Source organism: Agrobacterium sp. P15N1-A (assembly GCF_044626815.1).
GTDB lineage: Bacteria > Pseudomonadota > Alphaproteobacteria > Rhizobiales > Rhizobiaceae > Agrobacterium > Agrobacterium leguminum.
The window spans coordinates 170,298-284,326 of record NZ_JBIUPF010000008.1; the positions used below are offsets into that span (position 1 = coordinate 170,298).

A 114,029-nucleotide genomic window follows, 5' to 3' on the forward strand; every position below is an offset into this window, starting at 1 on the left:
AGAGAGGCTCTTAGGTCGGGCGTTAGTCCGGTTCGAATGGTGATTCTGTCCACGTGTTCGCTGATAGCCGAGGTTAAATAAGGTATCAAAGCGCCGGGCAGTGAACTGGTTAACCCGATACGGAGATGAGGAATTTTCCCCGCTTTCATATTGTCGATAGTTAAATGAAACGTGCGGAATGACGCATCTACCCTTTGGGCGGCTTCGAAAAGCGCATGGCCCACCGGAGTAAGGGACATCGGCCGGGTCTGCCGGTCAAAGACTTGATCCCGCACAAGCCGCTCAAGGCTGAGGACGCTGTGTGACACCGCCGACTGGGTAATGCCCAAGCGGCGGGCTGCCTCCGTCATATTGAGCGTCTCACAGACGGTGAGAAAAATTCGGATGGATCGAAGATCCGGGCTCTCGGTCATCGTTTCCTCCGCAGACCAAATGATTGAAATTGATGGACGATTGATGTGGGCCCAGTCAATCGCTTCTTTGGCCTGCGATTGAGCCCCGCGCCGCTTGGTCTCGGGCGAGCGCGAAACAAGCTCCGCCGCGACACGTTTCCTAGCTGTTGGGTCGACCAGCGCGCGATTGAGACCGTCGCAACAAGAGGTGTCCGGGCGCAAGACAGACTGCTACAGTTGGCCTCGGTCGATACCTATCCTGTAATGATTGATGGAAATCGTTGTGACAACAACGGTCCGCGCCTCGGGCTTGGGTATGCAGTTCGCTACCGTTCATCGCTCCAGCCGTGGATCAGCGATATTTTCGCAACAGCATTACGGAACAGCTCCGCCATCTCCGATGATCCGTCCACCAACAGTCTCGGTGCTGCCGCCAAGCGCACGATAAAGGAGAAATCCGTTGATGAGCTGCGCGAGACGGATGTCCGCAAGCGCAATCCGGCTGTGCGGCAACGCTCCTACCCGTCGATCCAAACGCGCAGAGCAATGGCTCCAGCCCGATATTGAGCCTCGGTCAGCCAGCCGCTCAACTTCCTATGCGGCCGACAGCACATTGCGCAGACACCTTGCCCTTTCGGCATAGTCAGCGCGGGCGCCGAGCGCGTTGGCAACCTCGGAGAAGGCGTTAAGCAACGTGCCGCAAAAGGTTAGCGCGGCCTCTTCGTACTGCGCCTTTGACACTGTCTCAGTCAGCTTCATATCTTTGAGATTGGGGAAGAAAAGTGCGGTGCCGGCACCTATGGTGGCAACCGGGTTGGAGATGAAGGAGGCGAGTTGCTGACTGCTGGTACCGAGCGCGCCGGTGAGCGAGATTGGCGGATAGAAACTGGCGCGTATCTCGTCGACACCTTTCAACGAAGCACTTAACCTCGCCTCTGCAGCGCGCAAATCCGGGCGGCAGGCGAGAAGGTCGGCCGGCAGTCCGGAGAAGCCTGACTGCCACGGCGCCGGGAGAAATATCTGGAACGATTATACCGGATCGTATCGATGGAAACGTGTCCTGATCTGCGAATGACCTGCCATGCCAGCGGACGATGGCGCCTTTTGTTACGTGGCCGAAGAGTGCAGGAAATCCGGAACTCTGCATCCCGCAACAGGGATGGTGGATGCAGAGGCCCGAGTTTCATCGCTACGGCTGCGTATAGGCGGTCTTGACCACGGTGAAGAACTCGGCGGCGTATCTGCCCTGTTCGCGCGGGCCGAAGGAGGAGCCCTTGCGGCCGCCGAACGGCACGTGGAAATCGACGCCGGCCGTCGGCAGGTTGACCATCACCATGCCGGCTTCCGAATTTCGCTTGAAATGTGCCGCATATTTCAAGGCCGGTCGTAGTGATGCCGGCCGACAGGCCGTAAGGCGTGTCGTTGGCGACGGCCAAAGCCTCGTCGTAATCCTTGACGCGGATGAGCGATGCAACCGGCCCGAACATTTCCTCCCGCGAGATGCGCATCTGGTTGGTCGCCTCGGTGAAGAGCGTCGGCTGCAGATAGAAGCCGGGCGTGTCGTGCTTCAGGAGTTCGCCGCCGAAGGCTAGCTTGGCGCGGTTATGCTCGATCAAGGCAAGCGCAACGCATTTGCCCGTGCCGGTGGAGCCGGTAAACGTGATGCCGGCAAGATCCGGGCTGTCGAGCATGGCCTGGCCGACGACGGAGCCGCGGCCCATGACGAGATTGAGGACGCCCTTCGGCAGGCCAACGCGGTGCAGGATATCGACGATTCGCGTGAGCCGAACCCGGCACCAGATCGGCCGGCTTGAAGACGACCGTGTTGCCGTAGCAGAGCGCCGGCGCGATCTTCTAGGCCGGAATGGCGATGGGGAAATTCCAAGGCGTGAGGATGCCGATGACGCCGAGCGGCTCGCGGGTGATCTCGACGCCGATGCCCGGACGCGCGGAGGCACGACCTCGCCGGTCAGGCGGAGTGCCTCCCGGCGAAGAAATCGAAGATCTGGGCGGCGCGGGTAACTTCGCCGATTGCCTCGGGCAGCGTCTTGCCCTCTTCACGGGCCAGAAGTGCGCCGAGCTCCTCCTTGCGGGCAAGGATTTCGTCGGACGTCTTCTTCAGGATCGCATGGCGCTCCAGGATGCCGGAGCGTGACCAGGCGGGAAAGGCGGCCTTGGCCGCAGCAATCGCCTGCTTCGCGTCCTCGGCGCTACCCTGGGCATATGCCTACGACGTCGTTCGTGTCAGATGGATTGATGTTCTTCGAGGCGTCAGAGCCGACCCATTCGCTGGCAATCAGGTTCTGATAGATCGTCATGACTTTCCTGAAATGATCTTTGGATTGCAGATGCAGCTGTTGGCGTCAGGCAAGCAATCGGAGCGGTTGGAATGTCCTTGACCCGGATTTCTCGGTAAGGGCGACGAGACGGTTGAAAAGATCATCACTGATTTCGAGCCCATCTCGCATCTGTCGTTTCTTCTCGGACATGGCCCGCTCGCCGGGAAGCCTTATTCCGCGCCCCCGCCCGCAACACGGCTCTCCTTGCAGCGCCTGACGAATTCGCTTGTTTCGGCAAGAAAAGCGTCAAGGCCGGAAAAGGCGGCGGGATCGATAAACTGCAAGAACACGCCTTGTGTTGGTTATGGGATGGCCCGTCCTTCCGAGAACATCGAGTATGATGTCTCGTGATTGAAGGAGGAGGAGCCATCCCATAACCAACAGGTTGCGAGCGAAGTGGGGCCGAACACGGAACGGCTCAACCAAATATCCATCGATCGTCGACGCGGCCTAAACATGAGCCATGCAATGGTTTCCGGCGATGGTGGACTTCTGCCAGTCAAACATATTTGGAGCTTTATATGAAATATTCGATGAAAGTGCTAGCTGCAGCAACACTGTGTGCCGCGGGTTTTTCTATCGTGCCGCTCTCTGCTTTGGCTGCCACCAGTGGTTTCTCCACCACAAATCTCAATTTGCGAGCGGGTCCGGGTGTGCGCTTCCCCGCTTTTCACATGGTATCAGCCGGAGAAGATGTTACTATTCACGGTTGCGTTCAACGATATCGCTGGTGCGACATTTCTCTAGGCCAGGCACGTGGTTGGGCCTCGGGAGCGTATCTACAATTTGTCTACGATAACCGGCGGGTTTATGTGCCTTCAGCGGCCTTCCGTCTCGGTGAAATTCCCATTGTTAGCTTCAACATTTCCGAATACTGGAACACTTATTATCATGATTACGATTTTTACAGCGAGTTGGACACTTGGGACGACTATGAGTGGCAAACCGAAGGTTTACCGCCAGGCTGGCACGACCAGTGGGATTAACCCAATTAAAACTGCGCGCAATGCCGATACAAGTGAAAGACAATAAAGCATCCTAATATCCAAAGGAGCTTTATGATGAACATCTTCCGCAAAGTAAGATTGGTCCTGCCTATGCTGCCTCTCGTCCTTTTGCCGACCTTTGCGCATGCGGGCGACTGGGAATACTACGAGGATGGCTATGGCGGTTCGTATTATGCCGAGAGCTACAATGACCGTTTTCACTCATCCGGCGACATCGGTGCGGCCGTAGCGCTCGGTATGGTTGGCGGCATAGCGCTGGGTGCCACCGCAGCAAAACTGCACCCCTTCTGGCCTGCTATCGGACATGGCGCAATGTTTGGAACGACTATCGTGGTGTCTATGAGCGGCAACGGGTTCGCATTTGCGATTAATAGATACTCTCACCCCCCGCCTATTTGGATGGTCGTCAAACCCGTACGCGCCAAGGATGATTTTTCAAGAGGTGCTCTGATGCTTCACCACATCGAGATTTACGTATCGAACCTTGATGCCTCTCATGTTTTCTGGTCGACGCTTCTCGCGAAGCTAGGATATGTGGAAAGCAGTCGTTGGAGCGAGGGCTTCACACTTGCCAACGAACACGACGCTTACCTCACCTTCGTGCAAGTGGCTGAAAAACACGCATTCCGCCAGTATCATCGATGCGGGATCGGTCTCAATCACATAGCCTTTAGGGTGAAGGGCAAAGAGGTGGTCGACTCAATCAGGCATTATTGTCTGGAGAGCGGTATCGCCAGCCTCTATGATGAGAAGTACCCCTTTGCGAACGGCGGTACTGATTATTACGCGCTCTTCATCGAGGATCCGGATCGGATCAAGGTAGAATTCGTTGCCGTGTAAGCCTTTGACACGCGTTAGATTGGCGGCGTGAGATATTCCTGCTGGTGAAGAACCCTTCAGATGAATGCTGATCGCTTTAATCCGAGTGCCTTCGATCCAGTTCGTTTAAGCCGGTTCTCCGGCGGCGGTGTAGTGGCGCAAGCCTGCCCAAAATCTCTCCATTATTCCTCAACGCTGTCTCCACGGTTTTCCGACGCGAGGTAGGCCAATGGTTTAATAAATGGCGTGTCTCACGCGCAATCCCGCAATGGACCTGACGATGCCTCAAAAATTACGAACTGTTTCCATTCTTTTTTGCTCTATGATGCTGCCGCTGCTCTCCGCCTGCGATGGCGGCGGACAGGGGGCTGTTGATGCTGCTCAAACGTCAATGCCTCAAGTCTTGGTCACAATTGTCACAGCGAAACCGGAAACCATTACGCTCGCGGACGAGTTACCAGGCCGTGTCTCTGCCTTTCGGACTGCGGAGATCAGGCCACAAGTCGGCGGCATCCTCGAGAAACGGTTGTTCGAGCAAGGGTCCGAAGTCCAGGCCGGCCAGAAACTATTCCAGATTAACGCTGAACCGTTCAAGGCGGACGTCGATAGCGCAGCAGCAGCCCTCCAAAGAGCTGAGGCCGCTCTCGTACGTTTCAAGGGCAAGTTTGATCGTGCCGAGCAACTCATCGAAACCAAAGCGATCAGCCACGAGACCTACGAGGAGGCGGTAGCCGACCTGGCACAGGCCAAAGCGAACGTTGCGGAAGCGCGGGCAACATTGCAACGTCGTCGTCTCGATCTGGATTTCGCCACTGTCCGCGCGCCGATCGCAGGCCGGATCGGGCAATCCCTGGTCAGCGAAGGAGCTCTGGTATCTACTACCGGCTCGAATGCGTTGGCGATCGTCCAGCAGATCGATCAGGTCTATGTCGATGTCAGGCAGCCTGCCTCGCAGCTCAATGTAATCCGCGAGGCATCGAAGTCGGGGCAATTTGACGACGCCTCGAGGATCCCGGTTACGATCCTTGGCGCGAGCGAGAAGCCCTACTCCGTTTCGGGAAAAGCCCTCTTTTCTGAAATTAGCGTCGATCCGGGGACGGGCAACGTCACTGTACGGGTGCAGGTCGACAATCCGAATCGGCTGTTGCTTCCCGGCATGTATGTCCGGGCTCGGCTGCCGCGCGGTGTGCGGCACAATGCGCTGATGGTGCCGCAGGAAGCCGTCGTTCGTGACCCAACAGGGCAGTCGCAATTGGTTATCGTCGGCGGCGACCAGAAGGCAGCACGCCGTAACGTTGATATCGGAGAGATCATCGACCGTCGCGCCATCGTGACCTCCGGCCTGAAACCCGGGGAGATCGTCGTCGTGCAAGGTCAGGAGCGAGTCCAGGACGGAGCGCCTGTCGAAACCGCAGAATTTCATGCGCCCGACGCGTCGGCAAAGAACTGAGGAGCGAGCGTCATGCCTCAGTTCTTCATCAATCGCCCCGTCTTTGCCTGGGTCATTGCCATCTTCATCGTTCTTGCGGGGGTCATCGCCATCCCGCAGCTCCCGATATCCCGCTATCCGACGATCGCACCGCCGAGCGTCAGTATTGGTGCGACTTACACCGGTGCGACGCCGCAAACGATCAATGACAGTGTGATAGGGTTGATCGAGCGGGAGCTCTCGAGTGTCAAGAACCTTCTCTACTTTGAATCGACCGCCGATACATCCGGTAGCGCAAGCATCACAGCGACCTTCAAACCGGGCACCGATCCGGAAATGGCGCAGGTCGATGTGCAGAACCGCCTCAAGGCGGCGGAGGCCCGTCTTCCTGAAGCCGTGCGCCGCACCGGCGTTAATGTCGAGTCGGCGGCATCGAACTTTCTGATGCTCGTAACACTCACGTCTACGGACGAGCGCTACGATCCGCTGACGCTTGGCGACTACATGACCCGCAATATCGCCGAAGAATTGAAGCGGATTGAAGGCGTTGGCCGCGTCCAGGCCTTCGGTTCGGAAAAAGCGATGCGGATATGGGTGGATCCCGCCAAGCTGGTCTCCTACTCACTGGCCTTTGCTAAGATCACCCAGGCTATCCAAACGCAGAATGTGCAGATTGCACCTGGACGAGTCGGTGCCGAGCCGACCGTACCCGGCCAGAAGGTGAGCATCCCCCTGACGGTCCACGGACAACTGACGACACCCGAGGAGTTCGCCTCAATCGTGCTGCGCTCGGAAGCGGACGGCTCCAAGCTGCTGCTCGGCGATGTTGCGCGCATCGAGATCGGTGCCCAGAGTCTCGGTTTCGTCATCCGCAGCAATGGCAAAGAGGCGACGGCTTTGGCGATCCAACTAGCACCTGGCGCAAACGCCGTGAGTACGGTCGCGGCAGTCCGTGAGCGTATGGCCGAACTGGCGCGGGCAATGCCTGCAGGCATGGAATTCGCCATTCCATACGACACCGCTCCGTTCGTAAAAATTTCGATCGAGAAGGTTATCCATACCTTGTTTGAAGCCATGGTGCTGGTCTTCCTGGTCATGCTGTTGTTCCTGCAGAAGGTTCGCTACACGCTGATCCCGGCAATCGTCGCCCCGATCGCCCTTCTCGGCACGTTCGCGGTGATGCTCATCACTGGCTTCTCCATCAATGTGCTGACCATGTTCGGCATGGTGTTGGCGATCGGCATCATCGTCGATGACGCGATTGTCGTGGTCGAGAACGTCGAGCGCATCATGGCGACAGAGGGCTTGCCACCCAAGCCAGCCACGCAGAAAGCCATGAGGGAGATCACGGGGGCTGTGATCGGCATCACGCTGGTGCTGTCGGCGGTGTTCATCCCGATGGGCCTTGCATCCGGATCGGTCGGGGCGATCTACCGGCAGTTCACCCTGTCCATGGCGGTATCGATTCTGTTCTCGGCCTTCCTCGCCCTGACACTGACGCCGGCTTTGTGTGCGACGCTGCTCAAGCCGGTCGGCACGGAGCACCACCGAAAGAAGGGCTTTTTCGGCTGGTTCAACCGCTCCTTCGACCGGATGACGGACGGTTATGCCGGTTGGGTCGCCGCTCTCGTCCGGCGCGGCGGGCGGATGATGGCTCTTTATGCCGTGATCGTCGCGTTGCTCGGCTATGGCTATATTCAACTCCCGTCGGCTTTCGTTCCCGAGGAGGACCAAGGCAGCTTCATGACATCCTTCTCCCTGCCGGCCGACGCAACAGCAGAGCGCACACGCAGCATCGTGGTGATGTACGACGACCACATCGCGGCGCGACCAGAAGTCGACAATAACATCTCGATCCTAGGCTTCGGTTTTTCCGGTTCGGGTCCAAATGCTGCCATGGCGTTTACCTCGATGAAAGACTGGAGCGAGCGGACAGGCACGATCAACGAGGAAGTGGCGGCAGCGACCGAAGCCATGGCGGCAGCGCCCGAGGGCACGGTCATGAGCCTGAAGCCTCCGGCGATCGACGCCCTCGGCACCACCTCCGGCTTTTCATTACGCCTTGAGGACCGCTCCAATCGAGGCAATGCAGCCCTGCAGGCAGCCCAGGCACAGCTTCTGAAACTAGCAGTGGCAAGCAAACGGGTTGCCCGCGTCTATCCTGAAGGCTTGCCCGGCGGGTTCAGTGTCGCGCTGAAGATCGACCGGCAGAAAGCTGAGGCCCTTGGCGTACCGTTCACCATGATCAGCGACACGCTGACAGCAGCGATAGGATCGACCTATGTCAACGACTTTCCCAACGCCGGTCGCCTCCAGCAGGTGATCGTGCAGGCCGATGCGCCCAACCGCATGCAGATCGATGATGTGCTGAAGCTTTATGTGCGCAACAATGCCGGCGGCATGGTTTCGCTCTCAGAGGTGGTTACGCCGGCCTGGGAGGACAGCCCGCTCCAGCTCGTTCGCTACAATGGCTATCCTGCCGCGCGTATTGCCGGCAGCGCCGCCCCCGGCGTGTCGAGCGGCGACGCCATGGCCGAGATGGAACGGCTAGCCTCGCAACTCCCTCCCGGCTTCATGGTCGAATGGACGGGCCAGTCGCTTCAGGAGAAACAATCCGCTTCGCAAGCGCCGATATTGCTCGCGCTTTCGATGCTGGTCGTGTTTCTCGTCCTGGCTGCGCTCTACGAAAGCTGGTCGATCCCGATTTCGGTCATGCTCATGGTGCCGCTTGGCATTCTTGGAGCCGTTGCGGCCGTGTTGCTGCGAGGTCTGGAGAACGACGTGTTCTTCAAGGTCGGCCTAATCACAATCATCGGTCTGTCGGCAAAAAATGCGATCCTGATCGTCGAGTTCGCAAAGAACATTCGCACTGAAGGGCACGACCTGCACGAGGCAGTGATAGAGGCAGCCCGGCTGCGCCTTCGGCCGATACTGATGACATCGCTCGCCTTCGCGCTTGGTGTCGTTCCCCTGATGCTCGCTCGTGGCGCCAGTGCAGAAACTCAGCACGCGATCGGAACCGGTGTCTTCGGGGGGATGATTTCCGCCACAGTGCTCGCCGTCCTTTTCGTGCCCGTCTTCTACGTCGTGGTCATGAAGATGTTTAATCGACGCGGCTCGGAACCTGAAAAAATCGCGTCTCCTGTCGCCCCTCACCCAGGCGCCTGAACTGGTACGAGGACAATTTGATGAAACTGCAACATCCCGTGAGCTCAACCTTGACCTCGACAAATAAAACGGACCAAAGCCGAGGCGGCAGATCGTTCCGGCCCAGCACCATCCTCTCGGCTTTTGCGCTGGCGCTCGCTCTTAGCGCCTGCGCCGTCGGACCGGACTACACGAAGCCATCCCTCGCGGTTCCCGCTAGATGGGGCGCGGCCGGCAACGTTCAGACAGCCCGGCCAAGCCTTGCTCAGTGGTGGACACGTCTCAATGATCCGTTGCTGAACGCACTGATCGTGGAGGCGGCTCAGGGCAATCTCGACGTTGCTACCGCGAAAGCGCGGGTGCGCGAAGCGCGCGCCGCATACCGTCAGTCGGTGGGAAGCCTCTATCCGACATTGAGTGGAACGAGCGCGGCAACGCGCCAGCGAACGGCCACTGGAGGCGCGCGTGGGGCGGGCAGCGAGTCTGGCTCCTCCACGGCCTCCCAATATCGGGCCGGTTTCGACGCCAGTTGGGAGGTCGATGTCTTCGGCAAGAACGAGCGTGGTGCGGAGGCCGCCGGATACGGTATCGAGGCGGCGGAGGAACAAGTGCGCCTCTCGCTGTTGACGCTGATCGGCGACGTTGCCTCCAACTACGTGCAGGCAAGAGGTCATCAAGCGCGTATTGCGCTTGCGAAACGCACCGCGACCGCCCAACGCGAAACGGAACAACTGACCCGTACGCGTTTCGACGCCGGAGCCGTATCCGCAGTGGATCTCGCCAATGCGACGGGCCAGGCCAGCAACATGGAAGCCACCATCCCGACCCTTGAAGTCGCCTATGCGGAGACCATCCACAGGCTGAGTGTGCTGACAGGCCGCGCTCCCGGCGATCTGACCGAGCGTATGAAACGCAGCTCGCCGATCCCGCGTCCAAAATTGCCCATGCCGGCCGGAGTTCCCGTCGATATTCTTCTGTTCAGGCCAGACGTGCGTCAGGCGGAACGCCTTCTCGCCCAGGCGACGGCCAGGATCGGCCAGGCAGAGGGTGCGCGTTATCCTACGGTCAGCCTCACCGGCAACATAGCGACGTCCGCCTTGAGGGTCGGGGATCTGGCAAGAAACTCCTCCATTAGTTGGGCCTTTGGTCCTACCCTCAACGTGCCGATCTTCAACAGCGGGCAATTGCAGGCTACGGTTGAAGTCGCACAGGCGCAGCGCGATCAGAACTTCGTCGGCTATCGAGTGTCTGTGCTCAAGGCGCTGGAAGAGGTAGAAAACGCGCTGGTTGCGATCACACAGGAGCGTATTCGCTATCGCAAGCTGGCGTTTGCGGTCGAATCTTACCGTCGGGCCGCCACGTTGTCGCGATCTCTCTATCAAAGTGGCTCCACGGATTTCCTGATGGTGCTTGATGCCGAACGTTCACTTTATTCCGCCGAGGACGCGCTCGTGCAAAGCCGCGTTACCCTGTCGACCAGCTATATCGCTCTTAACAAGGCGCTCGGCGGTGGTTGGGACGGCGTGATCGATGTGTCGAAGCCAGAGGTCGTCGACCGGGCGATGGGCCCGCGCCTAGCTTTGAAACGCCCGTAACATGGAGCCCACGCTGCCATGAGCTTTATCCAGGGTTCGCTGATGTCGGGGATGAGAGAGCCGAGTTCCCGCTCAATCGGAGGTGACCAATGACAAGTAGGTATGAGGAGGCCGAAGAACGCTCATATGCGGAGTTGGCGGCGACGCATGTCTCCATGCGCTGCGTGCTCGGCCTGTTCAGCGCCTATGCCGGCCGACCGGTGGCGATACTTCTCGTCATCCTCACGTCGTCCGTCGCGGGAATCGCGGCGCCATTCCTGTTGCGCGCTATCATCGACGACGCCCTTCCGAACGGCAATCTCGGCCTTCTGGCGCTTCTGGCAGGCGGTCTGATCGCCTTGGCATGCATCGGTACCGCGATCGAAGTCTTCCATGTGATCACTTCGAAAGTCGGCCAGTCGATCATGCGCGACCTGCGGATGAGGGTCTACACGCATCTGCAATCCCTCTCGCTTGGGTTCTTCACCGCGACGCGAACGGGCGAGGTTCAGGCGCGTATCGTCAGCGACATTGGTGGACTTCAGGCGCTGGTCACCCACACGGGCAGCGAGTTGATGCGCAACATCAGCATCGTGGTGATGACGACCATCGCGATGCTGGCGTTGGAATGGCGGATGGCGCTGTTCTCTTTCCTGGTCCTGCCGATGGCCATCTGGATTAGCCATCGCGTCAGGCAGTTGCGCGAGGAGATCACCTATGAGCAACAGCAGCGGATCGCCAACATGTCCTCGGCCGTGCAGGAAATGCTTTCGATCTCCGGCATCATTCTCGCACGCACCATGGGCCGCACCGGTCATCTGACGCGGCGGTTTATCCGCACATCCTAAGGTGTGCGGTGCTCGAGGTGCGATCACACACTGCCGGTCCGTGGCTGGACCGTCATTGATTTGGTCCTCGAGCGTTGCCGACGCTGACCTTGTTGCTCGTTGGCGTCTGATGAGCCACGGCGCGACGACCGTGACAATCGGCACCCTCGTCGCAATGATCGCGCTCCAGGAACAACTGCTCTGACCACTTGAGGAGGTTCTGGAAACGCAGGACCCCTATCTGTTCAATGCCACCGTTGCCGACAACCTTCGCTTCGCAAAACCCGAAGCCACAGACGAAGAACTGATCGCCGCAACCAAGATCGCTCAGACCCATCACGTGATCTCCGCGCTGGCGCTGGCGCGTACAGTCCTTCGCAATCCCCGTCCGCCGCTGATGGACGAGGCGACCAGCGCGCTCGTTACCACAACAGAGCAGGCGATAGCGAAGGCGCTTGAGACGCATGACAGGCCCTGGACGATCATCACAATCGCTCATCGCCTGTCGACGGTGAGACACGCCGATCAGATCATCGTTTTGGACAAGGGGCGCGTTGTGGAGCGCGGCAATCATCGTGAGTTGATCACAGTTGACGGCATCTATGCCGAACTGGTGCGCAATGCCGGTGAACCGGCACCTACGCCCCGTGCTTGAGTCAGTTAGAACCGTGGAGGTCGAGCAGTTCCAAATTGCCGCCGTACCCGGTAGGTGGTTTGCGCTCCTTCCTCCGGAACGATCGATGATACGACCGTGCAGCTTTGGAGGACATTACGAAGAATTTATTCAGAGCCGATCGCACGCAACCTTGCCGGTTTCCACAAGGAAGGTTTAACGGCGGAAACGATGCACGGGCGCGGTGGTGAGCCGAGGGGATTGGTCGTCGACACGCTGGACGTGCTACGACGCAGCGAAGATGCTACCGATTTGCCTGCAACGATGATTTCAGCCAATTCTCGGGTGTTGCGCGCCGATGTCCACTTCGGGGTGCCACATCATTTCCGAGCGATCCGACCGTATGGTGCCGAACTTGCGTCGCGATATCTGGCGATTGATCGCAAGTTTGTGGTGGTTATGGCGGAAATGGCAACGACGAACGCGTTAAACTTCAGGCAGAAAAAGGGTTAGCGCATGTGAAAATATCGACCTGAAGCGCGTTTTGTTGTTCGCAGGTTTCTAGACACCTCATTTGCAAGCACGGGGCCGATTAATGACGCAGACGCCACGCAGGGCGGTCGGGGCCCATTAGCGCAAGGGCACCGGTTTTTATCTCCCACGCGCCTGTCGGTGAACGCGTCAGTATCAGGATTCCGCCGTTCATGAGCCTTCGCCTTTATTCAGCCAAGCTCGGAACCGTGACTGGTGCGAGCTTGAGCTTGATCTAGCCGCTGGTAACCATATCTCGATAGATGTCCCCTTTCCGCCATCGTCGGCGATGGTTGCGTCGCCATCATGCGCCTGTGCGATAGCCTTCACCACTGCCAGACCAAGTCCGGAACCACCGCTGGCGCGGGCGCGGGAATCGTCTCCGCGCCAAAACCGCTCGAATGCGCGTTTTTCCGCGCCGGTCGGAAGACCAGGACCATTGTCGGAACATCTAATGAGTACTCGCTCTTTTGTCATACGTGTCTCAATTACGACGGTGCATCCCGCCGCATAGCGACGTACATTGTCCAAGACAGCGAGTACAGCCTGACGGATTCGTGCCCTATCGGCGATAACCGGCGCGCGACCGAAATCACGCTTGATAGTGACGCCAGCGCTTATAAGGTCCTGTTCAATAGAAGCGGTTACGGTCTCCGTTTCCTCCGCAAGATCAATTTGATCGAGCTTGAGTTCCAGCCTGCCAGCATTGGAAAGGCCGAGGGTTCGCAGATCCTCGACGATGCGGGTCAGGTCCTCGACATGCGCGATCAAGCGGCTGTAAAGTTCTGGGCTCGCCTTGAAAGCACCGTCGGCGAGGCCCTGAAGGCGGCCGCGTAATATTGTGAGGGGTGTTCGCAGTTCATGCGCGATGGCCGAGTTCGAATACTTGAGTTCCGCCTCCGCTTTTTCCAAGCGCTCGGCCATCACATTGAAATCCGCGATCAAACGTTCGGCCTCACCGTACGCTGTCGCGATGGTTTCGGCCCTGGCGGAAAAGTCGCCACCAGCAATCGCGTGAACCGCACCGGCAATGGATTTCAATGGTCGAACGATGCTTTGAGCAAGGCGCCAGCCTGCAACCGCGGAGGCAGTCAATCCAACTGCCAAAATGATCCCGAGGACAATGAAGTCACCAGCATTCCATCGGTCCTCGTAGATTTCATTCGGGTAAAGCCAATCGTAGAAAAGCGTGTAGTAGGTGATCCAACCTATATACATCACAGCGAACGCACCTAGCGTCAGTGCGCTCATGGCACGGACCATCTGACTGTTGAGACTTCTAACCATCGCGGTCCGCCAGTCTGTAACCGACACCGCGGACGCCAGACAGCAGCCCGTCGGCTCCGGCTGCAGCAAGTTTGCGTCTGAGATTGCTGACATGGCTGTCGACGGTTCGCTCAAGGGCCTCACCTTCCGGCAAACACGCATCGACGAGTTCCGATCGCTCGAATACCCGATTGGCCGACACTGCCATGTAGGCAAGCAACCGGAATTCGGTCCGTGTCAGTTCCAGTATTGACCGACCACCGGGTTGGTCGACGGAAGCTACATATGCGTCCGGATCCACTGTAAGCGGCCCGATACGGATCAACTGCCGGCTACTGCGGCCCATCGTTCGTCGCAGCACTGCCCTGGCGCGCGCGACCACTTCCAACGGATTGAAAGGCTTGACGACATAATCATCAGCTCCGATCCGCAAAGCCTGCAGTTTGTCGAGATCCTCGGCAAGCGCCGTGACCATGATGACCGGAGTATCGCCACGGCGACGGACGGCCGCCAGTACCTCATAACCGTCCTGTCCTGGAAGCTTGACATCGAGGATGATCAGGTCGGGTTTGAGACGATGATGATGAGCAAGGCCAATTGTTCCGTCGCCGGCCATGATCGTCCGGAAACCTTCCCGAACGAAGTAGGTCTCCAGTATTTCGGCAATTTCGGATTCGTCCTCGATAATGAGCACTAGTGCATTATCCATAACTCTCTCTTGTCATCGGTGTCTGCCGTTACCTCTTAGAGAAGCTACTTATCGGCAAACGTCAATGGCCGCATGCCCACCTCAACAAAACCTCAACATTCCCTGCACACAGCGCAAACGAAAGTCAGGAAAATATCAAGCTGAAAGGGGCAAAACATGCTCGAACGGCACATGACTATAATCTGTATATTGGCGACCTTCTTCGGCATCCTCTTCAGCGTGATGATCAACAATTCATTCTCGCCCAATTCAACCGCCAAAGCGACGCGAGCAGAGTTCATCAGATGATGCCAGCGGAACGTGGTCGATAAGGAATGAACAAATTACTATCGAATGAGCGTAGCGCATGATGATGACATCAAGGGTAACTGTCCGATATTTGAAGATTGCAAGCATGGTCGCGGGAGCATTGTTCGCGATCCTTTCCGTCTTTGGTGCAGCCGAGCGTGTTCCGACGCATGCCGTCTTCACCGAGCCCGTGGTCATCGGATCGATCGAGGAGACAGTGCTGGCGAATGGCGTCCTGGAACCAGTACGCATTGTCAGCGTGGGTGCACAAGTCTCGGGCCAACTCAAAACGCTGCATGTGAAGCTCGGGCAAGTGCTCAAGGCTGGTGATCTGATCGCTGAGGTTGATTCTATTCCGCAGGCGAATGCGCTGCGCATCGCCGAAGCCTCACTCGCCAACGTCAAGGCGCAACGCAAGGCACGCGGGATTCAGCTCAATCAGGCTAAATTGGCCTATGCGCGGCAACAGATGCTGAGGAAGGAGAAGGCCGGCTCGGGCGCTGACTTTGAGACGGCGGAGGCAAACTCCCTTGCACTGCAAGCGGAAGTGGAAGCCTTGGAAGCGCAGATTGCCCAGGCCGCTGTTGAAGTGGAGAGTGCCCGTGCCAATCTCGGATATACGAAAGTTAAGGCACCGATGGACGGTGTTGTCGTGGCAGTTGTTACCAAGGAAGGACAGACGCTGAATTCGATGCAGGCCGTGCCGACAATCGTAGTGTTGGCGCAACTCGACATCATGCGTATCAAGGTGCAGATATCCGAGGCTGACATTATCCGAGTGAGTCCTGGATTGAATGTTCGCTTCACGATCATGGGTGACACCCGCAAGCCCACGCCCGGTTTGCTTGAATCAATCGAACCGGCACCGACGGCAATCGCGACCGAATCCGGCGCTGCAACGGCAACGAACAGTTCGGCCACAACTGCAGTTTACTACAACGGCCTGTTCGAAACGCCAAATCCCGATGGGCGGCTGCGTCCGATGATGACCGCCGTCGTTACCATCATCACGGGGCGTGCTGAAGATGTGCCACTCGTTGCCTGGGCGGCTCTCACCGAGCGCGATGGGCGGGGACGCTACCGCGTTCAGGTCCGCTCTGCCTCCGGAGGTGTTTCTGACCGGCTCGTCACCATAGGTCTGACCGACCGCCTCAAGGCGCAGGTTCTCGACGGACTCGCCGTCGGCGATCACGTCGTCATTCCCGCCGACGGTCAGCAATCGGAAGACGGTAGCGACATGGTGATGATGTGACCGCGCTGATCGAGATTGAAAAAGTCAGTCGCGTGTTCCGGACGGGCGAAGAAATGGTAACAGCCCTTGCTGACGTCGATCTTTCCATTGGAAGTGGAGAATTTGTCGCCATCGTCGGCGCGAGCGGGTCGGGCAAGTCGACGCTGATGAACATCCTAGGATGCCTTGATCAACCCAGCACCGGCGATTATCGTATCGACGGTCGCAGCGTTGCCGGCTTGACGCCGGATGAGCTCGCAGGACTTCGCCGCGAGCATTTCGGTTTCATCTTTCAGCGATATCATCTTCTCGCTACGTTGAATGCTACCGAGAATGTCGCAATGCCCGCCGTGTACGCTGGTCTGGATTCCGCATCTCGGCGTGAACGTTCATCCTGGTTGCTTCGCCGCCTCGGTCTGGGCGACCGCCTCGTCCATCGGCCAAATCAACTTTCCGGCGGGCAGCAGCAGCGTGTTTCCATCGCCCGTGCGCTGATGAATGGTGGGCGAATTATCTTGGCCGACGAACCGACCGGAGCGCTCGATAGCCGAAGCGGCGAGACCGTACTCCAACTCTTAAAGGAGCTTCACGCCGAGGGCCACACGATCGTCATCGTCACTCATGACATGGAGGTGGCTAGTCATACGGACCGCATCATCGAGATTCGCGACGGTCTGATCCTCTCAGATCGCCGCATACATGATCCGAGCCCTGTTGGTTTTGCCCCGCCCTTCGACGACAGCTCAGCACTTGGCGTCCTTACCGGCTTCCAGCGACGCCTGACAGAAGCGTTTCCAATGGCGCTCCGCTCTATGGCTGCACATCGGCTAAGGACGTTCCTTACAATGCTCAGCATCATCATCGGCATAGCGGCGGTGGTCGCCGTCGCAGGACTCGGTGAGGGGTCGCGTCAAAAGGTTCTCGCCCAGATCAGCCAACTCGGGGCCAGTACGCTCGCCATTTTCCCGGGCCGCTATTGGGGCGACGAACGCGCCGCAAACATCACAACGCTGGTCGCCTCCGACGCGGCCGCACTTGCGGCGCAGAACTATGTCGACAGCGTCACCCCGGAAGTTTCCACATCAGGCAAGCTGCGCGTTGGACGCATCTCCGTCAACGCCAACGTCAACGGAATCGGCTCCAGCTATTTCCAGGTCAACGGTCGCAGCTTTGTCCGGGGCGCCACCTTCTCTAAGAAGAGCGTTGCGGAACGGCGTCAGGAAGTAATAATTGATGATAGGGTTGCCACCGCGCTCTTTCCAGATGGCGCGTCTCCTTTGGGGCAGGTTATGATGATTGACCGGATGCCGGTTATCGTCGTAGGGGTCGTCGCGCGCCGCTCGGGCATGGGCGCGGACAAGACGCTTCAGGTTTATCTCCCTTATACTGGCCTCACGGGCAGGTTACTCGGCCCGGCCACCAGCCTAACCAGTCTCACCGTCCGGATCGACGACAAGATCGACACAGCCGTTGCAGAGCGAGCCATCGTCGGCCTCATGACACGCCGCCACGGTACGAAGGACTTCTTCATATTCAATAGCGACCAGATGCGACGGACGATAGAAGGTGCATCACAAACGATGGCACTGCTAATCTCCTTGGTTGCTCTCATCGCCTTGATCGTCGGTGGCATCGGCGTCATGAATATCATGCTCGTCTCGGTCACCGAGCGCACTCGCGAAATCGGTCTACGCATGGCCGTCGGCGCCCGGCGTATTGACATTTTGCTGCAGTTCCTGATCGAGGCCGTCATGATCTGCATCGCGGGTTCGATACTCGGCGTTGGACTGGCACTGGGCGTTGCCGGTCTCCTCGGCGGCGCCGGCGGCCAATTCCCGATGGTCATCTCCATTCCAGCCATTCTTGCTGCTTGTCTGGTTGCGTTAGCGATTGGCCTCCTCTTCGGATTCCTACCCGCCCGTAACGCGTCACGTCTCGATCCCGTGGACGCTCTCTCAAGGGAATAGTATGAAGCGCCCGGTTACCCTATTTGCCGCACCTCTGAGTCAATAAGACAGTTCGGCACGAGCAGCAGCGAGTGAACGGACGTTGACAGTCCGGCGCCCCGATGGAGGGCAGCATGGGCATTGTTCAGGTGCCTTTGGAGCGCAACGAGATCTCTCGCCCGACGATGTAGCCAAACGTCAAGGCCGGGCCGAGATTGATGCCTCCCGACGGATAGTAGCCGCCCATGATACTCGCCATATCCGCGCCGACCGCAAAAAGATTGGGGATCGCCGCCCCGCGCTCATTCAGGACTGCGGCCGTGGCATCGGTTTTCAGGCCCATGAAGGTGCCGAAACTGCCCGGAAAAACCTTGATAGCGTAGTACGGGCCTTTGCCGATCGGTGCGATGCAGGGGTTTGGTTTCACCTCCGGATCGCCGCCCTTACGATTGAAGGCCGTGTTTCCACGCTCAAACAGAGGGTCTTCCCCCTTGGCTGCATGCCGATTGTAGAATTCGACCGTCGCCTCAAGCCCAGCGGCGGAAATGCCGCAAGCCTGCGCAAGCTCTGCTATCGATCTCCCCATCTTGATGTAACCCGATTTGATGAACGGCTTGACCGGCAAGGGCGATGGCCGCGAGGCCCCAAAGCCATAGCGCCGCTGGAACGCGTGATCGCAGATCAGCCAGGAGGCCACCTCCGCTCCCGGCGGTGTCGCCTTGATCATCGCATCGACATAGTCATAGTAGCCATGCGCTTCGTTGACGAAGCGGCGGCCATCGGCGAGAACCGCGATGATGCCGGGCTTGGCGCGCTCGATGATGTGCGGAAACCGCCCGATGCTGCCATCGGAATAGGGGACGAGCGATACCGGACACCAAGCAGCCGGCGAGGCTATCGACGGATCGACAAAGCCACCGACGGCCTCGGCCAGGCGAAGCCCGTCGCCGGATGCCGACTGCGGCGTAACCGACCAGTGCCGCGCCGGTGCTGAATACATGTTTGCGACCTCGACCCACCGGTTCTCATCATGAGGAAACCCGCCGGTCGCCAGCACGGTCCCACAGGGCGCCAGGACGCTGACAGGACCATTTGGCGTTTCGACGACTGCACCGCGTACTGATCGCCCGTCCCAGATCAATTCCCTGGCACTGCTAGATAGCCTGACTTCCACGCCGAGGCGATCGGCCGACCGTGCCAGTCGCGCCATCAGGGCGTTGCCGTTGACGAGTTGCGTTGCCCGGCCAAAGAGGCAGAGATCGATGAGATGTCGACCGACGCGCCGGGCGACATGCGCGAACGACTTCAACGACCGGGTCACCGTGAGGAAGGCTTTGAGGTCGGCGCCCGCCATGATCGGCATGCCGAGGAACGACGTCTCGCGCATGGGCCGGCGCAACGTGTCAAACACGGGGCCGAGCCCACGACCATTGATCGGCGCAGCACACACCTGATGCCCGCCGGTCGCCGCTCCTTCGGTCCAGCCATGCATGTCGGGTATGGCGTTGCCGTCGACGAACTTGAGGTCTGTGTTCGACTGAAAGAACTCAACCATCTCCGGAGCCGCATCCAGAAAAGCCTTCACCCTTGCCGGATCGAAATAGCGCCCGGTCTCATGGCGCAGATACGTGAACGGGCCATCCGGAGCATCATTGTAGCCGGCTTGTCGAGCCAGGGGGTTGCCGGGCACCCAGATCCACCCACCGGACCAGGCAGCCGCCCCACCGACGACCGGGTCCTTTTCGACCACAATGACCTTCAGTCCATGCCAAGCGGCAGTGACCGCCGCAGCCATGCCGCCAGCGCCTGAGCCAATCACAAGCACATCGCAGTGTAGGGTCTCGACGCTATCGATCATATCATCTCGCTGATCAGCGCCGTTTCTTGAAGCTTCCATCATTCCGTACTCCGCCCGTGAGGCCCGATCAGGGCGTAACCGGCCTAATTCCGCGGTCATATTCTAGCACCCTGCAGTCCGCGACACCCTTCAGCGTCTCCGAGAGCGAACTGCGGCGACCAATCTCTGCGCCGCGGTGCAGGATTGATCCTTTCGATGGCAAGATCGGCCTCGACATGATCGTCATTTTTGAGCCGACGCTGCAGCACGCTTCTCGAAGAACGCTCTCGACCTGTCCGCGGCTGATTGCATCCGATCACTGATCGGCCAGGCAAGCTGGTCGGCGATGGGTGTCTCGATCACCAGCTGTGTATCGTTAGGCAGGGCGTCGAGGTAGGCGGACAGCGGGATTTCTCCGTCGCCCAGGGCCAGCCTGTCGCCGCGCGCTTCTGCCGGAAGCTCGTCCATTGTGGGCGACGCACCGGACACGTCGGAAAGCTGGGCATAAGCGATGCGGCCCGCTGGTACGGATGCAAGGTCTTCCGCTGCAGAGCCGGCGCGGTAGTGGTGAAGGACGTCGACAATCAGGCCGGCATTGGGCCGACCGGCGCTTTCGACCAACTCGAGAGCATCTCGCCACGTGGCAATATCCCGGTAGAGCATATATTCGACGCCCACATGCAGACCGTAGTCGGCGGCCTGGTCGCACAGGCGACCGAACACGTCCTCTCGCTCGCTTTTGCCGAGATAGAAGCCGTCCTTGGACAGCTGCGTGCCGATGGCGGAAATATGCGTGGCGCCAAGTTCGGCCCCTGTTTCCAAGGCCCTTTTGAACTTGGTCAGATCCGCCGCCGGCGAAAGCACGAAAGCCTCGACGTCGAACACACGCATGGCATTGCTTTTAAGCGCCGACTTTACGTTTCGTATGACGTCCGGCTTGCCGATGATTTCGAACTCGAGCGGTTGCGGCGTGGCGGTCATCAGCAGCAGGCCGACGGTGCCGAAACCGGCGGACGCGGCGGCCTCGACAAAGCGGACGGGGTCCGCTCTGCCGATGGTCAAGTTGGCAACCGAAACATGTCTCAGATCGATCTGTTTTTGCATTTCATAGTCCTTGGCTGTTTCGGTTGCTTGAAGCGTCAGCGATACTTGAAGCCGGTGTTTTCAGACCACCAGTTCAGAATCGTGTCCCGCTCCTTGAGGGCGGCGGGCAAATCCAGTTCGATCAGCTTCGTGGCGTTGATATCCGGAAGGCCCTTCGGTGACGCAATGCCCGCCCTCATGGGATAGACCCCTGCTGCGGCGAAGGCTGTCTGCATCTCCTGGCTGAGTGCAAACTCGGCGAGAAGGCGCGCGGCGTTTGGATGCGGCGCGTTCTTATTGATGCCGATCGCGTTGAATTGGGCCACGGCTCCGCTTGTGGGAACCAGGAGATCAACCGGCGCGCCTTTCGCAAGCACGCCGGACACGGCCGTGGTGATATTGAAGAAATCCAGCGGCCGCTCGCCGGTCTGCAGCTTCGTCGCCATCACACCCATCGATGGGTTCAGCTCCGCTTTGGTCTTGCGCAGGCCTCTGAGGATCTCGCCGCCCTTCTCGGGTCCAAACTTCTGATAGATGCTCGCAATTGCTGCGAACGTTGCCGACGACGAGCCCGGATTGGTTGTTGCGATCAGCCCTTCCCATTCGGCCGGCGGATTGGCAAAGTCTACCCAGTCGGCCGGTTTGGCTACCGTTCCAAGCGCATCGCGATTGAACGCGAACAGGATCAGATTTCCATTGCCGCGGACATAGGACCCGCCGGCAGGGACTGCGAGTTTGGAGAGATCGGCAGCCTCGGTCATCTTGAGATCTGCCAGAAAGCCTGCCTGCTGGGCGGTAATCACCGTGTCTTCGGCCTGATACATGACGTCCATTAGCGGTCGGCCGGAGTTGTTCTCCGAGACGAAGCGATTGTACATTTGCCAGCCATCGCCGGTCGCGGACGTCACCCTGATATTGGGGTACTTCGCGCTGAAATTCTTGAGAAGGAGCGGTACGACAAATGGATCGCCGTAGACGGCGAGCTCGCCCTCTTTCTGGGCGGCTGCAAGCAATGCGTCGTCGGCAGCTCTTGCGCCGCTGACGTTTAGCATGCCGCCCGTAAGTATCAGTCCTGCCGCTGCCAGCGACAACAACCTGCGTCTACTCTTATTATGATCCATCTTGGTTCCTCCCTTGGATGGTTCTGCTGTTTCACTCTCGACCACGCAAACCGCCCTTCCTCGAGCGGTTGGCGACGGTGGGTTGCTAGAGGCGATCTGGCAGCAGATGAATCTGCTGCGGCGCGACCGTTAAAGAGATGCGATCGCCGATGGTGAAGCGCCCGTATCCAGGCGTCACGACGATCTGTCGGCCGATTGGCGTATCGACATGCAATTCGCGACGGTCTCCGACAAACACGGCTTCCAGTACTGTCGCGGGTAGACCGGTGCTGTCGGCCCCGGCGAGCCCGATCAGCCAGGATTCCGGGCGTATCATGCAAAGCGCCTGATCGTCGCTTGGACGACTAATATCGCCCTTGGCGATCAGGTGGTCCGATCCGGCCGCCTGGATCGCCGTCTCGCCGCCCTGGCCGCTCAGCTTCACCGGAAAGAGGTTTGCCTTGCCGAGGAACTCAGCGACATAGCGTGCCGACGGCCGGAAATAGAGATCTTCGGGAGATCCCTGTTGCTCGACCTTGCCCTTGTTGAACAGGAAGATTTCGTCGGCAAGCGACATCGCCTCTTCCTGATCGTGGGTGACGAACAGGATGGTCGCGCCAATCCGCTGCTGCAACTGACGAATCTCGTGACGCATTTCGACGCGCAGGCGCGCATCGAGGTTGCTCAAGGGTTCATCCATCAGGATGAGCCGCGGGTTGCCGACTAGGCAACGCGCGATCGAAACGCGCTGCTGCTGACCGCCCGAGAGCTTCATAGCGCTTTTGTCCGCCTGTTCCGAGAGCCCGACAATAGCGAGTGTCTCCTCGACACGTTTGTCGATTTGCTCTTTCGGCACTTTTTGTGCCTTGAGGGGCATGCCGACATTGCCCTTGACCGTCAGATGCGGCCAGACCGCATAGGATTGAAAGACCATGCCGAGCCGGCGCTTTTCCGGCGGCAGATCGATGCCGCGAGCCGACGAGAAGACAGGTTCATCCTCGATCCTGATCTCGCCGCCATTCGGGTTTTCCAGCCCGGCGATACAGCGTAGCGTCGTCGTCTTGCCGCAGCCGCTGGCGCCCAGAAGCACCGAGATCTTGCCGGACTGAAACGTGACGCTGAGGTCGTCGATGGCCCGAAACGCGCCGAAGCTTTTGACCATTTGGCGGACTTGCACGCTCATGGTTTCCTCCAAAGTCAGATAGGGTTAAACGGCAGTCGCATGGCGCTGGCGTGTGAAGGCGGTAACCAACCACATCACCCCGGCGCCGAGGACCAACTGCAAGAGCGAGAGCGAGGCAACTTGCGAGAACTCGCCGACAGCCCAGGTATCGAAGCTGAGGATCGAAAGAGTTCTCGTATTCGCGGTATAGAGCGGCAACACCATCGAGAGCTCGGAGATGTAGATGCTGTAAACCATGACCCAGCTCGAAATGATCGCCGGCAAGACCAAAGGCAGCGTGATCCGCCCGATCGTGCTCACCCAGCCGAAGCCGGAGACGCGAGCGCTTTCCTCGAGTTCAGGATGGATCTGCATCAGGCTGCTGGTGACAGCACGCACCGCGTAACTGACATAACGTCCGATCAGACCGATGATGATGATCCAGATCGTGGCGTAGACGCTCCAGGGCATCCAGAGCCAGAAGAAGCTGACACCCAGGGCAAACGCCAGGCTCGGGATCGACATCGGCAACAACACGACGAACTGTAGCATCTCCCGGCCGGCCATACGTGTGCGCACGGTGATCCACGACACGACGAACCCGAGCACCGTCGTGGCCGTGGCCGCGATGATCGTGATGACAATACTGTTCCAAAACGTGGCGGCAACATCCTCGGAGGTCCACAGGAACGTGACGTTTGCCCACGTAAAGACCCCTGACCAGGTGAAGGTCGAAAATGCGGCGGCGGCGATGATGATGACCGGACCGATGACGGTCAGCACGAGATAAAGCCAGATAACGGCAGCGACGAGGTACCGACCACCGGCCAGCGTGATGATGCGCGGCCGGAAGCCTTTGCCGGTGACCGTTACGAAGGATCGGCCTTTCAGGGCCCAGCTTTGCAGCAGATTGGCAATCACAGACAGGACCATCAGGTAGATTGCCAGGACCGCGACGATGCCAAAGTTTGGTGGAAAATGCTGCAGCTCGGTGTAGATCCGCGTCGTCACCATGTAGATTTCCTTGGTCATGCCGAGGAGGACCGGGGTGCCGAACAGCCCTATGCAGATGACGAAGGAGAGCACGGCGCCAGAAAGAATGGAGGGAGCAACGACCGGCAGCGTGATGAACAGCATGGTGCGGACGCGGTTGAGGCCGGAGATCTGCGCCGCCTCTTCGAGGCTGGGGTCCATGTTTCTGAGCGCTGCGGCCACAATCATCATCACGTAGGGCGCGATATAGATCGCCGTCGTCCAGATGATGCCCAGATAAGTGTAGATGTCGACGAGCTCGCCGGCACCGAGGCCGCGAGCCGTCAGGTTGAGAAGTCCGACACGCGGCGCCCCAATCAATACCCAGGCAAACGCTCCGATGAACGGCGGAATGAAGATCGGTAACGTCGCCAGTTGCTCGAGGAGACGTGCCCAGGGCACGTTCGTTCTGACAAGACACCAGGCGAGAACGACGCCGATGGCGGTCGCCAGCAGCATTGCACCGATCGATATGATCACTGTGTTCCACATCGCCGACCAGTAGCTTGGTTCGGCAAGCACGCCGGAAACCGCGCTCAAGGTCAGGACAACGCGACCGCCTTCGGTGTCGATGAAGCCCCGAACGACCAGCGCGACAATCGGCATCACCGTGAAAATGACCAGCACCAGATAAAACAGCGTGAGCCAAATGCGCCCGGCCAACGCCCGTCGCGAGAAGACATGACGAAGGTTTGCCCGTTCGGTCACGCCGATCCCGTCAGGTATGTTGATATTGGCTTTCGACATTTGCTCCTCCCACAGTATTGGTCGATACGGGCCGCGTTGCTCATCACCGCCTCAGGATCGAAATCTCGGCGTCAGTACGTCGCGCGCCCTCCGGTCAGGTCGAAGGTGAAGCCCGTTGTAAAACTGCAATCCGGGCTTGCGGCGAACGCGACCATTGCGGCGACTTCCGCTGCTGTAACGAAACGACCCATCGGTATCTTGCCTTTGGTCGTTTCGATGAATTCGGGCGTCATCTCGTGAAGCAACTCGGTTTCGGCCATTGTTGGCGCGATGCAGTTGACCAGCACGCCGGTCCTGGCGAGCTCCTTGGCAATCGACTTGGTGTAGGCGATGACGCCGCCTTTCGCGGCCGCGTAGGCACTTCCGCCTGCATTGCCTTCCTTGCCGGCGATCGACGCAACATTGACGATCCGGCCATAACCGTTGTCGATCATATGCGGGATCACGTTACGGCAGCAATAAAACACACCGTTGAGGTCGATCGACAGAACCCGATCCCAGTCCTTCACCGGATAGTCCCAGGTGTTGGCGATCGGGCCGTTGATGCCGGCATTATTGACCAGAATGCCAACCTGTCCCAGCGTCGAGACAGCGTTGCGAAACGCGTCTTCGACCACGGACATGTCGGCTACGTCGACAACCTGCTTCATGGCAGGCGCGAAGCCGGCCTCAGATTCATCAAACCTTGAAAAGTCGATGTCCCAGAGGACGATGCGGCAGCCGTCGTCGGAGAGGCGCTTGGCGATGGCCCGTCCGAGGCCTTTCGCCCCCCCCGTCACGATCGCAACCTGATTTTTTGCGGATGCGCCGGCCAACTGTACCATCGAGTTCCTCCGAATTTCTGCGCTTACCAGCTGTGGAAGCGCTTCCACAGCAAACTCGTACATTTGGAGTTTCGGGTCAAGAAAAAAGTGGAAGCGCTTCCACAAATTCGCTATGAGTAGGGCCCACAGGGATTTTTTGTCACCACGCCGAACGATCGGAGGCCAAATTGAGCAGCACGGTTCGCCTGTCGGATGTTGCCAAACGGGCAGAAGTCGGCGTCGGCACGGTTTCGCGGGTCCTGAACGGCTCTGAAAAGGTTTCCGCGACCACGCGCCAGAAGGTGCTGGATGCCATTGCCGAACTTGGCTACGTGCCCAACCTCGTGGCGCGGAGCCTAGCAGCCAACAGGACGGGCCTGATCGCCGCAATCATCCCGGTGATTGGCTACACGCAGCACTCGGAAGTCATTCAGGGCATGACGGAGGTCCTCCATGCGCATGGTATGAATTTAATGATCGGCGCATCCGGCTATTCGGATGAGGTGGAGCTGCAGATTATCGAGGCCTTCCTGGCGCGCAGGCCGGACGCCATCTACGTCACAGGCGTCCGTCATACCGACGCGGTGCGCATCGCCCTGGAGCGGTCGGGAATTCCCGTGGTGGAAGGCAGCAATCTGACGGAGCACCCTATCGACACGGTCGTCGGATACTCGAACTTCAAAGCCGGCGCCGAACTCACGCGGCTGCTCGTCGATCGCGGTTATCGCCGGATATGGCACGTCACGGTAAACAAGGATTTCAACGACCGCATCGACGATCGCCTGGAAGGTTTCAAGTGGGCATCATCTACCGAAAGCGGTCTCGGGGTAAATGTCGTCCGCTGCGAAAACAGCTTCGACGGCGGAGCGGCGGCCGTTCGGCTGGCGACATCCTCCGACGGAAAGGTGGAAGCCCTGATGTTTGCGACCGATGTCATGGCGGTTGGGGGCTTGCTCGAGTGCCAGCGGCGTGGGATCGATGTTCCTGGTAAGCTCGCCATCGCGGGCTTTGACGATCTCACCATCGCCGGGTCAATAAACCCCTCCCTGACCACTGTGAAAGTCGACCGGGTGGGGCTTGGACGGAAAGCGGCAGAAATCATCATCAACCGCCTTAAAGGGAACGACCGTTCCTCCCAGATCATCAACGTGGGATTCGAAATCGTGGAACGAGAGAGCACACGACGAGCGGCGCGCAGACCCTAAGCGGGTTCCAGTGATGACTCGTGATCGGCGGCGCATCGGAACTCAAACAATCTCATTCTATGTCTCACAGGCCTTAACCGAGTGTGACCTATAAGCCGTGATGTTGTCGTGGCTTTACCGAATCGTTTTGCGCGGGAGGCGTGCTCGGTGCGCATAAGGGCGCTTCCCAGTCCGTGAAGTGAAGCGGCTCAAAAACGTGCGTGACTTTCCCCTCGGGACTCGTTTGACCGCGTCATCGATCGTGATATCTAGCGGGCTGCAACCTCGGTGCAGCCGTCGCGTTTCATCGCATCCTCGATCAGACTGGTCAGTGCCTACTTGCCGGTAGCACTCGTGGATAATGGGCTAAGCCGAAACATGCGCAACGGAAAGAGACCTTCGGCAAGATCGTCTATCATGTTCGCAGTCCCGTCGCAAGATTCGTTGGCCAGCGTGGCACTTGCCTCGCGCCACTTCACTCGAACGAGGTGATCAGCAATTCTCCACCATATGAATATGAATCGGCGTAATGAGTGAGGCTGGGGGTTGATCAGTCCGGCCGAAATATGCAGCCAGAACGTCGACCGTTGTACGAACTTCAAGCGATGGATCCTGATCGATCACCACGTCGATCAGTCCTTCACGCAGCAGTTCCCTTCGGTCTTCCGTCAATTCATGCGTGATGAAGACGACGTCCTGGTGCCTGTCGAGCGCTCTCAAGGCGTCGACCACGGTCTGCGCTCCGGCCGACGCATTGTAGATCCCACGGATTTTGGAATTGGTCCTCAAGGCGCTGAAGACTAGGTCGCCCGCCCTCTCGCCGCGCTCCTGACTCTCGAGTACCTCGATCACACGGCAGTTCGGATAGCGTTCCCGAAAAACGGCCCGGAACCCCATCTCCCGCTCTTCGTGACCGATCATGCTCAGCATGCCCGAGATGACAACAATGTCCCCACCCTTCGGGCCCAGCAGACGACCCATCATATCCCCGGCGACCCGGCCTGCCTTTCGGTTGTCGGGTCCCACATAGGCATGTCGCTCGGCCCCATGGATGTCCGTCGCAAGAGTGACGACCGGCTTCCCGGACCTACCGAAATCACGCAAGGCCGCGGCAATGTCATCATGCTGTGCACTGACGATCACCATGCCGTCACAACTGGAAGCGAGCCCCTTGACGAGCGTGGCCGTTTGGGCCGGTCGGAGGGGATCGAGATGATGGGTCTTGAACTGAAGATTGTAGTGAAAGAACTCTCTTGCCGCCACCGAGAAATTTTTCTGCACGGCGGCATGAAAAGGATTGTCCGGCGGCTGAACCAGCACGGCGATATGCATGGTTCGGGAAGCACGCTGGTTCAGGGCCCGGTCGATCTTCAGCTTGCGCGCCAATTCCAGCACGCGTCGCTCCTTACTTTCCGCGACGCCGCCGCGGTTGTTTAGGACGCGATCCACTGTCGATAGGGACACATTCGCCGCCCTAGCGATATCGAGTGCTGTGACTTTCGCCATTTGAAGAGATCTCCTCAAGAATGAAGTATTTCCTTCCTAACAGCGCGCTATATTCCCGGCAACCGGACTGAGGAAAAGTGCCCGGTTGGGAGGTTTAGATGGTCAAGCTTGCTATATTCGGCCTCGGCCGGATCGGATCGGTACATGCCGTCAACGCGGCCGCGCAGCCGGAGGTGGAGCTGAAATATATCGTCGACCCGTTCGGCGGCGATGCAGTCTCGGCACTTGCAGCCAGGACCGGCGCAACGATCGCGGACGCAGATGCGGTCTTTGCCGACGGCTCGATCGACGGCATCATCATCGCCAGCTCGACCGACGCCCATGCGGAGCTGTTGCTGCGCGGCGCCGAAGCAAGGAAGGCGATCTTCTGCGAAAAGCCCATTAGCTTGGATTTTGCGACTGCTGCAACGGTGACCGAAGCGGTCGAGACCTCAGGCATTCCATGCCTCCTCGCCTTCCAGCGCCGCTACGATCCGAATTTCCGCTTCGTCAAGGAGCGGATTGCAAGCGGCAGTGCCGGCAAGCTGGAACATATCGTCATGCATACGCGCGATCCTGCGCCTCCGCCACCGGCTTACGTGGCGCGCTCGGGCGGCATGTTCCGCGACCAGGCGATCCACGACTTCGATATGGCGCGTTATCTGCTCGATGAGGAGATAACCATTGTCTACGCGGTCGGTGCCTGCCTGATCGATCCGGATATCGGTGCGGCCGGTGATATCGATACGGCAATGATAACGCTTACCTCGGCCTCGGGTCGTTTCGTGCAGATGGTTAACTGCCGCCGCGCGCCTTTCGGCTATGATCAGCGGCTGGAAGCGCTCTGCTCGCAGGAGGTGCTGTACGTCGACAACCGTCCACTGCGTGCGGTCACCATTGCCGATGACGCCGGCTTCCGCACTTCGCCGCCGATGAACTACTTCATCGAACGCTTTGCCGATGCCTATCGCGACGAGATGGTCGCCTTCGTCGACATGATCCGGACCGGCCGCAAACCGCTTGCCGGCATCCGGGACGGGCTCGAAGCGCAAAGAATCGCGGAAGCGGCGATCGTATCGATGCAGACGGGCCAACCTGTTGGGATCAGTTCCGACTGGTGCCCTTCGGCGTCCTGAAGCTGGAGAAAAAGCATGATGAACGACAAGCTCGCTGCGCTGCCCGAAAAGGTCTGTCTCGCCGTCAGTCCGCTCTCCTGGACCAATGACGTGCTGGAGGATCTCGGCCGCGACATCCCGCTCGAAACCTGCCTGAACGACGCCGCCGAAATCGGCTTCCAGGGCGTCGAACTTGGACGGAAATTTCCGCGCACCGTGGAGGATCTGCGCCCGCTGCTGACGAAACGCGGCTTGGCGCTCGCCTCCGGCTGGCATTCCGGCGAACTTGCCGAACGTAGTGTCAACGATGAGATGGCAGCCGTCGCCGGTCATGCCGGCTTGCTTCGCGCCATGGGCTGCCCGGTGCTCGTCTATGGCGAAGTGGCGATGATGGTGCCGGGATCACCGCTCGACGTGCCGATGTCGGGCCGCAGGCTGATGCCAAAATCCGAGCTGCCGGGCTATGCCGAGCGGTTGACTGAATTCGGCCAGCGGCTCCTTGACGACTACGGTCTGAAGCTCGCCTATCATCATCACCTGATGATGGTGGCGGAAACCTTCGACGAAATCTCCGCCGTCATGGATCGGGCAGGCCCGGAAGTCGGACTGCTCCTCGATACCGGCCACGCCGTCGCCGGCGGCTTCGACTATGCGCGGCTCATCGAGCGCTTCGGCGACCGTATCGTCCATATCCACCTCAAGGACGTGCGCGGCGCCGTCATGGAAAACGTGCGTTCAACCGATCTGAGCTTCAACGAGGGCGTACGCAGCGGCATGTTCACGGTGCCGGGGGACGGCGCTATCGATTTTGCGCCGCTCGCCCGCTTCGTCCGCGACGCCGGCTATCGCGGCTGGCTGGTAGTGGAAGCAGAACAGGACCCCGCGCGTGAACCGCCCCGGCCGGCTGTCACCCGCGCCTTCCACCATATCCTCGATATTTTCGCCACCACGGAGAGCCTCCATGCCTAAAAGGACCCTCAATATCGGCCTCATCGGCTCCGGTTTCATGGGGCAGGCCCATGCAGATGCCTATCGCCGCGCCGGCATGCTCTATCGCGACATCGCCGCCGCGCCGCATCTCTACATGCTGGCCGATGCGAGCGATGAGTTGGCCGCCTCTGCCGCAGCTCGCTTCGGCTTCGAGAAAAGCACCGGCGACTGGCGCAAATTGATTGCGGACCCCGCAGTCGATATCGTCGACATCACCTCGCCCAACGCCATGCACCACGAGATGGCGCTCGCCGCGATTGCCGCCGGCAAGCACGTTTATTGCGAAAAGCCGCTTTCGGTAACGCTTGCGGAGGCCGAGGAGATGGCCGCGGCCGCTCAGGCGAAGGGCGTCAAGACCATGGTCGCCTTCAACAACATCAAAACGCCCGCCGCCATGCTCGCCAAGCAGCTGATCGATCGCGGCGACATCGGCGCACCGATACGCTTCCGCGGCTGGTTCGATCAGGGCTTTTTCAATGACCCCGACCTTCCCTTTTCCTGGCGCTGCATACGCAGGGAGGCGGGCTCCGGCGCGCTCGGCGATCTCGGCAGCCACGTCATCTCAGTGGCGCAATATCTGATAGGCGATGTGGAAAGCGTGGTGGCGCATTGCCAGACTGTCTTTGAAACGCGGCCCGTTGCCCAGGGCGGTTCCGGCTATGGAGCCACCGCAAGTCGAGATGCGTCGCGGGCCACCGTCGAAAACGAGGACCAGATCCAGGCGCTGGTGTGTTTCAGGAACGGCGCCGGCGGGACGATCGAAGCCTCTCGCGTCGCCGCTGGCAAGGTCTTCGGCGTCTACTGGGAAGTCTCAGGCACCGAAGGGACGATCATAATGGACGGCGAGCGTTTCAACGAATTGAAGATATCCCGTTTTAACGATCCCAAACCGGACCGCGGTTTCAAGACGATCCTTGCCGGCAGCCAAGTGCCGCAGTTCTCGGCCTTTTTCGGCTTCGATTTCGCCGGCGGCGGCCTCGGTTATTTCGATGTGAAGGTCATCGAGATCCGCGACCTGATCGAAGGCATCGTCAACGACGCCGACTGTTTCCCGAACTTCCGGTTCGGTCTGGAGAACGAACGGATCATCGACGCCATGGAGCGGTCGCTTCAAAGCGGGCGCTGGGAACAGCTGGCAGACTGAAGCCCTAGCGGAATTTCATAACTCGAAGGAGCCGACAATGCCATTTCCAACCGCCCTGCCCACCTTCCGCATCAAGCCCGCCAAGGATGCACCGCCGCTCCGCTGGGGCATACTCGGCACGGGCTGGATCGCCGCGAAATTCACGGAGTCGGTCAAGGTTCATACACGGCAAGTCATCGCCGCCGTCGGCTCGCGCTCGCAAGATTCGGCAGACCGTTTTGCCCGTGAATGGGGTGTCGAAAAGGCCTATGGCAGCTACGAGGCGCTCGTTCAGGCGCCCGACCTGGATATCATCTATGTCGCCACCCCGCATGGCCAGCATCATGAACACGCGCTGCTCGCGATCGAGGCCGGCAAGCATGTACTGGTCGAAAAGCCCATCGCGCTGAACCACGCCCAGGCCGCGGAAATGGTTGCCGCTGCCCGCAGGAAGGGCGTCTTCTTCGCCGAGGCGCTCTGGACATATTTTCTGCCGAAGTTTGACGTATTCCAGCAAGTGCTCGATGCCGGCCTCATCGGCGAGATCAAATCGGTCTATACCGAGTATGGCGAATACCTGCCGCGCGACCACCGCATCTTCAATCCTAGCCTTGCCGGTGGACCGTTGCTTGATCTCGGCATCTATCCGGTATCGCTCCTGACCCAGTTGCTTGGCGTGCCCTCCAGGGTGGTCGGCCTGGCCACACCCGACTCCGCTGGCGTCAACGGCCACCTCGCCGTTGCCATGGTCAATGACAGAGGCGCGCAGGGCACCATGGCGACGACACTCTATGGTTTCACACCCACCAATGCCGCGATCGTCGGAACGACGGGCTCGATCCGCTTCACCACCGAGTTCAATCTGCCGGGGTCCTTCGAGGTCTGGTCGCTCGATGGCTCCGCCCGGCTTAAATACGAGGAGCCGCGCGGCGCTCATTTCGAAGGCCTCTATCATCAGGCCACAAGCGTCGCTCACACTATCGCCGCAGGCGGGCTCGAAAGCCCGTGCCGGCCGCTCGAATCCTCGCTCGATACCATGACGACGCTGGACGCTATCCGCAAAGCCGTCGGCATCGATTTTGCCGAGGCTGGCCTCATCGCATGATGTTCAAATCAGCAGGGAGCTTCATATTCTCCCTTGTCTGCTGGGAACAGATCGCCAAAGCCTCGGTCAGGGCAATTCCGGCCATGGTAGCAACAGTCTGTCGAGGCCGGATTCAATAAGCCAGAAGCGAGTGCTGGGCGCTCTTGGAAGGTGAGTTAAAGTTAATGCTGAACATTGGAGAAAATCTTGGGCTCGAGATGGCCCGTCTTGTTGCCACTGCCTTTCAATCCACGGAGAACATCCGGGCTGAGTTTAGCAAACTCCCCGGCCCGTCCGATGAGAACGTCGCGATAGCCGTTCCAGTCTAGCATGTTGCTCATGACGACTCCTTACAGGCGTCCAGCGGTCACGCCTCCATCAACTGGGAGGATGGTCCCGGTAATCCACGAAGCTTGCTGGAAAGCGAGGAACATGATTGCTTCGGCGACGTTGCGCGGTTGACCGTTGCGACCGAGCGGATGGAATGCGTTGAACGCCGGCATTTTGCGGCGGAATAGGCATTCGATGGCGTTGCGCCGATCGCCTGGATCGCCCATAAGGACCCGGTCTGAACGATAGCGCCGCCATTGTCCTTCATGGCCTTCGCGGCGGCTTGAGCTGTGAAGAAATTTCCTTTGAGGATCGTGTCCAAATACCAGTCGTAGTCGACCTCGGTTAGTTCGAGGAACGGCTTAGGATTGAAGACACCCGCATTTTTCACGAGTACGCGAGACCGCCGAAGTGGGATATCGCAGCGTCAACAAGCGCTGCACCCGTTTCCGGCTTGGCGATGTCTCCTGCGGACACCATGGGCATTATAATCACCGCCGATACCACGAGAGCCCTCGACAATCTCACCCCGGCCCACGTCTACTTCGGCCGGGGCCAGATCATCCTGCTCGAACGCGATCAGACAGCGCCACTTGAACCACCTCGCCAAAGCGGCTTAAATCAATCCGAAAACCGAGCCGGAAACTCCAATCTTCCAAAGACCAAAAGTCCCAAATCATTCGACGACGGACAAATACCCGTATCGTTGACTCCGATCATGTCTGGCAGACGTATAGTCATTCTGCTGCTACGTGGGCACTGAAAGGAACGTCCGTAGCGTAATTCTCTCGCATGAAACTGATGAAATTATCATGGAACTGTTGCGTGCGCGCATGGGCCAGTTCGTCAGCGAGGTCGACATTCCGGTCGCAAAAGGCGTTGAGCATCAGATTATGCTCGTCGGTCAGGAGGTAGCCCTCATGCGTGCGTTCGAGATAGGTCTGTTCCATCTTGCTGATCATTCTTCTATCATTTCGGGCTGCAGGTGATGCCAGCCCCCGTTCTGTCCACTGGTAGCAGGATCGCTTCCAGAATACGCGCATTTGAAGTACCTCAAGCAATCCGAAGATCATGCGGCTCCCAGTAAAAGCTCCGGGAGCGCCTCACGCGACTGCCGGCGCGGCCGGGATCGCGCCGCGTCGGACCGCAGTCTGTATTGCATTCCGGCCGAGGCCAGTGGTATTCTTTCGCGGGGTCCGCGTGAAGGCGTTTGACAGTATGTCTGCCCGCTTGTCGCCACCCGCACCCGCTTGGTCCACGTGACTACCGAACTTGCAGCCCTGTTTCAAACACCACGTTTCACCGTGGGTGCCCGTTTGCGGATCAGTTCGGCAATGACGTGAGGACCTGATGCGCATTTCCACGCACCCCATCCCGGCGGATTGCAACCACAGTCTCTTTCATTGACACGTCGAGGCCGATATATTCTTCCATGGCTGTTATCCCATTGATGCTTGGGCCCGGCGTCCAGTCGAGAGCCCGCACTTCATCTTATCGGGGAACCGCCGTCTCCAAATCATGTCCGAATCCGAAGGGGGTATGACTCCCGCGACTACCCCATGTGGATGCCCCCCACGACATCGCAATGTGCCAGAGTGATGTTCGCCAAAACGTCACCAGAGGAGAGAGCATCGATGAAGTAAGTTCTCAGTGGCAGTCAACATCCGCTCCACCGAACACGAAGGTTTTCTCGACGCTTTCTCGACAAACTAGGCGCATTTGCCTTCTCGCCAGCACGGCACCGGTAAACGGCACTGTTCCGTCTCCCGACGCGCTGGATTTGACGGAGAGCTTTTCGGACATGAAAAAATCAAGAACTGAACAATCACCTGGGAAAACCCGCTCCTATCGTAGCGATAGTCCCGCAGCGTCCGGCCGGCCAGCAACGCTTGGAAACGCATATAGCGTTTGCAGGCCCTGCGACATCATCCGCACGGGAATGGCGCGCTAATGCACGCTTATTGCGATTTTGATGGCACGATCGCCACGATCGACGTCACGGATGCCGTTCTCAAGCGGTTTGCGGCGTCGGAGTGGCACGACCTCGAGCGAGCCTGGGAAGCGGGGCGCATCGACGCGCGGCAATGCATGAGTGCGCAAATCACGCTCATTCAGGCGGCCATGAATGACATCGATGAATTTCTCGACACGGTCGAAATCGACCCGGAATTCCCCGAGTTTGTCCGCTGGTGCTCAAAAAACTCGATCCCCGTTACCGTTGTCAGTGATGGGGTCGATCGCTTCATTCACCGCGTCTTGTCCACTCACGGCCTCGGCCACCTCGACATCATCGCCAATCGCCTCTGTGTCGAAAAGAACGCGAGCCGCTTTCATTACCGACTGGAGGCACCGTTCATGCAGTCCGATTGCCAGGCCGGATCGGGCGTTTGCAAGTGCGCCGTGGTCGCATCGCATACGCCTCACCTCTATGTCGGCGACGGGCGAAGCGATTTTTGCGTCTCGGCGCGTGCCGACAATCTTTTCGCAAAGCACAAGCTGGTCGCCCATTGCACAAGCCACGCCATCCCCTTCGTCTCCTACACGACTTTTAAGGATGTGCAGGCTGCAGCGGCCACACGGCTGCCGTACATCATCACCGCTCGCGGAGCGGATATTCACCTTCCCCAAACCGCCTAATCAGGAATATGAAAATGCATTCTCTCATCAAGCCGACGAACAGCCAGCCAGATACCGTATCCGAAGACGAACTTCGCTTTCTGGAGGAGACCTATTGCTCCCACGGCGACACGGTTCATTACACGGATCATCCCAAGTTCTTTTCGGGATGCGATGGTTCCTTCATGTACGACGAGGCCGGGACGGCCTTTCTCGATCTGCAGATGTGGTACTCGGCGGTCAATTTCGGCTACCGCAACCCGCGCCTCAATGCAGCAGCCCATCGCCAGCTGGACACCCTGCCCCAGGTTGCCTCGCAATATCTGCATCGCGAGAAGGTCGAACTGGCGACGATGATCGCGCAGGACGCTGAAAAAAAGTTCGGCAGCAAGGGCCGCGTGCATTTCAACGTCGGCGGTTCGCAGGCGGTCGAGGACTCACTGAAAATCGTCCGGAACTTTTCAGGTGGCAAAAGCCTGATGTTCGCTTTCGAGGGCGGCTATCATGGGCGCACGCTGGGCGCCACATCCATCACCTCGTCTTACCGTTACCGTCGTCGTTACGGGCACTTTGGCGAACGCGCCCAGTTCATCGAGTTTCCCTACCATTTTCGCGGCCCGAAGGGCATGTCGAAAGAAGAGTACGGCCACTATTGCGTCCAGAAGTTCGCCCGCCTGTTCGAGAGCGAATATAACGGGGTCTGGGATCCGAAGGCCGGCAAGTCCGAATATGCGGCGTTCTACATCGAGCCCATTCAGGGCACCGGCGGCTACGTGATCCCGCCGATGAACTTCTTCGTCGAACTGAAGAAGGTGCTCGATCAGCACGGCATTCTTCTTGTCGTCGACGAAATCCAGATGGGCGTCTACCGCACGGGCAAGCTCTGGTCGATCGAACATTTCGGCGTCTCCCCTGACGTTCTGATCTTCGGCAAGGCGATTACCAATGGTCTCAATCCGCTGTCCGGCATCTGGGCGCGCGAAGAGATGATCAATCCGACGATTTTCCCGCCCGGCTCCACGCACTCCACCTTCGCCAGCAACCCGATGGGAACGGCTGTTGCCCTCGAAACGCTTAAAATGGCCGAAGAAGAGAATATCGGCGCCAGTGTCATGGCGAAGGGCGCCGCCTTCCTTGATGGTTTGCAGCAGTTGCAGCGCAAACATGCGATCGTCGGCGAAGTGGATGGGCTCGGCCTTGCGCTGCGGATGGAAATTTGCCGCGACGACAGCTTCACGCCTGACAAGGCCACGCTCGACTGGATGTCGGATGAGGGCATGAAGGGTGACATGATCGTCAACGGGCGCAAATACGGCCTGGTGCTTGATGTCGGTGGTTACCACAAGAACGTCATCACGTTCGCGCCAAACCTCAACATCTCCTTCAACGAAATCAATCTGGCGATCGAGCTGCTCGATCAGCTTCTGACCCGCGCCGAACGGAGGTAATCTCGTGAATACGCTTCTGCTTCATCTCGACGATGCCCTACATCTGCAGCCAACCTTTGTTGATGCCGCACTTTCGGTGGGCGCGCGCGAGGTTGACGAACGACGCTGTGGGAGCGCCGTTCGTCTCTGGAGCAGGAGGGAGTCGCTCGATCTGTTGAAACCCGGTATAGCGCGCCCCGCCGGCGCGCCCGCGTCCCCTCGACTGTGTTTCCTTGGATCGGGCGACTTTCATCATGTCTCAGCAATGCTGATTGCCGAGGCGGCAGAAAGTTTCAATGGACCTCTCACCGTCATCCATATCGACAATCACCCTGACTGGGTCAATTTCGACAACGGTCTCCATTGCGGCTCGTGGGTCAATGAGGTTGCAGAACATCCAAATGTTCAAAAAATCATCACGCTTGGTGTCTGCAGCGATGACCTGCAATCGCCGGAGCGCAAAGGTGCTAATCTCGGCAATCTGGCTAATGGCAAGGTTGAACTCTACCCTTACGACCGCCTGCCAAGCCGCGTCAAACGCGCCTATGGGGAGAGCGTCAGCTACACTCAGGCGAGCAACCATCTCATCTGGTCGACAATGAAAAAAATGGGACTGGCGGCATTCAGAGAGCACCTGCTCTCGCGGATATTCACGTCCAATGTCTACATCACCATAGACAAGGATTGCCTGTCGCTGGACGACGCGATCACCAATTGGGATCAGGGCCGATTGCGGCTTTCCACGATCCTCGAGCTCTTAAGCGATATTGCGACACGACATCGCATCGTGGGTGCTGACGTCATCGGTGATTATTCGACGCCGGTTTATAGCGGCACCCTGCTCACACGACTTCTGAAGCAGGGGGAAATCCTGATCGACCAGCCGTTGCGCGCCCCCGATGCGGTGATGACCCGCGATCGCAATACCATCACCAACCTTGCGCTTTTAAGGTCTTTTTCGGACATACTGTCATGACGGACGGGCTCAGTAACACAATGCTTGCTCTCATTCTTTTCTGCGTGCTGACGGAGGCCGGCAGGGAAGTCTGCTTCAAACTGGCCTCGGCCAGCGACCGGCGCAACATTTATCTCCATCCCTGGACACTAACCGGGGCCGTGTTCTGGGGCGTAGAGCTCGTCGCCTGGACCTATGTCCTTGCGCATGTTCCGCTTTCCATCGCATTCCCGCTGATGGCCTCAAGCTATGCCGTCATCACCATCTTTAGCGCCATCCTTTTCAGGGAAACAGTCGGCCTGCGGCACTCGATCGGTGTTGCCCTGATATCGGGCGGCGTCATCTGCGTGGGAGTATCGGGATTATGACGTTTTCTTTCGCCGGCTCACAATCCAGCCTATCCCGCCCCTTCCCTCAAGCTCCGGCAGACGAAAAGACGAAAGCGTTCAATCCGTCAAACGACGGTCTTTCCTTTTTCGAAGAGGGTACGAACGGCAAGGCCATCATGCTTGTACACGGCATGAGCGGCGCCCCTGCCGAAATGCGCCTGGTGGCGCGGCAATTCAGCCGCAGGGGTTATTCGGTTTTTGCCCCCCTGCTCGCCGGACACGGGCGTGGGGAAGCCGCCTTGCGGCGCTCCCGCTTTGAAGACTGGCTCGACAGCATCGCGGGCGCCGCGGACTGGCTGGCAACACGAAGCGACACCGTCTTTTCCGCCGGCATTTGCGTTGGCGGAAAGCTTTCACTGCTCGCGTCCCATATGCCATCATCCCCAATTAGATCGGTCGCGCTCTACTCACCCTGCTTCCACTACGACGGCTGGAATGTTCCGCGCTATTACGCGATCCTTTCTCCGCACATCAGATGGATCAGCCTTATACCCTTCATCGATCGTCTTAACTTCAGCGAAACGCCTTCCCTTGGGATCAAGGACGATCGTCTGAGGCGGATGATTGCGGCCATGGAAAATGAAGGTGTTCTCAGCCATTTCCCGGGGCGCGGTCTCGTCGAGATGAGCCGGCTCGGCCACCATCTCAAGAAGCATCTGCCTCAGATCACCACGCCATCCCTCATCATTCATTCAACTGAAGATGATCTCAGCGGTCCCGATCACGCCCGCTACATCGCCGCAAAGATTGGCGGCCCGAGAGCACTGCACTGGTTGAACGACAGCTACCATATGATCCACGTGGATAGGGAACATCGCAAAGTCGCCGATCTTTCCGTCCGGTTCTTTGAGACAAAACATGCGTTTAGAAACCCAATTTGAGATTGGCGACGGCCCGGGTCTCAACTCCCGAAACCTCGAATTCCGGATCCACGAGACTCTTGGCGCCGTCAACAGGGATGCCTGGGATGCGTGCTTCAGCGCCGACATAGAGCGCTATGACTACTTGATGGCAGTCGAACAGTCCGGCCTTGAGGGCTTTGAGTGGCGGTATGCAACCATCAGCTATCACGGGATAATCATAGCTGCCGCGCCGTTTTTTCTGTGCGATTACCGGCTGGAAACGACGCTGGAACGAGGACGGCTCACGTCCCTTGTCGAAGGCATCCGCAAACGATTCCCACGGTTTCTGTCGCTCCGGCTTGCCTGTATCGGCTCTCCCTGCACGGAGTGCACGAGCATCGGAATGCACCCGGATATTCCCGGGGTTTGGGAAGCCGATCTGATAACTCATCTGCTGGGGTCCGCGGAAAGATGGGCGCAGATGTCGGGATATGGTCTGTTCGCGCTGAAAGACGTGCCGATGCCTCTTGGGCGGGCGCTTTCTGCAGCGGTTCACAGACGCGAGTTTGTTGCCATGCCCGGCTTACCAACAGCGTGGTTGCGCGTAGACTTTCCCGATATCGAGAACTATCTCGCTGGATTGTCGTCTTCGACACGCAAGGACATGCGCCGCAAATGCCGCGCAGCCTCCGAGGTAAAAGTGGAGAGAGTTACCGACCTTGGCAACATGTTGCCCCGCTTTCTCGAACTTTATCACGATACCCGCAACCGGAGTGAATGGCAGTTCGAAGAGCTGACGTCGGACTATTTCACCAGTGTCCTGTCCAATCTGCCCGAGAATGCGTTCTGCACCGTCTATCGTGTTGGCGACGAGATTCTCGCCTTCAACCTGCTTTTGCACGACCGCGACCGGCTCATCGATAAATTCTTCTGCATGGATGCTGTCAGGGGCAAACCATACAATCTCTATTATCTCAGCTGGTTCGAGAACCTGCGTTTTTGCCTCGAGCATGGGCTCACCCGATATCAGAGCGGGCAGGCCTACTACCAAAACAAGCTCCGCCTCGGCAGTATGCTGACGGCAAACTCCATGTTTTTCAGGCACCAGAACCCTGCTCTGCACACTTTGCTGAGATGGGTTTCCCCGCTTTTCAGTTCCGATGGATTGGACAAACAATGAAGGATCTGCCGACGCTTTGGCTCTCCATCCCCCTGTTGAATACGCTGCAGCAGATTTTTCTCAAGGAGAGCGCTGTCCATGTCTCAGGTGAATTCGGCGTTCAGTGGTTGGTTAATCTTGCCACATCGCCCTGGTTTATTCTGGCCATCATTGCCGAAATTGTCTGTTTCGTCCTGTGGCTGCGTGTGCTTGCGCAGACCGATCTGTCGAAAGCTTTTCCCCTATCCGCCGTCAGCTACGTTTTCGTGCTCGCAAGCGCTTGGCTCCTCTATTCCGAGCCAGTCTCCGCTCTTCAGTTGGGTGGTAGTGCGCTGATCATTGCGGGTGCCTGGTGTGTGTCGACGGCACCGGAAGAAAGGTCGATACCGACGTCCTCAACCAAATCTGCACAGTGACTGCGCGAAATCTTGAACCCGCAATGGTCTTGGGAGGAATGAATGCGACGGCATGCATTCGATTTGTCGCATCAGCGACCGGCACTGGGGATCAACGGCTGTTTTTCTGGGTAATGCGTTTCATGTGGTCCAAAATGAATAGGGTGCGTCGTGATAGCGTCGATCGTTCGAGGTCGAATTGCAATGTCGTCTTGAATCGGCATCGCTGGATGCTCATTGCCCTCCTGCTGTCTTCTTGCCATCAGGGCGGACCGACGTTTTCGGACATCGCACCGGTAGAGTTGCCGCCGCAGTTTTCGCCGGTGCGCGCGCCGCGACCCCACCAAGGCAGCGAAGCCTGGTGGCTGGCGCTTAACGACAGTCAACTCAATAGTATCGTGGCGCGTGTAGAGCAGGGCAATCTGACCGTGGCGCAGGCCCGCGAGCGGCTGGCTGCCGCCGCCGCCATTTCACACTCTGCGTCTTCCGGCTTCCTGCCCAATGTCGGCCTCTCCGGGTCTGCAACGGGTTCCAGCAGCAGGACAAAGGTAGAGGACATTTCCCGCCGTCCAGCTCAGCTTAATCTTGAGACTGGATGGGAAATCGCTCTCTTCGGGCAAGATAAGCTCGCCCAGCAATCTGCAAATTTGGACCGATACATGGCGGCTGAAGACGTAAATGCAGCAAAGCTCTCCGTCGCGGCGGAAGCCGCAACAAGTTACGTGCGTCTGCGGGCGCTGCAGCACCAGCGACAAAATGTCGATCTGCTATCCTCCGCTAAGGCAAAAGCACGAGATGTAGCGACTTTACGATCAAAAAGCGGATTGGCGACTAGGTTCGAAGCCCAGGCCGCGAGCGAGGACAGTGCCGCGATGGCACAACAGAAACGTCTTCTCGAAAATGCCATTGCCGACGAAATCCAGTGCATTGCTGTACTTCAGGGCGTGAAGGAGGGCGATGCCACCCTATCGGCAATGAGACCTCAACCGGTGGCAAGCAACGCACGGGTAACGGCGGTTCCGGCCGATGTTCTGCGGCAGCGCCCGGACATTAGAAGGGCGGAATTTGCCGTCCTGAAGACGGGAGCCGAAGTGGGAATTGCAACGTCCGATCTTTATCCGAAACTCCACCTCTCGGGAATGATCGGTATCGGTTCACCCGTCTCAGGGTCCATCTTCGGCATCATGGGTGGCCCATCATTACAGATGCCCATCTTCGACTACGGGAAACGGCTCGATGTCGTGGAGGCAAAAAAGGCGCAATGGCGTGAGGTCGTCGCAGCCTACCGGCAGGCAGTGCTGGTTGCCCATGGCGAAGCCTCCTCCGCCTTGCGGGCGCTCCTTGCCGCGCGGCTTGAAACCGCGCGTGCGAAATCAGCCTATGCGACGGCGCAAAAAGGTTCGGCTCAAGCCAAATTGTTATCCCGCGAGGGCTTGTCGGACGCATCCGCCCTCGTAGTCCGCCAGATCGAAGCCGCAGAAACCCGCCGGCAACTCACCGAAGCGATGAAGGACGAAGCGGAAGCCCTGATTGCCCTTGCGAAAGCAGCGGGCGGAAGCTTCTCCGCGGAGGCGCCGGGTATCGCAACCTCCTCCGAAAAACGGAGGAAGAGCGGATCATGACGATCTCGATTGCGCGCAAGACACTTATTCACGAATGGCGCCGCTTTTTACCCGCGACAATCGCGATTGCCTTCTCGGGCGTCCTGATGACGGTCCAGGGTGCCTTGTTGCTGGGCATCGTGGGCGCCAATGGTCTTTACGTTACGCAATCCAAAGCCGAATACTGGGTCGGTTTTCCGGGAACACAGAGTGTCGACCTCGGGCGCGCGATTCCGGCGAGTGTGGCCACAAATCTCTACGCCGAGCCGGCGATCTCGCATGTGGAGCCGGTTCTGTTCGGCTCCGGCGATTGGAGAGGCACGCACGGCGGCGGCGGCGTCAGCGTGACGGTGCTTGGCATTGATACGGCCAATGATGCCGAGGCGCTCGCGCGCATTATACCCGCACCGCTGCGAAACAAATTGAGCGAGCCCGGCACCGTCCTTGTGGACATTGCAGACGCTTCGAAGCTTTCTACCAAAAAGGGCGGTATTGCCGAGGTGAACGGGCGTTCGGTGCGGATTGTCGGCTATATCGACGGCCTTCGGGGCTTGGGCGGCGTCAATGTCGTGGCCTCAAGGGAAACCGCCCGTAATCTCGATCACAGCCTGCCCAGCGACGGCGGCGCCACCTATTTCCTCTATGATCTCAAGCCGGGCACCAACGGCGCCGCCATACAGGCGCGCCTCAACAGCGGTACCGACATACGCCGCTTCGAGGTCTGGTCGGCTGAAGAACTCGCGTCCATGACGACGATGTACATGTTGCTGGATTCGGGTGCGGGAATTGCATTCATTTTCGCGACCCTGATCGCCGTGATGATCGGTGCCGTCATAACAAGCCAGACCCTGATGGGTGCGGTGGCCGGCACGGTGCCTCAATACGCCACGCTCAGGGCGCTTGGCGTACCCTTCGACCGGCTTCGTTTCATCGTCATCGAACAGGCGGGCTGGGTCGGTCTTTTCGGTTTTATCATCAGCCTGTTTCTAAGCGTTGCAATCGCCCTGATAGCGGCGGTTTACCGGGTTCCGTTCGAATTGCGCTTCACCATCGTCGCTGCAGCTTCAACGGTTGTGCTTCTTGTCGCGGCTGTCGCCTGTCTTCTGGCAATTCATCGTTTGCGGGACACCGATCCCGCCACGCTTTTGAGGTGAACCATGCTGCCTGTCCTCAGCGCGCGCAATCTCGGTAAGTCCTTCACGATACATAACATCCACATGCAGGCCTTGTCGGGTGTGTCGGTGGACATTTTCGCTGGAGAATTCACGCTGCTGATCGGCCCTTCGGGCTGCGGCAAGAGCACGCTGCTTGCCATCCTCAGCGGCATGACGAAGCCAGACGTCGGGTCGGTCAGCGCGGGTGATGTCATGCTGTCTGCCTTAAGCGATGAAGCGCGGGACGAATTTCGCCTTAAGTATTGCGGATTTGTTTTTCAGGGGTTTAATCTTTTCCCCGGCCTCACCGCAGTCGAGCAGGTGCAGATACCGCTTGATTACATGTCTGTTCCTGCTGCAGAGGCCCTCGAACGGGCAGCAAGCGCCTTGGCAAGCGTCGGCTTGTCAAAGAGAAGTCATCTACGGCCGTCGGAAATGTCCGGCGGTGAAAAGCAACGTGTTGCGATTGCCCGCGCTATCGTCAAAAAGCCCGCCATTCTCTTCGCAGACGAACCGACAAGCGCCCTCGACAGCGAAAACGGTCGAAACATTGTCGAGATTCTTCAGTCCATCGCAAAAGACTCCGGTTCGGCGGTGCTGTGTGTTTCGCACGACATGCGTCTCGTCAAGCAGGCTGATCGTGTCCTCCAGATGGAAGACGGACGCTTGCTGAGGGACGTCCACCCCTTCCCCGGTAAAAGTTCCACAGGATCTTGAAGACATGAAATTTCTCCCTCGTACCAAAAGTCCGGCAGTGACAACGGTTTCGGCTGGCATGATCGGCGTGGCGCTCTTGTATTTCACCACACTTTCCCCGAACGCAGAGGAAGACACCGACAGGCCGGATCTGGTCGGTCCCCCCATCCTGGCTGCCGCAAGGGGGGTCGTGGATATCCCGGGCGGTCTTCTGCGGGTCGCCTCCCCCCGCGATGGCATCGTTGCGTCCCTGCTGGTCAATGAGGGTGACCAGGTCAAGGCGGGGGACGTCATGGCGGTACTCGATTCCAGTCAGGAGACGTTATCGGCGAAGATCGCATCGGAGGAAGCTCTGCAGGCCGAAGAGCAACATAATCTTCTTCAGATGAAGATGAAAAACCTTTCTCGCCAGGCAGATCGGGTCAAGCGCGCCGCAGCGGGAAATGCCGTCTCGGACCAAGCCCTCGATGAAGCCATAGCAGCTAGGGACAATCTAGCTGGCGAACTGAAGGTGGCCGCCTCGGTTCTCGCTGCCGCCAAGATGCGGCGCGATATCGCCGCCCGCGAGGTCGACATACGAACAATCCGCGCTCCAGTCGATGGTTTCATCATCAGGCAGGGAATTAAGGTCGGGGAATTTGCCACAGCCAGCGGCGCAACAGAGATGTTCACCATCCTGCCGGAAGGCCAGAAGATCGTCAGGGCGGAAATCCCCGAGCAGTTTCTCGATAATGTCAAACCCGGTGTGCCTGTTGAGGTGCTTGCGGAGGACAGAACCGGGCAGGCATATGAGGGCCGCATCAGCCGCATCTCCCCCGTTCTGATGCAGTCAACCGGCATGCCCGGCGAACGCAATGACATTCGCACCGCGACCTCGATCGTCATGGTGAGCCCCGACGCTCCGTTTCGGGTGGGGCAGCGTGTCATCATTCGTGTCTACAGGTAGTTGTTGTTGAGACATGGTGCACGGGCATGCGACGGAATATTGACAAGCAGGAAAGAATTCCATCCAGCTTTTTCGAAGCGTGTTCTTCAATCATCGCTGCAGTGGTCCAGCCCGGGTAACTCGCTCGGTGGAATAGGCAAGCCGCTGGATTCGAAGATGCGATACGAGCCGCTGGAAAAGACGATCTAAAAATATAAGGGGAGCCTCGTTGGGCTGCTAGATAGCGCACGCCACAATATCGCGACAACAAACGGCCAGAGCATGAGAACCAGGATTGCGGTCAGGCGAATCGTGGCCGCGAGGCCTCCACGGGATTTGGAAGGCCGTTGTAACGGGCTACGGTTTCGTTTAAAAAAATGCACGGCAACTCCCACACAAGTGCTTGGGTTGCCGTCAATTTCACTACTAGCATGGATGTTCAGTGGAGATTTCCAGCAGAAACTGCTGACCATTTCGTCCGGGAACTTTCAAGGCGAAGCCGGGCAGACCAAGCTTGCCTCCGGGCTTAGAACTCGAGGTGACTACATCTCCTGTCGCAGGCCAAAACCATAGCTTCGCTTTGGCTCGTCATTCTGTCTGGTAACGCTGGCTCACGCTCAGTTCGACCCCTCTTTGCTGGGTCAATTGAATGCGGGTACGGGTTGCCCAACTGTGCCTATGGTCAGCATGTACGCTCGAAATCGATATTCCCATGCAAAACACTCAGTTCCGCGGCACCTGCCCCTGTCGGTATTGGTCGGCGGCATGGCATCCTTGATGGTGCCGATTGCCCAGAATATCTGGGCCCCACGCAGGAAGCAAATGTGCGTTCCGACAAGCGTTGCAGAATATAAACAGCACCGACGAATTCACCGACCGTGATGAAGCCTTCACCAGACCAGCCATAAAGCCATGTTGAGCGCCACGACGACCAATTAGGACGCGCGGTAGACGCTCTGCTTCCTTTGCCACGTTTGCACCGCATTATTCAGGATACGGCGGATTGCGCCAGCCTCACTGTCTTCAGCAGTAAAATTGCTTGATCATCTACAAGGCTCTTTTGTCTCCCCGAGCGCCGTGACTGCTCCGCGAAGACGGAAGCAAGTTTGACCCCGAGAACCACATTCAGCACGATCCAGATCAACACCGGCAACGCCAGCTGCTAGGATAGTGTTGCCAGCAGAACCAGCGAGCCAACCATCTGCGACAAGAAATGCGGTCCAATCAGGAATGCGTTGATGATCTGCTGCTGCACCGCCGATGAGACCTGCGAAAGGCGAGGCAACCTGCCCAGCATAAAGCTCATGGGAGAATGCCAGATCCTGCTGCTCCACGGCCTCCGAGGAAGCGGCCTTCATGCGCGGTTCTCTGGTCGAGATCACGGGCGCGCAGGCAGTTGCCTAATCTTACCCGGTTCTGTGGATTTAGCCAAGACAATGTCCGGCCATGCTTTTTCAAGATCGGGACAGTGTGGTCAAACAGGAGTTCTGCCGTCGGTAGAGCATTTCCGGCACCATTGGATCAGCGCCATATGGAGAGGGTGATCGCCCGGGCGGGCATATTCGGGTTTCGATCATGACGCCCGGGCATCAGGATGCCCCAACCCTATACTCAGTAACCATGCGGATCTGTACTGCGCCGGTTTTTTTCAGATCACAACGCCGAAGACCGACGCCCGTCACTTGTCCGCCGGTTTTCCATGGGATGTGATGACAGTTTCATAGAAAGCCTATTGCCAACTGACACCATGGGGGCCGGCATCAAAGAAAGATGTGCGGTACGACGAGGGATATCCACGGCACATAGGTGACGAGGAAAAGTACGGCCAGGAGGGCAAAGAGGAACGGCCAGCTTTCGCGGATATAGTGGCCAATCTTTACCTTGGCTATCGAGATGGTGATGAACATCATCGTGCCGACCGGCGGCGTGAAACCGGCAATTGTCAGGTTGATCGACATGATGATGCCGAAATGGACCGGATCGATGCCCATCCCCATAATGACCGGCACGAACAGCGGCGCCATCAGGATCATCGCGGAACCACCTTCAAAGAAGGCGCCGACCAGCAGCAGGATCAAGTTGATGACCAGAAGCATCAGAAGCGGATCGGAAATACTGCCCGTCAGGGCCGTCGCTACCATGCCGGGAATGCCCTCCCAGGTAAGATAGGCGGAAAAGACGGTCGCGGCGCAGATCAGGAACATCACGCCGGCGGTCGCCAAGGCCGATTCCAGAAGAATGGTGGTGACATCGGCCCAGCGAAGCCGACGATAGACAAAAGCGCCGACCAGTATGGCATAGATGACGCACACAGCGCCGGCTTCCGTCGGTGTGAACAGCCCGTAACGAAGGCCGCCCAGAATGACGATGGGCAGAAAAAGCGCCCAGCTGGAATCCAGCGCCTGAATGCCGATCTCGCGCCAGGAAGCCCGACTTTCGCGGCTCGCTTTATAGGCTCGCTTTTTGGAAATAATGGCAACGGTGACGGCAATAGCCACATAGATCAACAATCCGGGCAGATAGCCTGCAAAGAAGATGCGGGTGATGGAAACATCGGCGACAAGCGCATAAAGAATGAGGATGATCCCCGGCGGGATGATCGGCGCGATACAGGACGATGCAGCCGTGACGACCGTCGAGAAGCCCTTGTCGTAGCCGAGTCGGGTCATTTCCGGCACGATCATTTTCGTCGTCATCGCCGCATCCGCATTCGCGGAGCCGGACGGTCCGCCAAGCAGCATGTTGACCAGAACATTCACCTGCGCCATGCCGCCTGTGTAGTGGCCGACCAGAACATTCGAGAGTTTCAGGATTTTTTCGGTAATGCCTGAGTAATTGAAGATCACACCCGCACAGGTGAACAGCGGAATGGCCAGATAGGAAAAGGCCTCCGTATTAGCCACAAGGTTGGTGACCATGGTGTCGGTCGGCAACAGGCTGTTGACGAAAACAAAGTAAAACGCGGCCGCACCAATCAGCGAAAGCGCCACCGGCACTCGGAGGATAAACAGAGTGAACAGCAGCAATAGCGGCAGATAGGACGTAAAGCTCATGTGAGCCCCCCATGTGCTCCCCAACGAGAGCAAGAACGAAATGAAATGACAGGACGGTCTTGGGTCTACATCTGCTCTTCGAGTTCCACGGACGGAAGCTCTTCTCCCTTGAGGAGCATCCTGAGGAAAACGAGGCTGTAGAAGGTCATGAGAGCAAACGAGATGGCCGGTGCAAGATTGACCCAGAAATAGGGGATATCCAGAAAAGCCGTTCGCCGAACCCAACCCGTAAGCGCCAGTCCGAGGCTGAGATAGAAAAAATATCCGCAGATGACAGCCATGATCACGTAACTTACGATATTCGCGGCATGTCTCATCTGCGGGCCGAGCATATCCACGACGAGATCCACGGCGATCATGGCGCGGGTCCGGAACAGAAGCGACAGGCCGAAGAACACGGAATAGCCGAAGGCCAGATAGGCGACTTCCTCGGTAAAGACCAGGGAGTTACCCGTCGTAAAACGGATAATGACGTTGACGGAGATTACCGACACCATCACGGCAAAAGCCGCCATTGACACGTAGGCTTCGAACCTGGCCAGGATTCCCATAAGCCTGTTTATCATATTCATGATCTTTCACCCTGATGGAGAGAAGCGACGCCCGGCCGTGCCGGACATCGTGTCTGCGGGGACCGGATTTTGCCGATTTACTTGATGACCTCGGCCATCTTTTCGTAGATGCCGGGCGTCCATTCGGGGAAGCTATTCGGAACCTCGGCTGCGGCCTCCAAGAAGGAGGCTTTGTCGACGTCGTTGAACTTAATGCCCTTGTCTTCGAGTGTTTTACGGAACTCTGTCTCTAGCGCCTGGATTTTCGGGATGCGACTGGATGGTTCTGCCCGGCCGACCTCGTCGAGCGCCTTCTTGGCATCCGCCGGGAGGGCGTCATACACCTTCTGGCTCATCAGGATCGACGTGGTTGCGACAAGATGGCCGGTCAGCGAGATGTTTGGTCGTGTTTCATAAAGCTTGGAAGAATAGAGAAGGGAAAGCGGGGCCTCTACGCCGTCGGCAACACCCTGCTCCAGAGCGCTGTAGGCTTCAGACCACGCGGTATTCGTCGGATTTCCGCCCAGAACCTTGGAAACTTCGTTCCACATCTTGGTGGGCGCGTTGCGAATTTTCATTCCTGCGGTATCGGAACGGGTTTTTACGACTCGGTTCGAAAGAAGATGACGCGTGCCGAAATAGACGAGCGTAACCACACGAAGGCCTTTTTCGGCGAGCTTGGCCTCCATCGCCTTGACGGCCTCGGAACTCCAAAGCTTTTCTATATCCTCCGGCTTTTTCACGAGGTAAGGCGCCATGAAGGTCGAGAAATCGGGAACGTAGTTTGAAAGATGGCTCGGATCCGAATCCTGCAGGATGGGCGCCCCGCGCGAAACGGCATCGATCACGTCAACGGTCTTTCCGAGCGATTCCGAGGGGAATATCTCGACTTTCAGCGTCCCGTTTGAAGCCGCCTCCAGGTCCTTCGCAAATTCCTGCCAGAGCGGGAAGGTCTTGTCCTGGTTGGACACGACCATGTTCATACGAAGCAACGTCGGCGATTGTGCAAAGGCCGGTAGCGCACAGGACATTGCAAGGCTGGCAGCAACACCTGCCGCGACAGCTCTACGAGTGAATTTCAACATCTGTTTTCCTCCCGATGGGCGTATCGTGCCTCCCCGGCACGGTTAAGACGATCCCGACCTGCGGTCCGTGTGCGGCGTGCTCCTCCAGTGCCGCACACTCCCGCTTGGCCTCGGTCATATATCATGCATCATATTCTTTTGGCGTCAAGCCCGGCGTAGGGCTCCAAAAGCGTGTTATTCAAACAAAGTGGCCTGCATGGATGGTTTAGCCAAAACCTCGTCCAACCAGGAACCGAGTGTGGGGCAACGAACTCGCCATGCGTCCCCCGCAAAACGAAAATCCAGATATGTCAGCGCACACGCAATCGAGATTGTACCTATGTGGAAACAGGAAAGCTCAGCGACGGTTTGCTCCAGACGCGCCAGGGTCTGGTCAATCGTGCGCCTGTAGAGCCGGATACGCTCAGCCGATTGTTGTTCTGCCGGACGCAATGTTTCATGGCGACGGGGGACCGCCGCGTCCATAATCCCGTCACCCAGGGCCTGCTGCAACAGCGCCTGCCAGCGTGCGCCGCTCTCAAGCGGAAACAACTGCGGACCATAGGTTACATCGAGATATTCGCTGATCAGCGGACTATCAAAAAATGCCTTTCCGTCATCCAGCAGCAGTGCCGGAACCCGGTTCAGGGGATTGACGGCACCAAGCATCACATCATCAGACATCGCGTTGACGGCAACGAGTTCCAGCGGCACGCCAAGCTCGTGCGCAACCACCCTTACCTTGCGGGAATAGGGTGACGGAACTGCATATAGAAGTTTCATAGAAGTTCTCCGGGCGTAAAAGAGCGTCCGCCGATGGGATCATCGACGGTTACAGAAACCAGAAATCAGGGATCGGTCAGAGGGCTGCCTTGCGTTCGGCTTCGAGGGTCCGCACCATTTCCTCACCCCACAGGATATCCTCCTGCATGGCAGCACGGCTTGCCTGGGCGTCTCCGGCTTCCAGCGCGGCGATCAGCTCATAGTGCTTGTGATTGTCGCTTGAAAGCTGCCTCACCGGCATCCGGTCATGGAAGGTGCGCAGGAACGGGCCCATCAGAACCCACATGTTTTCACAGATGCTTTCAAGGATTGGCAATTGCGCCAGACGCAAGATCGCGAAGTGAAAATCGCGGTTCAAAACACTGGCCCGCTCAGGGCTTGTCGCAGCAGCCTTGATAAACTCAGCGTTGATGGCTTTCAGCGCCTTAATATCCGCCTTGGTGGCCAACTCAGCCGCACGCGCCGCCGCAACACCTTCGAGCTCGACGCGAATACGTTGCACTTCCCGCAAACTCTGCGGGGAAAGATCAGGAACCTGCACCGATGTCGCAGCGCGCATTTCCAGGGCCCGCTCGCTGACCAAACGGAAAATCGCCTCACGGACCGGAGTTATGCTCGTGCCATATTCTTCGGCAACGCCTGAAATCGTCAGGCGTTGACCCGGAGCATACTGGCCATCCATAAGTGCAGTGCGCAAATTGCCATAAAGCTGCGTCGACAGGTTTTCCCGCGAAATAGGTTTCTGGGCCAATGCGGCATCCTTTCAGGCAACGGAACAAATCATATATGATCTAACATAATTTCCTATGACCTGGGTAGCTCGACCAGTTCGATAAGCACGCCATGTGGATCACGCAAATATAACCCCCTCAAACCGGCCGCTATACCCTCGGTAATCTCAGCCAGTTTGCCCTGTTCCGATCCTCCATTCCGGAGAATATCATCGCGCAGTGCCTCAACATTTTTTATGCGCAGGCAGATGTGTGCGGCACCCGGCTGGCTGCCCCGAGGCAGGCATGGGGTGTCCTGTTCCTCAAACTGAATGAACTCGATATGGCCGCCGTGGCCGTAAAGATGCACAAGCTTTACCCGTGCATTTGGTACACCCATAAAACGCGAGATCCATGGCTGGCGCCGTTCGCCAATTGGTTTTGCCTCAAAGCCCATGACATTAGTCCAGAAGGCGACGGAACGTTCGATATCCGGGGTGATCCAGCCGGTATGATCCAGGCTGGATTGTCCCCATTTCTCCAGATATTGCTGATCTGTCATTTCGAGAAAGTTTCCTGGCGATTTGTATATGGAGCCAGGCGATTCCAGTCGAGGGCGAGCCCTGCCCCCGGTCGCTTCGTGGCAATGATGTTTCCGCCCTCGGTCACAGGAGGCGCTAAAAAGAACTGGTCAATCGGATCAGCCCCGATCTCCGGCATGATCATTTCTACACAGCGAACCGCATCGAAAGCGAGTGCCAGCTCGGCGTGAAGTGCTGCAAAAACATGCGGAATGACCGGTCTGTCAAAGGCACGGGCCACTGCAATTGCTTCCATTGCACCGGTGATCCCGCCACTGACCGATGCATCAACGCGCACAATACCGCCGGCAGCGGCAAGATCACGGAAACCTGATAGATCGATGACATCTTCACCAACCGCCAGCGGGATATCCAGCCGCGACGACAGCGATGCAATGGCATGCACCTGCGTTGGAGCAAAGGGGTCTTCAACAAAAGCGCCGCCAAGGTTTTCCGCCAGCCTGCACCAGGAAAGTGCCTGATCAATACTGGTCCAGGACCAATGCGCGTCAATCCCGAATTTAACACCTGTCGGTAGTGACGCGGCGAGAGCCTCCATTACAGCCTTGTCGGCTTCGAAATCATGACCATCGATCATGCATTTGATGGTCTTGAACCCGCGAGCTGCGAGATTGGCCCCTTCCGTGGCGGCCCGCTCCGGTGTCATGCCGTAACCGATTACAGGCATTACAGGTACCCTGTCCCGGACAGCACCCAAAACATTGGAGAGCGGCTGGCTGATGGACACGCACCAAGCATCCCACAGGGCAATATCGCAAAGGCTCATTCCTCTGATCATGGCTGCACGCGGCGCGGGCGTGGGTCCGAGGGCAAGCTTGCGCAGGCGGTTTCGATCTGCAGCCTTTTCGCCCGGATAAAGCCGGGCGGCCTTGGCCACCAAATCAAAAAGCGGCAGGCCACGGTCGTAGCCGTAAGCATAGCCTTCCGACCCGTCGGAAAGCACCAGCCGCACAACGACATAGTCCCGTTGCGCGACGGTGACCGGTCCAAGCTGCACCGGCTTTTGTAGCGGAATACAGACAGACCTTGCCTCGATTTGCGCAATTGTCACCATCAGCTTGCAACGCCCAGATCCGCACTTTCCGTCAGGAAAGCGTTGGCTGTCATGCCACCATCAACCATCAGGACATGGCCTGTTACGAAACTTGCCGCTTCAGACGCCAGGAAAATTGCCGAGCCCATAAGCTCATCCGGCTCAGCCCAGCGCGCCAGAGGCGTGCGGTCGATAACCTGCTGCTCGAATGTCCCGGTTCCGAGAACCTTCTTGTTCATGTCCGTAAGGATGTAACCGGGGCCAATCGCATTGACCGTAATGCCGCAGGAACCAAGTTCCGCCGCCAGACCCCGTGTTATGCCGACAACCCCGTGCTTGGCCGCGACATAGGAGATAACGCCAGGACGTGAGCTGATGGCCATGACCGATGCGGTATTGATGATGCGACCATATTTTTGCTTGCGCATGTGGCGAATGCATTCACGCGCCACGCCGTAAAGCGAACTGAGATTGATGGCGATGACCTTGTTCCAGTCATCCATATCGTGGTTTTCAACCGGCTTGCGGATGAGAATGCCAGCATTGTTCATCAAGATGTCGAGCCGACCATTGCGCTCAACTATACCATCGACAGCGGCAGCAACCGCTGGCGTGTCGGTCACATCGAAGGTAACGGCCTCGGCGCTCCAGCCTGAGGCCTTCAGGCTTTCAACTGCTGCATCGGCGTTGTCGGCATTGATATCGTTGATAACGACGTGAGCGCCTGCCGAGGCAAGACCTTTGGCGAATGAATAACCAATGCCACGGCCCGCGCCGGTTACCAGCGCAACTCGGCCTTTCAGCGAAAAAAGTTCTGTACCTGTGGTCATTATCAAGCGGCCTCGATGACTGTGATGGCGCGGGCGATATCGTCGGCCGAAATCGGCTTGGCAAACTTTTTCATGTGCGCAGCCTCGGCGGAGACGGTCGCGATGGTTTCAACAACCGAGTTCGACCGCTCGTCCAGACCAAGATCCGCCAGCTTCAAAGGCAGTTTTGCATCACGGTAGAAACCGTACATATCGGCCATGAAGTTATCATCGCGGTCCTCAAGCACAAGCTGCACCAGCAGACCATAGGCAACTTGGTGGCCATGAAGTGCATTGGCGATGCCGGGCACCGCCGACAGTCCGCGCGTCATCCCGTGAGACACGGACAACCCGCCACTTTCAAAGGCAAGACCGCTCATCAGAACACAGGCTTCGACCAGTGCTTCCAAATGTTCGTCCGATTCGCCGCGTTCAAGAGCAGCATAGGCGGCGGTCGTGTGCTCGCGCACCGTATCGTAACATGCATGAGCGAGTGCCAGAGCAGAGCGTGGTGATGCCGCGCCAAACACGTTGTTGCCCTTGGCGCCGATGCATTGCTCGACCTCAAAACGCTTGACCAGCGCGTCACCGACACCGGCAGACAGCAATTTCAGCGGTGCCTTTGCAATAATGGCGGTATCGACCAGCACCAGATCAGGGTTTCCACGGTTCTGTTCAACGCCAACCAGCTTGTGGTCGCTGTCATAGACAACGGCAATATGGCTGGTGGGGGAATCGTTCGAGGCAACGGTCGGAACGGAAACAAACGCGGCCTTCAATGCCCGCGCGACCAGCTTGCCTGTGTCGATGGTTTTGCCACCACCGGTGGCAATCACCACGTCATGTTTTGAACCGGACGCTTCTTTTACCAGTCGCTCAATCTCGGCGTAGGTGATTTCACCACCAAAACGCAAACCGGTGACGCTGACACCAGCCTCCTGCGCACTGCGGGTAATGGTCGGGCCTGCAATTGCATTGACATTGTCATCAGCAAGCAGGATCGCAGATGTTCCAAATCCCGCAAGTTCCTTGCCGATAGCTGCAAGAACGCCTGGCCCCTGAATGTAGCGGCGTGGTGCTCCAAAAATAATCATGCGTTTTCTCTCCGGATATTCGAAATATAGTCATCCGGAACCTGCCGGACAACGAAATCAATGAAAGGATCTATCTGGCCGGTTAGCATATGAACGCCCTCATGGATGGTCGCGCCGCGCAGGAGCGCTTCCTCCAGAAGCCTTGTAACGGGCGGCGACATGATGACTTCGGCAACGGTACTGCCACGCTCCAGCGTATCGGGATCAAGCGGCAGCGGATCAGTATCGTGCATGCCAAGCGCTGTACCATTGACGACAAGATCAAAGCCTGCACCATCGGCCTTGCCGACACTCACAGGCGTTGCGGGGTACAGCGCGCGCAGACGCTCCACCAGCGCTCGCGCACGGGCTTCCGTCCGGTTGCTGATCACCAGTTCACGGACACCAGCCGCCAGAAGCGCATCTGCTATGGCAACCGAGACGCCACCCGCCCCCACCAGAAGCGCCCGCTTGCCAGTTGGACTACGCCCAAGACGCGACAGGCCGCCGGTAAAACCCTCACCATCGAGAATGCGACCGACCAAGGCGCCGTCCTCGTCTTTGCGAACGACATTGGCAACGCCAAGCGATGCAGCCGGGCCTTCAAGTCTATCACAGAGCGCAGCGACGGTTTCCTTGTGAGGAATGGTGATGATCGCGCCGGGCACACTCTCACTGATGCGCAATGCATTCATCACGGCAACGAGATTGTCAGGATGGACCTGCCACGGCACCAGCACCGCATCCAGCCCGCGCTCCGTGCAGCGGGCATTAAATAGCTGTGGGGTCCGCAAATGCGCAGACGGATACGCAATATGAATGAGAACTTTCGTTCTCCCGTTAATCTCCATCAGCGCCTCCCTCGCATTGTCATCACGTATCATGCATGATATTTGATTGCCGTCAACGCAAAAGTCTTTGGAGGAGCAATGAAGGCAGTTGTATTACACGCACCGCACCATCTGGTGATCGAGGACCGAGATATGCCCGTTGCGGGCGATGGAGAGGTGCTGGTCCGCATTCACAAGGGCGGAATCTGCGGCTCGGACATGCATTATTACCATCATGGTGGCTTCGGAACAGTGCGTATGAAGGCGCCCATGGTGCCCGGACACGAACTTTCCGGCGTTGTCGAACACCTTGGCGCAGGTGTTTCCAGCATCAGCGTCGGCACCGCGGTTGCGGTCAATCCGTCGCTTGCCTGCGGCAAATGCAGCTACTGCATATCAGGCATGCCACGGCACTGCTCTAATATGCGCTTCATGGGCAGCGCCATGCGCAACCCGCATATCGACGGCGGTTTCCGGGAATATGTGGTGGTGAAGGCTGCACAGGCCGTGCCGGTCGGGCCAATTGCGGGGCTTGATGAGGCCGCCTGTGCAGAGCCCTTGGCCGTCTGCCTTCACGCCGTGTCGCAAGCACCGGATCTGCAGGGCAAACGCGTTCTTGTCACCGGTTTCGGGCCAATTGGCGCACTGACATTCCTTGCCGCAAAACACGCCGGTGCAGCAGCAATCTCGGCCACCGATGTTGCCGACATGCCGCTTCGTCTGGCAGCCCAATTGGGCGCGGAAAAGACCTGGAACGTCGCCACGCCCGGCATCATGGAAGAAGAATACCGTGACCGCGGACAACTTGATGTGGTGTTTGAATGCTCAGGCAATCAGGTAGCGCTGCAGACAGCGATTGGCGTTACCAAACCCGGTGGCACCATTATTCAGGTCGGGCTTCTGCCTGACGAGATAACGATGGCTTTTAACCCTGTTATCACCAAAGAAATCACTTTCCGTGGATCGTTCCGTTTCGACAGCGAATTTGATCTGGCCGCCCGGTTGATCTCGGACCGTACAATTGATGTGCGGCCCATCATTTCCCGAACCTTCTCCTTCGACCGTGCTGACGATGCGTTCGCCTTCGCCCGTGACCGACAGCAGGCCATCAAGGTCATACTCGACTTTGCATAACAACAGGAAACCGTATCCCGTGACACATGATCTTCGTTCCCGGCTCACTGACCCCAGCCTGCTTGCAGACAAGGCATTTGTCGCTGGCCAGTGGGTAACAGCCGACAGCGGCCGCACACTGGCCGTCGACAATCCCGCGACCGGCAAGGAAATAGCCACAGTACCCGACATGGGCCGCGCCGAGACAGCGCGCGCAATCCACGCTGCATATGGTGCTCAGAAGAAATGGGCTGGTCTGACCGCCGCAGCGCGCTCCAAGATACTGCGCAAGTGGTTTGAACTGATGATGGCCAACCAGGAAGACCTCGCCATCATCCTTACCACGGAAATGGGCAAACCGCTGGCGGAAGCGCGGGGCGAAGTTGCCTATGGTGCGGCCTATGTTGAATGGTTTGCCGAAGAAACAAAACGAGCTTATGGCGACATGATCCCCGGCCATGCCGACGACAAACGCATCATGGTCATCAAACAACCGGTCGGTGTGGTCGGTTCGATAACCCCGTGGAATTTCCCGATCGCAATGATCGCCAGAAAGGCAGCACCTGCACTGGCGGCAGGGTGCACCTTCATCTCCAAGCCAGCAAAACAGACACCCCTCTCGGCGCTGGCTCTAGCGGTCCTCGCTGAGCGTGCCGGTGTGCCGGCCGGTGTATTTTCTGTGCTGACCTCTGCATCCAGTTCGACAATCGGCGCCGAGTTCTGCGAGAATGAAAAGGTTCGGAAACTGAGCTTCACCGGCTCCACGGAAGTGGGCCGCATCCTGATGCGTCAGGCCTCGGACCAAATCAAGAAACTGAGCCTCGAACTTGGTGGCAATGCACCATTCATCGTCTTTGAGGATGCAGATATCGATGCGGCGGTCGAAGGCGCAGTTCTTTCGAAGTTCCGCAATGCCGGTCAAACCTGCGTCTGCACCAACCGCATCTATGCCCATGACAGTATCTACGACACATTCGTCGAAAAACTGGCAAAGGCCGTGGCAAATCTGAAAATCGGCGACGGTCTGCAGGCAGATACCAAAATCGGCCCGCTGATCGACAAGGCAGCCGTCGACAAGGTCGAGGAACATGTCGCTGACGCCCTGTCGAAAGGCGCCACACTTGTTGTTGGCGGCAAACCGGATGAGCGTAGTGGGCTCTTCTTCCAGCCGACCGTGCTACGGGATGTTGATGAGACCATGGCTGTTGCGCGCGAAGAAACATTCGGGCCGCTGGCTCCGGTCTTTCGCTTCACAAATGTCGATGAGGTCATCGCCATGGCCAACGATACGATATTCGGGTTGGCCGCCTATTTTTATGCCCGCGATCTCTCGCGTGTCTTCAAGGTGGCGGAAGCACTTGAATACGGCATCGTTGGCGTCAACACCGGGCTGGTATCCACCGAAGTCGCACCTTTCGGCGGTATCAAACAATCCGGCACCGGTCGCGAAGGCTCAAAATACGGCATGGATGACTACATGGAGCTCAAATATATCTGCCTAGGCGGCATCGGAAACTAGGCGTTCCGATAGCGGCAACAAAAATGGCGGTCTCTTGCGAGACCGCCATTTTTTGGGACCGTTTTTGACGGACTGCGGGAGATTAGACCAGATGCGACGCCACGTCTTCAATACCGGCCGCATCAAGCTTGTAGTGGCGGTAAAGATGGGTTGGCGGAGCAATCAGGCTGTATTCATCCATGATACCGTGTCGCACCAGACGCGCCGAACCCGGGTTTTCCGCCATCACTTCAGCAACGGCAGAACCCAGACCACCGAGAATATTGTGCTCTTCTACTGTCAGCACAGTTTTGGAGGCTTTGGCCGCCTCAAGAACCGCGTCGACATCGAGCGGCTTGATCGTGTGCATATCGATCAAACCGACCGAGTATCCCTTGGCGTTCAGCGCTTGCATAGCCGCCTTCGCGCCATGGACCGGCATGCCACAGGCAATGATGGTGAGGTCCTTGCCGATAGCGTGAACCTTTGCCTTGCCGATCTGAAATTTCTCTGTTTCATCATAGATAGCCGGATCATGACCACGATGGGTTCTGAAATAGATAGGTTCTTTATAGACCGCCGATTCCAGCAACAGTTGCTTGTACTGCTGGCCATCGGACGGTGAAATAACCGTCAGATCTGCAATGGCACGCATGGTGGAAATGTCTTCCGTGGCATGGTGCGACGTACCGTAGAATCCCATGGAAATGCCGGTGTGGTGGCCAATCAGCCGCACAGGCTGGGCGCAGTAGGCGACATCCATGCGAATCTGTTCGCAGGCCAGCAGACCGATGAAGGACGCAAAGGTCGCGACATAGGGAATGAGGCCAGTCGTTGCCATGCCGGCGGCGGCAGACACCATGTTCTGCTCTGAAATACCGAACTGGACAAAACGTTCAGGGTAACGTTCGGCGAAGGCGACCAGACCGTTGGAATGTTGAAGGTCGGCGGTGCCTGCAGCGATGGGATGACCAGCTTCGACGAGCTCGATCAACGCATCGGAAAGCACCGAAAGCGAAGGCGCCTTCTTGTTGAGATCACGGTACTGCCAGGATTGCGGGTTTTGTGGGGCGTTCATTATTATACTCCATCGGCAAGAATGGTCTGGCGGGCGCGCTCTTCATCATCGGGGGCCAGCCAGCCGAGATGCCAGCCAGGCTCGGTCTCCATGTAGTCGATGCCTTTGCCTTTCAGCGTCTTGGCAATGACACAGCACGGCTTCGTTCGGGCCCTGTCTGCCTTTACCTCACGAAGTTTCTGTGTAAGTTCCACAATATCGTGTCCATCGACGACATGAACTTCCCAACCGAAGGCGCGCCATTTCTCGTCAAGAGGCTCGATAGCGATCACATCATCAACCTTGCCGTCCAGCTGATAACCATTACGGTCGACGATCGCGATGACGTTGGACAGACCATGGCTTGAGGCATTCAGCGCAGCCTCCCAAACCTGCCCCTCCTGCATTTCGCCGTCGCCGAGCAGGACGAAGACATCAAAATCCTGCTTCTGGATACGGGCACCATGTGCCATGCCCACACCATTCGAAAGCGCATGTCCTATCGAACCGGAGCTGAAATCAACGCCAGGTACCTTGCGCATATCCGGATGGTCGCCGAGGGGGTTGCCGAGGCGCGTGTAGCCGTCGAGCCATTCCTTCGGAAAGTAATCGAAATCGGCGAGAATCGGGAAGAGCCCGACGGCCGCATGGCCCTTGCCCATAAGAAAGCGGTCACGGCCCGCCCATTTGGGATCGCCGCGCCGGATGTTCATGACATCATAATAGAGGGAAGAGAAAATTTCGGCACAGGAGAAGACGGAGGAGTAGTGTCCGACTTTGGCAATACTGATGAGCCGGATCGTCTCCAGACGGACGAACTTCGCCCTCTCCTCGAGCAAGGCAATTTGCTCCGCTCCAAGTTCGGTGTTCTGCATGAACAACTCCCATTTTTAAAGTTAGAAGGTGCCGGAATCCGGCAAGCCAAGATTTACTGGCAGTCCTCCGCTGCGGCCTCCACCAGCAGCACTAAACCATAGGCGAATAAAAATAATGCGTCAAGCATCATACATCATATATGATGCATGATGCTTGACGCATTATTTTTTGTGAATGACGTAAGTCGCGCTCCAGCATCGCCTCGATCTGTTCGCGAGCGGGCTTTCTGCCACGACCATGCTTATTGAGTTCTCGATGATCAGATGCAGGGCGATGGTTACAGCAGGCGGCTTTTCCGGCAGCTCTGTCTTTGACGGAATGATGTCGAGCGCCCGAGAGACGGTCATTCTTGAGACTTTCAGCTCGCGGGCGACGCTGGCCTTGCTGGCGCCGACGGCAACACAGCGTCGGATTTCGTCGTCGTCGACGTTCTTCTTACGGCCCTTATATACGCCTTCCGCCCGTACCGCATCGATCCCGGCTCGCTGACGATCCTTAATGAACTTCAGCTCCATGTCGGCGGCATGCCGAGAATGGTGATCACCATCTTCCCCATGCTTCCGACCGTCAGCTCAAGCATGCGCAACGAGGCTCCCTTTTCTTCGAGCTCGTGCACCAGGTTCAAAACATCGCGTGTGGAGCGGCCGAGCCGATCGAGACACAGCACGACAAGTTCGTCGCAGGAGCGCAGGAACTTCAAGCTCGGTGCGGCCGGTTCGTGATGCGCCGGAACCCATTTCGGAGCGAACGATTTCGCAACCAGCCGCATTGAGGCGGGCGATCTGGATATCGAGATCCTGGTCCGTGGTACTGACGCGGGCATAGCCGACGCGGGTCATAGGCAAATCCGTCACATCAGGGTGGTTGTCTAAGTGTAACGTGAAATTGAGCGAAATTTCACCCCTTTTTGACATGTTAAGAATGTCATCTTCCTCCGTCACCCTGGGGCGCACCCAAAAGAGACAATAAAGCAATCCGGCAAAAGCCGCTTCAGGAGCCGCCCTTTGCGTCTGGCATTTCCGATGAAGGCGTCCTCGAACCTTTGCGCGCCGAACCAGTTTGAGCCGTCGGGAAGACTATCAGCGCACGAACCCCTCCTTCGAATCGATTTGACAGGGTAAGCCGCCCCCCGTGAGCTCCAATGATCGACAAGGCGATTGCGAGCCCCAACCCCATTCCGCCAGTTTCCCGGCTGCGGGAGCTTTCCAGCCGATAGAGCGGCTCGAATACGTGCGTGAGTTCCTCCTCGGGGATTCCCGAGCCCGTGTCATCAATGGTGATCTCGATCCCGCGTGATGTCTCGTGGATCGCAACCTCGGCGCTACCGCCGTATTTCACGGCATTGTCGATCAGGTTGGTCAGCGCACGTTTGAGTGTCGCCGGATCACATTCGTAGATGATAGGCTGAGCGGTATCCATGCGCACCGGAAGGCCGCCATCGGCAAGGTCATCTGTTATGCTCGCGATCAGGGCCGTGAGATCTGTGGGTCTGCGGGGCGCTTTTTTCGCGCTGTCGCTCGCGAAGTTGAGCGTCGCTGCGACCATCGCGTCCAGATCGGCTATGGTCGACAGCATTCTCTCGCGTTCAACCGGATCATCGACGTTTTCAACCCTCAACCGCAAAAGCGTCAACGGGGTGCGGAAATCATGGGAGATGGCCGCCAGCATCTTGGTGCGATCATCGATCATGCCGCGCAAACGTGATTGCATGACATTGAAGGCGTGCGCGGCCTGCCTGGTCTCAACCGTCCCGGCCTCCGGCACTGGCGGCGCGTTCAAGTCTTCGCCGAGCTTGAGAGCTGCGTTCGAAAGCGTGGTCAGTGGCGCCGTCACCCGGCGCACAACCCAGATCGTCACCAGAATGGTGATCGCCGCCATGATTCCCATCGACACAAGGAAGCGCAGGGAGAAAGCGGCGCCGCTTTCCGGCAGGATCGTTGCAAAAGAAAGCCACTGCCCGTCCCGCAATGGTATGGCGACCTGCAGCTCGCGAAATCCCACAAAAGGCCCCAGGCCGCCAAATCGCTGCATTGGCGAGCTTTGCCCGATCATCATCTGCTGAGCCATGCCGTGCATCATCGAATTCTGCCGAATCATGCGCTCTGCCATGCCGACCATCATGCCGCGCGGTCGTGAGGCCGAAACCACCGGCTGGGCAGTCCCGGTCAGAGATAGCTTCTCGATGAGAAGCTGCTTCAATGCCTCCGCCGCCGGCGTGTCATTGTCGGCTAAAGTCGTCGAGGGTGACGCAGGCGAAAGCGTGACATTGAATGTTTCATCGCTCGAATCCGTGACAATGCGTGTACGCCATGCGGCAGGGGCGTCGCGCACGAGCCGCGTCAGGTTCGTGATGCGTTGAGCTATCGCCATGCCGCCGACCGCACGCACGATTTGTCCGCGGTCGGCGCTGTAGATCCATGTGCCGATCAGATGGGAAGCGAAGAGACCGACCAGAAGGACAAGCAGCGTCTGTCCAAATATACCCTGTGGAAGCAGCCGCCTCATTCGGGGGCCACCTCCGAGGCAAACATATAGCCGCCGCCCCACACCGTCTTGATGATCTTCGGCTCATTGGGATCGAGCTCCAGTTTCTTGCGCAGGCGGCTGACCTGGGTGTCGATGCTGCGGTCAAGCGCGCTGGCAGTTCGCCCCCGAGCCAGATCCAGGAGCTGATCGCGATTGAGCACGCGCCCGGGACGCTCTATCAACGCTATGAGAAGATCAAATTCGCCGGTACTCAGCGGCACGGTGACACCGTCTTCACGCTGGAGTTCTCTTGCACCGGTATCGAGCCGCCAACGGTCGAAGCGATATCGTCCGGCGCGTTGCGGTTGATCGGCTTTCCCCTCTGCTTGGGTACGGCGCAGGACGGCTCTTATCCGGGCGATCAGTTCGCGGCTACCGAAGGGCTTCGGAACATAATCGTCGGCTCCCACCTCAAGACCGACGACCCGGTCGATCTCGTCTCCTTTCGCCGTCAACATGATGATCGGGACATTCGATTCAGAACGCAGCGCTCGGCAAAGCGAGAGTCCATCCTCACCCGGCAGCATCAGATCGAGGATGATGAGATCGGTGCGCGCATCTGCCATGACCTTGCGCATCGCGCGGCCGTCAGCGGCGACACTGATGCGAAAGCCCTCCTTGGTGAGTGCGCGCGCAACCAGCTCGCGGATTTCTCGGTGGTCGTCAACAATGAGTATATGAGGACTAGCTTGCATGACTTTCCACTTAACCCAAACGGAATGAAGTTGCCGGAAAAAGATGAAACAGGTTTTGTCTAAGTGCGTCCCTGTAACACTTTGTCACAAAAAGGCGCTGCACTGAAAAACTTAAGTGACATTATTCGGGCCAGATGGTCGCCAACAACAACAGCGAAAACCCTTTGGAGAAAACTATGACACGCAGGGCAAAACTGGCAACGATTGCGATCCTCTTACTGCTCTCTGGCATTGCGATAATGTTTCTGTTCCATACTTACGGTCCGGTCCCCTCGTTTATGGGGCAGGCGAATTTTAGCGGGATATCCCCCATAACAGGCATGGGGAATGGAATGGGTTGGATGATGCTGTTCGGGCCACTCGCCATGCTTTTGTTCTTCGGCGGCATCGTGACCCTGATCGTTCTGCTGGTAACCTCGCTCGTCCAGTTACTCGGCAAGCCAGACTGACGCCCTTTGTGCCGCGCCTCTTGCGGCCTGTCATAAGGGTTCAAACCTTGAACCCGCGTCAGTCCGATGCCGAGAAAGAATCGAGTTTGACCAATGACACATCTTATTTCACGCCGCGGTTTTCTTGCAGGCTCCACAGCGGCATCTGCTGCGTTGGTCTTGCCTGCCCGCGTTCGAGCGGCCCCCGATGCGATCACGCTCACCGCCACCCAGCGCACGATCGAGGTTGGGGGACGCGCGGCCACTGTCATGGGGCTTGTCAATGCGCAGGGCGGTCTCGGTCTGACGCTCGACCCTGGGCAGCGCTTCCGCGTCGATCTGACCAACGCGCTAGACAGAGAGACGATTGTGCATTGGCATGGCCAGATTCCGCCCAATGCACAGGACGGCGTACCCAACACCAACCCGATGCTGGTGCCAGGCGAAACGCGTGCTTACGACTACGTCGCACGGCCCGGCACCTTCTGGATGCACAGCCATATTCCGGCACAGGAGATCGGTCTTCTGGCCGCACCGCTGATCGTGCGTTCTTCGGCCGATCTCGCCGCTGATCGGCAAGAAGTGGTGTTGTTCCTGCACGACTTCTCGTTCAAGGCGCCTGATGACGTGCTCAGGGAAGTAACCGGTGGAGCGGGCATGAACCATGCCACGATGGGCCATGGCGATGCACGGGAATCGGGAGCTATGCCGGGAGTGTCCGGCATGATGGGCAATAATAATATGCAGGGCATGGGCGGAATGATGGGGATGGGGTCCATGAAGATGGACCTGAACGATTTCGACTTTGACGCTTATCTGGCCAACGATCGCACGCTCGACGACCCCGAGGTGGTGCGGGTCGACCGCGGTGGGCGGGTTCTCCTGCGCGCGGTGAACGCCTCGGCCATGACTTCCTTCTGGATCGACCTCGGGGCCGTGCGCGGACGGCTCGTCGCCACTGATGGCGAAGACTGCGTGCCACATGAAGCAAGCCGCTTCGGCTTTGCACCGGCCCAGCGGCTCGACATCGAAATCGACATGCCGGCGGACAGGTCTGCGCTGCCTGTGCTTTGCCTACGGGAAGGTGCAAGGGAACGGACGGGCGTTATCCTTGCGGCCGCAGGCACGTCCATCGCCCGTATTGCCGGCGTGTCGGACACGGAACATCCGGCCTTCTCTGGTGATCTCGCCCAGGAAGCAGCATTGCGCGCGGTGACACCGTTGGCACCGCGGGAAGTCGCTCGACGTCACAATGTTATGCTCGGTGGCTCGATGATTCCCTATCGGTGGACAATAGACGGGCAGAGCTGGGGCAATCATACTCCCCTCCCGGTCCGCACCGGCGAGCGGGTGGAAATGACTTTCCACAACATGTCCATGATGGCGCATCCCATGCACCTGCACGGCCATGTCTTTCAGGTCGTCGGTGTCGGCATGCGGCGCATCGCAGGTGCGTTGCGCGACACCCTCCATGTGCCGCCGATGAGCGTGGTTACCATCGCATTCGATGCCGGCGAAGCCGCACCATGGATGTTCCACTGTCATCACATGGGTCATATGGAGTCTGGAATGGTGACAGAGCTTCAGGTGCAGGCCTAGCCGCAAGGTCACCTGGTTTTCATTGGTTTCCCTCGCACCGGCAGGACCTGCCGGGCGAACTGTCACCGCGCTTGTGGCGCCTCTGCCTGCATGTGGCTCCGCTCGATAGCGGGACAAAAGACTATGGTGCCGTGAGGCATTCAAATAGCGAATGGAGGCATATATTGGCTACCGAAATTGAGATCGTCTTGAAAGCTGGGGGAATAGGCGTCGGCGGCACAGCAATACTTGATCTGTGGGCCTTCCTATTGCAGCGGCATTTTCAATGCTCCGGCGACAAACTGGGCAATGGTCGGTCGCTGGATCGGCAATATGCTCAAAGGGCAATTGATCCAGGAGAACATGACCAAAGCCGCTCCGTTCGGGGCGAAAGCGCAATCGGGTGGACAGCACATTACGTCATAGGCAGCGGATATGGCCTGCTACTTGCAGATCTTTGGGTGCGGAATGGTTGAAACAACCGACAATCCTTCCGCCGATGATCCTGGCGATTGGCCTCCTCGTCGCGCCCTACTTCATCATAATGCCCGGTATGGGCATGGGCGTGGCGGCATCCAAGACGCCAAAGCCCAACGTGGCACGGCTGAAGAGTGTCGTGGGACACTCCGTCTTCGGCCTTGGCATGTATGCGACGGCGCTTCTGTTCACGGCCGCGTTTGACCCAAGTGCTCTGTAGGGGGAAAGCGTTGGGGATGCGGACGAAAACTTGGACCACCAAGGAGGTAGTTCATGTATTCCTACGCAGACAGACTTCGAGCCGTTGAGCTTTACATCAGGCTTGGCAAGCGGGTTAAGGCGACCATTCGCCAGCTGGGATATCCCACCAAGAATGCGCTGAGGGGCTGGTACCGCGAGTACGTACAGCATCTCGACCTGCGTACTCAGCCGGTAGCGCGAGTGCCAAAAATATTCCGAGGCTCAGAGGCAGGCGGCACTTGAGCACTTTCGCACCCACGATCGTTGCATCTCTGCGACGATGAGGGCACTTGGCTATCCCGGACGAGGGACACTGACCGCATGGGTTCGGGAGGCATTTCCCGAGACGCGAACATCGTTGGTCGGGCGATCGTGGCGCCCTGGCTATTCCGACGAGGTCCGGCAAGCTGGGGTCATCGGGCTATGCAGTGGAGATGAAAGCGCTCAACAGGTCGCTGACCGGCTGGGCGTCTCGCGGCCGACATTGTACAGCTGGAAGGACCAGCTTCTCGGTCATGAGGCCCCATCATACATGAAACGCCGCAAAGCAAACTCCAAGGTGCCTGAACGTGAGGAGCTCGAGCGAAAGCTTGAAGCTCTCCAGCGTGATGTTCGCCAGTTGCAACTCGAGCATGATCTCCTGAAGAAGGCCAACGAACTCATAAAAAAAGACCTGGGCGTCGATCTGCAGATCCTGAGTAATCGGGAGAAGACACAGCTGATCGACGCCCTTAAGGAACTTTATCGCTTGCGAGAACTACTCGCCCAGCTGCGAATTGCCCCAGGCTCCTATTTTTACCATCGCACGCACATTTGTCTGGCAGACAAGTATGCGGCCGTCCGGCACAGCCTTGCGGAAATCTTTGAAGAGAACCGTCGTTGCTATGGCTATCGCAGACTACAGGCGTCGCTGGCCAAGCGGAGCGTAATAATCTCGGAAAAGGTTGTGCAGCGGTTGATGAAGCAAGAGCAGTTGGTCGTCGCCAGACCGCGTCGACGGCGTTTCGGATCATATCTGGGAGAAATCAGTCCGGCACCCGAAAACCTGATCAATCGGGACTTCCATGCAGAAGCGCCGAACGTGAAATGGCTGACAGACATCACCGAGTTCCAGATTCCAGCCGGGAAGGTGTACCTTTCTCCTATCATCAACTGCTTCGACGGCATGGTCATCAGTTGGTCGATTGGAACGCAACCAGATGCGAGCCTTGGTCAATACCATGCTGGACGCCGCCATCGAGACCGTGACCGACGCTGCGGAACGGCCAATCGTCCATTCCGATCGCGGAGCCCATTATCGCTGGCCCGGTTCCTGGCCGGATTGGCCGCTGGCCAAGGATGGAACGAAGGCATCGATCCGACCACAGGGGCCTCATGTCTCTGACAACTCGGAGCTACTCCTTGTGGCCGCGGTGCAGGGAGCGGGCATCATTCTCGTTCCGGATTGGCTCGTCGACAATCAGACGAAGTCGGGACAACTTGAGGAAGTTCTCCACGGCTGGGCGGGTGATGCCGACTTTGGCGTGTTTATCGTTTTACCGCCGGGGCGAATGATCCCGGCCAAGACAAGAGCGTTCATCGAATTTTTGTCGCGTTCGCTCAAAAATAGCTGGTGTCTGGGCGCTAAGTAACGAGCGGCGCGGGCGAAGCCTGACCGGTTGCCTGGACGGCCGAGGAAACTCGATATTGCATTCCTCCGCTCAGGATTACCGTTGCAAGCAACGCACGCGCTGTTCGCCTTAGTAGGACAGCGGACGACGTTCTATTATGGCTACGGACAGGCGCAGACGAGCTTGACGTTGCTCCGCATATGAGAGACGCGCTATTGCTTTGCCACGAAGTAGTAGCTGGCTCCTAAAATCCTAGGGGATATTAACTTGCTATTCCAATAACTTAGTTCCATCAGTGCGCTTATGCGATTCTTGACGACCAGCGCCTCGATGGATGTAAACCGTTGACCCGTAATTAAAATCCGTGGATGCGTGACCGGCGATCGTTAAACGCTTAAAGTCCGATGCTCCGCCATCCGCATAGATATATTAATCTTATCACGTACAATCAGAGGCAGTATTCCACCGGCTTTCAGCGTCTCCACCTCCGCCATTGTCTCAATTGCGGCTGTTGCCACGAAGGAGAGATCTCCGCGGCCGGCGCGCCGGATCGTCACGGGGATCGGGCTCCGAGGGAAAACGCGGTCGATCTCGGCGTCGATTTCCAGAGTGTGCCCTGATTTGAGATCGAGCGCTGTCGACCCGAACTCCGGAGGGAGCCGCATCGGCAATATGCCCATCCCGATAAGATTGGAACGATGGATGCGCTCAAAGCTCAGGGCAAGGACGGCACAGACACCTAGGAGCGAAACCCCCTTGGCCGCCCAGTCCCGTGAAGAGCCCATTCCGTATCGATCGCCGGCAACGATGACGACGCGCTGACGTTCCGCGGCGTATCGTTGTGCCGCATCCCATAGGGGCAGGATCTCCTGCGATGGCCAGTGGATGGTGGAGCCTGGAGGAATATTGTCTCCCAGAGTGTTGCGCACGGCCCTGTTGGTGAACAGTCCGCGGGCCATGGCTTCCCAGTTGCCGCGCCTGGAGGCGTAGACATTAAGGTCCTTCGGATTGTCGCCCATCGCGGTCAGGTACACGCCTGTTTCGCTTGCCGCCGGGATCGCGCCGGCGGGCGAGATATGATCCGTCGTGATATCATCGCCGAGAACGAGCAACGGATGGGCCGTGTAGTGTCCGAGCAGGCTGCCTTCGCCGAACCTGGCGAAGGGAGGCCGGCGAATGTAGGTTGATGTATCATCCCATGGGAAAAGCGTTGTTTCGGGCGCATCGAGGTCCCGCCACATTCGACTGGCTTCTGCTTCGGCATAGGCCGGCGTGACATCGTTGCTGTCGGTTGCGAGCGCAAGAGCGTCGTCGATCTCCGCGCTTTGCGGCCAGAGCATTGCCAGCGTGACAGCTTCGCCATCCGATGAATAACCGATGGCGTCGCTCATGATGTCGATCTCGACGGTCCCGGCCAGAGCAAAGGCGATCACCATGGGCGGTGACGCCAAGAATCCGGCTTCGAGCTGGGGATGAACCCTGCCCGGAAAGTTCCGGTTTCCGGAGAGGACGGCGACAGGGAGGATGCCGCGTTCTGTCATTGCTTTGCTGATCGGCTCCGTCAGTGGACCGGAATTGCCTATGCAGGTCGTGCAGCCATAACCCACGATGCCGAAACCGACAGCTTCCAGATCTTCGAGCAAACCGGCCCGGCGCAGATAACGCTCCGCCGTCGGTGAGCCAGGGGCGAGCGAGGTCTTGACCCAATGCGGTGGCCGCAGGCCGTAGGTGCGAGCCTTTCGAGCCAGCAGCCCAGCCGCGATCACCAGTCTCGGGTCGGATGTGTTGGTGCAGCTGGTGATGGCCGCGATCGCTACCGCACCGTCATTCGGCTGGTCCGGGATGGAGATCGCATTCTTCTTCATCGAAGCGATGGCCGCTTTCGTGCCGCTCACCGGCAACCTGTCCTGTGGGCGAGTTGGTCCTGCCAGGCTGGGCTCGACACTGGTAAGCTCGATCTCGATCGTGCTCGTGTAGCGCGGCGCGGTATCCGGATCGAACCACAGCCCGACGCGACGACAATAGCTCTCGACGAGATCAATTTGCTGCTCGGTGCGACCCGTTGCGCGCAGATATGCAAGCGTCTTTTCATCGATCGGGAAATAGCCGCTGTTGCCGCCGAATTCCGGCGTCATATTTGCAACAACGGAACGGTCGCCCGCAGTCAGTGTCGAGACGCCGGGGCCGTAGAACTCGACATACTTGTCTTGCAGATCGGTCTTGCGCAGGATATGCGTCACGACAAGCGCGAGATCCGTTGCCAGCACGCCCTCTTTCAGCCGTCCCGTAAGCCGCACGCCCACGACATCGGGAACGCGCAGGGCAACCGGCTTGCCGAAGAAAACGCTTTCGGCTTCCAGACCGCCAACGCCCCAGGCGAGAACGCCGATTCCGTTGATCATCGGCGTGTGGCTGTCCGTCCCGATCAGCGTATCCGGCATCGCCCAGTGCCGGCCGTCGCTTTCGCGGGTCGCCACTACTGTCGCCAGTTTTTCGAGATTGAGGGTGTGCATGATGCCCGTGCCGGGCGGATGCACCCGGAAATCATCTAGCGTGTTGGTTGCCCATTTCATGAAGCGATAGCGTTCCGCGTTACGCTGGAACTCGCGTGTCATGTTGCGCTCTAACGCGCCGGCTTCACCGAACACATCAACCCCTATGGAATGGTCGGTGGAAACATCGACCGGAACGACGGGGTTCAGAAGCGCCGGATCGCCGCCAGCTTCGGCGAGGGCCGAACGCATGCCGGCGATATCCACCAGCGCGGGACCGCATGTCGTGTCGTGCATCAGGACGCGACCGGGCAGAAACGGGATTTCCCGCTCGCTCGTCCCGGTTTCCAGCCAGTCAAGGATCGCCTGTTTCGCGGCATCCGCCTCCTCGCCTGCCGTGCGCAACACGTTTTCGAGCAAGATGCGGTGGATGTAGGGCAGCCGCGCCAGCGCATCCCCCGCCTCGGCGGGCAGGTCTATGATGTCGTAGCGTGACGAACCGGCGGTGATATTGGCAATTGCGGTCATGGCGTCGTTTCACCCGCGTTCCGCATCGAGACGCTTGGCGGCGACCAGAATGCCGTCGCTGTCGCCATAGAGATATTCGCCCGGCCGGAACGTGACGTTGCCGAAAGTGACGGGCACAGACACCTTTCCAACACCATCCTTGGACGACTTCTTGGGCGACATTGCGAGGCAGAAGGCCGCGACATCCATGGCATCGATCTCGGCGCTATCGCGCACGGAACCGTTGATGACGATACCGGCCCAATCATTCTGCTTGAGGATCAGGGCGATCTGGTCACCGAGCAGGGCGAGTCGCGTGGAGCCACCGCCATCGACAACCATCACCCGGCCGCGACCCGGCTTCTGCAGTTCCGCCTTCAGAAGCGCATTATCCTCGAAGCATTTGACGGTCTCGATCTCGCCCGAAAACATCCTCTTCTGTCCAAGCTTGAAGAAGGGCAGGTCGCAGAAGGAAACGTCGTCACCGAATGCGTCGACCAGATCGGCAGTTTTCATGATTTAAGTCCTTCGCCGAAAACGGCTTTCAGTTCCTGAACATTGTCGTTCGTCAACATCCTGACGGGCGCACCACGCAGCATGACCAGCAGCTTGGCGGTCTCCTCGAGTTCCTCGCTGGCGTAGACGGCGGACTCGATATCCTTGCCCGTGACCACAGGCCCATGATTGGCCAGCAGCACGGCGGCATAGGCGCCTTTGAGTTCGCGGATAAGATCGCCCGCCTTTTCATCGCCGGGGCGCACATAGGGGATCAGCCGAACGCGGCCGACACGCATGACGACGTAGGGGGTCAAAGGCGGGATGCAGTCTTCCGGGTCGGTGTCCTGAAGACAGGACAGCGCCGTTGCATAGGTGGAATGAAGATGGACGACTGCGCCGGTCTGTTGGCGGGTTTCATAGAATGCCCGGTGCAGGAAGATTTCCTTGGACGGCTTGTCGCCGGACAGGTGGTTGCCGTTGTGATCGAGCTTGCTGATCCGCGCCGGATCGAGAAAGCCAAGGCACGAATTTGTCGGCGTCATCAGGATGCCATCCTCGACGGCGGCGCTGATATTGCCGGCGGAACCGACCGAGAAGCCGCGATCGAACAGCGATTTCGACAGCCGGACGATATGCTCGCGGGTCTTGCTTTCTGACATCATCGGCCGGCCAGCCTTTCCAATGCTTTCGTGAAGAAATCAGGCGCACCGAAGTTTCCGGACTTCAGCGCAAGCGCGATCGGTTGATCGCCACCCGATAGAAGCACCGGCACGCCGGGATCGATTTCCGGACCGATCGTCAGCGCCCCGAGATCGAGGGCGGAAACGACCGCGCCGGATGTTTCGCCGCCGGCGACAACAAGGCGGCGGGTCCCCGATGCCACAAGCTTCTGCGCGGTCTCGGCAAAAAGAGCATCCAACCGATCCGCAACAACCTGCCGGCCGTAACGCTCCTGCAAGGCGCCAACCTCCTGCGGCGTGCCGGAGGAATAGACGAGCGGGGCCTTGCCACGATGATGGATCAGGAAGTCCAGCAGCGTGTCTGCGGTGGTCTCGCCGGTCATGATGGAATGCACGTCGATCGGAAGACTGGGGTGGTTGCGGCTGTGAATTTCCACCTGCTCCCTGGTCGCGCCGGAGCAGCTGCCGGCGAGGATCGCTTCCGGCCCTTCCATGCCGACGGAGCCACCGGAATTGCCTTTTGCGAGGCCTCCGCGGATGAAATTGGCGCCGAGACCGATGGCGATGCCCGATCCCCCGGTGACCAGCCGGTGACCGGCAATGGCCGTGCCGATGGTGACAAGATCGTCGTCAGATGTGGCATCGACGATGACGAGCGTTTCATCGGCGGAGGAAGCCGCGTCGAGCGCGTCGCGAACCGCGTCCGCCCCCTTTCGTACGGTCGCCTGCGTCACGAGGCCAACCTTGCCCGCCGTCTGTCGCGTCAGCCATCTGCGGATGTCCGGATCGGTCATCGGGTTGAGCGGATGGTTCTGCAGGCCCGATTCATTCAGCAGCCGATCCTTCACGAAAAGGTGGCCCATATAGACGGTACGGCCTGCACCCGGAAAAGCTGGGCATGCCACCACACCCTTAACGCCGAGCGCCTTGGCGAGCGCTTCGCCTACTGGGCCAATATTGCCTTCCGGCGTGGAATCGAACGTGGAGCAATATTTGAAGACGATCTGCCGGCAGCCTTGGGCCAGCAGCCAGGTAAGCGCCGCCAGCGATTGTTCGATTGCCTGTTCCGCCGGGATCGACCGGCTCTTCAACGACACAACTCCCGCCTCGATATCGACGGGCGCATCCTTGAAAGGGATACCAAGAAACTGCGCGGTCTTCAGGCCGCCCTGACCGGGGAGGCCCTTGGAGATCGTGTTGGCGATATCGCTCGCCCCGGTAAAATCGTCAGCAATAACGCCGAGCAACATGATGAGACCTCAAGCCTTCAGCAGATGTTTCAGTTTGGCGACGGCGGCATCCGGGCTTGTCAAAACCCGAATATCCGTGACGTCCTGCACCGGTTTCAGCGCGCGCGCCGTCGAGAAATGGGCAAGCGTGATCGCGTCGAAGCCTTCGAGCTTCGCAGCTGCCTCCGCCACCAGCCGGTTATGAGTTTCGACATCCCCTGCCTTCACCGCCTCAATGGCGCCATCGACAAGAATGCTTTCGATATCCGCCGAAACCTTCAGTCGGTCCGCCTCCTCGCGAAACTCCACCTCCATGCCCTCCCGCGCCGGGGGGAAGGTGTAGAGCATCGCGGTGCGGCCCCCATTGCGGATCGCGGCCTCAAACATCGCCTCATTAGGTTTCAGGACCGGGATATCGACCGTCGTTGCGGCGTGCTCGATCGCCCGCCCAAACGCGGAGCAGGTGAAAAGCACGGCCTCGCAGCCGGTGGAGCGTGCATATTTCGTCAGGGCCACGATCCGATCGGTCAGCGCTTCGGTGATGTCAGCCACCTTGGCGCGATCCGGCGAGAGGCTGTCTTCGAGAATATTGATCGGCTCCGCCTGCGGCCAGGAGGATGCGAATGCGGCCTTGATCGGATCAATGGCGATGGTGGTTGCGTGGATGAGCGCGATACGGGGACGGTTCATGGGATCACCAGAGAAAGAGTGGCGGCCATCCGGGAGGACGAACGGCCGCCGGGAAGGGCACTCACTTCTGAGCGCCGGAGAACACCCAGATGCTTTCCTGCGGAATCTGTGCCCAGACCTTGCCTGTCGCCATGCGCTTGGTGCCATGCGCCTTGGCAACGAAATCACCGCGGCTGAGGCGATATTCCCAGCGATCGCCCAGATAGATGCTGTCATCGAGCTGCATCTCGATGCCGTCGGTTGCTGGCGTGTCGCTGACCTTGATCTGCTCGACGCGGATGACAGCGCGGGCATCCTGCGACTGGCCGAGGCCGGCCGCTTCTCGCACGGTGCCATTCAGGGACCAACCGTTGCCGCCAATGACGGCTGATTTGCCGTCGACTGTCTGGACCTTGCCGCTGACGATGTTGTTGGCGCCGAGGAAGTCGGCGGAATAGAAGCTGTTCGGGTTGGAATAGATCTCCTGCGGTCCGCCCTGCTGGACGATGCGGCCATCCTGCAGCAACAGGATGTTGTCGGCGGCAGCCAGCGCCTCGCCCTGATCGTGGGTCACCAGGATGGCGCAGATCTGCAGGTCGAGGATCAGCTTGCGGATCCAGTAGCGGGCCTCTTCGCGCAGCTTGGCGTCGAGGTTGGACAGCGGCTCGTCAAGCAGCAGCACGCGCGGCTCATAGACCAGCGCCCGGCAGATCGCCACACGCTGCTGCTGGCCACCCGAGAGCTGCGACGGATACCGGTCGGCCAGATGGCCGAGACCCATCCGGTCAAGGATTGCCTGCACCCGCTTGCCGATGTCGGCCGGCGAGACATTGCGCAGTTTCAGGCCGTAGCCGACGTTTTCCTTGACGGTGCGGTGCGGCCACAGCGCATAGCTCTGGAAGACAAGGCCGATATTGCGCTGCTCGGGCGGCAGCGCCAGCTTCTTGTCGCCATCGAGAACTGTCTTGCCACCGATGACGATGGTGCCGATTTCCGGCTGTTCCAGACCGGCGATGCAGCGCAACAGCGTGGTCTTGCCGCTGCCGGAGGCACCAAGCAGGGCGACGATGGAGCCACGCTCGGCGGTGAAGGAGGCACCCTTCAGGATCTGCAGGCCGCCCAGCCACTTCTGGACATTGTTGACGACGAGTTCAGTCATGGATTTTTGCTCCCAGTCTAAGGGCGAGTGCGAGGCCTGCGCCGGTCAAGACAACACTGATGAGGGAAAGGGCTGCGATCGTGTTCATGGCGCCGGTCTGCAGAAGCGAGACCATCAGCGAGCCGATGACTTCGGTGCCGGCACCCATCAAGTAGACACCTGTCGCATATTCGCGAAGGAAGATGATCATGATCAGCGCCCAGGCGCCGGCCAGACCAGGACGAACGATCGGGATGACGACGTCCTTCCATGTGCGGCCGATGGTGGCACCAGTCGTGCGAGCCGACTCCTCGAGTTCCGGCGCAACTTGCAGCAAGGTGCTCTGCAGGAGCCTGAGCCCGTAGGACAAGCCGACCACCACATAGGCGACGAAGATGCTGACCAGAGTCGGACGCAGCGGCGTCAAGAGGGGCACGAACAGGAAGACCCAGAAGAAGGCAAGGCCAATGACGAGGCCCGGGAGGGCACGCGGCAGAAGGACGATATAGTCCAGCAGCGTGTTTGATGCGCCCCAGTTCCGGTGTCCGGCAAGGCCGACCATCAGATAGATGCCAACCGCAACGGCGCCGCCAACAACCGACAAGAGGACGGTATTGATGATGCCCCGCAGCAGGCTCGGCACTTCAAGCAAGTGGTCAAAATTCGCCAGGGTGAGATGGGCAAAGAGGTTCACGCCTTCACCCCAGGCATCGACAAAAGCACGCACCGCAATGCCACCGATCGGCAGGATGACGGAAACGAACATCCAGAAACCAATGATCGACAAGGCGATCACCTGTCCTCCGGTCCCGAGCTTCAGGGTTGCCACACGGGCACCTTTGCCACCCATCGCAACGAATTTTCGTGCATTACGCAGTAGGCGGCGTTGCATCCAGACGAGCGGCAGCGTGATCAGGATCAGGACGACGGCAACAACGGCCATCAGCTGGTAAGTCGGCGTGCCGAACAGGGTCGTGAGCTTGTAGATATAAGTTGTGAGGACCATAATGCCGTTCGGATCACCCAGTACGAGCGGAATGCCGAAGGTCTCAAAGCCCAGCAGAATATTGAGCGAAGCCGCAAAGATCAGCGATGGCAAAACCATCGGAAGCGTCACGTCGCGCGACACTTGCCAGATCGATGCTCCAGTGGTGCGAGCAGCTTCTTCCAGATCGGATGGCAGATTGCGCATCGATGCCGACACGTAGAGATAGACATGCGGAACGTGGCTCAAACCAGCGATGACGATCATGCCCGGCAGGCTGTAGATGTTCCATGGAACGAAGCCGATCACCCCCCGAACGAACAGCGACACGAAACCGGTCGGGCCAACAGAGACGGTATAGCCGAAGGCAAGAACGATCGACGAAATGAACATCGGCACAAGAACGAGGATCTCGAGCAGCCGCTTGCACTTGATATCCGTGCGGGTGATCAGGAAGGCGAGCAGCCCGCCGAGCGGCACGGCGATCGCCACCATGCCAAAAGAGAAGACGGCGGTCGTGCCCAGCGCCTTGTAGAAATTCTTGTCGGAAAAGACGTAACGGTAGGCATCGAGACCGAGCTTCGCCCGTGGGCTGAAGAAGGCAGCCGACAGGAAGCTTTGGTAGATGATCAATCCGACGGGGGCCAGGACAGCAAGCGCCAACAGACCGATGACAACGGTGCGATAGATATTCGCGTTTCCATGACGCGGCATCTTCGCAGGGTATTTTTTCTCGGCCGCCGCCTTCGTCATCGGAAGGGCTGCCGGCGCTTGTGCATGGGTAGACATAATCGCCTCTCACAAGGGAAATCGAAGCTGCGGCGCGACCATACGCGCCGCAGCAGAAGAGACATCAGCGACCGAGCGCGGCCTTCCAGTCGTTCAGGAACTGAACGCGCTTCATCTGGTCCATGTATTCGAGCACGCCTTCATCGACGGCGATCGGCTTCAGGCCGCCGCCGACACGCTCGTTGAGCGTCTTGATATTGAGGCCGGCGGTCACGTCTTCACGCACCGAAGGCAGCCCGCCTTCGGCCAACATCGACTGACCTTCCTTGGACAGCATGAAATCCACGAAGAGCTTGGCGGCATTCGGATGCGGCGCGCCCTTGGTCACGAGGGCAAGACGCGAGAAAGCCGGCGTATAGTCGGTCGCGAAGTGCACCCCGAGATTCGGGCTTTCCTTGACCCAGTCGAGCGCATAGGAGCCGATAATGTTGATGGCGATGACGTTTTCGCCGGAAACAACGGTTTCCTTCATGCCGCCGGAGCTGGAATAGATTTTTACGCCATCTTCGCCCATTGCCTTGGCGAGATCCCAGAAATCGGGACGGTTCTTCGCGTCGTTCGAATGGTTGAGGAAGCCGGAACCACTCTTTTCCGGGTCGAAGGTCGCGACCTTGCCCTGCAGCTCGCCCTTGTTGTCCTTCAGGAAGGTGATGAGATCGGCATAGGTTTTCGGGAGCTTATCTTCGGTCAGCGCTTTGGTGTTATAGATCACGCCGATTGGCTCGATCGTCGTGGCATAAAGCGTGTCTTTGTAGTTCGCCCACTGGGGAAGATGAGAGGCTTCGGGAGATTTGTACTCGACGCCGTACCCGTCCTGGATCAGGGTCATCTGCAGATCCATCGCAGAACTCCAGACCACATCGGCGGTAACCTGGCTTGCCGCGGCTTCCGAAATCACCTGGTTGTAGGCGCCATTGGTGCCAAGATCGTTATAGGCGATCTTGATGCCGTATTTTGCCGTGAAGGCATCCTGCAGCTTCTGTGACTGGGCGGCGTCGGTTGAAGTGTAGATCGAAACCGTGCCCTCCTTCTTCGCCGCCTCGATGATGGCGGCGTAGTCGGCAGGATAACCGGCCGGGACGTCCTGCGCCCCCGCAGAGATTGCCGAGAAGCCAAGTAGCGCGGTTGCAGCGGCAAGGCTTCGAACTGTCTTCGTGTTCATGCTCTTCTCCCATGTTGTGCCCGCGCTGAACGCTCCTCCGGGCGACCATCCAAGGACGACTATCCGCCCTTGGATATATTTTTGGCTTTTTGGCCGTCTTTATCCGATAGCCTTAAGCGACTGCGGACACTTTCTCGCCACTACCGCGGATTGCCTTGGCAACCGCCGAACCGAATGCGTCCGTGTTGACGTTGCCACCAAGGTCGCGTGTGCGGGTGGCCGGGTTTGCGAGAACTTCGTCGACCGCCCTTTCGATTTCCGCGCCGGCGGCTTCAAACTGCGGCAGGCCACGCTGCTCACCGAGCCAGCTCAGCATCATGCCGACGGAGAGGATGAGCGAGGTCGGGTTGGCGATATTCTGGTTTTGGATATCCGGTGCAGAACCGTGCTGTGCCTGGGCGCAGACAAGGCCGGTCTCGGCATTGGCGTTGATCGAACCGGCAAGACCGAGGCTGCCGGAAAGCTCGCTGGCGAGGTCGGACAGGATGTCGGAATAGAAGTTCGTCGCAACGATCACGTCGAAGCGCGAGGGATCGCGCACCAGATGGGCAGCCATCGCATCAATGATGAACTCGTTGAGCGTGACTTCCGGAAACTCGGCCGCAACCTTGCGAACCTGCTGCAGGAACAGGCCATCCGTCAGGATGAAGTTGTTCGCCTTGTGAACAGCCGTCACCTTCTTGTTGCGCTTCATAGCAAGGATGAAGGCCTGGCGCGCAATGCGCTCGCAGGCCGATGCCGTGATCTTGCGGACCGACAGAGCGACATCCGGCGTCGGCATGAACTCGCCCGTGCCGGCATACATGTTGCGGTCGGGATAAAACCCTTCCGTCGCCTCGCGCATGATGACGAGGTCCATCTTCTTGGCATCGTTGAGGAACGGACGCGAGCGCGCCGGCCGGACGTTTGCATAGAGGTCAAGCTTGACGCGGAAGCCAGCCGAAACGTTGACGCCGCCCTTGTCGCGCGCCGGATAATCCATGTGCGACTGAGGTCCGAGAATGACGCCATCAAAGGTGCGGGCACGCTCGATGGTTTCGTCGCGAAGCGTGGTGCCGAACTTTTCGAGGCTCACAAAGCCGGTGTCTTCGAAATGATAGTCGAGCCCGAGCGAGAAGGCAGCATCGGTCGCCTTCAGCACCTCCATCGTCGCGGCGGTGATTTCCGGGCCGATGCCGTCGCACGGCGTCACAAAGATCTTCATTGATTGCTCTCCCATGAGAGCGACGCACGGATACGTCGCTGAATGTCACGAGAGATTATTGGCTTTTCCGGCGCTAAAATGCAATCGAAAAATTCACTCGGATTGCTTTTCCTGGGAATGCTGGGACCAAGACCATGTAATTGGGGACTTTTTCGACAGGGCGCCGCCGAGGTGCCGGCGCATAGCAAAGGAGGCTTCGACGATCTCGCCCTGCTGCAAGAGATCCAGAATCGCGAGATGCTCCTGGCACTGGCGCACGGTGCGGCTGCGATCGACCCGCGACCGATATTCGAGCAGGCGCCGCATGCGGTTCACGCGAACCAGCGACAGGTGGAAGAACGGGTTATTGGACATCTTGATCAGCTCTTCGTGAAAGAGCGCACCGTTGTGCAAAAGCCGCTCGGCTGGAAGCCGCTCGATGTCAGTCTCTAACATCCGTGTCTGAATGCGCCGCTGCTCATCAATGATCGCGCGATCGAGCCGGAACTCCGGCTCAAGCATCGCCGCGGGCTCGATGAGCATGCGGAACCGATAAATTTGCTCGAAAGCTTCCACAGTTTTGGCAACGGGAAGAAAGCGCCAACCGTAACCCTGCTTGCGTTCGGCCCAGCCTTCACGAGCAGCTCGCATGAGGATGTCGTTCAACTGGGCTTTGGTCAGCTTGTAACGCTCACGCAGCATCAATTCCGTGACCTCAGCGGGAATTTTGTCCGTAAGCCAGTCCTCGGCCAGACGCTGGTAATCGTTAGCGACTTCAAACGGCTGTGCCTCATCGCTTACAGGCTCTACAATGCCAACGGTCGATTCCTTGACGAAGAAGCCACGGTTTTCCTTGAGTTCGACCAGTCCTTGATCCGAGAGAATTTGAAATGCGTCCCTGACCGGCTGTCGGGAGACGCCGAAGCGGTCGGCAATATGCTGAGCTCGAAGGTGTTCTCCGGCCCCAATCTCCCCTGAGGTGACAAGGAGAGTAATTTCATTTGCGATCGTTTGTGCAAGCGGACTGGCGGCCATATCATACCTTAAACGAGAGAGCGGGTGCGCTCGAAATGACAGATATTACCGTAAAACGGTCCGTCAGGAAAACCGCCGACCTCCTGGTTTTGCAGAAACTGGTCGGAAAAAACCAATTTCTATTTCGTCGCCACGATGAACAATCGAGGGAACGGAAGGAGGACAGATCCGTCAGCGGCTTCGACATAGTGCTGAGAGAGAAGTTGGCGGTAAACTTCGAGGAACGCGCTCTGCTCAACCCCATCCAACCTGGACAGGTACGGCAAGAGGCCGGTGCTCTTGAACCATTCAACAATTCCGTCCAGGTTTGCGAGTGGATGAAAGTACGTCGTTTGCCATACATCCACTCGACGGCAAGACGCCTTCAACGTCTCATAGTATGTCGAGGCCGTCTCGATGGGTGTCCTGTCGCCGTCCGCACTCGCAAGACGGTCCTTCCAGCGGGGATCTTGCGCAACCCGGCGCATGCAAACATGCGTTTGCTCATCAAGATTGTCCGGCATTTGAACTGCAAATATCCCTCCTGACGAGAGATATGACGCCAGCCGCGGGAACAACGACCTGTGATTGGGCACCCATTGCAAAACCGCATTGGCGAAAAGCAAATCGGGAGTTGAAGCAGGCTGCCAGTCTTCGATGTCGGCAACCTCGAAACTGACATTCGGCAAGCGCTTTTTCGCGGCTTCGATCATGGTTGGAGACGAGTCGATGCCGCTCACCTGCGCAGTGGAAAACCTTTCCACTAGCAATTCTGTGGAGTTTCCAGGTCCGCAGCCAATATCCACGACGGACGAACAATTCGCATGCGGCACACGCGCCAACAGGTCTGAGGCCGGCCGCGTCCTGTGATCCTCGAATTTCAAATATTGCGCTGGTGACCACTCGGCTTGCATGGCGTTTTCCTCTTGACAATCGAATGCATATTGCATTTTAAGTCGCTTAAATCCAACAAATTTTTGGCTGCGCCATGAGCGCATTGATCCGGCTGTTGGGGCTCCGCGCGATCTCACGGCAATCCTCGGGCCTTCATCAGAACCGTGCGCTATGGCGGAGACAGCCATAAGTGTCCGATTGAAAAGGAGCGTAGAATGACAGGACAGCCCGCCATCCTGAGACCGGCGAACCTGAAGACCAACGACCGCGGAGGCGGTGCCCGCACCACGCCACTCGTGACCCGCAAATGCGGCTCGACGAGCATGATCAACGGCATCACGGCGTTCGATCCCGGGGCCTCGATCGGCCTGCACAAACACAATTGCGAAGAGAGCGTCATGGTGCTCGATGGCCACGCGATCGCCGAGATAGACGGCGTGCGCTATCCACTCGGCCCAAACGACACGACCTGGATACCGGCCAACATTCCCCATCGCTTCATCAATGCCTCTGAGAGTGAGCCCATGCGGATCTTCTGGATCTACGCTTCAATCGACGCGACCCGCACGATGATCGCAACGGGCGAAGAACGCGCTATCGATGCCGAACACAAGGCCTTATGACCATGATCCTTGAAGTTGCCGAGATCACCATAAAGACTGGCGATGAAGCCGCATTCGAGGCTGGAGCGGCAAAAGCCTTCCCGCTGTTCCTGCGCGCCAAGGGCTGCCACGGCGTAAAGCTGCATCGCGTGATCGAGCATGCCGGGGTCTATCGGCTTCTGGTGAACTGGGAAACCATCGACAACCACATGGTCGATTTCAGGAACTCGGATGACTTCCAGGCATGGCGCCGGCTTGTCAGCCCCTATTTCGACGGGCCGCCCAAGGTGACCCATTCGCAGGATGTGATGAACAGCGACGCCGGCCTCCCCAAATGACCCTTCCGGCAATCGGCAAGCTCGCCTTGACACTTTTGATCGGCGCTCTTGGCGGCTGGATCATGTGGCGTTTGCATATGCCGCTGGCCTGGCTGCTCGGAGCGATGATTGCCTGTGGACTGGCCGCGCTGCTTGGTCTGCCGCTGGCTTTGCCGCCGTTCGTCAGGCCGCGGATGACGGCAACCATTGGCGTGATGCTAGGCGCCTCCTTTTCGCCGTCGGTCTTCGACCATGTCGGCGTGTGGATTGTGTCGTTGCTCGGCCTCTCGGTGTTTATCGCGGCGGCCGGGGCGGCCGCCTATATCTATTTCCGGAAGATTGCGGGCTTCGATCATCCCACTGCCTTTTTCTCGGCCATGCCCGGCGGGCTCGTCGAGATGGTGACGCTCGGCGCGGAGCGTGGCGGCGACGAGCGGATGATCTCGCTGATCCATGCTGCCCGCATCTTCCTCGTCGTTCTCTGCCTCCCCTTCATAATCCAGTTTGTGACCGGCCATGTGATCTCGCGCAGCGGCTCAAGCTTCGTTCCTCTTTCGAGCGTGGAGTTGCCGGACCTCCTATGGTTCCTTGCCGCCATGGCGATCGGCGTAGCCGCCGGCACGCTGCTGAGATTTCCGGCACGTTACTTGATGGGTCCGATGGCGGTCTCGGCGGCGCTGCATTACTTCGGCGTTACGGATTTCCAGCTCCCGAGCGTCATCCTCGGCGCCGCGCAGGTGGTGATCGGCGCGACAGTCGGCTGCCGGTTCGTGAAAACACCGCCAAACCTGATCGTGCGTGTCATTGGCCTTTCGATCGGGTCGACAGCGCTGTTGCTCTGCATATCGCTGGCCTTCGCCTTCCTGATCGCGCTATGGACCGGAGACCGCTTCATCGGCCTAGTGCTCGCCTATTCTCCGGGCGGCGTTGCCGAGATGAGCCTGATCGCGCTGTCCCTCGGCATAGAGGTTCCTTTCGTGGTCCTCCACCACCTCGTCCGCGTCTTCCTCGTCGTTGCGGGATCAGCTGCGGTATTCAAGCTGTCGCCATCGCGCTCCGCATGAAGTCCCCGAATTCGGCCGCGCCTCGATCATTGACGCAGCCGAATGTTTGCGGTCACGCAACTCTCAACGCCACCACGTTATTCTCTTGGTGCTGCCCATCGTTGACGTGGAACTGACTGAGGAGGTCGTTTAATGCTCTGATGTCCCCTGAAAGGGCATGGCTTGCAGCCGTCGATTCTTCCACCATGGCGGCGTTTCGTTGTGTCGTTTGGTCGATCGTTCCAATCGCTCCACTGATTTCCTGCAGTCCAACCAACTGCTCTCTGGCGGAAGATGCGATCGAGCGAACGCGGGTATTGATCTCTTCCACGTGACCGACAATTGCGCGAAGGGTTAGACCGGTTTCACCGACAAGGTCGACACCGCTCCTCACCTGCTCGCCAGAGGTCGTTATCAGCGCTTTGATCTCTCTGGCAGCCTGGGCGGAGCGTTGCGCAAGCTCGCGAACCTCTTGGGCTACAACAGCAAAACCCTTTCCGGCTTCGCCGGCGCGGGCAGCCTCCACCCCGGCATTCAATGCCAGCAAATTGGTCTGAAATGCAATCTCATCGATCACACCGATGATGTTGCCGATTTCCCCTGACGAGCTTTCAATTGCGCGCATGGCGGTCACCGCTCGGTCAACGACAGTTCCAGACGTTTGCGCGGCATCGCGCGCCTGTTGGACAAGCGTCTCTGCTTCCTGCGCTCGGGAGGTGGCATCGCGCGTCGTTGTCGTGATCTCTTCGAGCGCAGCGGCGGTCTCTTCGACCGATGCTGCCTGCTGTTCTGTCCTGTGCGCTAGGTCATCGGCGGCAGAGCGAATTTCCATGGCGCTTGCTTCGATCGAGCGACCGTTCTGCGCGACTGCCTTCAGCATTTCTTCGAGATTTTCAGATGCGGCGTTGAAATCGTGGCGGATACGATCGAGGTTCCCAGAAAATGGCTCTTCGATACGGTGCGTGATATCTCCCTGCGCAAGTCTCGAAAGCGCATCAGCGACAGCCGAAATGGCGCGATCAGTCTCATTTGACAGCCTTGCCTTCTCCGCCTCCCGCACGTTACGTTCGCTCTCTGAGAGGGCCTGTTGCACGCCTGCAGATTCCTCCAGCTCAACGCGGCGCCGCGCATTTTCGCGGAAGATGAGCACGCTTTGAGCCATCGTGCCGATCTCGTCACGTCTGCTGCTCTCCTCAATCTCGACCGCAAGGTCGCCGTCAGCCAGCTTGGCCATTTTCGAGCGAAGACGGGCAATCGGTGTGATGATCCACACCGACGCGAGCACCATCGACAATGCAATGGTCGCGATAATCGCCAAGGCAAGGATCAAAGCGCTCGTGTAGATGGTGGTCATGTTCCGCTTCGACAGCGAAGATACACTCTGTGCAATATTTGCCTCCATCGTGTCATTCCACTCTCTCAGGTTGGTCGAGAGTTCATCGATTGCCGGATCGGCTGCCGCGAGGACGGCAAGCGCATTCATGTCGCGGTTGCCTTTTGCGGCGACAATAGCCTTGTCGAGAAGAGTTTTGATCTTCTGCGCGCTTCCGATGAACTCGTCCAGTTGACCTCGGCCGTCCGGGTAAGCCTGGGCTGCCTTTTCGAAGCGATCGAACATCCGTTGTGCATTCTTGTCGTAGCTTGACGCCACGTCGCCGAAATCCTTCGCATCTGGCATATAGGCTGTCAGTTGATAGGCCCGGTAAGCGATCGACTGAAGATGCCGCGTCGCCGCCACCACATGCGTGTTGGCTTCAGATTCTCCGGTAATGAATCGAGTGTACTCGGTATCGGCTTCAGCAAATTGCCGGGACGTATAAGCCAGGCTACCTGCAGCCAATAGACTGATCGCAAAGATCATGACTACAATTTTAATTCGGATGCTGGCATTACAGGCGAATGACATCGGTTATCTCCAAAGGTTTTCGTAAAATTGCACTTTTGAGATTAAAAAACCAATAACTGTTAGTGGACAGATTCCTTACGGACGCTCCTCTGGTCAGTCGGAGCGGGACGATCTCGCGACATCGTGAGACGATTGTTTGCCTGAGAGGTTGGCAGGCGCGGAAAAGATCAGCAAATCTGGCTGGTAAGAGATCGTGTAACGCCGCGCCGTCTTACAAGATCAAATTTCGCGACACCTAAGTAAAATCGGCTGAAGTGTTCTGACGGAACAGCACTTCGGTGCATAACGACTGCTGTGGAACCTGCAGGCATGGTGCTGCCGATTGCCTTCGAGTTAATCAGGCAACAGCCTGAGCCCCCGTTATCTCGACAAGCGATCCGCACATGAAAGCGGCCTCGTCCGACGCCAAGAACGCAACGAGTGCGGCGACTTCCTCCGGCTTCCCGATGCGACCGATCGGCACGAGCTTGTCGAGATCGGCGATGGTGCGTCCGGAACGCTTCACGCCTGCTTCCAGCATCGGAGTATGGATCTCACCCGGGCAGATCGCGTTCACGCGGATCTTATCGGGGGCAAAATCGCGGGCAAGGTTTTGCGTGAATGCAGCAACAGCTGCCTTGGTGGTGTTGTAGGCGATGTGGTTCGGCGCGGGATAGAGCCCCCACTGTGAAGCAGTATTGACGATCGCGCCGCCGCCGGCAGCGACCATGAGCGGGAGCGTCGCCCGGCAAAGATGGAACATCGAGTCCAAGTTCACCGTGAAGCTGATATCCCAGTCCTCTTCGCTGAGCGACAGGAGGTTGCCACGACGATTGATACCAGCATTGTTGACGAGGACGTCGATTCTCTTCTCAAGGGCAAAGGAACGCTGGATGAGCTCGGCGCATGCCTGCTTGTTGGATATGTCAGCCGCGATTGCCGCGGCATCACCGCCTTCTGCCTTGACCTGGTCCACCACGTCGTTGCACGCAGCCTCGTTGACGTCAGTGACAACGACGAGCGCACCTTCTGCCGCCAGGCGTCGAGCGATGGCGGATCCGATGCCACCGGCAGCTCCGGTGACAACCGCAACCTTGTCTTCGAAACGCTTCATCATAACTTCTCCCCTACCGAATATAGCTGCCGCCGTTGACGTCCAGCGTGGCACCATTCAGAGAAACCTGAGATGGCCTGAGCACGAACGCAACAAGCTCGGCTACCTCTGCCGGTCCTGCCATTTCGCCGATCGGAATATCGGCGACAGCCGCCGCCTTGCCGTTCGTTTTGATGAAGTCCATCGCCATGTCTGTGCGCACCCAGCCAGGCGCAATGGCGACGGCGGTCACGCCATTTGCGCCAAAGCTTCGCGCGATAGATTTCGTCAGATTGACGAGCGCGGCTTTTGTCGTGCCGTATGGCATTGCATCAGCGGCATAGCCGCGCTGCCCAGCCCGGCTCGCCATGTTGATGATGCGACCGCCACCATGGTCCCTGAAATGCAGAATGGCTTGCTTGCTAAGGTCAGCGGCCGCGAAAAAGTTTATCTGAAACTCACGCTGCCAGGCGGCTCTCCATTCGTCCGATGAGGCATCAATCGATATTTCCGTCCGGATACCGGCATTGTTGACAAGAGCATGCACTCGTCCCGCCGCTTCGATCGCCTTTGACCAAAGCTCGAACGGACCCTGGGCAGACGCTAAGTCACCTTGGATAATGAAACCGTCTCCCCCGATTTCGGCCAACAGGCCCTCGGCGCCCTTCCTGTCGCGTCCGAAGTGAATGATGGGTCGCCCTCCTTCGTCCGCGACCTTTCTGACAATGGCAGCGCCTATGCCACCGGATCCGCCGGTCACTAGAATTGTTTGTCCTTGAAGTGCCCTCTTCATGCCCTCACCTCACTTCAAAAACCCGACCTGCGGCCCCCAGGTATCGGAAAGAGCAAACCCGCTTCTGAATGGATCATCATCCGACACCCGCAGTTCGGTACTGCCATAGACGTAGCCTCTGCCCGTGATCCGTGGAAGCACCGCCTTGCGTCCAGCCACTTCGGTTTCACCTATGGCTTCCGCTTTGAACTCGCCGCCGATGATTGAACGCGATGTCCGGGCATCCCCTACGCTGACGAGACCGCGCGCATGGAGTGTCGCGAGGTTGGCCGAACTTCCGGTGCCGCACGGTGAACGGTCGACGCGGCCGGGCTGAAGGGTCGTGCATGTCCGTACCGCTCCGTCCGTCTCCTGGTCGCGGAACATCACGTAGGCAATCTCGTCGACGCCGGGCAATGTTGGATGAGACACCTTCACCTGCTGCGCGAGTTGGCGCTTCAATTCGATGCCTGCCTCGGCGAGCTCCCGGGCGTTGTCCGGCACGATTTTCAGGCCGACCTGCCCGACATCGACGAGAGCGTAGTAGACCCCGCCAAAGGCGATATCGACCTTGATGCGGCCCCATTGGGAAGTGTCGATCTCGTGATCAAGGAGTTCTGCGAAGCACGGCACGTTATCGAGACTGACGCCTACGCAACGGCCGTCCTCGCAGCGGGCGCGAGCCACGATCAGTCCTGCGGGAGTATCGAGCCTCACCGTCGTTTCCGGTTCGACCATTGGCACACGGCCCGTCTCAAGCAGTGCCGTCACAACGCAGATGCAGTTGCTGCCTGACATCGGATGGGCGCGGTCCGCCTGCAGGACGATGAAGCCTGCATCGGCGTCCGGCCGCGTCGGAACGACAAGGAGGTTCACAGACATCGCTACGTTGGCCCGCGGCTCGAACGTCACGAAGCGCCGGAGGCTGTCGTCGACATTGTTGATGTGGTTCATCTTGTCGAGCATCGTCGCGCCAGGGATTTCCGGAGCGCCACCGACCAGGACGTGGCCGAGTTCGCCCTGGCAATGGACGAGCAGCAGTTCGAGATTGTTTCCGGTCGCCACAGCCGCTGCCCTCACTTGATATACCAGCCCCAAGGCTTGTTGGTGACGTACTTCGTGATCTGCTTGGTCTCGAGGTAGTTATCGAGGCCCCAGCGACCGAGCTCGCGGCCGATGCCCGATTCCTTGTAGCCACCCCACGGAGCCTCCGTGAACGTCGGTTGCGAGCAGTTCACCCATACGATGCCGGCACGGAAGGCAGCTGCCACCCGCTCGGCGCGAACGTCATCCTTGGACATGACCGCAGCACCTAGACCGAAGCGAGAGTCGTTCGATAGCTCGACGGCTTCCTCCTCCGTCTTGAACGCCCTGACGCACACCACCGGGCCGAAGATTTCTTCGACCCAGGCATCGCTATCGAGCGGAACGTCTGTCAGGACCGTCGGCTGCAGGTAGTAACCCTTGTCGAATCCTTCAGGACGCTCGCCGCCGCATGCAACGGTGGCACCAGCCTTTTGCGCGCTTTCGATCGCAGCGACCACGTTCTCGTGCTGTTTCTTCGAGACGAGCGGCCCAAGAAGAACACCCTCTTCGAGGCCGTCGCCGATCTTGATCTTGTTGGTCTCTTCAACGAGGCGAGCGAGGAACCGATCATAAATGGTGTCCTGGACGAGCACGCGCGATGTGCCCGAGCAAACCTGGCCTTGGTTCCAGAAAATGCCGAACATCACCCATTCGACGGCCTCGTCGATATCCGCATCCTCGAACACCACGAAAGGAGATTTGCCACCGAGCTCGAGGCTCACGCGCTTGATGTCGCGGGCAGCCGCAGCCATGATTTTCGAGCCGACCGGGCCGGACCCAGTGAAGGCCAGCTTGTCGACGCCCTTGTGATCGATGATCGCCTGGCCCGCAACGGATCCCGATCCCGTCAGGATATTGAGAACGCCGGGCGGAAGACCAGCCTCGTCCACAATTGCGGCAAGTTCCAGCGCCGTCAGCGAGGTAAGCTCGGCTGGCTTGAGGACCATGGTGCAACCAGCTGCAAGCGCCGGAGCCACCTTCCAAGCTGCCATAAGCAAGGGGAAGTTCCACGGTATGATCGCCCCGGCCACGCCAATCGGCTCTTTGACCGCCTTCGAGATGAAACGGTCATCCGGAAGCTCGACGATCTCTTCGGGATTATTGTCGAGCTGCTCAGCGAGCCCAGCGTAGAAATCGAAGCAGCCGGCAGCATCGGCAACGTCCCAATCAGCTTCCGGAAAAGGCTTGCCGTTGTCGAGCACCTCAAGACGGGCGATTTCGGCCTGTCGGGCACGGATCCCGTTCGCGATGGCACGAAGGTACTTGGCTCGCTGCGCACCCATAAGCTTCGGCCAGCCGTCCTTGTCGAACGCACGGCGAGCAGCTTTCACCGCGATGTCGACATCCTCCGCACCAGCCGAAGCAATCTGCTGGATCACCTCCTCGGTTGCCGGATTGATCACGTCGCTGGTGCCGCCTTTTATGGGCTTCACCCACTTGCCGTCGATGTAGAGTTCAGTGCGCATGTTCGTTCTCTTCCTTCGTTGGTCGCAGCCGGATTAGAACCGGTCGACGCGATAGGGTTTCATGTCGACGGGCGGTGTCGCGCCCATGATAAGATCTGTCAGAAGCCGGGCCGTGGTCGCCCCATATGTCAGGCCGAGGTGTCCGTGTCCGGTCGCGTACCAAACGTTGCCACGCTTGGCGGACCTTCCCATGACTGGAACGGTGTCGGGCATTGCCGGACGGTGACCCATCCATTCGGACGTGCCTTCTACCTTTAGCTCGGGAAGAGCCTCCTTGGCGCGCTTCACCAGCACTTTAGCTCGTCGATAATCGGGGGCGGCATCGAGCCCGGCCATCTCCACGGTCCCGCCAACGCGAATTCCGCCGGCGGTTGGAGTGACCATGAATGCACGGGCTGGCCAAATGAGAGAATGGCGCATCGAAACCCCAGGCGCCATGATCTGGGTGTGGTAGCCACGCTCGGTCTCAAGCGGGATCGACTCGCCAAGCATCGACGAAAGCCGCCCGGTAAAGGCACCTGCGGCAAGAACCAACCGGTCCAACCGCAGCGTTCGGCCGTCGCGAAGCCGCACGCTCTTCACGCCAGCGCTGTCATGGTCGAAACCGACGACGTCGCCAGATTCAACGGTTCCACCAAGTTGCCTGAACTGGTCAGCGAGCGCTTGGACAAGCTTGAACGGGTTGGAAATTGATCGGTTGTCCGGGAAGAGAACCGCCTTGCCAATCTTCGTGGTCACGGCAGGTTCCAAGTCTCGGATGGCATTGCCGCCGAGGATCTCATAGCGAAAGCCGAAACGATCGAGGATTTCGATGTGCTCTCGGTCTGCCCGGAATTCCGCCTCATCGGCGTAGACGCTCAGGCATCCCTCGGCAGAAATCATATCCTGCAGCCCTGTCTCAGCAAGCAGAGCGTCGAGGTCCTCGTAGACCCGCTTGCATAGAACCGACCCCGCGGTCTCAAGCTCGCGAAGCCTCGATGGGCGGCTTGCGGCGATAAACCGGAGGAACCAAGGGATCAGTCGTGGCATGTAGGATGGGCGGATACGGACCGGTCCTTCGGGATCAAGCATCCAGCCGGGCATCTGCTTCCAGACGCCGGGGCGCGACGCCGGCATAAATTCGGTGACGGCAATACTTGCCATATTGCCGAAAGACGCGCCCCTCCCCGGCTCGTTCCGGTCGACGAGGACAACGGACTCACCACGGCGCTGGAGGTGGTATGCGATTGCCGTACCGATGATTCCGGCGCCGACGACTACGGTTTGGGCCACGTCAATTCCCCGTCATTATGAAAGGGTCGGGACGCACTTCGCCCCGACGCCAATCGCCTTACCAGTTTAGAATCGGCTGCATCGCAGCCTTGAACTCGGCCTTCTCGTCTGCCGTGAGTTCGCCAAGCGGGGCGCGGCAATTGCCGACTGGCAGACCCTGCAGTTCGCAGCCGAACTTGATTTTCTGAACGAACTTGCCGCTCTCCAGGATGTTCATGGCGCGGTAGAGAACGATCATCTTCTCGCGGGCGGCGTTCAGATCGCCGGAACGGAAGGTTCGGTCGAGATCGACGCATGCCTTGGCCATGCAATTGGCCGGGCCGCAGATCCAGGAGTCGGCACCCCAGAACATGAAGTCGAGCGCGATGTCATCGGAACCCGACACCAGATCGATGCGACCCTTGTAGCGGGCGTGGATGTCAATGGCGCGCTGCAGCGAGCCGGAGCTCTCTTTGATACCGAGGACACGAGGATCGTCGGCGAGTGCGTCCAGAATATCGAAGCCGATCTCCACGCCATCCTTGTAGGGGTAGCTGTAGAGAACAAGGTTCACGTCGGCTTCCTTGAGGACTGTCTGGAAGTGCTTGAGGAGCTCTTCCTGGGTCGGGCGTGTATAGAACGGCGTCGCCAGAAGGACGGTGTCATAGCCAAGCTCTTTGGCCCTGAGCGTGTTTTCGATGACCTCGCGGGTTGCCGGAGCGTTGGTACCAGCGATCAGGATTTCGCCGTTATTGGCGAAGTCCTTCACGAACTTGAGCACTTCGATGCGTTCGTCGTTCGACAGTGCGGAATACTCGCCCGTCGAACCCATCGGAACCCACCCGGTGACGCCTGCGGCACGCATGGCCGTCAGATGCTTTTGGTAGGCTTTAAAGTCGACCTTGCCGTTCGCGTCGAAAGGCGTGATGAGCGCTGGCATGACACCGGAAAGTTTCATAGGAATCTCCTGTAGGATTAGGCTCAGATTGCGAGCTTTTTCAGAATCCGCCCTTCAACGAGCGTGACTGCCCGTGTCAGCGGGAAGGCGATGATGAAGTAAATCAGGGCAACGACTGTCAGGACTTCGACCGGCCTGGCCGTATTGTTGGAAATGTTCTGCCCGACGAACATCAGGTCCGCCATGCCGACCGCCGACACCAGCGCGCTCTCCTTGAACAGGCTGACGCAGTTCGACAGAAGCGTCGGGATCGCCCGCAGGACGGCTTGCGGAAGAATGACGCTGGTGACCTGAACGCTCGAGGGAAGCCCGAGAGCGACGCAGGCATCCCTTTGCTCGGGCCCGATGGACTTCAGGCTCGCCCTAAACGTCTCACTTGTGATTGCACCCATGTAGAGCGTCAGAGCGATGACCCCGGAGGCGAAGTTCGAAAGTTCCACGCCGAGGATCAGAGGAAGGCAAAAGAAAATCCAGAAAAGCTGGATGAGCACAGGCGTGCCCCGGAAAAACTCGACATAGACCCCTGAGATCAGCCGAGGAGCCGTGCTGCGCGAAGTCCTAGCCAATCCGACTAAAAAGCCGAGAGAGCATCCGAGCAGAATACAGACGGCAGTGAGCTGCAGGGTTGTCATCAGACCGAGCAGCAAAGCGTGTTCGAACCGGGCAAGGACGGTAAAATCGAGCGACATCTGGACCTTCCTAGTTTGCGAGCATTTGACGGCGCCGTTCCAGGAACCCGACGATCTGGGTCACGGGGAATGACACGGCGAAGTAGATGAGAGCGACGACCGTGAAGGTCTCAATGGGGCGATAGGTTTCGGTCGCCAGCGACTTCGCCTCGTACATCAGGTCCGCGATGGCAACGATTGCCACGAGCGCGCTCTGCTGGAAAATGACGATGCCGTTGGTCAAAAGCACAGGCACCGAGGCGCGGAATGCGGTCGGGAACACGATGTAGAGAACGCGTTGCCAAGGATTGAGCCCGAGAGCGATCCCAGCGTCCAGCTGTTCCTTGGGAACGGCCTGGATCGACGCGCGATAGGCTTCCGCATTGAAAGCGGTGAGGTTCAGACCCAGCGCCATCACCCCCATGGTAATGGGATCGAGAAAGACGTCGAACAACATCGGCACGCAATAGAAAATCCAGACGATCTGCACGATCGCGGGCGTGCAGCGAAAGAACTCCACGAAGAGCATGAAGGGCATGCGCAGGAGCCGGTAAGGGCTCATTAACAGCAGAGCGAGGCCAAAGCCCGCGACGACGCCTATGATGTTTGCAGCAACCGTCAGCTCAAGCGATACAACCAATCCCCGTAGTAGCGGCGCAAAGGATATGGAGTTGAAGTCGAACGTGTAGTTCATGGCCCCCTCCCTACTGCTTGATGTGAAAGACGCGGTCGATGAATTCCTTGGTGCGCTCCTCCTTTGGAGAACCCAGTACCTGTTCGGGCGGACCATCTTCGACAACGACGCCGCCGGCGCAGAAGATCACGCGCGAGGCGATGTTCTTTGCAAACCACATGTCATGCGTGACAATCATCATCGGCATGCTTTGTGCGGCGAGCTGCATGATGACCTGCTCGACCTCACTGACGAGTTCGGGGTCGAGAGCAGAGGTAACCTCGTCGAAGAGCATCAATTTGGGGTCGAGCATCAAGGCGCGGGCGATAGCGACTCGCTGCTTCTGGCCGCCCGAGAGCTGGGCTGGGTAAGCGTTGGCTTTAGCGCCGAGACCAAAACGCTCGAGTAGAGCCTGCGCTCTGGCCTGTGCCGAAGCCTTCGGCTCGCCGCGAACCTTGCAGGGGGCAAGCATCAGGTTCTGGATCACGCTCAGATGTGGGAACAGCGTGTAGTGCTGGAACACCATGCCGATCGAACGACGGACATTGGTGTCGATGATTGTCTTCTTTCCCGAACCGCTAGAAGAGATGTAGGGCTTGCCATCGAATTGAACGGTGCCGCTGTCGATCTGTTCGAGGCCCATCATGACGCGCAACAGCGTACTCTTTCCGCCGCCGCTCGGACCAATGACAACCACGCGGTCGCCGGGCTTCATCTCGATATCGATGCCCTTAAGTACCTGGATTGCGCCGTTGCCATAGCTTTTGTGCAGCGCCTGCATTTTGACGAGGGGAGGACTGAATGACATGGTCATGGCCGATCTCGGTTTGTCCTGGCAGCGAGAATGGAGCGCCGACGCTTGCCCCGGCGCCCTGCGAAACTCAGTTGGAACCCTTGAGGACCTGATCGACAGCCTTCTTGATCAGCTCATCGACGTGGCCAGTTGCAACTTTCTCTTCGAGGAAGATGTTGACCACTTCGACATCCGCGGCAGACATATTGTGCGGGAGCCCGAAGGACACGCCCTGCTTGGCAAGGGCCGGGGTCGGGTTCAGGGCAACCGCCCAGTCGGGATTGGATTGCGTGAGAAGAAGATTGGTGTCGGAGGCGTCGACAAGGACGTCAGCGCGCTTCGACGTCAAAGCGAGACGGGTTTCGTCATTGCCCGGAAGGCGCATGATGGTCGCGTTCTTGACGGCCGCCGAGATCGCCTTGTCCTGAGCCGTGCCGGACATGACGGCCATGGTTACGCCGGCCTTGTCGAGATCGGCAACAGAAGCTGCCCCTTGCGGAACCTTGGGGTTGTTCTTGTTATAGGCGAGCGAGATCTGGTACTCCATCGCTGGAATGGAAAATTGCACCGCCATGGCGCGCGCCGGTGTACGGTTCAAAGCGAGCGAAACATCCCATTTTCCCGCCTGCAGACCGGCGACGATGTTGTCCCACGTCGTGTCGACAAACTCAGGCTTCACCTTCAGGGTCTCAGCCAGTTCGCGGCACAGGTCGGCGAAGAAACCTGAGTATTCGCCCGTCGCCGGATCGCGCATGATGTAGGGCGGCGCAACTGCAGCACCGCATTTCAGAACACCTGCCTTCTGGACGCCTTGCCAGTAACCTTCGGCAGTCTGGGCGTGCGCAGAAGTGGCGGCCATACCTGCCGCCAGAGCGAGCGCGGGCATTGCCCGCAAGGCGTACGTTATCATCTTCGAGAGCATCGGCATTCCTCTTTGCTGTGCGCGAAGCGCGGTTTGTTCCACTCGTCGGCTTTTACCGATTTTTATCTTTTTGTGTCGGCTTGGTGTCGACTGAGTTTAATTTGTCAACAGCGTGTCGACAAAGTCAAGAGAAAAAACTACATTGCGAGCAGCCAAGTTTTCTGGCCCAATGCCGGACTTGCGAAGGAAAGGGACCTAAGTGTCTGAAGAGAGTGAAATGAAGCGGGTGCGTGGGACCGGCTCGCGAAGCGTGTATGAAAGCCTGAGAAATGAGATCCTCTCGCTCGCGCTTCCACCGGGGCAGCTTCTGGACGAGACGACGCTAGCAGAGCGCTTCAACATGTCCCGTGCTCCGGTGCGTGAAGCTCTTATCCGCCTCGGCTCCGACGAACTGGTCGTCACGCTTTCCAACCGCAGCACGATCGTCGCCCCCATCGAGGTGGCGACTTTCCCGAAATATGTGGAAGCGCTCGACGTCGCTCAACGCATGAACACGCGCCTAGCAGCCGCGCTGCGTACGGACGCCGACCTCAAAGTTATCGCGAAGCGCGACAAGGCGTTCGCCGCCGCGGTCAAGACAGGCAATCACCTTGCTATGTCGGAAGCCAACAAGGAGTTTCACATGGCGATCGCCTACGCGGGCAAGAACCAGTACCTCGCGTCCTTCTACGAAAAACTTCTGTCGCAGGGACAGCGGATGCTTCATCTACATTTTGAGTACCTGGAAAGGACACACGAAGGCTACCTGCTGACCGACGAGCATACCAAGATGTTCGAGGCTGTCCGTGATCGGAACATCGATCTTGCTGACGAGTTGGCGCACGCGCACACGCGGCAATTTCAGGACAACTTCATCAACTTCATGCGCGAGAACTACACGACGGACGTCGCACTCGGGCCTCTGAAGGCAGCCGAATAACGACAGCGCTTTTCATCTGATCTCGTGGACGCCAACCCGTCAGAACGTCGGAGGCGTGCATGCGCTGATGACTTCACACGGTACCGGGCCGACACACCGAAATCGGTAAGGACGCCGGCTTTCGAAGTAGTAGGCGTGTCCGGGTCCTAGGATCCGCCGCTCGTCGGCGACGGTGACTTCCAGCCTGCCCGACAGGACGCCGCCGCCCAGCCGCAGATCGGGCCTGAGGACTTCCTTGCCCGATCGCGCCTAGGCAGGCAGAGCTTCATGCCCCTTCCCTGGATGCTTGCTGCCGCGCTGGCACTTGTGTAGCCGGACTAGCCGCTAGGGCGGAGATCCGATGTCCCGCGCAACGCTTACGAGGGCTATAGCAAGTTTCGGGTGTATGGTGAGCGTGCGGCCGCGTGGAACTATGTTCGGAATAAATTGGACGACTAATTAAAAACTAGGGGGCACATTTGACTGACGAAGTCCGATAACGGCAACGGTTGACATAAGGAAAGCCAAGAACCGTCACTGTCGCTTCTTCGCAACGCGGGTCTCGAACCGGACGTGCCCGTCTTTGACATTGGTGGCGCTGCCTGGAAACTCGTTCACTAACTTGCTAGCGAACAAAAAGATCACGTGACCTTGCTCGATCCGTCATTCAGTGCGCTCGGTCTTTTGGCCGCACGCGCGCCTCTGCTTATGTAAACTGGATCGCATCCGACATAACTGATTGGGTGCCAGACCCCGATAGGATTTCTGGCATGATCGAGCAATGTGAGGCGGATCTGACACGAAGCCGAAACGGACGCTAATTCTTGATAACTATCCGTGCGCCAGGGGCGACGCGTTCGTAAAGATCGATAATATCCTGGTTCAGAAGGCGAATGCAGCCCGCGGATACGGCTTTCCCGATGGAGTTCGGATCGTTCGTGCCGTGGACACGATAGTAGGTGTCTTTGCCGTCCTTGTGCATGTAGAGAGCCCTTGCTCCCATGGGGTTCCCTAGACCACCATCGACACCATCCTTGTGGGGGCCGTAATGCGCAGGGTTTCTCTTGACCATGTCAGGTGTGGGTATCCACCGTGGCCAGACTGCCTTTCTGGCAATCACGGCATCGCCTCCATCGAAGCCGCGAGCGACGGGCCCAACTCCTACGGCATAGCGGATCGCCTTTCCATCCGACTGGACAAGATAAAGGAACCGCTCTGTCTGGTCGACGATGATCGTGCCCGGCTTCTCATCGGTCTCAAAACTTACGATCTGCCTTACGAACTGCGGATTCATTTTCTCCGCGGCAAGTCCCACGACGCGAAATCCGGCGTCAGTTTTCTCGCCGTACATCTGGACCGGATCAGATCCAAGTGATTGGGCAGGTTGGCGACTGACAGGCGTCTCCATGACCCTGGGCGTAGCTCCGGATGTTCGATCATCGTTACTTGCGCATGCAGAGAGGACTAGAGACACGGCGACAGCGATCGACTTGCTTGCGGACGGGGATTTACGAATCACGAGAAGACCTGCGGAAAGGAAGGTTGGTGTCACCTCGCCGATTTGGTCTTCGTACCTTAAGGCGGGCTTAAGGCTACAGAGGCGCCGACTTGTCAGGATCTCGGGAACGACAGGACAACTTTGAATTCGTCTGCGGAGCCGTCGAAAAGCAGATCTCCCCCAAGCTTCCTCATTGCCATATCCACAATTGCGAGACCGAGCCCGCTACCGTCGGCTGAAGACAAGCGACCGCGTTTAAACCGCTCCCGCACGTCTGCCTGATCTACCAAATCTATGCCGGGACCACGATCAATCACTTCGATGTCGAGTGAGGCCTCTCTATCTTGAATTCGCACGTCTACACTAGAGTTCACCGGCGAATACTGAACCGCGTTTTCCATCACATTGCGTAGCGCAAGGCGCAGCAGATTGATGTTTTTCACAGGAATGAGCTCCTCGCGTGGCGCGCTGACCTCGATCGAGATCGATCGCTTGTTTGCCAAACCCTCAAGATCGGCTCGCGTATCCGCCAGAATGGTCGCGAGAGCTGCCATCTGCACGTCATCGCCCCGCTCGGCTGAGTCGACGAAAGCCAGGTCGATAAGCTGCCGAACCAGACGACTGGTTCTATCAACGCTCGTCGAAATTTGGGCCAATGCCTTCTCGCGAACGTCTATTTCGTTACTGCGCAATGCTACCTGCGCCTGCGTCTTTAACCCTGCTAGCGGTGTTTTCAGTTCATGTGCCGCATAGGCAACGAAAGTCTTTTCCCTTTCTCGGGCTGCTTCGACCCGATGGAAAAGCAAGTTCAGAGATTTTAGGAGTGGCTTGATCTCGCTTGGCACATTCTTCTGCTCGATAGCATGCAGTTCCTCGGCCGATCTGGTGCTGATCGACGTTGCAATTCGGTTGAGAGGACCGAGCCCCTGCGCAACGCTTAGCCAGATCAGGAGGGCCAATACCGGGAGAATGGCAACGGCCGGAACGAGTTGCCCTTTGACGACATCCGCCACCAACCTGTCACGGATCTCTACACTGTCCCCCACGAGAACACGAACGTTGAGGCTCTGATTAACGACAGCAAAGACTCTCCATCGGACACCATTCACGATCGTTTCGCTGAACCCATCGCGGTTTTCCGTCAAGGTTTCCATTGGTGCGCTTTCGGATCGGCTGATAAGTTTTCCCTCAAGCGACCAGATCTGGCAGGATAGCTGTCGACGATAGTCGCTCTGTAGTTCGAAGGATTGGGCGACGTCACTTGCCCGGGTGCTGCCGACGGCAGCCGCGACATCGATATGGTGGTCGGTGATCAGAGAACTCACCATTCTCGCCGCTTCAGTCAATCGCGCATCGAGAACCCGCTCAACCTGATGCTGCACACTGGAATATGTCCAGAAGACCGCGAGCAACCAGACGGCTCCAGTTGCCACGAGCAGAATTGCGAACAAGCGCAGACGTATCGAGCGCATCACACCACCCCCAGCCTGTAACCGACACCCCGGACTGTCTCGATGGCACTGCTGCCGAGCTTCGCCCGTAGTTTATGGATGTGCACCTCGATGGTGTTGCTCTCCACGTCCTCCTGCCAGCCATACAGACGCTCCTCCAGGGACTGCTTGGAGTGGATGGCCTGCGGACTTTCCATAAGAGCGTGAAGGATGGAGAACTCGCGGCGCGACAGGCTGACCTCCATACCGTTTCGGCTGACGTGCATCGAAGCCGGATCCAGTGTCAGTCCGCGAACCTGGATCGTCGCACTCGCCCGTCCCCCAGCGCGGCGTGTGATCGCCCTCAGGCGTGCTGCGACCTCATCGAGGTCGAAGGGCTTTCCGAGATAGTCGTCTGCGCCTGCATCCAGACCGTCGATCCTGTCTCCGACTTCATCCTTGGCGGTCAGAAGCAGTACGGGGATGCGGTTGCCTGACCGGCGAATGCTTCTCAGAACATCCAATCCCGAACCATCTGGAAGCATTCTATCAAGGACGACGGCATCGAACCGATCGGTCCTCAGGGCTTCAGTGGCATCAGCGGCCGTCGCCACGCCGTCGGCCACGAAACCACTCAGCTTCAGACCTTCGCTCAAGCCATCAAGCAGAATCGGATCATCCTCTACTATCAGTATTCGCAACCGTGCCTCCACGCATTCTGCTCATCGTCCTACTGCAAACTTCACCTTAAGCCTGCCTTAAGCTGCCTGCCGGATCTCTTCCCACAGGAAACGAGCAGACGAGAGGATATGGAGGATGCGGATAATCGCAATCACGTTTGCGATCTTGGCGATGCTGTCGGCGGTTTCTCCGGCCGCAGCAATCGAAAAGCCACTGGAAATGGATCAGGCCTTCAAGGCAACCGTCGAACGCGAGGGCGACGGCAGAGCAGTAATTCGATGGCAGATCCTGGACGGCTACTATCTCTACCGTGATTATCTGAGTGCCGAGAACGAAGACGGGAGCAGGCTGGATCTGCAGACTATTCCCGGCACGGTGAAGGACGACCCAAACTTCGGCTCCACAGAAATTTATTATTCATCCGCCACCGCGTCGCTGCCCGACGCACCACAGAAATTCCGCGTGACCTACCAGGGTTGCCAGGACAAAGGGCTTTGCTATCCCCCCACCACCAAGACAGTAGATATTAATACACTGTCCATCTCGGATGGCGGGATCTTCTCACAAAGCGGCTTCGCGGCCGCCCAACAAACCTCGACGACATTCTCCGAGATCGATGCCGAAAACGATTTCTCCCTGTCCGACGATCATGCGCAGACCGCTGTCGAGAAGATGCTCGCCGACGGCGGACTGGTCCTGCTGCTTGGCGGCTTTGTCGGGTTCGGCCTGCTCCTCGCCTTCACACCATGTGTTTTCCCGATGTATCCGATCGTTGCCGCCATGCTGACACGTGAAGGCGAACGCCTGACGGCCCGGCGCGGGTTCCTGCTGTCGTCCTCCTACGTGCTGGCGCTCGCAATCGCGTTCGGCCTTTTGGGAATGGCGGCGGCCTGGTCCGGGCATAACCTGCAGATCGCGTTGCAATCGACCTATGCAGTCGGCGCGATCGCCATCCTGTTCGTGATCCTTGCTCTGTCGAACTTCGGCCTGTTCCATATCCAGATCCCCTCCGCGATTTCAGCCCGGTTCGGGAAGACGTCCAGGGGCCAGGGCACGATCGCCGGTGCAATGGCACTGGGCTTCACGTCTGCGCTGCTCATTGGGCCCTGCGTGACCGCGCCGCTGGCCGGCGCACTTCTCTATATCGCTCGTACCGGAGACGTCGTGATCGGCGCCACTGCCCTGTTCGCGCTTGGTCTCGGAAAGGGGATCCCGCTGATCATCATGGCGACGGCCAGCGGGAAAGCCCTACCCCGTGCGGGGATGTGGATGGAGAAGGTGCGGCAGCTCTTCGGCTTCGCCTTTTTGGCGACCGCCTTCTGGATGGCCACACCCCTTGTCCCTGAACAGGTCGCACTGCTCGGCTGGGCGTTGGTTGCTCTTTCTTTCGGGGTGTTTGCCATCAGCGCGGCCACCGCTCACACCCAATCGGGCATGACGGTGGTTGTCCGCACGACCGGGCTGGCCTCCGTCATCTGGGCTGGCCTGCTGTTCGTAGGGCTCGGCCTAGGCGCTACGGATCCACTGGCTCCGCTTAAGCCGCTGACGGGCTCCGGTGGATCCGCAGCAATCGCCTCGATCGACAAGGCAGACTTCGTCAAGGTTTCCTCCCTTGCGGATCTCGGCGAACGCATTGATGGCGCGCCCGGGCACGAGCCAACGCTGCTTTACGTGACGGCGGACTGGTGCGTGACATGCCGCACGATCGAACGTTCGCATTTCACTTCCCCCGAGGTTATCGCGGCTGTGAAGGGATTGAACCTCGTCAGCCTCGACCTGACGAAACTTGATGCCGACAAGCAGGCGACACTCTCAGCTCTCAAGGTCGTCGGCCCGCCGACCATGGTGTTCCTCGATAGTAAGCGCCAAGAGCCTATGGCAACCAGGCTGGTCGGCGAGTTTTCGCCAGACGACCTTGCTGCTTCGGCACGTAAGATTCGAGAGCCCCGCCCGTGAATGCAGTCGCATTTGGCCCGTTCGCGTTCGATGCAGAGCGACTGGCTTCGATCCTCGGGATCATCGCATTTGCCACAGCGGGGACAATACTTGCTCACCTTTGGTCGCCACGGCTAGGCGGATGGACGACTGCCACGATCCTTATCGGGATCATTACCGCTCGCGCGTGGCATGTCGGCGATCACATGGTGAGCTTTGCTGAAGAACCACAGCGTATCCCGGCTGTCTGGCAGGGTGGATTCTCCACCACGGGTGCGCTTGTCGGGATCGCGCTCTGCCTCGTCTGGATTTGCGTCAGGAACCGACCCGATCTTCCCTGGGCAATCCTGACGATAGCAACCGGAATGTTCGTCTGGCTCGCTGTGATGCAGCAGACCTCGCATGGCCCGGACACACCCGCCCCGACCGAGGTCTACCAGACTTACGATGACCAATCGAAAGTCGTCATATCCGAACGCGCCAATCGCACGCTCGTCCTCAACCTGTGGGCCATCTGGTGCCCACCCTGCAGACGGGAGCTGCCGATGATGGTGCAAATCGCCCACGCACACCCTGAAGTGGATTTTATATATGCAAACCAAGGCGAACGGCGAGAGGCAAATCGAACTTTACCTGAAGCGATCAGGGCTCGACCTTGGAACGGTTCTGCTCGATCCGGCCACGTCGCTTTCGAAGCACTATCATGCGGTGGGACTGCCTGCGACTTTGCTGATCCGTGCGGACGGCGGGCTGGATGGTGCGCATCTAGGAGAAATCTCCAAGGAAACGCTGCTGGAGGCAATTTCCGCTCTCAAGAAGAAAGAACAGGACTGAAGGCATGAAGCATACAGCTATCCCCGGGGGCGGGCTAAGATTGATGAAATCAGCGATATCGGGGATCATTTGCGTCATTGTCGCGGGCTGCGCTCAGTCCACCGGAACACCCGTGGCCAAGCCTCAAGTCGATCCGTCATTGAAGGCAATGTATGGCGCGGTGCAGGAAGGCGACAAATCCATTCCCGCCGTCGACGTTTTCAAGATGGATCCCAGGAACGTCCGGCAGTTGGTCAACTACAGAACTAGATATCCCGCCGGAACGGTCGTCGTCGATCCGCATGCGCGTTTCCTCTATCTGGTGATGGAGAACGATAAGGCCATGCGCTACGGGATCGGAGTTGCCAAGGCGGGTCCGGAATTTGAGGGGGAAGCGGACATCGTTCGCAAGGGCCGCTGGCCTGGATGGGTGCCTACCCCGGACATGATCAAGCGCGAGCCTGAGCGATACGGCCCGCTTTCCGAGGGTATGCCGGGTGGGATCAGCAACCCGCTCGGCGCTCGTGCACTCTATCTCTACAAAGGCGGACAGGACACGCTCTACCGGATCCATGGAACCAACGAAGCCTGGTCCATCGGCAAGTCCGTATCCTCCGGATGTATCCGCTTGCTCAATCAGGACATCATCGACCTCCACAGCCGTGTACCGAAAGGTTCACGCGTAGTGGTCCTCGGCGAACTCGAATCCGGAAAGGGAGAATTCTAATGTACTCGAAGCGCGATTTCATTGCTGGCAGTCTTGCCGCACTAGGGGGAGCACTACTCGGCGGGCGGGCAGCTCAGGCCCAGAAAATGAGCACGAAAGACGTGTTCTACGACAAGGATGCCCCGGTTCTTGGCAATCCCAAGGGTAGGGTCACCGTCGTCGAATTCTTCGACTACCAATGCCCATACTGCAAGAGTTCCTATTCCATGGTGAAGAAAGTGGTCGCGGCGGACGGAGACATCCGGCTCGTAATGAAAGACTGGCCGGTGTTCGGCGGCGCCTCGATATTCGCTGCACAGGCGGTTCTGGGAGCAGCTCAGATCGGTAAGTACCAGATTGCCGTGGAAGCTCTCATGAAAACTAAGGGGCGTATTTCTGAAGATGATGTTGAGAAGGCGCTTGCTGGGGCGGGCCTTAGCATGAAAGACATCGCAGCGTCCGTGAACAGGAATAACAAGAAGATTTCCGGGATCCTCGATCGCAACTACAGCCAGGCGCTTTCCTTCAATTTCGTCGGCACGCCGTCGTTCGTGATCGGAAAGACAATCTATCCCGGTGTACTCGATGAAAAGGGATTGAAGGAGGCTATCAGGAACGCCCGTGCCTGACCTTGACACGGCGACCTGCCGGCGGTGGGCCTTAATACTCACTTAAGGTTGGGCGCTGACCCTGATTGAAAATACGAGGACTCCATCAATGATAGACGTGAACTACAGGTACCATGCCTCCATCTCCGCGCTACTCATCGCGCTTGTTACAAGTCCTGTGACGGCCGTGCCCTCTCATGCGCAGGAGGCATCTGAGGAACTACCTTCGATCTTGAAGTCCATCGAACTTCAGGGGTTGAAAATCCTCGGTGAGATGGACGTGCCCGGTGGCTTGCGGGGTTTTGCCGCGAAGGCCGGATCTCAGCCGCTAGCCATCTATCTCACCCCGGATAACAAGCACGTGGTGGTCGGCACGCTTGTGGATGCCGATGGTCAGGATATGGCTGCTGCACAGTTGAAGGCATTCGTCGAGAAGCCGATCCTCGAAAGCGGCTGGAAACAGCTCGAGGGTTCGACATGGATTGCGGATGGCAAGGCCGACGCACCCAGGATCGTCTACACCTTTACTGACCCCAACTGCCCGTACTGCAACAAGTTCTGGCACGCCGCGAGGCCTTGGGTAGACAATGGCAAGGTCCAGTTGCGCCACGTCATGGTCGGGGTGATCCGTCAGGATTCCCCGGCGAAGGCCGCCGCCATACTCGAGGCGAACTCCCCTTCCGACGCGCTGACAGAGAACGAACTCAATCACAAAAATGGCGGTATCAAACCCGCACTTAAAATCACCGCGAAGTCGACGGCTAGCCTCGACAGCAATGCTAATCTGATGACCGACCTGGGTTTCGGCGGCACACCGGCGATCATTTTCAGGAAGAGCGATGGCAGCATCGGGACCTTAGCCGGAATGCCCGATGACGACGCTCTTGAGATGATTCTAGGAAAGCGATGATCCGGGTGAGCTAGGCAATTCGCGCGGGTCGCATTAGGCTCGCGATGCAAGAGCATCCTCGCCCGTCGAACGCAGGGGACAATGGTAGGACTTCAATTGGAGTGGAGGTCATCATCCAGAAGAAATCGCCCGTCTATCTCAACGCACTTCGGGCATTCGAGGCCAGTGCTCGTCACGGCAGCTTTTCCGAAGCCGCGGAGGAGCTCAATGTCACCGCTGCGGCGGTCGGCCAGCTCGTACGTGGTTTGGAAGATTGGCTCGGCATGCCGCTCTTTCACAGAAGCAGTTCGGGTCGGAACCGGTTGAAGCCGACAGAGGCCGCCGAGAACGCCCTGCCGGACATCAGGGCGGGACTCGACAGGCTGGTCGTTGGCCTGCAGCTCCTTCATGAGTCGACGACGAGCGGAATCCTGAACGTCACCGTCAGCCCTGCCTTCGCTGCAAAGTGGCTGATGCCCCGCATCGATCGCTTCCAGACGCGATGCCCGGACACGGATATCAGGATCGAAACCAGTCTGAAGCTTGCCGACTTCAAGGCTCAAGGCCTCGACATCGGCGTGCGCTACGGTGACGGGACGTGGCCCGATCTCGTGGCCGAAAAGCTGATGGACGAGGATGTCTTCCCCGTATGCTCGCCGAGTTTCCAGGCTGCCGACAATCTGAGATCGCCACAGGATCTCATCGAAACCACCCTCATCCATGACCTCTCCGTGGATCCTTCCAAAGGCTTCGTCATCTGGCAGACATGGCTGGCGGCAGCGGGGGTCGAGGGCGAGACGCCACAGCGGGGAATGCGCATCAACAACTCCGCCGCCGTGCTTCAGGCCGCCGTTGAAGGACGGGGAATCGCACTTGCTCGAAGCATCCTAGCCCGCGACGACCTTGCGTCAGGACGATTGAAGAGACTGCTTCCGAGCATGAAGGTGAACTCGAAGCTCGCCTATTACGTCGTCTACCGTGCGGAGTATGCGGCGCTTCCGAAACTGCGCGCGTTCAAGAACTGGCTCTTCGATGAAGCCGGGGCGCGAGACTAGGCTGAGATAGTTTTTCTTTCTCGATACGAAGAAAGTCTCATTTGTACCGGAAGGCGATCTTGTCGAGATTGCCCATGCGGCCGCTGCCTGGGAGCGAGCCCCACTCGCAATGGAAGGACCGACGATGGCATATCTTGAGATCACCCTGCAGATCAACGACGACAAGCGCGCTGCAGCGGCGGGTGTCTATCGGAAGTACAAGCAGCCTTTCCTCTCCCAGATTGCTGGTGCGAAGTCGAAGGAACTGCTGATCCGTCAGGACGACGTCCAGGTCCTGCACGGTTTTGAGAGCGCCGAGGATGCAAAGGCCTATCTCGACAGCGCCATGTTCAATGACGATGTGGTTGTCGGGCTCAAGCCCCTGCTTGCCGCGGCGCCCGAGATCCGAATCTACGAGACCGCCTGACACAGAATATGTCTGATCTCATTTCGAAACCGATCCTTGTCGTGGGTGGAGGACTGTCGGGTCTGTTGACGGCCGTGCGCCTTCATCAGGCAGGCCTGCCTGTCCGGCTGGTCGAAGCCCGCACCAGGCTTGGTGGCCGGATCCTTTCTGCGGGCGTGGATGGCGAGCCTTCTGATGATGGGCTGGACCTCGGACCTTCATGGTTCTGGCCCGGCATGACACCTGAGATCCTGCCTCTGGTCGAGGAACTGGGTCTCACCTTCGTTGCCCAGCACACCGATGGCATGATGCTTTTCCAGCGCACAAGAAGCGGACGCTCCGAGCGCTACCCGGGTCTTCGGCAGGAGCCTGCATCGATGCGCCTTGTGGGCGGTACGGGAGCCATGGTTACGGCCCTCGCCTCCCTGCTTCCGCATGGCTCGATGCGTCTTGGTGCAAGGGTCACCCGGATCGTCCGATCCGCAGAAGTGGTCGCTGTGAGGCTTGCGACCGATGGAGGTTCGACCGAGCTGATCGAAGCAGGGCACGTCGTTCTTGCTCTTCCACCCCGTCTTCTCGAAGCGACGGTGCAATTCTCCCCTGCGGCGAGCGAAGCTGTCCGCAGCCTATGGCGCGGAACGCCGACCTGGATGGCGCCGCACGCCAAATTTATCGCGGTCTACGATCAGGCGTTCTGGCGTGGCAGCGGCCTGTCCGGTGCGGCTCAGAGCATGGTAGGCCCGCTCGTGGAGATCCACGATGCAACCACAGGATCGGGAAAGGCTGCGCTTTTCGGGTTCGTCGGCGTACCCGCACAGAACCGGATGCAGGCGGGAAGCAAAGCCGTTGTCGCGGCCGCCATTTCACAACTCGGCGAGATTTTCGGGGAGGATGCCCTTCACCCCGTCGCCACTCTCTACAAGGACTGGGCGGCCGACGACCTGACGGCGACATTGCTCGACTTGTCCTCTGCGGGACACCCGGCTGGCGGCACACGCGCATGGCTCGATCGTGACTGGCTCCCTTGGATGACGCTCGCGGGAAGTGAGACGTCGCCAAGCTACCCTGGCTATCTCGCTGGAGCCATTGAGGCCGGGGAAGCGGCGGCGGAAGCCCTGATCAGACGATATCGTAATGCGGCTTCTCCCGCAGATGTTCAAGGAATGAACGCATGAAATCCACCTACAAAGTGGCGCAGGTATCGGTTTCCCGGAAGCTCGAGATCGTCGAACGGGCTACGCCATCACCCGGGCCGGATGAGGTCCTCATCTCCATTGAGGCCTGTGGCATCTGCGGAGCCGACGCTGGCGACATCGATCGCGCCGACCCTGCCCTGCAGCCTCCACGGGTTCCCGGCCATGAAGTCGTGGGGCGTATCGTTGCGCTGGGTGCCAATACTCCCAACCTCTGGAAGATCGGCCAGCGCGTAGGCGTGGGCCGTCTTGGAGGCCACTGCAACGATTGCGACCAGTGCCGTCGAGGGCACTTCAATCTCTGCCGCAACCAGCAGGTCCTCGGAGTCTCGCGGGATGGTGGATATGCGGAGATGTTGACGGCCCGTTCGACGGGCCTGGTCTCCATCCCCGACGATCTTTCTTCCGAAGAAGCCGCACCTATCCTCTGTGCGGGGATCGCGACGTTCAACGCACTTAAAAAGTGCGGAGCTGAGGCGGGTGACACCGTTGCCATCCTCGGCATAGGCGGCCTCGGTCACATGGCCGTGCAGTATGCGCGCAGGATGGGTTTCCGCGTCGTCGCCGTTGGACGTGGGGCGGACATCGCCGATCTGTCGATCGAACTCGGTGCTCACAGGTATATCGACTCGAATGTCGAGAACACCGTCGAAGTTCTTCAGACACTGGGCGGCGCCAAGGCCGTTCTCACGACGATCGGCAATGCGGACGCAGTCGCGGAAATCATGCCAGCACTTGCTCCGGAGGGCCGCCTCGTCGTTCTCGGGGTCGCTAAGGATCCGCTTTCCGTCTCGACCGGGTTTCTTGTCGGTGGGGAGCGCGGCGTGATGGGTTCCATCACCGGATCGCCTTTCGAGAACGAGAGAACGCTCGACTTCAGCGTCCTCAGCGGGGTGCGCCCGATGATCGAGACAATGCCGCTCGAACGTGCGCAGGAGGCTGTCGAGCGCATGCGGTCCGGCAACGTGAAGTTCCGGATGGTGCTGACAATGGGAGGCAATGCCGATGCTCATCAATGAAGATCTGAGCAGACCAGTCATCGTTCATGCATCGACGCTTGACTGGGTGCCAAGTCCGGCCCCGGGCGTGGACCGGCGCATGCTCTACAGGGTCGGAGGCGAGGTCGCGCGTGCGACCTCAATAGTCCGATACGCTCCCGGCAGTGCGTTTCCCCGCCATGTGCATTCGGGCGGCGAAGAGATTCTTGTTCTCGAGGGGACATTCCAGGACGAGCACGGCGACTATCCTGCCGGGAGCTACTTCCGCAATCCTCCAGGCACGTCCCACGTGCCAGCATCCGCTGATGGCTGCACGATCTTCGTGCGCCTCTGGCAGTTCCGGGAGGGTGATGACGTCCAGATAGTCAGGAAGCCGGGGGAATCGGCGACGCAGAATAGACGGCTGCCAGACGGAGGATCCGTACTGGAGCTATTCGACGACGGGCATGAATCCGTCGCCATCGCGGAATGGGCGGTCAACGCGGAACTCGACGTCGCTAATCCGGCGGGGCTTGAATTCCTCGTGCTTTCGGGCGATGCGATGTTCGATAGCGAACTTGCCGTGCAGAATAGCTGGGGCCGTTTACCCGCAGGCACTGATCTGCGCGCCACTGCTGGTGGAAATGGCCTTCGAATGTGGCTGAAGCACGGCCCCCTGGAGCACCCGGACGTGCTGCCGATGCCTGCCTGAGGCGGGCGCACTGCCACTACTCGACTTCTATCAAAAAGGATTGGGACGAATGTCCATGGTCAAGCCTGCCTCCCAGGCAGATGCGAATTCTTCGGATCAGCATGGCACTGCATCGAGGAACATCTGGATCCTGACTGCGGCGCAGTCACTAGGTGGCGCAAACTCTCCGATCGTCATCTCGCTGGGAGGGCTGGTCGGACAGCAACTGTCATCCGATCCCGCTTCGGCGACGCTGCCAGTCAGCCTGCTGAACCTCGGCCTGGCGGCAGGGACCCTCCCGGCTGCTGCGATGATGCGTCGCTTCGGCCGCCGCTCAGGGTACCTTTTTGGAGCGCTGCTGGGCGTCATAGCCGGACTGATCGCCACGGTCGGCATCATCCAGTCAAGCTTCGTCCTCTTCTGCATTGGTACGTTCGTGGCCGGTTTCTACAGTTCCTATGTCCAGAGCTACCGCTTTGCAGCAACGGACGGACTGACGGGCGCCGATCGTGACCGCGCGATCTCGCGGGTCATGGTGGGCGGCCTGATCGCCGCTGTTATCGGACCGCAGCTTGTCATCTGGACCCGTGAAGCCTTTCCCGGCCACTCGTTTGCTGGAAGCTTCCTGAGCCAGGCAGCGCTTGCAGGTCTCGCCATCCCGATCCTGCTTGCTCTTCGTCGTCCGACCGCATCTGGCGCAACACATCCAACCGCGCTCGAAGCCCGTCCGCTCTGGAGGATCCTATCCTCGCCCCGCTACGTGCTTGCGGTGGCTACGGGGGTTGTCTCGTACGGTCTCATGACATTTGTCATGACGGCCGCTCCGATGGCGATGGTCGGTCATGGCCACTCCGTCGATAGCGCCGCCCTCGGCATCCAGTGGCACGTCCTGTCGATGTTCGGTCCGAGCTTCTTTACGGGTCGTCTGATGGCCCGGTTCGGAAAGGAACGGGTTGCGGCAGTCGGCCTACTCCTGATCGGCGTGTCAGCTCTGATCGCGCTGGGCGGCCTGGACATCGCGCATTTCTGGGGATCTCTGATCCTGCTCGGAATCGGGTGGAACTTCGGGTTCATCGGCGCGACCGCGATGATCGCTGATTGCCACACGCCTGCCGAACGCGGCAAGGCCCAGGGCCTCAACGATTTCCTGGTGTTCGGGACGGTCGCGTGCGCGTCGTTCTTTGCTGGATCGCTGCTCTACAGTTCCGGATGGGGCACCATCAACCGCCTGGTTCTTCCTGCCGTCGCGCTCATACTCGTTCCACTGGTGTGGCGGGCGGCACAACTGAGGAAGGCGCGATGACTGCTTCGTCGGCAGCATTGCGCACCCCGCGAGTGTCAGGTCCCGTCGCCCGCTTCGGACGGACGACCTGGATGCTCTTGACCATCACGCTCGGCTTCCTGACGGCGGTCGGCCCTGCTCATGCGGACAAAGGATGCAAGGAAAGCACACCGATAACCGTTCCATTGCCTGATCCCGTCTCCGGGCGGCGCTATGAGATCTACGTGAGCCTGCCTGCCGGTTATGCCGAAGTCCCCACGCGGTCTTACCCGCTCGTGATACTCGCCGATGGTGGTCGCGCATTCCCAAGGCTCAGTTGCGCCGCACGCGCGGTGTCTCGGGATAGCGCCCGAGATGAGCCTATCGTCGTGGGACTATCCTACGCAGCCGGCGAGGATCTGGAGGACAGCCGCAGGCGCGACTACACCCCGACCAAGCTCAGGAATTCCGCCAAGGCGTATGGCGGAGCCGCCGCCTACCAAACGTATCTTGCCAACGTCGTCCTGCCCTACGTCGAAGGGCATTACCGCGTTTCCGGTGGCCGGCGCATCTTCTGGGGACATTCCTACGGCGGGCTCCTTGGCGCACACATCCTGCTGACCGCGCCTTCGACCTTCCAGACATACATCCTTGGCAGCCCGTCCTTCTGGTTCGACGACGGAGCTATCATGGATTTCGAGACGCGTTACGCCAACCGTCATCGAAAGCTTGAGGCGAATGTCATTCTCTATGTCGGCGGCCTTGAGATCTCGCGCTACGACCCGCAGCGCAAAGGTAAAACGCGCGACATGGTTCAGGGGCTTAACGCTTTTGAGACTCGGCTCGCGTCTCGAAACTATGCCGGCTTGCGTTTAACCTCGAAAGTCATAGCCGGTACCGATCATCGCTCCTCGGTCGGACCAGGGTTCGCCTGGGGTCTGAACGCGGCTTTTCAGTGAGAGCCTGCTTCCCGCCGAGCTTTCAAGGTCGTCCGCTTCGCTCGCCAATCTAATCAACTATCGCACGCGGCAACAATCGTCTTCGCATGAAAGAAAAACAAATGAGAAAACTGGCTACCCTGGCTGTCCTGTTGGGTCTCGTTGCAAACCCTGCAACTTTGAGCGCGGACGAAACTTCCTGGAAAAAAAACGAGATCAATTCCTCCTACTACGTCTCGGGAATTCAGGACGCCCCAATCACTCTTGTCGTGTATTCCTCGCCAACATGTAGCCATTGCGTCGATTTTCACCGGAACGAATTAGAGGCGCTGAAAAGAGATTTTGTCGAAAAAAATGTTCTGAAAGTCATCTACCGCCCGTATGTTCGGAACTCGGTAGACGCTGTCATATTCATGCTTTCGAAGGCGCACGGCGGAGATAGATACTTTGAAACCTTGTCATACTTTATGTCGAGGTTTGAGGAGATCGCGGCTGCTGACGATACCGAAACCGCTCTTAGGAAGATTGCCACCGAACTGGCTATTGATCGCACTGACTTCGACTTGGCCATCTCTGACCAAGCCTACTTGGATGAACTGAACGCGGGAACGAAACAGGCACAATCCGAGGTCGGTGTCACCGGTACGCCGACTTTTTTTATCGACGATCAACCCATCAACATTAGACGTAGTTTCAAGGAAGTATCGGCGGCGGTGGCCGAAAAGGCAGGCATGGTTCCCGCCAGCCCCGAAGGCCATCCGTAACGGTTGGCAACAAAAAGCTTTTAGGCGGCGGAGCGGCTAGCCTCCTGCGCCAATTCCAGAAATCCCTTCAAAAATGAAATCTCCTCATCACCCCGCCTGAGACCGACATTGATGCTCTTCCTGATGCCATTCTCACCCAGGCTGATCGCCTTGATCGGCATTCCGGCACCTTCCTCTTGCAACAACCAGTCAGGAAGGACCGTAACACCCCGGCCCGCGGAGACGAGCTGCAGCATCAGATCAACTGTCTCGGCCGTGCGATGGCGTCTAGGGCGGCAGTTCGCCGGGACCAGGAACCGCGTATAGATGTCCAGGCGCTCCAGCGTTACGGGTACGGTGATCAGCTCTTGGTCGACCAGGTCCTCAGGCTGGATGAACACGCGCTGTGCAAGTGGATGATCCTGCTGCACCATCAACACCAACTCGTAGTCGAACACTGGCGTGAACAGCAGTTCTGCCACGTCTAGGGGATCAGGGGTTATCAAAAGATCGATCTCATATCCGAGAAGCGCCGCGACGCCATCGAAACGGAACGCCGTGCGCACATCGAAGTCCACATCGGGCCAACGCGTGAGGTAGGGCGTCGCAATCCTTGTCAGCCAGCGTTGGCACGGATGGCATTCCATGCCAACGCGCAACGCGCCTCTTCGTCCAACAGAAAAGTCTTTCACTATTCGTTCGGCATGCTCGATCTGCGGCAGCAGGCGTTCGGCAACCGTCAACAGATACTCGCCCGTCTGCGTCAACCGAAGGCCCTTGCCGGTCTTCGTCCAGATCTTGACGCCGTGCCGTTCCTCGAACTTGGCGATTGTATGGCTGAGTGCCGACTGAGAGACATTCAGCTTCTCTGCCGCTGCCGTGACAGATCCGCGGCGGTTGACTTCCCGCAAAATGGCGAGATGCTGCCGGTCAATCATTATGAACTCCCTTCATCGCGCAATGAAATAATACCATTTCCGTTCATAATGCAATGCCGCTAGCATCTCCGTCATTCAACGCCCTGCGACGAAAGGAAGTTACCGTGACAAAGCTGGCAGCTCAATCTTATAGCGAAGCCGAACGCGGCGAGGCTTCAGTCTTCGATCAGGTCATCGACCGCAAGACAAGCAACTCCATGAAATGGGCGTACTCCAAAGAGCTCCTCGCTGGGGACGAGGCTGCGGCTGATCCTCTACCGATGTGGGTCGCCGATATGGACTTCAAGGCACCGCAAGCTGTCATCGATGCACTGCACGCGGCAGTCGACCACGGCGTTTTCGGCTATCCGGGCGGCGCGACCGGCTCCTATCTCGATGCGGTCATCGGCTGGCAGCAACGCCGTTTCGGCTGGACTGTCGAAAAAGAATGGATCCTGCAGGCATCCGGCATCATCACAACCCTGAAGACCGCGGTCCAGGCCTTTTCGGCACCGGGTGACAGCGTCCTCATACAGCCGCCGGTCTATGCCCATTTTCACAACGACGTGCTGCTGAACGGCCGCCACCTCGCCTACGCGCCGCTGGAGTTCACGGGCGACGGCTATCGTTTCAATGCGAAGACCTTCGAAGCGGCGATCCGCGACAACACGAAGCTCTTCATCCTCAGCCATCCGCACAACCCGACCGGCAATGTCTGGTCGGAAGACGAACTGCGGACCATGGGTGAGATCTGCGCCCGCAAGGGCGTTCTCGTCATCTCGGACGAGATCCACGAAGACCTGATCCTTAACCCGGCGAAGAAGCACATTCCGTTTGCTTCACTCGGGGAGGCGTTCGCTCAAAACAGCATCACCTGCACGGCGCCGAGCAAGACCTTCAACCTGCCGGGCCTGCAAAGCGCCAACGTCTTCGTGCCGAACCGGAAAATCCGTGAAGAACTGCACCGCCAGTACGACCGCAATGTCTTCCCGTTAGTCAATACGCTGGGCATGGTCGCCGCGGAAGCCGCCTATGCGCACGGGGAGCCCTGGCTCGAGGAGATGCTCATCTATCTGCGCGCCAACCATACGCATTTCGCCAGTTCCATCACCGCGGCCGACGCGCGGCTCAAGGTCTTGCCGGCCGACTCTCTCTACCTCGCATGGATGGACTGCCGGGGCCTGGGTATGGATGCCGATGCGCTGAACACGTTCATGCTGACCAAGGCACGCATCTGGCTCGACAAGGGCCAGAAGTTCGGCATCGAGGGGCATGGTTTCATGCGCGTCAATCTCGGCTGCCCGCGCTCGACGGTCGATAACGCCATCAACCGCATCACCTCCGCAGTCGCGCAAATCTAGGAGGAAGTCCATGTCTTCGACGATCGAACAGCGGCTCGCCGAACTCGGGATCGAGCTTCCCGCCGCCGCCAAATCGGTGGCGAACTATGTTCCGGTCGTGGAGTCCGGAAACCTCATCCTGACGTCCGGCCAGTTGCCGCTCGCGGAAGGCAAACTGGTTGCGACCGGGCTTGTCGGGCGCGATCTCGACGTGGCGACCGGTGTGTCGGCTGCTAGGCAGTGTGCGTTGAACGTGCTTGCTCAGACGAAAGGTGTGCTTGGCAGTCTCGACCGGGTGGCACGGATCGTAAAGATCACGGTTTTCGTGGCTTCTGCTTCCGATT

General features: G+C 58.6%; 105 protein-coding genes and 11 pseudogenes (2 of these 116 cut by a window edge). 55 read left to right on the forward strand and 61 right to left on the reverse strand.

Features of this window, described 5'->3' with window-relative positions:
- Positions 1 to 413, reverse strand: partial view of a LysR family transcriptional regulator gene (locus ACIK7D_RS23730; protein WP_400157575.1) — the 5' portion only. 562 nt of this gene lie to the left of the window's left edge; 413 of the gene's 975 nt are visible here — the first part of the coding sequence; it begins with the start codon at positions 411 to 413; its stop codon lies off the left edge, out of view.
- A 216-nt stretch (positions 414 to 629) separates the two neighbouring features.
- Between ACIK7D_RS23730 and ACIK7D_RS23735 the strand changes: the two genes are divergently transcribed.
- Positions 630 to 959: a hypothetical protein gene (locus tag ACIK7D_RS23735; protein ID WP_400157576.1), complete on the forward strand. Its 330-nt coding sequence runs from the start codon at positions 630 to 632 to the stop codon at positions 957 to 959.
- Between the two features lie 27 nt (positions 960 to 986).
- On the opposite strand, the gene ACIK7D_RS23740 is transcribed toward ACIK7D_RS23735, so the two are convergent.
- Complete coding sequence (locus ACIK7D_RS23740) at positions 987 to 1,412, reverse strand: TolC family protein (protein ID WP_400157699.1); 426 nt, start codon at positions 1,410 to 1,412, stop codon at positions 987 to 989.
- 169 nt (positions 1,413 to 1,581) lie between these two features.
- A pseudogene (locus tag ACIK7D_RS23745) lies at positions 1,582 to 2,710 on the reverse strand (aldehyde dehydrogenase family protein).
- A gap of 542 nt (positions 2,711 to 3,252) precedes the next feature.
- On the opposite strand from ACIK7D_RS23745, the gene ACIK7D_RS23750 reads away from it, so the two are divergent.
- From ACIK7D_RS23750 to ACIK7D_RS23775, 6 genes are all read left to right on the forward strand, one after another.
- Positions 3,253 to 3,717 (forward strand): SH3 domain-containing protein, encoded by a 465-nt coding sequence (locus tag ACIK7D_RS23750; protein ID WP_400157577.1) that lies wholly within the window; start codon positions 3,253 to 3,255, stop codon positions 3,715 to 3,717.
- 75 nt (positions 3,718 to 3,792) lie between these two features.
- The gene (locus tag ACIK7D_RS23755; RefSeq protein WP_400157578.1) at positions 3,793 to 4,578 is read left to right on the forward strand and encodes a hypothetical protein; all 786 of its coding nucleotides are present in this window, start codon (positions 3,793 to 3,795) and stop codon (positions 4,576 to 4,578) included.
- A gap of 247 nt (positions 4,579 to 4,825) precedes the next feature.
- Positions 4,826 to 6,007 carry an efflux RND transporter periplasmic adaptor subunit gene (locus tag ACIK7D_RS23760; protein ID WP_400157579.1) on the forward strand — a complete coding sequence of 394 codons (1,182 nt, stop codon included), beginning with the start codon at positions 4,826 to 4,828 and terminating at the stop codon, positions 6,005 to 6,007.
- 12 nt (positions 6,008 to 6,019) lie between these two features.
- A complete protein-coding gene (locus ACIK7D_RS23765) occupies positions 6,020 to 9,154 on the forward strand; it encodes a multidrug efflux RND transporter permease subunit (protein ID WP_400157580.1) in 3,135 nt (1,044 codons plus the stop codon).
- Between the two features lie 20 nt (positions 9,155 to 9,174).
- The gene (locus ACIK7D_RS23770) at positions 9,175 to 10,728 is read left to right on the forward strand and encodes an efflux transporter outer membrane subunit (RefSeq protein WP_400157581.1); all 1,554 of its coding nucleotides are present in this window, start codon (positions 9,175 to 9,177) and stop codon (positions 10,726 to 10,728) included.
- 89 nt (positions 10,729 to 10,817) lie between these two features.
- On the forward strand, positions 10,818 to 11,555 hold the full coding sequence (locus ACIK7D_RS23775; protein WP_400157582.1) for an ABC transporter transmembrane domain-containing protein: 738 nt from the start codon (positions 10,818 to 10,820) through the stop codon (positions 11,553 to 11,555).
- 52 nt (positions 11,556 to 11,607) lie between these two features.
- Here the strand turns inward: ACIK7D_RS23775 and ACIK7D_RS23780 are convergent, their stop codons facing one another.
- Positions 11,608 to 11,871 carry a hypothetical protein gene (locus tag ACIK7D_RS23780; protein ID WP_400157583.1) on the reverse strand — a complete coding sequence of 88 codons (264 nt, stop codon included), beginning with the start codon at positions 11,869 to 11,871 and terminating at the stop codon, positions 11,608 to 11,610.
- 3 nt (positions 11,872 to 11,874) lie between these two features.
- Here ACIK7D_RS23780 and ACIK7D_RS23785 point away from each other — a divergent pair, with 3 nt between their 5' ends.
- Together ACIK7D_RS23785 and ACIK7D_RS23790 are read left to right on the forward strand one after the other, a co-directional pair.
- A complete protein-coding gene (locus ACIK7D_RS23785; RefSeq protein WP_400157584.1) occupies positions 11,875 to 12,189 on the forward strand; it encodes a hypothetical protein in 315 nt (104 codons plus the stop codon).
- Between the two features lie 96 nt (positions 12,190 to 12,285).
- Positions 12,286 to 12,660, forward strand: coding sequence for a hypothetical protein (locus ACIK7D_RS23790; RefSeq protein ID WP_400157585.1), 375 nt, complete (start codon positions 12,286 to 12,288; stop codon positions 12,658 to 12,660).
- Between the two features lie 189 nt (positions 12,661 to 12,849).
- On the opposite strand, the gene ACIK7D_RS23795 is transcribed toward ACIK7D_RS23790, so the two are convergent.
- Positions 12,850 to 13,929, reverse strand: a complete 1,080-nt coding sequence (locus ACIK7D_RS23795) for an ATP-binding protein (protein ID WP_400157586.1) — start codon at positions 13,927 to 13,929, stop codon at positions 12,850 to 12,852.
- Between the two features lie 28 nt (positions 13,930 to 13,957).
- Entirely contained in the window at positions 13,958 to 14,653 is a 696-nt protein-coding gene (locus ACIK7D_RS23800) for a response regulator (protein ID WP_400157587.1), read from the reverse strand.
- Positions 14,654 to 14,999: 346 nt separating this feature from the next.
- On the opposite strand from ACIK7D_RS23800, the gene ACIK7D_RS23805 reads away from it, so the two are divergent.
- Together ACIK7D_RS23805 and ACIK7D_RS23810 are read left to right on the forward strand one after the other, a co-directional pair.
- Positions 15,000 to 16,193 (forward strand): efflux RND transporter periplasmic adaptor subunit, encoded by a 1,194-nt coding sequence (locus tag ACIK7D_RS23805; protein WP_400157588.1) that lies wholly within the window; start codon positions 15,000 to 15,002, stop codon positions 16,191 to 16,193.
- 53 nt (positions 16,194 to 16,246) lie between these two features.
- Positions 16,247 to 18,139: a MacB family efflux pump subunit gene (locus tag ACIK7D_RS23810; protein WP_400157700.1), complete on the forward strand. Its 1,893-nt coding sequence runs from the start codon at positions 16,247 to 16,249 to the stop codon at positions 18,137 to 18,139.
- A gap of 124 nt (positions 18,140 to 18,263) precedes the next feature.
- Here the strand turns inward: ACIK7D_RS23810 and ACIK7D_RS23815 are convergent, their stop codons facing one another.
- From ACIK7D_RS23815 to ACIK7D_RS23840, 6 genes are all read right to left on the reverse strand, one after another.
- On the reverse strand, positions 18,264 to 20,018 hold the full coding sequence (locus ACIK7D_RS23815) for an FAD-dependent oxidoreductase (protein WP_400157589.1): 1,755 nt from the start codon (positions 20,016 to 20,018) through the stop codon (positions 18,264 to 18,266).
- Positions 20,019 to 20,198: 180 nt separating this feature from the next.
- Positions 20,199 to 21,059, reverse strand: a complete 861-nt coding sequence (locus ACIK7D_RS23820; protein WP_400157590.1) for a sugar phosphate isomerase/epimerase family protein — start codon at positions 21,057 to 21,059, stop codon at positions 20,199 to 20,201.
- Between the two features lie 35 nt (positions 21,060 to 21,094).
- On the reverse strand, positions 21,095 to 22,159 hold the full coding sequence (locus ACIK7D_RS23825) for an ABC transporter substrate-binding protein (RefSeq protein WP_400157591.1): 1,065 nt from the start codon (positions 22,157 to 22,159) through the stop codon (positions 21,095 to 21,097).
- A gap of 85 nt (positions 22,160 to 22,244) precedes the next feature.
- Positions 22,245 to 23,321, reverse strand: a complete 1,077-nt coding sequence (locus ACIK7D_RS23830) for an ABC transporter ATP-binding protein (RefSeq protein WP_400157592.1) — start codon at positions 23,319 to 23,321, stop codon at positions 22,245 to 22,247.
- 24 nt (positions 23,322 to 23,345) lie between these two features.
- On the reverse strand, positions 23,346 to 25,079 hold the full coding sequence (locus ACIK7D_RS23835) for an ABC transporter permease (protein WP_400157593.1): 1,734 nt from the start codon (positions 25,077 to 25,079) through the stop codon (positions 23,346 to 23,348).
- A gap of 71 nt (positions 25,080 to 25,150) precedes the next feature.
- Positions 25,151 to 25,903 (reverse strand): SDR family NAD(P)-dependent oxidoreductase, encoded by a 753-nt coding sequence (locus ACIK7D_RS23840; protein ID WP_400157594.1) that lies wholly within the window; start codon positions 25,901 to 25,903, stop codon positions 25,151 to 25,153.
- A 167-nt stretch (positions 25,904 to 26,070) separates the two neighbouring features.
- Here ACIK7D_RS23840 and ACIK7D_RS23845 point away from each other — a divergent pair, with 167 nt between their 5' ends.
- Positions 26,071 to 27,087, forward strand: a complete 1,017-nt coding sequence (locus ACIK7D_RS23845; protein WP_400157595.1) for a LacI family DNA-binding transcriptional regulator — start codon at positions 26,071 to 26,073, stop codon at positions 27,085 to 27,087.
- A gap of 471 nt (positions 27,088 to 27,558) precedes the next feature.
- On the opposite strand, the gene ACIK7D_RS23850 is transcribed toward ACIK7D_RS23845, so the two are convergent.
- Positions 27,559 to 28,572 (reverse strand): LacI family DNA-binding transcriptional regulator, encoded by a 1,014-nt coding sequence (locus ACIK7D_RS23850; RefSeq protein WP_400157596.1) that lies wholly within the window; start codon positions 28,570 to 28,572, stop codon positions 27,559 to 27,561.
- A 98-nt stretch (positions 28,573 to 28,670) separates the two neighbouring features.
- On the opposite strand from ACIK7D_RS23850, the gene iolG reads away from it, so the two are divergent.
- From iolG to ACIK7D_RS23870, 4 genes are read left to right on the forward strand one after another with little or no spacing between them, the layout of a single operon-like run.
- Positions 28,671 to 29,687 carry an inositol 2-dehydrogenase gene (gene iolG, locus ACIK7D_RS23855; RefSeq protein WP_400157597.1) on the forward strand — a complete coding sequence of 339 codons (1,017 nt, stop codon included), beginning with the start codon at positions 28,671 to 28,673 and terminating at the stop codon, positions 29,685 to 29,687.
- Positions 29,688 to 29,705: 18 nt separating this feature from the next.
- Positions 29,706 to 30,635 (forward strand): myo-inosose-2 dehydratase, encoded by a 930-nt coding sequence (gene iolE / locus ACIK7D_RS23860; protein WP_400157701.1) that lies wholly within the window; start codon positions 29,706 to 29,708, stop codon positions 30,633 to 30,635.
- Positions 30,628 to 31,800: a Gfo/Idh/MocA family protein gene (locus ACIK7D_RS23865; RefSeq protein ID WP_400157598.1), complete on the forward strand. Its 1,173-nt coding sequence runs from the start codon at positions 30,628 to 30,630 to the stop codon at positions 31,798 to 31,800. Before iolE ends, ACIK7D_RS23865 begins: the two co-directional genes overlap by 8 nt.
- A gap of 37 nt (positions 31,801 to 31,837) precedes the next feature.
- Entirely contained in the window at positions 31,838 to 32,884 is a 1,047-nt protein-coding gene (locus ACIK7D_RS23870; protein ID WP_400157599.1) for a Gfo/Idh/MocA family protein, read from the forward strand.
- Positions 32,885 to 33,045: 161 nt separating this feature from the next.
- Here the strand turns inward: ACIK7D_RS23870 and ACIK7D_RS23875 are convergent, their stop codons facing one another.
- The 3 genes and pseudogenes from ACIK7D_RS23875 to ACIK7D_RS23885 all read right to left on the reverse strand — a co-directional run.
- Positions 33,046 to 33,204: a hypothetical protein gene (locus ACIK7D_RS23875; protein ID WP_400157600.1), complete on the reverse strand. Its 159-nt coding sequence runs from the start codon at positions 33,202 to 33,204 to the stop codon at positions 33,046 to 33,048.
- 9 nt (positions 33,205 to 33,213) lie between these two features.
- A pseudogene (locus ACIK7D_RS23880) lies at positions 33,214 to 33,584 on the reverse strand (SDR family NAD(P)-dependent oxidoreductase).
- Between the two features lie 346 nt (positions 33,585 to 33,930).
- A pseudogene (locus ACIK7D_RS23885) lies at positions 33,931 to 34,131 on the reverse strand (GntR family transcriptional regulator); the annotation flags it as partial.
- A 238-nt stretch (positions 34,132 to 34,369) separates the two neighbouring features.
- On the opposite strand from ACIK7D_RS23885, the pseudogene ACIK7D_RS23890 reads away from it, so the two are divergent.
- Positions 34,370 to 34,470: pseudogene (locus ACIK7D_RS23890) on the forward strand (IS110 family transposase); the annotation flags it as partial.
- Position 34,471: 1 nt separating this feature from the next.
- Here ACIK7D_RS23890 and ACIK7D_RS23895 read toward each other — a convergent pair.
- Positions 34,472 to 34,627 (reverse strand): annotated as a pseudogene (locus tag ACIK7D_RS23895) (IS110 family transposase); the annotation flags it as partial.
- 516 nt (positions 34,628 to 35,143) lie between these two features.
- On the opposite strand from ACIK7D_RS23895, the gene ACIK7D_RS23900 reads away from it, so the two are divergent.
- From ACIK7D_RS23900 to ACIK7D_RS23950, 11 genes are read left to right on the forward strand one after another with little or no spacing between them, the layout of a single operon-like run.
- Positions 35,144 to 35,830 carry an MtnX-like HAD-IB family phosphatase gene (locus ACIK7D_RS23900; RefSeq protein WP_400157601.1) on the forward strand — a complete coding sequence of 229 codons (687 nt, stop codon included), beginning with the start codon at positions 35,144 to 35,146 and terminating at the stop codon, positions 35,828 to 35,830.
- A gap of 14 nt (positions 35,831 to 35,844) precedes the next feature.
- Entirely contained in the window at positions 35,845 to 37,257 is a 1,413-nt protein-coding gene (locus tag ACIK7D_RS23905; RefSeq protein WP_400157602.1) for an aspartate aminotransferase family protein, read from the forward strand.
- 4 nt (positions 37,258 to 37,261) lie between these two features.
- The gene (locus ACIK7D_RS23910; protein ID WP_400157603.1) at positions 37,262 to 38,212 is read left to right on the forward strand and encodes an arginase family protein; all 951 of its coding nucleotides are present in this window, start codon (positions 37,262 to 37,264) and stop codon (positions 38,210 to 38,212) included.
- Complete coding sequence (locus tag ACIK7D_RS23915) at positions 38,209 to 38,559, forward strand: permease (protein ID WP_400157604.1); 351 nt, start codon at positions 38,209 to 38,211, stop codon at positions 38,557 to 38,559. The genes ACIK7D_RS23910 and ACIK7D_RS23915 overlap by 4 nt, the downstream gene beginning before the upstream one ends.
- Positions 38,556 to 39,461, forward strand: coding sequence for an alpha/beta hydrolase (locus ACIK7D_RS23920; protein ID WP_400157605.1), 906 nt, complete (start codon positions 38,556 to 38,558; stop codon positions 39,459 to 39,461). The genes ACIK7D_RS23915 and ACIK7D_RS23920 overlap by 4 nt, the downstream gene beginning before the upstream one ends.
- Complete coding sequence (locus ACIK7D_RS23925; RefSeq protein ID WP_400157606.1) at positions 39,439 to 40,602, forward strand: GNAT family N-acetyltransferase; 1,164 nt, start codon at positions 39,439 to 39,441, stop codon at positions 40,600 to 40,602. The genes ACIK7D_RS23920 and ACIK7D_RS23925 overlap by 23 nt, the downstream gene beginning before the upstream one ends.
- Positions 40,599 to 40,997, forward strand: a complete 399-nt coding sequence (locus ACIK7D_RS23930; protein WP_400157607.1) for an EamA family transporter — start codon at positions 40,599 to 40,601, stop codon at positions 40,995 to 40,997. Before ACIK7D_RS23925 ends, ACIK7D_RS23930 begins: the two co-directional genes overlap by 4 nt.
- 38 nt (positions 40,998 to 41,035) lie before the next feature.
- Entirely contained in the window at positions 41,036 to 42,598 is a 1,563-nt protein-coding gene (locus ACIK7D_RS23935) for a TolC family protein (RefSeq protein WP_400157608.1), read from the forward strand.
- Positions 42,595 to 43,731, forward strand: coding sequence for an ABC transporter permease (locus tag ACIK7D_RS23940; RefSeq protein WP_400157609.1), 1,137 nt, complete (start codon positions 42,595 to 42,597; stop codon positions 43,729 to 43,731). Before ACIK7D_RS23935 ends, ACIK7D_RS23940 begins: the two co-directional genes overlap by 4 nt.
- Before the next feature lie 3 nt (positions 43,732 to 43,734).
- Entirely contained in the window at positions 43,735 to 44,448 is a 714-nt protein-coding gene (locus ACIK7D_RS23945; protein WP_400157610.1) for an ABC transporter ATP-binding protein, read from the forward strand.
- Positions 44,449 to 44,506: 58 nt separating this feature from the next.
- A complete protein-coding gene (locus ACIK7D_RS23950; protein WP_400157611.1) occupies positions 44,507 to 45,373 on the forward strand; it encodes an efflux RND transporter periplasmic adaptor subunit in 867 nt (288 codons plus the stop codon).
- Between the two features lie 673 nt (positions 45,374 to 46,046).
- Here ACIK7D_RS23950 and ACIK7D_RS23955 read toward each other — a convergent pair.
- The 11 genes and pseudogenes from ACIK7D_RS23955 to ACIK7D_RS24005 form a co-directional block, all read right to left on the reverse strand.
- Positions 46,047 to 46,692, reverse strand: a pseudogene (locus ACIK7D_RS23955) (ABC transporter ATP-binding protein); the annotation flags it as partial.
- Positions 46,693 to 47,112: 420 nt separating this feature from the next.
- Positions 47,113 to 48,405, reverse strand: coding sequence for a TRAP transporter large permease (locus ACIK7D_RS23960; protein ID WP_400157612.1), 1,293 nt, complete (start codon positions 48,403 to 48,405; stop codon positions 47,113 to 47,115).
- Between the two features lie 65 nt (positions 48,406 to 48,470).
- Positions 48,471 to 48,977, reverse strand: coding sequence for a TRAP transporter small permease (locus ACIK7D_RS23965; protein WP_400157613.1), 507 nt, complete (start codon positions 48,975 to 48,977; stop codon positions 48,471 to 48,473).
- Positions 48,978 to 49,054: 77 nt separating this feature from the next.
- Complete coding sequence (dctP, locus tag ACIK7D_RS23970; RefSeq protein ID WP_400157614.1) at positions 49,055 to 50,041, reverse strand: TRAP transporter substrate-binding protein DctP; 987 nt, start codon at positions 50,039 to 50,041, stop codon at positions 49,055 to 49,057.
- Between the two features lie 174 nt (positions 50,042 to 50,215).
- On the reverse strand, positions 50,216 to 50,803 hold the full coding sequence (locus ACIK7D_RS23975; protein ID WP_400157615.1) for a glutathione S-transferase N-terminal domain-containing protein: 588 nt from the start codon (positions 50,801 to 50,803) through the stop codon (positions 50,216 to 50,218).
- 76 nt (positions 50,804 to 50,879) lie between these two features.
- The gene (locus tag ACIK7D_RS23980) at positions 50,880 to 51,554 is read right to left on the reverse strand and encodes a GntR family transcriptional regulator (RefSeq protein ID WP_400157616.1); all 675 of its coding nucleotides are present in this window, start codon (positions 51,552 to 51,554) and stop codon (positions 50,880 to 50,882) included.
- 53 nt (positions 51,555 to 51,607) lie between these two features.
- Entirely contained in the window at positions 51,608 to 52,075 is a 468-nt protein-coding gene (locus ACIK7D_RS23985; RefSeq protein WP_400157617.1) for a VOC family protein, read from the reverse strand.
- Positions 52,072 to 53,169 carry a mandelate racemase/muconate lactonizing enzyme family protein gene (locus tag ACIK7D_RS23990; RefSeq protein WP_400157618.1) on the reverse strand — a complete coding sequence of 366 codons (1,098 nt, stop codon included), beginning with the start codon at positions 53,167 to 53,169 and terminating at the stop codon, positions 52,072 to 52,074. The genes ACIK7D_RS23985 and ACIK7D_RS23990 overlap by 4 nt, the downstream gene beginning before the upstream one ends.
- Entirely contained in the window at positions 53,169 to 53,978 is an 810-nt protein-coding gene (locus ACIK7D_RS23995) for an SDR family NAD(P)-dependent oxidoreductase (protein WP_400157619.1), read from the reverse strand. The genes ACIK7D_RS23990 and ACIK7D_RS23995 overlap by 1 nt, the downstream gene beginning before the upstream one ends.
- Before the next feature lie 2 nt (positions 53,979 to 53,980).
- The gene (locus ACIK7D_RS24000) at positions 53,981 to 55,051 is read right to left on the reverse strand and encodes a glycerol dehydrogenase (RefSeq protein ID WP_400157620.1); all 1,071 of its coding nucleotides are present in this window, start codon (positions 55,049 to 55,051) and stop codon (positions 53,981 to 53,983) included.
- Positions 55,048 to 55,881: a shikimate dehydrogenase family protein gene (locus ACIK7D_RS24005; RefSeq protein WP_400157621.1), complete on the reverse strand. Its 834-nt coding sequence runs from the start codon at positions 55,879 to 55,881 to the stop codon at positions 55,048 to 55,050. The genes ACIK7D_RS24000 and ACIK7D_RS24005 overlap by 4 nt, the downstream gene beginning before the upstream one ends.
- 78 nt (positions 55,882 to 55,959) lie before the next feature.
- Between ACIK7D_RS24005 and ACIK7D_RS24010 the strand changes: the two genes are divergently transcribed.
- Together ACIK7D_RS24010 and ACIK7D_RS24015 are read left to right on the forward strand one after the other, a co-directional pair.
- Complete coding sequence (locus ACIK7D_RS24010; RefSeq protein WP_400157702.1) at positions 55,960 to 56,994, forward strand: L-idonate 5-dehydrogenase; 1,035 nt, start codon at positions 55,960 to 55,962, stop codon at positions 56,992 to 56,994.
- A gap of 19 nt (positions 56,995 to 57,013) precedes the next feature.
- On the forward strand, positions 57,014 to 58,492 hold the full coding sequence (locus ACIK7D_RS24015; RefSeq protein WP_400157622.1) for an NAD-dependent succinate-semialdehyde dehydrogenase: 1,479 nt from the start codon (positions 57,014 to 57,016) through the stop codon (positions 58,490 to 58,492).
- A gap of 82 nt (positions 58,493 to 58,574) precedes the next feature.
- Here the strand turns inward: ACIK7D_RS24015 and ACIK7D_RS24020 are convergent, their stop codons facing one another.
- From ACIK7D_RS24020 to ACIK7D_RS24045, 6 genes and pseudogenes are all read right to left on the reverse strand, one after another.
- Positions 58,575 to 59,549, reverse strand: a complete 975-nt coding sequence (locus tag ACIK7D_RS24020; RefSeq protein ID WP_400157623.1) for a transketolase family protein — start codon at positions 59,547 to 59,549, stop codon at positions 58,575 to 58,577.
- Between the two features lie 2 nt (positions 59,550 to 59,551).
- The gene (locus ACIK7D_RS24025) at positions 59,552 to 60,403 is read right to left on the reverse strand and encodes a transketolase (RefSeq protein ID WP_400157624.1); all 852 of its coding nucleotides are present in this window, start codon (positions 60,401 to 60,403) and stop codon (positions 59,552 to 59,554) included.
- 162 nt (positions 60,404 to 60,565) lie between these two features.
- Entirely contained in the window at positions 60,566 to 60,919 is a 354-nt protein-coding gene (locus ACIK7D_RS24030) for a helix-turn-helix domain-containing protein (RefSeq protein ID WP_400157625.1), read from the reverse strand.
- A pseudogene (locus tag ACIK7D_RS24035) lies at positions 60,910 to 61,318 on the reverse strand (recombinase family protein). Before ACIK7D_RS24035 ends, ACIK7D_RS24030 begins: the two are co-directional and overlap by 10 nt.
- A 76-nt stretch (positions 61,319 to 61,394) precedes the next feature.
- Entirely contained in the window at positions 61,395 to 62,909 is a 1,515-nt protein-coding gene (locus ACIK7D_RS24040; protein ID WP_400157626.1) for a sensor histidine kinase, read from the reverse strand.
- Positions 62,906 to 63,625, reverse strand: a complete 720-nt coding sequence (locus tag ACIK7D_RS24045) for a response regulator (RefSeq protein WP_400157627.1) — start codon at positions 63,623 to 63,625, stop codon at positions 62,906 to 62,908. The genes ACIK7D_RS24040 and ACIK7D_RS24045 overlap by 4 nt, the downstream gene beginning before the upstream one ends.
- A 176-nt stretch (positions 63,626 to 63,801) precedes the next feature.
- Between ACIK7D_RS24045 and ACIK7D_RS24050 the strand changes: the two genes are divergently transcribed.
- From ACIK7D_RS24050 to ACIK7D_RS24070, 5 genes and pseudogenes are all read left to right on the forward strand, one after another.
- Positions 63,802 to 64,074, forward strand: coding sequence for a hypothetical protein (locus ACIK7D_RS24050; protein ID WP_400157628.1), 273 nt, complete (start codon positions 63,802 to 63,804; stop codon positions 64,072 to 64,074).
- Positions 64,075 to 64,167: 93 nt separating this feature from the next.
- Positions 64,168 to 65,652: a multicopper oxidase family protein gene (locus ACIK7D_RS24055; protein ID WP_400157629.1), complete on the forward strand. Its 1,485-nt coding sequence runs from the start codon at positions 64,168 to 64,170 to the stop codon at positions 65,650 to 65,652.
- A pseudogene (locus ACIK7D_RS24060) lies at positions 65,580 to 66,328 on the forward strand (DUF2938 family protein). The gene ACIK7D_RS24055 and the pseudogene ACIK7D_RS24060 overlap by 73 nt, the downstream one beginning before the upstream one ends.
- Positions 66,329 to 66,381: 53 nt before the next feature.
- A pseudogene (locus ACIK7D_RS24065) lies at positions 66,382 to 67,658 on the forward strand (IS3 family transposase); the annotation flags it as partial.
- A gap of 45 nt (positions 67,659 to 67,703) precedes the next feature.
- Positions 67,704 to 67,979 (forward strand): LysR substrate-binding domain-containing protein, encoded by a 276-nt coding sequence (locus ACIK7D_RS24070; RefSeq protein ID WP_400157703.1) that lies wholly within the window; start codon positions 67,704 to 67,706, stop codon positions 67,977 to 67,979.
- Positions 67,980 to 68,344: 365 nt separating this feature from the next.
- Here ACIK7D_RS24070 and acnA read toward each other — a convergent pair whose 3' ends face one another.
- The 11 genes from acnA to tam form a co-directional block, all read right to left on the reverse strand.
- The gene (gene acnA / locus ACIK7D_RS24075) at positions 68,345 to 70,978 is read right to left on the reverse strand and encodes an aconitate hydratase AcnA (protein WP_400157630.1); all 2,634 of its coding nucleotides are present in this window, start codon (positions 70,976 to 70,978) and stop codon (positions 68,345 to 68,347) included.
- Positions 70,979 to 70,987: 9 nt separating this feature from the next.
- Entirely contained in the window at positions 70,988 to 71,473 is a 486-nt protein-coding gene (gene rraA / locus ACIK7D_RS24080) for a ribonuclease E activity regulator RraA (RefSeq protein WP_400157631.1), read from the reverse strand.
- A complete protein-coding gene (otnC, locus tag ACIK7D_RS24085) occupies positions 71,470 to 72,114 on the reverse strand; it encodes a 3-oxo-tetronate 4-phosphate decarboxylase (RefSeq protein WP_400157704.1) in 645 nt (214 codons plus the stop codon). The genes rraA and otnC overlap by 4 nt, the downstream gene beginning before the upstream one ends.
- Positions 72,114 to 73,385, reverse strand: coding sequence for a 3-oxo-tetronate kinase (gene otnK / locus ACIK7D_RS24090; protein WP_400157632.1), 1,272 nt, complete (start codon positions 73,383 to 73,385; stop codon positions 72,114 to 72,116). Before otnK ends, otnC begins: the two co-directional genes overlap by 1 nt.
- 9 nt (positions 73,386 to 73,394) lie before the next feature.
- The gene (locus ACIK7D_RS24095; RefSeq protein ID WP_400157633.1) at positions 73,395 to 74,054 is read right to left on the reverse strand and encodes an aspartate/glutamate racemase family protein; all 660 of its coding nucleotides are present in this window, start codon (positions 74,052 to 74,054) and stop codon (positions 73,395 to 73,397) included.
- A gap of 61 nt (positions 74,055 to 74,115) precedes the next feature.
- Positions 74,116 to 75,192, reverse strand: a complete 1,077-nt coding sequence (locus ACIK7D_RS24100; RefSeq protein WP_400157634.1) for an ABC transporter ATP-binding protein — start codon at positions 75,190 to 75,192, stop codon at positions 74,116 to 74,118.
- The gene (locus ACIK7D_RS24105; RefSeq protein WP_400157635.1) at positions 75,185 to 76,945 is read right to left on the reverse strand and encodes an ABC transporter permease; all 1,761 of its coding nucleotides are present in this window, start codon (positions 76,943 to 76,945) and stop codon (positions 75,185 to 75,187) included. Before ACIK7D_RS24105 ends, ACIK7D_RS24100 begins: the two co-directional genes overlap by 8 nt.
- A 64-nt stretch (positions 76,946 to 77,009) precedes the next feature.
- Positions 77,010 to 78,107 carry an ABC transporter substrate-binding protein gene (locus tag ACIK7D_RS24110; RefSeq protein ID WP_400157636.1) on the reverse strand — a complete coding sequence of 366 codons (1,098 nt, stop codon included), beginning with the start codon at positions 78,105 to 78,107 and terminating at the stop codon, positions 77,010 to 77,012.
- Between the two features lie 112 nt (positions 78,108 to 78,219).
- Positions 78,220 to 79,311, reverse strand: coding sequence for an isocitrate/isopropylmalate dehydrogenase family protein (locus tag ACIK7D_RS24115; protein WP_400157637.1), 1,092 nt, complete (start codon positions 79,309 to 79,311; stop codon positions 78,220 to 78,222).
- Between the two features lie 93 nt (positions 79,312 to 79,404).
- Positions 79,405 to 80,325 (reverse strand): GntR family transcriptional regulator, encoded by a 921-nt coding sequence (locus tag ACIK7D_RS24120; RefSeq protein WP_400157638.1) that lies wholly within the window; start codon positions 80,323 to 80,325, stop codon positions 79,405 to 79,407.
- Between the two features lie 119 nt (positions 80,326 to 80,444).
- Positions 80,445 to 81,218, reverse strand: a complete 774-nt coding sequence (gene tam / locus ACIK7D_RS24125) for a trans-aconitate 2-methyltransferase (protein ID WP_400157639.1) — start codon at positions 81,216 to 81,218, stop codon at positions 80,445 to 80,447.
- Positions 81,219 to 81,413: 195 nt separating this feature from the next.
- On the opposite strand from tam, the gene ACIK7D_RS24130 reads away from it, so the two are divergent.
- From ACIK7D_RS24130 to ACIK7D_RS24140, 3 genes are read left to right on the forward strand one after another with little or no spacing between them, the layout of a single operon-like run.
- Positions 81,414 to 81,821, forward strand: coding sequence for a cupin domain-containing protein (locus ACIK7D_RS24130; protein WP_400157640.1), 408 nt, complete (start codon positions 81,414 to 81,416; stop codon positions 81,819 to 81,821).
- Positions 81,818 to 82,138: an antibiotic biosynthesis monooxygenase family protein gene (locus tag ACIK7D_RS24135; protein WP_400157641.1), complete on the forward strand. Its 321-nt coding sequence runs from the start codon at positions 81,818 to 81,820 to the stop codon at positions 82,136 to 82,138. The genes ACIK7D_RS24130 and ACIK7D_RS24135 overlap by 4 nt, the downstream gene beginning before the upstream one ends.
- A complete protein-coding gene (locus ACIK7D_RS24140; RefSeq protein WP_400157642.1) occupies positions 82,135 to 83,181 on the forward strand; it encodes an AbrB family transcriptional regulator in 1,047 nt (348 codons plus the stop codon). The genes ACIK7D_RS24135 and ACIK7D_RS24140 overlap by 4 nt, the downstream gene beginning before the upstream one ends.
- Positions 83,182 to 83,233: 52 nt before the next feature.
- Here ACIK7D_RS24140 and ACIK7D_RS24145 read toward each other — a convergent pair whose 3' ends face one another.
- The 11 genes from ACIK7D_RS24145 to ACIK7D_RS24195 form a co-directional block, all read right to left on the reverse strand.
- The gene (locus ACIK7D_RS24145) at positions 83,234 to 85,066 is read right to left on the reverse strand and encodes a methyl-accepting chemotaxis protein (RefSeq protein WP_400157643.1); all 1,833 of its coding nucleotides are present in this window, start codon (positions 85,064 to 85,066) and stop codon (positions 83,234 to 83,236) included.
- A 337-nt stretch (positions 85,067 to 85,403) separates the two neighbouring features.
- Entirely contained in the window at positions 85,404 to 86,159 is a 756-nt protein-coding gene (locus tag ACIK7D_RS24150) for an SDR family NAD(P)-dependent oxidoreductase (protein ID WP_400157705.1), read from the reverse strand.
- 13 nt (positions 86,160 to 86,172) lie between these two features.
- Positions 86,173 to 86,931, reverse strand: coding sequence for an SDR family NAD(P)-dependent oxidoreductase (locus ACIK7D_RS24155; RefSeq protein ID WP_400157644.1), 759 nt, complete (start codon positions 86,929 to 86,931; stop codon positions 86,173 to 86,175).
- A 9-nt stretch (positions 86,932 to 86,940) separates the two neighbouring features.
- Entirely contained in the window at positions 86,941 to 87,975 is a 1,035-nt protein-coding gene (locus tag ACIK7D_RS24160) for a proline racemase family protein (protein WP_400157645.1), read from the reverse strand.
- An 11-nt stretch (positions 87,976 to 87,986) separates the two neighbouring features.
- The gene (locus tag ACIK7D_RS24165; protein ID WP_400157646.1) at positions 87,987 to 89,462 is read right to left on the reverse strand and encodes an aldehyde dehydrogenase family protein; all 1,476 of its coding nucleotides are present in this window, start codon (positions 89,460 to 89,462) and stop codon (positions 87,987 to 87,989) included.
- A gap of 33 nt (positions 89,463 to 89,495) precedes the next feature.
- Entirely contained in the window at positions 89,496 to 90,734 is a 1,239-nt protein-coding gene (locus ACIK7D_RS24170; protein WP_400157647.1) for an NAD(P)/FAD-dependent oxidoreductase, read from the reverse strand.
- A 58-nt stretch (positions 90,735 to 90,792) separates the two neighbouring features.
- Positions 90,793 to 91,671, reverse strand: a complete 879-nt coding sequence (gene dapA / locus ACIK7D_RS24175; RefSeq protein ID WP_400157648.1) for a 4-hydroxy-tetrahydrodipicolinate synthase — start codon at positions 91,669 to 91,671, stop codon at positions 90,793 to 90,795.
- 23 nt (positions 91,672 to 91,694) lie between these two features.
- Positions 91,695 to 92,360 (reverse strand): amino acid ABC transporter permease, encoded by a 666-nt coding sequence (locus ACIK7D_RS24180; RefSeq protein WP_400157649.1) that lies wholly within the window; start codon positions 92,358 to 92,360, stop codon positions 91,695 to 91,697.
- 10 nt (positions 92,361 to 92,370) lie between these two features.
- Positions 92,371 to 93,033 (reverse strand): amino acid ABC transporter permease, encoded by a 663-nt coding sequence (locus ACIK7D_RS24185; protein WP_400157650.1) that lies wholly within the window; start codon positions 93,031 to 93,033, stop codon positions 92,371 to 92,373.
- Between the two features lie 10 nt (positions 93,034 to 93,043).
- Complete coding sequence (locus tag ACIK7D_RS24190) at positions 93,044 to 93,826, reverse strand: amino acid ABC transporter ATP-binding protein (RefSeq protein WP_400157651.1); 783 nt, start codon at positions 93,824 to 93,826, stop codon at positions 93,044 to 93,046.
- Between the two features lie 67 nt (positions 93,827 to 93,893).
- Positions 93,894 to 94,727: a substrate-binding periplasmic protein gene (locus ACIK7D_RS24195; protein ID WP_400157652.1), complete on the reverse strand. Its 834-nt coding sequence runs from the start codon at positions 94,725 to 94,727 to the stop codon at positions 93,894 to 93,896.
- Between the two features lie 199 nt (positions 94,728 to 94,926).
- Here ACIK7D_RS24195 and ACIK7D_RS24200 point away from each other — a divergent pair, with 199 nt between their 5' ends.
- On the forward strand, positions 94,927 to 95,646 hold the full coding sequence (locus tag ACIK7D_RS24200; RefSeq protein ID WP_400157653.1) for a GntR family transcriptional regulator: 720 nt from the start codon (positions 94,927 to 94,929) through the stop codon (positions 95,644 to 95,646).
- Between the two features lie 39 nt (positions 95,647 to 95,685).
- Here ACIK7D_RS24200 and ACIK7D_RS24205 read toward each other — a convergent pair.
- The 4 genes and pseudogenes from ACIK7D_RS24205 to ACIK7D_RS24220 form a co-directional block, all read right to left on the reverse strand.
- Positions 95,686 to 95,895 (reverse strand): annotated as a pseudogene (locus ACIK7D_RS24205) (cupin domain-containing protein); the annotation flags it as partial.
- 547 nt (positions 95,896 to 96,442) lie between these two features.
- On the reverse strand, positions 96,443 to 96,976 hold the full coding sequence (locus tag ACIK7D_RS24210) for a L,D-transpeptidase (RefSeq protein ID WP_400157654.1): 534 nt from the start codon (positions 96,974 to 96,976) through the stop codon (positions 96,443 to 96,445).
- A gap of 260 nt (positions 96,977 to 97,236) precedes the next feature.
- Positions 97,237 to 98,595 carry an ATP-binding protein gene (locus tag ACIK7D_RS24215; protein WP_400157655.1) on the reverse strand — a complete coding sequence of 453 codons (1,359 nt, stop codon included), beginning with the start codon at positions 98,593 to 98,595 and terminating at the stop codon, positions 97,237 to 97,239.
- A complete protein-coding gene (locus tag ACIK7D_RS24220; RefSeq protein ID WP_400157656.1) occupies positions 98,595 to 99,254 on the reverse strand; it encodes a response regulator in 660 nt (219 codons plus the stop codon). Before ACIK7D_RS24220 ends, ACIK7D_RS24215 begins: the two co-directional genes overlap by 1 nt.
- 115 nt (positions 99,255 to 99,369) lie before the next feature.
- Between ACIK7D_RS24220 and dsbD the strand changes: the two genes are divergently transcribed.
- The 14 genes and pseudogenes from dsbD to ACIK7D_RS24290 all read left to right on the forward strand — a co-directional run bounded on the left by dsbD (position 99,370) and on the right by ACIK7D_RS24290 (position 111,449).
- A complete protein-coding gene (gene dsbD, locus ACIK7D_RS24225; RefSeq protein WP_400157657.1) occupies positions 99,370 to 101,190 on the forward strand; it encodes a protein-disulfide reductase DsbD in 1,821 nt (606 codons plus the stop codon).
- Positions 101,187 to 101,732, forward strand: a pseudogene (locus ACIK7D_RS24230) (prolipoprotein diacylglyceryl transferase family protein); the annotation flags it as partial. The gene dsbD and the pseudogene ACIK7D_RS24230, both read left to right, overlap by 4 nt.
- 28 nt (positions 101,733 to 101,760) lie before the next feature.
- Positions 101,761 to 102,003: a TlpA family protein disulfide reductase gene (locus ACIK7D_RS24235; protein WP_400157709.1), complete on the forward strand. Its 243-nt coding sequence runs from the start codon at positions 101,761 to 101,763 to the stop codon at positions 102,001 to 102,003.
- 43 nt (positions 102,004 to 102,046) lie between these two features.
- A complete protein-coding gene (locus ACIK7D_RS24240; protein WP_400157658.1) occupies positions 102,047 to 102,709 on the forward strand; it encodes a L,D-transpeptidase in 663 nt (220 codons plus the stop codon).
- Positions 102,709 to 103,317, forward strand: coding sequence for a DsbA family protein (locus tag ACIK7D_RS24245; RefSeq protein WP_400157659.1), 609 nt, complete (start codon positions 102,709 to 102,711; stop codon positions 103,315 to 103,317). The genes ACIK7D_RS24240 and ACIK7D_RS24245 overlap by 1 nt, the downstream gene beginning before the upstream one ends.
- 88 nt (positions 103,318 to 103,405) lie before the next feature.
- The gene (gene dsbG, locus ACIK7D_RS24250; protein ID WP_400157660.1) at positions 103,406 to 104,206 is read left to right on the forward strand and encodes a thiol:disulfide interchange protein DsbG; all 801 of its coding nucleotides are present in this window, start codon (positions 103,406 to 103,408) and stop codon (positions 104,204 to 104,206) included.
- A gap of 101 nt (positions 104,207 to 104,307) precedes the next feature.
- Positions 104,308 to 105,240: a transcriptional regulator GcvA gene (gcvA, locus tag ACIK7D_RS24255; RefSeq protein WP_400157661.1), complete on the forward strand. Its 933-nt coding sequence runs from the start codon at positions 104,308 to 104,310 to the stop codon at positions 105,238 to 105,240.
- 124 nt (positions 105,241 to 105,364) lie between these two features.
- Positions 105,365 to 105,646, forward strand: a complete 282-nt coding sequence (locus tag ACIK7D_RS24260) for a hypothetical protein (protein ID WP_400157662.1) — start codon at positions 105,365 to 105,367, stop codon at positions 105,644 to 105,646.
- 8 nt (positions 105,647 to 105,654) lie between these two features.
- Positions 105,655 to 106,800 (forward strand): flavin monoamine oxidase family protein, encoded by a 1,146-nt coding sequence (locus ACIK7D_RS24265; RefSeq protein ID WP_400157663.1) that lies wholly within the window; start codon positions 105,655 to 105,657, stop codon positions 106,798 to 106,800.
- Positions 106,797 to 107,837, forward strand: coding sequence for an alcohol dehydrogenase (locus ACIK7D_RS24270; RefSeq protein ID WP_400157664.1), 1,041 nt, complete (start codon positions 106,797 to 106,799; stop codon positions 107,835 to 107,837). The genes ACIK7D_RS24265 and ACIK7D_RS24270 overlap by 4 nt, the downstream gene beginning before the upstream one ends.
- Positions 107,824 to 108,507 carry a cupin domain-containing protein gene (locus ACIK7D_RS24275; RefSeq protein WP_400157665.1) on the forward strand — a complete coding sequence of 228 codons (684 nt, stop codon included), beginning with the start codon at positions 107,824 to 107,826 and terminating at the stop codon, positions 108,505 to 108,507. Before ACIK7D_RS24270 ends, ACIK7D_RS24275 begins: the two co-directional genes overlap by 14 nt.
- 55 nt (positions 108,508 to 108,562) lie before the next feature.
- Positions 108,563 to 109,789, forward strand: a complete 1,227-nt coding sequence (locus ACIK7D_RS24280) for an MFS transporter (protein WP_400157706.1) — start codon at positions 108,563 to 108,565, stop codon at positions 109,787 to 109,789.
- 71 nt (positions 109,790 to 109,860) lie between these two features.
- A complete protein-coding gene (locus ACIK7D_RS24285) occupies positions 109,861 to 110,706 on the forward strand; it encodes an alpha/beta hydrolase (RefSeq protein ID WP_400157666.1) in 846 nt (281 codons plus the stop codon).
- Positions 110,707 to 110,807: 101 nt separating this feature from the next.
- Positions 110,808 to 111,449: a DsbA family protein gene (locus ACIK7D_RS24290; RefSeq protein ID WP_400157667.1), complete on the forward strand. Its 642-nt coding sequence runs from the start codon at positions 110,808 to 110,810 to the stop codon at positions 111,447 to 111,449.
- Positions 111,450 to 111,469: 20 nt separating this feature from the next.
- On the opposite strand, the gene ACIK7D_RS24295 is transcribed toward ACIK7D_RS24290, so the two are convergent.
- Positions 111,470 to 112,366, reverse strand: a complete 897-nt coding sequence (locus ACIK7D_RS24295) for a LysR family transcriptional regulator (RefSeq protein WP_400157668.1) — start codon at positions 112,364 to 112,366, stop codon at positions 111,470 to 111,472.
- A gap of 104 nt (positions 112,367 to 112,470) precedes the next feature.
- Here ACIK7D_RS24295 and ACIK7D_RS24300 point away from each other — a divergent pair, with 104 nt between their 5' ends.
- Positions 112,471 to 113,706: a MalY/PatB family protein gene (locus tag ACIK7D_RS24300; RefSeq protein ID WP_400157669.1), complete on the forward strand. Its 1,236-nt coding sequence runs from the start codon at positions 112,471 to 112,473 to the stop codon at positions 113,704 to 113,706.
- Between the two features lie 10 nt (positions 113,707 to 113,716).
- On the forward strand, positions 113,717 to 114,029 hold the 5' portion of the coding sequence (locus ACIK7D_RS24305) for a RidA family protein (RefSeq protein WP_400157670.1). The gene runs 161 nt beyond the window's last position; only the first 313 of its 474 coding nucleotides appear in the window; it begins with the start codon at positions 113,717 to 113,719; the stop codon falls past the right edge of the window.

Bases quoted from the DNA above. Each gene is read 5' to 3' on its own strand.
- ACIK7D_RS23750 (WP_400157577.1), top strand. From the start codon at position 3,253: ATGAAATATTCGATGAAAGTGCTAGCTGCAGCAACACTGTGTGCCGCG.
- ACIK7D_RS23755 (WP_400157578.1), top strand. From the start codon at position 3,793: ATGAACATCTTCCGCAAAGTAAGATTGGTCCTGCCTATGCTGCCTCTC.
- ACIK7D_RS23760 (WP_400157579.1), top strand. From the start codon at position 4,826: ATGGACCTGACGATGCCTCAAAAATTACGAACTGTTTCCATTCTTTTT.
- ACIK7D_RS23765 (WP_400157580.1), top strand. From the start codon at position 6,020: ATGCCTCAGTTCTTCATCAATCGCCCCGTCTTTGCCTGGGTCATTGCC.
- ACIK7D_RS23770 (WP_400157581.1), top strand. From the start codon at position 9,175: ATGAAACTGCAACATCCCGTGAGCTCAACCTTGACCTCGACAAATAAA.
- ACIK7D_RS23775 (WP_400157582.1), top strand. From the start codon at position 10,818: ATGACAAGTAGGTATGAGGAGGCCGAAGAACGCTCATATGCGGAGTTG.
- ACIK7D_RS23780 (WP_400157583.1), bottom strand. From the start codon at position 11,871: ATGGGTCTGAGCGATCTTGGTTGCGGCGATCAGTTCTTCGTCTGTGGC.
- ACIK7D_RS23795 (WP_400157586.1), bottom strand. From the start codon at position 13,929: ATGAGCGCACTGACGCTAGGTGCGTTCGCTGTGATGTATATAGGTTGG.
- ACIK7D_RS23800 (WP_400157587.1), bottom strand. From the start codon at position 14,653: ATGGATAATGCACTAGTGCTCATTATCGAGGACGAATCCGAAATTGCC.
- ACIK7D_RS23805 (WP_400157588.1), top strand. From the start codon at position 15,000: ATGATGATGACATCAAGGGTAACTGTCCGATATTTGAAGATTGCAAGC.
- ACIK7D_RS23810 (WP_400157700.1), top strand. From the start codon at position 16,247: ATGGTAACAGCCCTTGCTGACGTCGATCTTTCCATTGGAAGTGGAGAA.
- ACIK7D_RS23815 (WP_400157589.1), bottom strand. From the start codon at position 20,018: ATGATGGAAGCTTCAAGAAACGGCGCTGATCAGCGAGATGATATGATC.
- ACIK7D_RS23820 (WP_400157590.1), bottom strand. From the start codon at position 21,059: ATGCAAAAACAGATCGATCTGAGACATGTTTCGGTTGCCAACTTGACC.
- ACIK7D_RS23825 (WP_400157591.1), bottom strand. From the start codon at position 22,159: ATGGATCATAATAAGAGTAGACGCAGGTTGTTGTCGCTGGCAGCGGCA.
- ACIK7D_RS23830 (WP_400157592.1), bottom strand. From the start codon at position 23,321: ATGAGCGTGCAAGTCCGCCAAATGGTCAAAAGCTTCGGCGCGTTTCGG.
- ACIK7D_RS23835 (WP_400157593.1), bottom strand. From the start codon at position 25,079: ATGTCGAAAGCCAATATCAACATACCTGACGGGATCGGCGTGACCGAA.
- ACIK7D_RS23840 (WP_400157594.1), bottom strand. From the start codon at position 25,903: ATGGTACAGTTGGCCGGCGCATCCGCAAAAAATCAGGTTGCGATCGTG.
- ACIK7D_RS23850 (WP_400157596.1), bottom strand. From the start codon at position 28,572: ATGGCGAAAGTCACAGCACTCGATATCGCTAGGGCGGCGAATGTGTCC.
- iolG (WP_400157597.1), top strand. From the start codon at position 28,671: ATGGTCAAGCTTGCTATATTCGGCCTCGGCCGGATCGGATCGGTACAT.
- iolE (WP_400157701.1), top strand. From the start codon at position 29,706: ATGAACGACAAGCTCGCTGCGCTGCCCGAAAAGGTCTGTCTCGCCGTC.
- ACIK7D_RS23865 (WP_400157598.1), top strand. From the start codon at position 30,628: ATGCCTAAAAGGACCCTCAATATCGGCCTCATCGGCTCCGGTTTCATG.
- ACIK7D_RS23870 (WP_400157599.1), top strand. From the start codon at position 31,838: ATGCCATTTCCAACCGCCCTGCCCACCTTCCGCATCAAGCCCGCCAAG.
- ACIK7D_RS23875 (WP_400157600.1), bottom strand. From the start codon at position 33,204: ATGAGCAACATGCTAGACTGGAACGGCTATCGCGACGTTCTCATCGGA.
- ACIK7D_RS23900 (WP_400157601.1), top strand. From the start codon at position 35,144: ATGCACGCTTATTGCGATTTTGATGGCACGATCGCCACGATCGACGTC.
- ACIK7D_RS23905 (WP_400157602.1), top strand. From the start codon at position 35,845: ATGCATTCTCTCATCAAGCCGACGAACAGCCAGCCAGATACCGTATCC.
- ACIK7D_RS23915 (WP_400157604.1), top strand. From the start codon at position 38,209: ATGACGGACGGGCTCAGTAACACAATGCTTGCTCTCATTCTTTTCTGC.
- ACIK7D_RS23920 (WP_400157605.1), top strand. From the start codon at position 38,556: ATGACGTTTTCTTTCGCCGGCTCACAATCCAGCCTATCCCGCCCCTTC.
- ACIK7D_RS23925 (WP_400157606.1), top strand. From the start codon at position 39,439: ATGCGTTTAGAAACCCAATTTGAGATTGGCGACGGCCCGGGTCTCAAC.
- ACIK7D_RS23930 (WP_400157607.1), top strand. From the start codon at position 40,599: ATGAAGGATCTGCCGACGCTTTGGCTCTCCATCCCCCTGTTGAATACG.
- ACIK7D_RS23935 (WP_400157608.1), top strand. From the start codon at position 41,036: ATGAATGCGACGGCATGCATTCGATTTGTCGCATCAGCGACCGGCACT.
- ACIK7D_RS23940 (WP_400157609.1), top strand. From the start codon at position 42,595: ATGACGATCTCGATTGCGCGCAAGACACTTATTCACGAATGGCGCCGC.
- ACIK7D_RS23945 (WP_400157610.1), top strand. From the start codon at position 43,735: ATGCTGCCTGTCCTCAGCGCGCGCAATCTCGGTAAGTCCTTCACGATA.
- ACIK7D_RS23950 (WP_400157611.1), top strand. From the start codon at position 44,507: ATGATCGGCGTGGCGCTCTTGTATTTCACCACACTTTCCCCGAACGCA.
- ACIK7D_RS23960 (WP_400157612.1), bottom strand. From the start codon at position 48,405: ATGAGCTTTACGTCCTATCTGCCGCTATTGCTGCTGTTCACTCTGTTT.
- ACIK7D_RS23965 (WP_400157613.1), bottom strand. From the start codon at position 48,977: ATGAATATGATAAACAGGCTTATGGGAATCCTGGCCAGGTTCGAAGCC.
- dctP (WP_400157614.1), bottom strand. From the start codon at position 50,041: ATGTTGAAATTCACTCGTAGAGCTGTCGCGGCAGGTGTTGCTGCCAGC.
- ACIK7D_RS23975 (WP_400157615.1), bottom strand. From the start codon at position 50,803: ATGAAACTTCTATATGCAGTTCCGTCACCCTATTCCCGCAAGGTAAGG.
- ACIK7D_RS23985 (WP_400157617.1), bottom strand. From the start codon at position 52,075: ATGACAGATCAGCAATATCTGGAGAAATGGGGACAATCCAGCCTGGAT.
- ACIK7D_RS23990 (WP_400157618.1), bottom strand. From the start codon at position 53,169: ATGGTGACAATTGCGCAAATCGAGGCAAGGTCTGTCTGTATTCCGCTA.
- ACIK7D_RS23995 (WP_400157619.1), bottom strand. From the start codon at position 53,978: ATGACCACAGGTACAGAACTTTTTTCGCTGAAAGGCCGAGTTGCGCTG.
- ACIK7D_RS24000 (WP_400157620.1), bottom strand. From the start codon at position 55,051: ATGATTATTTTTGGAGCACCACGCCGCTACATTCAGGGGCCAGGCGTT.
- ACIK7D_RS24005 (WP_400157621.1), bottom strand. From the start codon at position 55,881: ATGGAGATTAACGGGAGAACGAAAGTTCTCATTCATATTGCGTATCCG.
- ACIK7D_RS24010 (WP_400157702.1), top strand. From the start codon at position 55,960: ATGAAGGCAGTTGTATTACACGCACCGCACCATCTGGTGATCGAGGAC.
- ACIK7D_RS24020 (WP_400157623.1), bottom strand. From the start codon at position 59,549: ATGAACGCCCCACAAAACCCGCAATCCTGGCAGTACCGTGATCTCAAC.
- ACIK7D_RS24025 (WP_400157624.1), bottom strand. From the start codon at position 60,403: ATGCAGAACACCGAACTTGGAGCGGAGCAAATTGCCTTGCTCGAGGAG.
- ACIK7D_RS24030 (WP_400157625.1), bottom strand. From the start codon at position 60,919: ATGGAGCTGAAGTTCATTAAGGATCGTCAGCGAGCCGGGATCGATGCG.
- ACIK7D_RS24040 (WP_400157626.1), bottom strand. From the start codon at position 62,909: ATGAGGCGGCTGCTTCCACAGGGTATATTTGGACAGACGCTGCTTGTC.
- ACIK7D_RS24045 (WP_400157627.1), bottom strand. From the start codon at position 63,625: ATGCAAGCTAGTCCTCATATACTCATTGTTGACGACCACCGAGAAATC.
- ACIK7D_RS24050 (WP_400157628.1), top strand. From the start codon at position 63,802: ATGACACGCAGGGCAAAACTGGCAACGATTGCGATCCTCTTACTGCTC.
- ACIK7D_RS24055 (WP_400157629.1), top strand. From the start codon at position 64,168: ATGACACATCTTATTTCACGCCGCGGTTTTCTTGCAGGCTCCACAGCG.
- acnA (WP_400157630.1), bottom strand. From the start codon at position 70,978: ATGACCGCAATTGCCAATATCACCGCCGGTTCGTCACGCTACGACATC.
- rraA (WP_400157631.1), bottom strand. From the start codon at position 71,473: ATGAAAACTGCCGATCTGGTCGACGCATTCGGTGACGACGTTTCCTTC.
- otnC (WP_400157704.1), bottom strand. From the start codon at position 72,114: ATGTCAGAAAGCAAGACCCGCGAGCATATCGTCCGGCTGTCGAAATCG.
- otnK (WP_400157632.1), bottom strand. From the start codon at position 73,385: ATGTTGCTCGGCGTTATTGCTGACGATTTTACCGGGGCGAGCGATATC.
- ACIK7D_RS24095 (WP_400157633.1), bottom strand. From the start codon at position 74,054: ATGAACCGTCCCCGTATCGCGCTCATCCACGCAACCACCATCGCCATT.
- ACIK7D_RS24100 (WP_400157634.1), bottom strand. From the start codon at position 75,192: ATGACTGAACTCGTCGTCAACAATGTCCAGAAGTGGCTGGGCGGCCTG.
- ACIK7D_RS24105 (WP_400157635.1), bottom strand. From the start codon at position 76,945: ATGTCTACCCATGCACAAGCGCCGGCAGCCCTTCCGATGACGAAGGCG.
- ACIK7D_RS24110 (WP_400157636.1), bottom strand. From the start codon at position 78,107: ATGAACACGAAGACAGTTCGAAGCCTTGCCGCTGCAACCGCGCTACTT.
- ACIK7D_RS24115 (WP_400157637.1), bottom strand. From the start codon at position 79,311: ATGAAGATCTTTGTGACGCCGTGCGACGGCATCGGCCCGGAAATCACC.
- ACIK7D_RS24120 (WP_400157638.1), bottom strand. From the start codon at position 80,325: ATGGCCGCCAGTCCGCTTGCACAAACGATCGCAAATGAAATTACTCTC.
- tam (WP_400157639.1), bottom strand. From the start codon at position 81,218: ATGCAAGCCGAGTGGTCACCAGCGCAATATTTGAAATTCGAGGATCAC.
- ACIK7D_RS24130 (WP_400157640.1), top strand. From the start codon at position 81,414: ATGACAGGACAGCCCGCCATCCTGAGACCGGCGAACCTGAAGACCAAC.
- ACIK7D_RS24135 (WP_400157641.1), top strand. From the start codon at position 81,818: ATGACCATGATCCTTGAAGTTGCCGAGATCACCATAAAGACTGGCGAT.
- ACIK7D_RS24140 (WP_400157642.1), top strand. From the start codon at position 82,135: ATGACCCTTCCGGCAATCGGCAAGCTCGCCTTGACACTTTTGATCGGC.
- ACIK7D_RS24145 (WP_400157643.1), bottom strand. From the start codon at position 85,066: ATGTCATTCGCCTGTAATGCCAGCATCCGAATTAAAATTGTAGTCATG.
- ACIK7D_RS24150 (WP_400157705.1), bottom strand. From the start codon at position 86,159: ATGAAGCGTTTCGAAGACAAGGTTGCGGTTGTCACCGGAGCTGCCGGT.
- ACIK7D_RS24155 (WP_400157644.1), bottom strand. From the start codon at position 86,931: ATGAAGAGGGCACTTCAAGGACAAACAATTCTAGTGACCGGCGGATCC.
- ACIK7D_RS24165 (WP_400157646.1), bottom strand. From the start codon at position 89,462: ATGCGCACTGAACTCTACATCGACGGCAAGTGGGTGAAGCCCATAAAA.
- dapA (WP_400157648.1), bottom strand. From the start codon at position 91,671: ATGAAACTTTCCGGTGTCATGCCAGCGCTCATCACGCCTTTCGACGCG.
- ACIK7D_RS24180 (WP_400157649.1), bottom strand. From the start codon at position 92,360: ATGTCGCTCGATTTTACCGTCCTTGCCCGGTTCGAACACGCTTTGCTG.
- ACIK7D_RS24185 (WP_400157650.1), bottom strand. From the start codon at position 93,033: ATGAACTACACGTTCGACTTCAACTCCATATCCTTTGCGCCGCTACTA.
- ACIK7D_RS24190 (WP_400157651.1), bottom strand. From the start codon at position 93,826: ATGACCATGTCATTCAGTCCTCCCCTCGTCAAAATGCAGGCGCTGCAC.
- ACIK7D_RS24195 (WP_400157652.1), bottom strand. From the start codon at position 94,727: ATGCTCTCGAAGATGATAACGTACGCCTTGCGGGCAATGCCCGCGCTC.
- ACIK7D_RS24210 (WP_400157654.1), bottom strand. From the start codon at position 96,976: ATGTACGGCGAGAAAACTGACGCCGGATTTCGCGTCGTGGGACTTGCC.
- ACIK7D_RS24215 (WP_400157655.1), bottom strand. From the start codon at position 98,595: ATGCGCTCGATACGTCTGCGCTTGTTCGCAATTCTGCTCGTGGCAACT.
- dsbD (WP_400157657.1), top strand. From the start codon at position 99,370: ATGCGGATAATCGCAATCACGTTTGCGATCTTGGCGATGCTGTCGGCG.
- ACIK7D_RS24235 (WP_400157709.1), top strand. From the start codon at position 101,761: ATGCAAACCAAGGCGAACGGCGAGAGGCAAATCGAACTTTACCTGAAG.
- ACIK7D_RS24240 (WP_400157658.1), top strand. From the start codon at position 102,047: ATGAAATCAGCGATATCGGGGATCATTTGCGTCATTGTCGCGGGCTGC.
- ACIK7D_RS24245 (WP_400157659.1), top strand. From the start codon at position 102,709: ATGTACTCGAAGCGCGATTTCATTGCTGGCAGTCTTGCCGCACTAGGG.
- dsbG (WP_400157660.1), top strand. From the start codon at position 103,406: ATGATAGACGTGAACTACAGGTACCATGCCTCCATCTCCGCGCTACTC.
- ACIK7D_RS24260 (WP_400157662.1), top strand. From the start codon at position 105,365: ATGGCATATCTTGAGATCACCCTGCAGATCAACGACGACAAGCGCGCT.
- ACIK7D_RS24265 (WP_400157663.1), top strand. From the start codon at position 105,655: ATGTCTGATCTCATTTCGAAACCGATCCTTGTCGTGGGTGGAGGACTG.
- ACIK7D_RS24270 (WP_400157664.1), top strand. From the start codon at position 106,797: ATGAAATCCACCTACAAAGTGGCGCAGGTATCGGTTTCCCGGAAGCTC.
- ACIK7D_RS24275 (WP_400157665.1), top strand. From the start codon at position 107,824: ATGCTCATCAATGAAGATCTGAGCAGACCAGTCATCGTTCATGCATCG.
- ACIK7D_RS24280 (WP_400157706.1), top strand. From the start codon at position 108,563: ATGGTCAAGCCTGCCTCCCAGGCAGATGCGAATTCTTCGGATCAGCAT.
- ACIK7D_RS24285 (WP_400157666.1), top strand. From the start codon at position 109,861: ATGCTCTTGACCATCACGCTCGGCTTCCTGACGGCGGTCGGCCCTGCT.
- ACIK7D_RS24290 (WP_400157667.1), top strand. From the start codon at position 110,808: ATGAGAAAACTGGCTACCCTGGCTGTCCTGTTGGGTCTCGTTGCAAAC.
- ACIK7D_RS24295 (WP_400157668.1), bottom strand. From the start codon at position 112,366: ATGATTGACCGGCAGCATCTCGCCATTTTGCGGGAAGTCAACCGCCGC.